The organism is Streptomyces sp. 3MP-14 (assembly GCF_006334905.2).
GTDB classification, from domain to species: domain Bacteria; phylum Actinomycetota; class Actinomycetes; order Streptomycetales; family Streptomycetaceae; genus Streptomyces; species Streptomyces triticirhizae.
The window spans coordinates 57,672-173,014 of the sequence record NZ_VDLZ02000005.1; the positions used below are offsets into that span (position 1 = coordinate 57,672).

General features: G+C 73.2%; 55 protein-coding genes and 1 pseudogene (2 of these 56 cut by a window edge). 43 read left to right on the plus strand and 13 right to left on the minus strand.

What is annotated here, in order from left to right; translation table 11 throughout:
- The 3 genes from FH609_RS09145 to FH609_RS09155 form a co-directional block, all read right to left on the minus strand.
- Positions 1 to 234: the 5' portion of an AAA family ATPase gene (locus FH609_RS09145; protein ID WP_139666967.1), read on the minus strand. 2,283 nt of this gene lie to the left of the window's left edge; only the first 234 of its 2,517 coding nucleotides appear in the window; it begins with the start codon at positions 232 to 234; its stop codon lies off the left edge, out of view.
- 774 nt (positions 235 to 1,008) lie between these two features.
- Positions 1,009 to 1,218, minus strand: a complete 210-nt coding sequence (locus FH609_RS09150) for a DUF5988 family protein (protein ID WP_139666966.1) — start codon at positions 1,216 to 1,218, stop codon at positions 1,009 to 1,011.
- 56 nt (positions 1,219 to 1,274) lie between these two features.
- On the minus strand, positions 1,275 to 2,042 hold the full coding sequence (locus FH609_RS09155) for a thioesterase II family protein (RefSeq protein ID WP_139666965.1): 768 nt from the start codon (positions 2,040 to 2,042) through the stop codon (positions 1,275 to 1,277).
- A gap of 300 nt (positions 2,043 to 2,342) precedes the next feature.
- Here FH609_RS09155 and FH609_RS09160 point away from each other — a divergent pair, with 300 nt between their 5' ends.
- From FH609_RS09160 to FH609_RS09195, 8 genes and pseudogenes are all read left to right on the plus strand, one after another.
- Positions 2,343 to 3,443, plus strand: coding sequence for an NAD(P)-dependent alcohol dehydrogenase (locus FH609_RS09160; protein ID WP_139666964.1), 1,101 nt, complete (start codon positions 2,343 to 2,345; stop codon positions 3,441 to 3,443).
- 106 nt (positions 3,444 to 3,549) lie between these two features.
- The gene (locus tag FH609_RS09165) at positions 3,550 to 16,581 is read left to right on the plus strand and encodes a type I polyketide synthase (protein WP_139666963.1); all 13,032 of its coding nucleotides are present in this window, start codon (positions 3,550 to 3,552) and stop codon (positions 16,579 to 16,581) included.
- Between the two features lie 65 nt (positions 16,582 to 16,646).
- Positions 16,647 to 26,561, plus strand: a pseudogene (locus tag FH609_RS09170) (SDR family NAD(P)-dependent oxidoreductase); the annotation flags it as partial.
- A 41-nt stretch (positions 26,562 to 26,602) separates the two neighbouring features.
- The gene (locus FH609_RS09175; protein ID WP_139666961.1) at positions 26,603 to 37,510 is read left to right on the plus strand and encodes a type I polyketide synthase; all 10,908 of its coding nucleotides are present in this window, start codon (positions 26,603 to 26,605) and stop codon (positions 37,508 to 37,510) included.
- A 100-nt stretch (positions 37,511 to 37,610) separates the two neighbouring features.
- Positions 37,611 to 48,653 (plus strand): type I polyketide synthase, encoded by an 11,043-nt coding sequence (locus FH609_RS09180; protein WP_139666960.1) that lies wholly within the window; start codon positions 37,611 to 37,613, stop codon positions 48,651 to 48,653.
- A gap of 17 nt (positions 48,654 to 48,670) precedes the next feature.
- Entirely contained in the window at positions 48,671 to 52,546 is a 3,876-nt protein-coding gene (locus tag FH609_RS09185) for a type I polyketide synthase (protein WP_226961553.1), read from the plus strand.
- A 5-nt stretch (positions 52,547 to 52,551) separates the two neighbouring features.
- Complete coding sequence (locus tag FH609_RS09190) at positions 52,552 to 53,760, plus strand: cytochrome P450 family protein (RefSeq protein ID WP_139667043.1); 1,209 nt, start codon at positions 52,552 to 52,554, stop codon at positions 53,758 to 53,760.
- Positions 53,761 to 53,846: 86 nt separating this feature from the next.
- Positions 53,847 to 54,209, plus strand: a complete 363-nt coding sequence (locus FH609_RS09195; protein WP_139666958.1) for a nuclear transport factor 2 family protein — start codon at positions 53,847 to 53,849, stop codon at positions 54,207 to 54,209.
- An 80-nt stretch (positions 54,210 to 54,289) separates the two neighbouring features.
- Here FH609_RS09195 and FH609_RS09200 read toward each other — a convergent pair whose 3' ends face one another.
- Complete coding sequence (locus FH609_RS09200; RefSeq protein ID WP_139666957.1) at positions 54,290 to 55,480, minus strand: cytochrome P450; 1,191 nt, start codon at positions 55,478 to 55,480, stop codon at positions 54,290 to 54,292.
- A 502-nt stretch (positions 55,481 to 55,982) separates the two neighbouring features.
- Between FH609_RS09200 and FH609_RS09205 the strand changes: the two genes are divergently transcribed.
- The 5 genes from FH609_RS09205 (at position 55,983) to panD (ending at position 62,633) form a co-directional block, all read left to right on the plus strand.
- Complete coding sequence (locus FH609_RS09205) at positions 55,983 to 56,501, plus strand: pyridoxamine 5'-phosphate oxidase family protein (protein WP_139666956.1); 519 nt, start codon at positions 55,983 to 55,985, stop codon at positions 56,499 to 56,501.
- Between the two features lie 226 nt (positions 56,502 to 56,727).
- Complete coding sequence (locus tag FH609_RS09210; RefSeq protein ID WP_139666955.1) at positions 56,728 to 57,354, plus strand: TetR/AcrR family transcriptional regulator; 627 nt, start codon at positions 56,728 to 56,730, stop codon at positions 57,352 to 57,354.
- A gap of 286 nt (positions 57,355 to 57,640) precedes the next feature.
- Positions 57,641 to 59,398 carry a LuxR family transcriptional regulator gene (locus FH609_RS09215; protein WP_193317838.1) on the plus strand — a complete coding sequence of 586 codons (1,758 nt, stop codon included), beginning with the start codon at positions 57,641 to 57,643 and terminating at the stop codon, positions 59,396 to 59,398.
- A gap of 195 nt (positions 59,399 to 59,593) precedes the next feature.
- On the plus strand, positions 59,594 to 62,002 hold the full coding sequence (locus FH609_RS09220) for an ATP-binding protein (protein WP_139666953.1): 2,409 nt from the start codon (positions 59,594 to 59,596) through the stop codon (positions 62,000 to 62,002).
- Between the two features lie 208 nt (positions 62,003 to 62,210).
- Complete coding sequence (gene panD / locus FH609_RS09225) at positions 62,211 to 62,633, plus strand: aspartate 1-decarboxylase (protein ID WP_122183892.1); 423 nt, start codon at positions 62,211 to 62,213, stop codon at positions 62,631 to 62,633.
- A 120-nt stretch (positions 62,634 to 62,753) separates the two neighbouring features.
- Here the strand turns inward: panD and FH609_RS09230 are convergent, their stop codons facing one another.
- Complete coding sequence (locus FH609_RS09230; protein WP_139666952.1) at positions 62,754 to 63,971, minus strand: trypsin-like serine peptidase; 1,218 nt, start codon at positions 63,969 to 63,971, stop codon at positions 62,754 to 62,756.
- Between the two features lie 305 nt (positions 63,972 to 64,276).
- On the opposite strand from FH609_RS09230, the gene FH609_RS09235 reads away from it, so the two are divergent.
- The 4 genes from FH609_RS09235 (at position 64,277) to FH609_RS09250 (ending at position 70,881) form a co-directional block, all read left to right on the plus strand.
- Positions 64,277 to 66,241, plus strand: coding sequence for an IucA/IucC family protein (locus tag FH609_RS09235; RefSeq protein ID WP_139666951.1), 1,965 nt, complete (start codon positions 64,277 to 64,279; stop codon positions 66,239 to 66,241).
- A gap of 1 nt (position 66,242) precedes the next feature.
- The gene (locus FH609_RS09240; protein ID WP_139666950.1) at positions 66,243 to 66,866 is read left to right on the plus strand and encodes a GNAT family N-acetyltransferase; all 624 of its coding nucleotides are present in this window, start codon (positions 66,243 to 66,245) and stop codon (positions 66,864 to 66,866) included.
- A gap of 144 nt (positions 66,867 to 67,010) precedes the next feature.
- Positions 67,011 to 68,783 carry an IucA/IucC family protein gene (locus FH609_RS09245; RefSeq protein ID WP_139667042.1) on the plus strand — a complete coding sequence of 591 codons (1,773 nt, stop codon included), beginning with the start codon at positions 67,011 to 67,013 and terminating at the stop codon, positions 68,781 to 68,783.
- 55 nt (positions 68,784 to 68,838) lie between these two features.
- On the plus strand, positions 68,839 to 70,881 hold the full coding sequence (locus tag FH609_RS09250; RefSeq protein WP_139666949.1) for an ATP-dependent DNA helicase: 2,043 nt from the start codon (positions 68,839 to 68,841) through the stop codon (positions 70,879 to 70,881).
- Between the two features lie 45 nt (positions 70,882 to 70,926).
- Here FH609_RS09250 and lexA read toward each other — a convergent pair whose 3' ends face one another.
- The gene (gene lexA, locus FH609_RS09255) at positions 70,927 to 71,670 is read right to left on the minus strand and encodes a transcriptional repressor LexA (protein WP_139666948.1); all 744 of its coding nucleotides are present in this window, start codon (positions 71,668 to 71,670) and stop codon (positions 70,927 to 70,929) included.
- Between the two features lie 488 nt (positions 71,671 to 72,158).
- On the opposite strand from lexA, the gene nrdR reads away from it, so the two are divergent.
- Both nrdR and FH609_RS09265 read left to right on the plus strand, forming a co-directional pair.
- Positions 72,159 to 72,671 carry a transcriptional regulator NrdR gene (gene nrdR, locus FH609_RS09260; RefSeq protein ID WP_226961520.1) on the plus strand — a complete coding sequence of 171 codons (513 nt, stop codon included), beginning with the start codon at positions 72,159 to 72,161 and terminating at the stop codon, positions 72,669 to 72,671.
- A gap of 102 nt (positions 72,672 to 72,773) precedes the next feature.
- Positions 72,774 to 75,692, plus strand: coding sequence for a vitamin B12-dependent ribonucleotide reductase (locus FH609_RS09265; RefSeq protein WP_139666947.1), 2,919 nt, complete (start codon positions 72,774 to 72,776; stop codon positions 75,690 to 75,692).
- 183 nt (positions 75,693 to 75,875) lie between these two features.
- Here FH609_RS09265 and FH609_RS09270 read toward each other — a convergent pair whose 3' ends face one another.
- On the minus strand, positions 75,876 to 76,400 hold the full coding sequence (locus FH609_RS09270; RefSeq protein ID WP_139666946.1) for a TerD family protein: 525 nt from the start codon (positions 76,398 to 76,400) through the stop codon (positions 75,876 to 75,878).
- A gap of 341 nt (positions 76,401 to 76,741) precedes the next feature.
- Between FH609_RS09270 and FH609_RS09275 the strand changes: the two genes are divergently transcribed.
- From FH609_RS09275 to FH609_RS09285, 3 genes are all read left to right on the plus strand, one after another.
- On the plus strand, positions 76,742 to 77,350 hold the full coding sequence (locus FH609_RS09275; RefSeq protein WP_139666945.1) for a YdbC family protein: 609 nt from the start codon (positions 76,742 to 76,744) through the stop codon (positions 77,348 to 77,350).
- A gap of 63 nt (positions 77,351 to 77,413) precedes the next feature.
- Positions 77,414 to 78,079 (plus strand): histidine phosphatase family protein, encoded by a 666-nt coding sequence (locus FH609_RS09280; RefSeq protein WP_139666944.1) that lies wholly within the window; start codon positions 77,414 to 77,416, stop codon positions 78,077 to 78,079.
- 13 nt (positions 78,080 to 78,092) lie between these two features.
- A complete protein-coding gene (locus tag FH609_RS09285) occupies positions 78,093 to 78,797 on the plus strand; it encodes a ribonuclease HII (protein ID WP_139666943.1) in 705 nt (234 codons plus the stop codon).
- Between the two features lie 28 nt (positions 78,798 to 78,825).
- Here the strand turns inward: FH609_RS09285 and FH609_RS09290 are convergent, their stop codons facing one another.
- Complete coding sequence (locus FH609_RS09290; protein ID WP_139666942.1) at positions 78,826 to 81,021, minus strand: RecQ family ATP-dependent DNA helicase; 2,196 nt, start codon at positions 81,019 to 81,021, stop codon at positions 78,826 to 78,828.
- A gap of 141 nt (positions 81,022 to 81,162) precedes the next feature.
- On the opposite strand from FH609_RS09290, the gene FH609_RS09295 reads away from it, so the two are divergent.
- From FH609_RS09295 to FH609_RS09315, 5 genes are all read left to right on the plus strand, one after another.
- Positions 81,163 to 82,317: a DUF4192 domain-containing protein gene (locus tag FH609_RS09295; RefSeq protein ID WP_139666941.1), complete on the plus strand. Its 1,155-nt coding sequence runs from the start codon at positions 81,163 to 81,165 to the stop codon at positions 82,315 to 82,317.
- 27 nt (positions 82,318 to 82,344) lie between these two features.
- Entirely contained in the window at positions 82,345 to 83,085 is a 741-nt protein-coding gene (locus FH609_RS09300) for an NUDIX hydrolase (protein ID WP_139666940.1), read from the plus strand.
- Between the two features lie 152 nt (positions 83,086 to 83,237).
- Entirely contained in the window at positions 83,238 to 85,532 is a 2,295-nt protein-coding gene (locus FH609_RS09305) for an ATP-binding cassette domain-containing protein (protein ID WP_139666939.1), read from the plus strand.
- A 240-nt stretch (positions 85,533 to 85,772) separates the two neighbouring features.
- On the plus strand, positions 85,773 to 86,747 hold the full coding sequence (locus FH609_RS09310) for a FadR/GntR family transcriptional regulator (RefSeq protein ID WP_139666938.1): 975 nt from the start codon (positions 85,773 to 85,775) through the stop codon (positions 86,745 to 86,747).
- 310 nt (positions 86,748 to 87,057) lie between these two features.
- Complete coding sequence (locus tag FH609_RS09315) at positions 87,058 to 88,683, plus strand: RNA polymerase sigma factor (RefSeq protein ID WP_139666937.1); 1,626 nt, start codon at positions 87,058 to 87,060, stop codon at positions 88,681 to 88,683.
- Between the two features lie 218 nt (positions 88,684 to 88,901).
- On the opposite strand, the gene FH609_RS09320 is transcribed toward FH609_RS09315, so the two are convergent.
- Complete coding sequence (locus tag FH609_RS09320) at positions 88,902 to 89,132, minus strand: hypothetical protein (RefSeq protein WP_139666936.1); 231 nt, start codon at positions 89,130 to 89,132, stop codon at positions 88,902 to 88,904.
- Positions 89,133 to 89,567: 435 nt separating this feature from the next.
- Here FH609_RS09320 and FH609_RS09325 point away from each other — a divergent pair, with 435 nt between their 5' ends.
- From FH609_RS09325 to FH609_RS09360, 8 genes are all read left to right on the plus strand, one after another.
- Complete coding sequence (locus tag FH609_RS09325; RefSeq protein ID WP_139666935.1) at positions 89,568 to 91,685, plus strand: DNA gyrase/topoisomerase IV subunit B; 2,118 nt, start codon at positions 89,568 to 89,570, stop codon at positions 91,683 to 91,685.
- A gap of 105 nt (positions 91,686 to 91,790) precedes the next feature.
- The gene (locus FH609_RS09330) at positions 91,791 to 92,813 is read left to right on the plus strand and encodes a LacI family DNA-binding transcriptional regulator (protein WP_139666934.1); all 1,023 of its coding nucleotides are present in this window, start codon (positions 91,791 to 91,793) and stop codon (positions 92,811 to 92,813) included.
- A 97-nt stretch (positions 92,814 to 92,910) separates the two neighbouring features.
- Positions 92,911 to 94,278: an ABC transporter substrate-binding protein gene (locus tag FH609_RS09335; RefSeq protein WP_139666933.1), complete on the plus strand. Its 1,368-nt coding sequence runs from the start codon at positions 92,911 to 92,913 to the stop codon at positions 94,276 to 94,278.
- A 1-nt stretch (position 94,279) separates the two neighbouring features.
- Entirely contained in the window at positions 94,280 to 95,167 is an 888-nt protein-coding gene (locus FH609_RS09340; protein ID WP_139666932.1) for a carbohydrate ABC transporter permease, read from the plus strand.
- Between the two features lie 13 nt (positions 95,168 to 95,180).
- Positions 95,181 to 96,050: a carbohydrate ABC transporter permease gene (locus FH609_RS09345; protein WP_139666931.1), complete on the plus strand. Its 870-nt coding sequence runs from the start codon at positions 95,181 to 95,183 to the stop codon at positions 96,048 to 96,050.
- A gap of 20 nt (positions 96,051 to 96,070) precedes the next feature.
- Entirely contained in the window at positions 96,071 to 97,675 is a 1,605-nt protein-coding gene (locus FH609_RS09350; protein WP_193317836.1) for an alpha-amylase family glycosyl hydrolase, read from the plus strand.
- Positions 97,676 to 97,723: 48 nt separating this feature from the next.
- Positions 97,724 to 99,499, plus strand: coding sequence for a glycosyl hydrolase family 28-related protein (locus FH609_RS09355; protein ID WP_139666930.1), 1,776 nt, complete (start codon positions 97,724 to 97,726; stop codon positions 99,497 to 99,499).
- 148 nt (positions 99,500 to 99,647) lie between these two features.
- The gene (locus FH609_RS09360; protein ID WP_226961521.1) at positions 99,648 to 100,772 is read left to right on the plus strand and encodes a CobW family GTP-binding protein; all 1,125 of its coding nucleotides are present in this window, start codon (positions 99,648 to 99,650) and stop codon (positions 100,770 to 100,772) included.
- Here FH609_RS09360 and FH609_RS09365 read toward each other — a convergent pair.
- On the minus strand, positions 100,769 to 101,377 hold the full coding sequence (locus tag FH609_RS09365) for a TetR/AcrR family transcriptional regulator (protein ID WP_139666929.1): 609 nt from the start codon (positions 101,375 to 101,377) through the stop codon (positions 100,769 to 100,771). The genes FH609_RS09360 and FH609_RS09365 overlap by 4 nt on opposite strands.
- Positions 101,378 to 101,508: 131 nt before the next feature.
- Here FH609_RS09365 and FH609_RS09370 point away from each other — a divergent pair, with 131 nt between their 5' ends.
- Complete coding sequence (locus FH609_RS09370; protein WP_193317835.1) at positions 101,509 to 102,591, plus strand: hypothetical protein; 1,083 nt, start codon at positions 101,509 to 101,511, stop codon at positions 102,589 to 102,591.
- 329 nt (positions 102,592 to 102,920) lie between these two features.
- Here FH609_RS09370 and FH609_RS09375 read toward each other — a convergent pair whose 3' ends face one another.
- Positions 102,921 to 105,371 (minus strand): DNA topoisomerase (ATP-hydrolyzing) subunit A, encoded by a 2,451-nt coding sequence (locus tag FH609_RS09375; RefSeq protein WP_139666928.1) that lies wholly within the window; start codon positions 105,369 to 105,371, stop codon positions 102,921 to 102,923.
- A 145-nt stretch (positions 105,372 to 105,516) separates the two neighbouring features.
- Between FH609_RS09375 and FH609_RS09380 the strand changes: the two genes are divergently transcribed.
- From FH609_RS09380 to FH609_RS09390, 3 genes are all read left to right on the plus strand, one after another.
- A complete protein-coding gene (locus tag FH609_RS09380; RefSeq protein WP_193317845.1) occupies positions 105,517 to 106,863 on the plus strand; it encodes a M16 family metallopeptidase in 1,347 nt (448 codons plus the stop codon).
- 38 nt (positions 106,864 to 106,901) lie between these two features.
- Entirely contained in the window at positions 106,902 to 108,269 is a 1,368-nt protein-coding gene (locus tag FH609_RS09385) for a M16 family metallopeptidase (RefSeq protein ID WP_139667039.1), read from the plus strand.
- Positions 108,270 to 108,507: 238 nt separating this feature from the next.
- Positions 108,508 to 109,203, plus strand: coding sequence for a GntR family transcriptional regulator (locus tag FH609_RS09390; protein WP_139666926.1), 696 nt, complete (start codon positions 108,508 to 108,510; stop codon positions 109,201 to 109,203).
- Positions 109,204 to 109,354: 151 nt separating this feature from the next.
- On the opposite strand, the gene FH609_RS09395 is transcribed toward FH609_RS09390, so the two are convergent.
- Positions 109,355 to 109,654 carry an HPr family phosphocarrier protein gene (locus FH609_RS09395; protein WP_139666925.1) on the minus strand — a complete coding sequence of 100 codons (300 nt, stop codon included), beginning with the start codon at positions 109,652 to 109,654 and terminating at the stop codon, positions 109,355 to 109,357.
- 92 nt (positions 109,655 to 109,746) lie between these two features.
- On the opposite strand from FH609_RS09395, the gene FH609_RS09400 reads away from it, so the two are divergent.
- The 4 genes from FH609_RS09400 to FH609_RS09410 all read left to right on the plus strand — a co-directional run bounded on the left by FH609_RS09400 (position 109,747) and on the right by FH609_RS09410 (position 115,076).
- The gene (locus FH609_RS09400) at positions 109,747 to 112,437 is read left to right on the plus strand and encodes a GNAT family N-acetyltransferase (protein WP_139666924.1); all 2,691 of its coding nucleotides are present in this window, start codon (positions 109,747 to 109,749) and stop codon (positions 112,435 to 112,437) included.
- Positions 112,438 to 112,566: 129 nt separating this feature from the next.
- Positions 112,567 to 113,154: a DUF5998 family protein gene (locus FH609_RS31560; protein ID WP_226961522.1), complete on the plus strand. Its 588-nt coding sequence runs from the start codon at positions 112,567 to 112,569 to the stop codon at positions 113,152 to 113,154.
- Positions 113,154 to 114,383 (plus strand): alkaline phosphatase family protein, encoded by a 1,230-nt coding sequence (locus FH609_RS09405; protein WP_226961555.1) that lies wholly within the window; start codon positions 113,154 to 113,156, stop codon positions 114,381 to 114,383. The genes FH609_RS31560 and FH609_RS09405 overlap by 1 nt, the downstream gene beginning before the upstream one ends.
- Before the next feature lie 15 nt (positions 114,384 to 114,398).
- Positions 114,399 to 115,076 carry a thymidine kinase gene (locus FH609_RS09410; RefSeq protein ID WP_139666923.1) on the plus strand — a complete coding sequence of 226 codons (678 nt, stop codon included), beginning with the start codon at positions 114,399 to 114,401 and terminating at the stop codon, positions 115,074 to 115,076.
- 33 nt (positions 115,077 to 115,109) lie between these two features.
- Here the strand turns inward: FH609_RS09410 and FH609_RS09415 are convergent, their stop codons facing one another.
- Positions 115,110 to 115,343, minus strand: partial view of a VOC family protein gene (locus tag FH609_RS09415; protein ID WP_405378890.1) — the 3' portion only. Its footprint extends 501 nt past the window's final position; 234 of the gene's 735 nt are visible here — the last part of the coding sequence; the start codon falls outside the window, past its right edge; the stop codon is at positions 115,110 to 115,112.

Here is a 115,343-nt window from a genome sequence, read left to right on the forward strand (position 1 = left end):
CGGGTCGAGGCCGAGTCCCGGCTCCTGGTGCAGGCCCTGCCGGAACGGCGAGAGCGCCGTGAACACCACCGGCACGCCCCGCGTGCGGGCCTCCTCGGTGAACGCCGACATCAGGGTGGTCTTGCCGGCGCCCGCTGGGCCGGTGACGACGGCTACCTGGCCCGTTCCACCGGCGATTTTGTCCAGTAGAAAATTCAACTGTGTAATATTGGAGTCTCGTTCCAACAGTTTCACGACGCCTCCCGGTTTCGAGACGGGCCGAGACCGTCATCGATACAGCTCAGTGGACGGCGGAGCCGCGCACGGTCGGTGGCCGCAGCGGTCCGCCCGTGAGGCGAGTCGGTCAGGTCTGGCCGCGACTCCCCGTTGCATCGAATGCCAGTCTGTCTTCCGCTTGTTCGACCGATCATTGTGCAGAGCGTCCATCGGTCACCATCCCACGTTTGAGATGTCTCGCGCCGTAACGCGGTTCGTGTTACGGCCGTTCACCATCGACCAGACCATCGATGGAAACGGTCAGATGTGGTCATGGGAGCGGCTTCTGCGAACGGGTTCGGGCATGGGCGCGGCGGTGAACGGGCCCGGGGGAGGGGCGTGCTGGCGGGGTGCCCGCCGGTCGCGCGGGGCGCGGGGGAGCGGTGAGGCGCGCGCGGCGCCCGGGGGAGAGGGGAGCGAAGGAGAGCAGCGCGGTCGCGCAGCGGACATGCGCCCCGGCGTCCGGCGGCGAGTGACCAGCGTCACTCGGGGTGTGCCGCGCCGGAGAACGGGTAGAGATGGCGCCCGAGTTGGGGCGGCCTCCCGGCGCGACGCGGGTGTCGCCCGCGCCCGGCGAGGCAAACGCGAACCCCGGGGCGCGGTTGCCCCGGGGTCGGTGCGCGAGGGGGAACGGTCGTCCCGCCGTCGCCGGTCGCGCTCCCGCGCGGTCGGTCCGCTCCGCGCGCGCCGCGCGGCGGCGGGGCGGGCGCGCCGGCCGGCCGGGCCGTCACGGTGCGCCGGCCGGCCGGGCGGTCACTCGGCGATGGCGGTGCGGTCCGTCCAGTGGAACACGGCCAGCTTCTCGCCGTTGAGGGTGGTGAAGTCGCCCTCGTGCCGGAAGTGTTCATAGCCGGAGCCGAAACGGTGCTTGATCTTCTCCGTGAGCGAGGTGGTGAACTGGACTCGCTCGTCGTCGGGAAAGGAGGACGGGCCCCCCACCAGGAAGACCTTGAACTGCCACATCGTGAGCACCTCCGAACGGATGGGTCGAACTTCGGGATGACAAGCGGGTGTTGTGGTCAGTCGGCCGACCGCAGTCGGGCGCCGATGACGTCCAACACGGCGCCGACCCGCTCGTTGAGATAGAAGTGGCCGCCGGGGAAGACCCTCAGGTCGAACGGGCCGCTGGTGTGGTCGGCCCACGCCCGGGCCTCCTCGACCGTGGTGCGCGGGTCGCTGTCGCCGACGAGCGCGACGACGGGGCAGTCGACGGCCGCGCCGGAGCGCGGGCCATAGGTCTCCACCGCGTGGTAGTCGGCGCGCAGCGCGGGCAGGATCATCTCCCGCAGCTCGTCGTCGTCCATCAACGCCGTCTCCGTGCCGCCCAGTTCGCGCAGCTCGGCCATGATGCCGGCGTCGTCGCGCAGCCGCACGTTCTCCTCCCGCACCCGGGACGGCGCCCGGCGGCCGGAGAGGAACAGCAGCCGGGGGGCGAGGCCGGCGCGGGTCAGCGAAACGGCCGCCTCGAACGCCACCATCGAACCCATGCTGTGCCCGAAGAAGGCCAGCGGCCCCGCCTCGGCCCACGGCCCGAGCGCGGCCACCGCGCCGCGCGCCAACTCCTCGATGCCGCGCAGCGGCGGCTCCGCCCGTCGGTCCTGGCGGCCCGGGTACTGCACCGCGAGCACCTCGACCTCGGGCGCCAGCGCGGCCGAGACGCCGTGGAAGTAGCTGGCGGAACCGCCGGCGTGCGGGAAGCACACGAGGCGGACCGCCGGACGCGCCGACGGGTGGTACCGCCGCACCCAGTCGGTATCCGTCGTGCTCGCCGTCCTGACATCGCTCATGGGGGGACGCCTGTGCCCTTCCGTTCGGCGCGTCGCTGACTTTCCGAATCTTCCAGCGACCGCCCGGAGGGACAACCCCTAACTGACCCGGAAACGAGGGAAACAACCCCTCATCGACCCGGAAAAGCGACCGCACACGGCGGCGGCCTAGGCTCACCCTTAGGGATAGTGGATTCCTAGGGGGAGGGCTCTCTCTCTGTTTATGGTGACGGCCCTACAGGTTTCCTAGGGGTTGTCGTTCCGGGTAAGCGCGAAGGAGTCTCGAAGAACGCATTACCAGGCAGGGAGAAGTGGATGGTCATGACTCGGGCCGCGGTTCTTCGCGACACGGCGGGCGATTTTCTGATCGAGGAAGTAACCGTTTCCGACGAACTGCGTGCCGACGAGGTGCGGGTGCGGATCGTCGCGAGCGGCGTCTGCCACACCGATCTCCTCGTGCGCGACCAGGTGTTGCCACCCCCGCTGCCGGCGATCCTGGGCCACGAGGGCAGCGGCGTCGTCGAGGCCGTCGGCGCCGGCGTCGACGGCTGCGCGGTCGGCGACCGGGTGGTGCTGGCCCCGCTCAGCTGTGGCCGCTGCCGCAACTGCCGGTCGGCGCACCCCATGCACTGCCTCCACTGGGGCCCGCTCAACCTGCGCGGCCGCCGCGCCGACGGCACCACCGCCTACCGCGACCGCGAAGGCCGGGAACTCAACGGCCATTTCTTCGGCCAGTCCTCCTTCGCCGGGCACGTCGTCACCCCCCAGCGCTCCGTGGTCAAGGTCAGGGACGACCTCGACCTGACGCTCGCCGGGCCGCTGGGCTGTGGCCTCCAGGCCGGCGCCGGCGCCGTGTTCAACGTGCTGGCGCCGCAACCGGGCGCCTCCATCGCCGTGTTCGGCGCCGGCGCGGTCGGCCTCGCCGGGATCATGGCCGCCAGGATCGCGGGCTGCGACCCGATCTACGCCGTCGACCTGCACCCCGGCCGGCTCGAACTCGCCACCGAACTCGGCGCCACCCACGTGCTGGAGGCCGGCGACGTCGCCGGGGACGTCGCCGGGGAACTCGTCCGCCGCACCGGCGGCGGGGTGGACCTCGCGCTGGACGCCGTCGGCCTGCCGGCCACCGCCCGCAGCGCCGTCGACGCGCTCGCCATGGGCGGCGTCGCGGCCATCGCCGGCTCGGCCGGCAGCGGCCAGGACGCGCCCATCGGACTCACCCAGCTGATGGGCCGCACCGTGCACGGCGTCATCGAGGGCGACAGCGTGCCCGCGCTGCTCATACCGCAGCTCATGGACCTGCACGCCGCCGGGCGATTTCCCTTCGAAAAGCTCGTCAGAACCTATGCGTTCGAGGACATCGCCGCCGCCGTCAAGGACTCGGAAAGCGGAGAGACGGTCAAGCCGATTCTCCTGCACTGAAACCGGTACCGCACCGCGATCCGGCCCGGCCCGGCCCGGCCCGGAAATTCTCCGCCCGACTCCCGCCCATTCCTGGACTCCGCCCTTTTCCGAACGGGGAGCGACGATGCGCGAAGCAGGTCACGCCACAGCCGAAGGACGCCGCACGGCCGACGTGCCCGAGGACGCCGTCGCGGTCATCGGCATCTCCTGCCGGCTGCCGCAGGCCGACGGCCCCGAGCAGCTCTGGCAGCTGCTCAGCGACGGCCGGCACGCCGTCACCCGGGTCCCGGCCGACCGCTGGCGCGTCGAGGACCTGGCCGACGCCGAAGGCCCCGACGGCGCGGCGGGACTCGAACACGGCGCCTTCCTCGACGACGTCGCCGGCTTCGACGCCGACTTCTTCGGCATCTCGCCCCGCGAGGCCGCGCTCATCGACCCCCAGCAGCGCCTCGTGCTGGAACTCGGCTGGCACGCGCTGGAGGACGCCCGCCTCCGCCCCTCCACCCTGCGCGGCGTCGACGTCGGCGTCTTCATCGGCGTCAACGCCGACGACTACGCCAAGCTGCTCCACCGGGACGCCGCCCCCGACACCGGCAGCCACCACGCGATGCCCGGCACCCAACGCGCCCTGCTCGCCAACCGGCTGTCCTACTTCCTCCAGCTGCGCGGCCCCAGCCTCACCCTCGACTCCGCCCAGTCCTCCTCGCTGGTCGCCGTCCACCTGGCCTGCGAGAGCCTGCGACGCGGCGAGTCCGGCATCGCCCTCGCCGGCGGCGTCAACCTCCACCTGCTCCCCGAGTCCACCCTTCTCGCCGCCCGCTGGGGAGGACTCTCCCCCGACGGCCGCTGCCACACCTTCGACGCCCGAGCCAACGGCTATGTCCCCGGCGAGGGCGGCGCCGTCGTCGTCCTCAAGAACCTCCGGCAGGCCCTCGCCGACGGCGACCGCGTGCACTGCGTCATCCGGGGCAGCGCCACCAACAACGACGGCGGCGGACGCACCCTCACCACCCCCGACCCGCGCGCCCAGAGCGCCGTCCTGCGCGAGGCGTACCGGCGCGCGGGCGTGCCGCTCGAAGCCGTCCAGTACGTCGAGCTGCACGGCACCGGCACCCGCGCCGGCGACCCCGTCGAGGCGGCCGCCCTCGGCGAGGTGCTGGGCGCCGCCCGCCCCGCCGGCGACGCGCTGCCCGTCGGCTCGGTGAAGACCAACATCGGCCACCTCAGCGCCGCCGCCGGCATCGCCGGCCTCGTCAAGACCGTCCTCAGCCTCAGGCACCGCCGGCTGCCCGCCAGCCTCAACTTCGAGACGCCCCACCCCGACATCCCCCTCGACCGGCTCAACCTCCGCGTCCAGCGCGAACTCACGGACTGGCCCCACCCGGAGCACCCACTCGTCGCCGGGGTCAGCTCCTTCGGCATGGGAGGCACCAACGCCCATGTCGTGCTGGAGGAGGCCCCCCACACCGCCGACGACGCCCGGGAAGCGGCCGACGCCGGCGACGCCCACCCGGCCGTCACCCACTGGCCGCTCTCCGCCGCCTCGGCGCCCGCCCTCCGCGCCCAGGCCCGGCGGCTCCTCGACCTCGTCGCCCGCGACGACGCCCCGCCCCCGGCCGACATCGCACGCTCGCTGCTGGCCACCCGCGAGACCTTCCCCCACCGGGCGGTCGCCGTCGGCGCCGACCTGCCGGCGCTGACCCGCGGGCTGACCGCCCTCGCCGAGGGCTCCACCGCCCCCGGCGCGGTGCGCGGCGAGGCCACCGGCGGCGGACTCGGCCTGCTCTTCACGGGACAGGGCGCGCAGCGCATCGGCATGGGCGCCCAACTCGCCGCCACCGAACCCGAGTTCCGCCGCGCCCTGGACGAGGTCTGCGAGGCGTTCGACCCGTTCCTCGACGGCAGGCTGCGCGAGGTGATGGCGGACGGCCCGCGCGAGCTGCTCGACACCACCGCATGGGCCCAGCCCGCGCTCTTCGCGATCGAGACCGCCCTCCACCGGCTGCTGCACGCGCGCGGCGTCCGCCCCGACATCCTCGCCGGGCACTCCATCGGAGAACTCACGGCCGCCCACGTCGCCGGGCTGTGGTCGCTGGAGGACGCCGCCTGGATCGTCGCCGCACGCGGCCGGCTGATGCAGGCCCTCCCCGCCGGCGGCGCGATGGTCGCCGTGCAGGCCACCGAGGACGAGATCGACGCGGCGCTCGCTGAGGCCGACCCCGAGCGGATCGCCGTCGCCGCGATCAACGGGCCCGACTCCGTGGTGATCTCCGGCGACGAGGAGCCCGTCACCGCCGTCGCCGAGAGCTTCGCCCGACAGGGCCGCAAGACGAAGCGGCTGACCGTCAGCCACGCCTTCCACTCGCCGCACATGCGGCAAGCCATGCTCGACGACTTCCACACCGTGCTGGAGGCCGTCACCTTCCGGGAGCCCACGATCCCCGTCGTCTCCAACCTCACGGGCCGGGTCGCCACCGCCGAGGAACTGCGCGACCCCGCCTACTGGGTGCGGCACGTCCGGCAGCCGGTCCGCTTCTTCGACACCCTGCGCACCCTCGCCCGCCGCGAGGTGACCACCCTGCTGGAGATCGGCCCCGACGCCGTCCTGTCCGCCCTCGCCCCCGGGGCCGTGCCCGTGCTGCGCCGCGACCGCGACGAGCACCTCACCCTCGGCACCGCCCTCGCCCATCTGCACACCCGGGGCGTGCCCGTCGACCTCGGCGGCCCGAGCGGCCGGCTCGTGGACGTGCCCACCTACCCGTTCCAGCGACAGCCGCACTGGCTAAACCTCGCGGAACCGACCGGCGACCGCCGCCCCGCGCGCCGGGCCGACCCGCCCACGCCCACCCCGGCGACCCCGCCCGCCGCCACCGGGCATCCCCTCGCCCAACTGCCGCTCGACGAACGGGCCGTGGCCGTCCGGCGCCTCGTGCGCGACCGCATCGCCGGCACCCTCGGCAGCGCCGAGGCCCTGGCGATCGACCTGGCCCGTACCTTCAAGGAACTCGGCTTCGACTCGATGATGTCCGTCGAGCTGTCCGAGGCCCTGCACGGCGCCACCGGACTGCGCTTCTCCGGCGGCGTTGTCTTCGACCACCCGACGCCCGAGCGGCTGATCGCGCACGTTCTCGACGAACTGGCCGGCGGCCCGGCCGCGTTGGCCGGCGCCGCCACTGCGGGGATCGCCCCGGACGAGCCGATCGCGATCGTCGGTATGGCCTGCCGCTATCCCGGCGGCGTCGACTCGCCCGAGGATCTGTGGCGGCTGGTCGCCGACGGTGCGGACGCCATCTCGGAGTTCCCGAAGGACCGGGGTTGGGACCTGGACGGGCTGTATGACCCGGACCCGGAGAAGCCGGGCAGGAGCTATGCCCGGGAGGGCGGGTTCCTGCATGACGCGGCCGAGTTCGACGCGGGGTTCTTCGGGATCTCGCCGCGCGAGGCGCTGGCGATGGACCCGCAGCAGCGGCTGTTGCTGGAGACCTCCTGGCAGGCCGTCGAGGCCGCCGGCATCGAGGCGGCCACCCTGCGCGGCACCCGCACCGGCGTCTATGTCGGCGCCACCACCCACGAGTACGGCCCACGCGCCCAGTCCGCCCCCGACGGCTTCGCCGGCTATCTCCTCACCGGAACCACGCCGAGCGTGATGTCGGGCCGGATCGCCTACACCTTCGGGCTTGAGGGCCCTGCGGTGACGGTGGACACGGCGTGCTCCTCGTCGCTGGTGGCGCTGCACCTGGCGGTGCAGGCGCTGCGGGCCGGCGAGTGCTCCCTCGCTCTGGCCGGCGGCGCCACCGTCATGGCGACGCCCGCCATGTTCCTGGAGTTCAGTCGGCAGCGTGGGCTTTCGCCCGATGGTCGGTGCCGGGCGTTCTCGGCGGACGCGGACGGCACGGGGTGGGCCGAGGGTGTCGGGGTGTTGGTGGTGGAGCGGTTGTCGGATGCCCGTCGGTTGGGGCATCGGGTGTTGGCGGTGGTGCGGGGCAGTGCGGTCAACCAGGACGGTGCGAGCAACGGCCTGACGGCGCCGAACGGTCCGTCGCAGCAGCGGGTGATTCGGGCGGCGTTGGAGAGTGCGGGGTTGTCGGCCGCCGATGTGGATGCGGTGGAGGCGCACGGGACCGGGACCCGGTTGGGTGACCCGATCGAGGCGCAGGCGCTGTTGGCCACGTACGGGCAGGGGCGGGGGGTGGAGCGGCCGTTGTGGTTGGGGTCGTTGAAGTCGAACATCGGTCATGCGCAGGCGGCTGCGGGTGTGGCGGGTGTGATCAAGATGGTGATGGCGTTGCGGGCGGGGGTTTTGCCTCGGACGTTGCATGTGGATGAGCCGACTTCGCAGGTGGATTGGGCGTCTGGTGGGGTGGAGTTGTTGCGGGAGGCGCGGGAGTGGGCGCCTGTGGAGGGTGGGGTTCGTCGGGCGGGTGTGTCGTCGTTTGGGATCAGTGGGACGAATGCGCATGTGATTGTGGAGGAGGCGCCGGCGGAGGAGCAGTTGCCGGTGCCGTCGGCGCTGCCGGTGGTGCCGTGGGTGGTGTCGGGGCGTTCGCTGGAGGCGTTGGAGGGGCAACTGGCGGGCCTGGAGCGGTGTGCTGCCGAGAACGCGGTGGATGTGGGGTGGTCGTTGGCCGCGACGCGTTCGGCGTTCGAGCACCGGGCGGTGCTGGTGGCGGGGCGCGAGGTCGCCCGGGGCACCGCCGCAACGGGCGGTACCGGCCTGGTCTTTTCCGGTCAGGGTTCGCAACGGGTCGGGATGGGGCGGGAGTTGTCCGCCGCCTATCCGGTGTTCGCCGCTGCCCTGGATGAGGTGTGTGGGGCGTTCGATGGTGCGTTGCGTGAGGTGATGTTCGAAGGACCTGCGGAGCGGTTGGACGACACCGCCTGGGCGCAGCCGGCGATCTTCGCGTGTGAGGTGGCGCTGTTCCGGCTGTTGGAGTCCTGGGGCGTGACCCCGGATGCGCTGGTCGGCCACTCGATCGGTGAGTTGGCCGCCGCGCATGTGGCGGGGGTGTGGTCGTTGGCGGACGCTGCCAGGATCGTGGCGGCGCGGGGTCGGTTGATGGGGCAGTTGCCGTCGGGCGGCGCGATGGTCGCGTTGGGGGTGTCCGAGGCCGAGGTGGCCGAGGCCCTGGTGGAGGGTGTGTCGCTGGCTGCGGTCAACGGCCCGGAGGCCGTGGTCATTTCGGGCGAAGAGGCGGCCGTGCTGGAGATCGCCGCCCGCTTCGAAGCCGAAGGAAAGAAGGTCAAGCGGCTGAAGGTCAGCCACGCCTTCCACTCATCCCTCATGGACCCGATGCTCGACGACTTCCGCCGGGTCCTCGCGAACGTCACCTTCAACGAGCCGATCATTCCCATGGTCTCGGATGTCACCAATCCCGAGTACTGGGTGCGGCATGTCCGCGAAGCGGTGCGGTTCCACGACGGCGTTCAGGCCGCCACCGAGCTGGGCGTATCGCGCTTCGTCGAGGTCGGCCCCGACGCCGCGTTGTCCTCCCTGGTCCCCGGTTGTGTCCCGATGCTGCGCCGCGACCGCGACGAACCCGCGACCGCCGTCACCGCTCTCGCCCGCCTGTGGGCCGCCGGCGGGACCGTCAACTGGCAAGCCCTCTACGAGGGTTCGGGAGCCCGCGCCGTCGACCTGCCGACCTACGCCTTCCAGCGCGACCACTACTGGCTTGACCAGCCCGGCACCGCCGGCGATGTGCATCCACTCCTCGGTGCGGTGGTTGATCTGGCCGAGGGTGACGGGCTGGTGTTGACCGGCCGGCTGTCGCGGCGTTCCCACCCGTGGCTGGTCGATCACACCGTTCTGGATTCGGTGTTGCTGCCGGGGACGGCGTTCCTGGAGCTGGCCGTCTGGGCCGGCGATCAGGTCGGGGCCTCCACCGTCGAGGAGTTGACGCTTCAGGCGCCGTTGATCCTCCCGGAGGAGGGTGCCGTTCAGCTACAGGTCGTGGTGGGCGGGCCCGACGGGTCCGGGCGGCGGGAGATCGGGGTGCACTCGCGGGTCGACGAGGAGCCCTGGGTCCGGCACGCCTCCGGCACGCTCGGAATCTCGGGCGCGGAGGTCGCCGAGACCCTGGCGCAGTGGCCGCCGGCCGGGGCCGAGGCCGTCGCGCTGGATCTGGCGGACGCCTATGCGCGTCTCGCGGGCGACGGGTTCGACTACGGGCCGGCGTTCCGGGGCCTGCGGGCCGTGTGGCGGGCCGGCGACGAGGTGTTCGCCGAGGTCGAGCTCCCGGCCGAAGGGGCAGGTCAGGCAGGGGAGTTCGCCGTTCACCCGGCGCTGCTGGACGCCGCGCTGCACGCCGTCGGGATCACCGGGCTGCTGGGCGCGGACATGACGGGGCGGCTGCCGTTCTCCTGGAGCGGCGTGCGGGTGCACGCCTGGGGCGCGGCCGCGCTCCGGGTCCGGCTCGTTCGGGTCGGCGCCGACGCCACCGCCCTCACGGTCTTCGACGCGAAGGGTCAGCCCGTCGCGAGCGTGCCCGCCCTGACCTGGCGCCAGGTCGAGGCCGGGCAACTCAGTTCCGCCCGGCGGCAGTTCGAGGAGAGCCTGTACAGGGTGGACTGGGTCGAGCACCCGTTGTCCCCCGTGGACGGGCCGGCCGCGGCGCGCCTCGGGCCGTGGCCGGGCGGTGGCGAAGGCGACCGGTACGACGACCTCGACGCTCTGCGCCGGGCCGTCGACGCGGGGGAGGCCGTCGTTCCCGAACTGGTCCTCGCCGACTTCGCGAGCCCGGTCGACGGTCTCGCTGAGCTGCCGGCCTCGGCCCACGGGCGGGCGGGGCGGGCGTTGGAACTCGCGCGGGAGTGGCTCGCGGACGAGCGGTTCGCCGCCGCGCGGCTGGTCTTCGTCACCCGGCGCGCGGTCGCCGCCGGCGACGGGGCGGGCGACGAGGCCGGGCTGGTCTCGGCCCCCGTCTGGGGCCTGCTGCGCACCGCCCAGACGGAGAACCCGGGCCGTTTCGGGCTCGTGGACACGGACGGCAGCCCGTCCAGCGACGCGGCGGTCCTCGCGGCGGTCGCGACCGGTGAACCCCAACTCGCGCTCAGGGACGGCGCGGTGCGCGTCCCGAGGCTGGCCCGCGTTCCCGTTCCGGCCCCCGAGGCGGCGGCCGACAGCGCCGAGGCCGTGCGGCGGTTCGACCCGTCCGGCACGGTCCTGCTCACCGGGGCCTTCGGGCGGATCGGCAGCCTGCTCGCCCGGCATCTCGTCACGCGCCACGGGGTGCGTTCCCTGCTGCTCACCAGCCGGCGCGGCGCCGCCGCCGAGGGCGCGGCCGAACTCGCGGACGAGCTGACCGCGTTGGGCGCCGAGGTGCGGATCGAGGCGTGCGACGTGGCGGACCGGGCGCAGGCCGCCGCGCTGCTCGCGGCCGTGCCGGAGGAACGGCCGCTGACCGCCGTCGTGCACACCGCCGGCCTCCTCGACGACGGCGTGCTGGGGGCCCTGACCCCGGAGCGGCTCGACCGCGTGCTCAGCCCCAAGCTGGACGCGGCCTGGCACCTGCACGAGCTGACGCGCGACCTCGACCTGTCGGCCTTCGTGCTGTTCTCCTCCATCTCCGGCCTGGTGGGCGCCGCCGGGCAGGGCAACTACGCGGCGGCCAACACGTTCCTCGACGCCCTCGCCGCCCGGCGGCGCGCCGAGGGACTGCCGGCGCAGGCCCTCGCCTGGGGGCTGTGGGACCAGAGCGGCGGCATGGCGGAGCGCCTGGACGGCGCCGACCTGGCGCGCATGGCGCGGGCCGGCGTGGCCAGCCTCACCGAGGACGAGGGCCTGGCGCTCTTCGACTCCGCGCTGGCGCACGGCGACGCGCTGCTCGTGCCGCTGCGGCTCGACGCCGCGGCGGTCCGCGCGCACGCCGCCTCGGACGGCGTGCCGGCGCTGCTGCGCGGCCTGGTGCGGGCGCCGGCCCGGCGCGTCGCCGCTTCGGCGGCGGAGCGGGGCGGGGCGCTGCACGACCGGATCGCCGGCCTCGGGGCCGAGGAACGCGAGCGGGTGGTGCGGCAACTCATCGGCGAGCAGGCCGCGTTGGTGCTGGGGCACGCCTCCGCGCAGGCGATCGACCCGAGCCGGCCGTTCAAGGCCATCGGCTTCGACTCGCTGGCGGCCGTGGAGCTGCGCAACGGGCTGAACGCGGCGACCGGGCTGCGGCTGCCGGCGACGCTCCTCTTCGACTACCCGACGCCCGCCGCGCTCGCCGCGTTCCTGGAGGCCGAGGCGCTGGGCGCGCCCGACGCCGCGACGACGCGGGCGGCGGCGGGACCCGTGGACGGCGAGGAGCCGATCGCGATCGTCGGCATGGCCTGCCGCTACCCCGGCGGCGTCAGCACGCCCGAGGAGCTGTGGCGGCTGGTGCGGTCCGGCACCGACGGCATCTCCTTCTTCCCCGCCGACCGGGGCTGGGACATCGAGCGGCTCTACGACCCGGACCCCGACCGGCAGGGCACCAGCTACGCCAGGGAGGGCGGGTTCCTGCACGAGGCGGCCGAGTTCGACGCCGCGTTCTTCGGGATCTCGCCGCGTGAGGCGCTGGCGATGGACCCGCAGCAGCGGCTGTTGCTGGAGACGTCCTGGGAGGCCGTCGAGGCCGCCGGCATCGACCCGGGGACGCTGCGCGGCGCGAACGTCGGGGTCTTCGCCGGGAACATGTACCACGACTACGCGCCGCCGCTGGAGCGGATGCCCGAGCAGCTTGAGGGCGTGCTGTTGACGGGCAACACCGGCAGCGTCTTCTCCGGGCGGATCGCCTACACGCTCGGCCTTGAGGGCCCGGCGGTGACGGTGGACACGGCGTGCTCGTCGTCGCTGGTGGCGCTGCACCTGGCGGCGCAGGCGCTGCGCGGCGGCGAGTGCGACCTGGCGCTCGCCGGCGGCGCCACCGTGATGTCGACGCCCGGCACCTTCGTGGAGTTCAGCCGGCAGCGCGGTCTTTCGCCCGACGGGCGGTGCAAGGCGTTCTCCGCCGACGCGGACGGCACCGGCTGGGGCGAGGGCGTGGGCGTCCTGCTGGTGGAGCGGCTGTCCGACGCGCGGCGCAACGGGCACCCCGTGCTCGCCGTGGTGCGGGGCAGCGCGGTCAACCAGGACGGCGCGAGCAACGGGCTGACCGCCCCGAACGGCCCGTCCCAGCAGCGCGTCATCCGCCGCGCCCTGTCCGCCGCCGGGCTCGGCCCCGCCGACGTGGACCTGGTGGAGGCACACGGCACGGGAACGCGGCTGGGCGACCCGATCGAGGCGCAGGCGCTGTTGGCGACCTACGGGCGGGAGCGGGACGGTGAACGGCCGCTGTGGCTGGGGTCGTTGAAGTCGAACATCGGCCACACCCAGGCCGCCGCCGGCGTCGGCGGGGTCATCAAGACGGTGATGGCGCTGCGCGACGGCGTGCTGCCCAGGACGCTGCACGCCGACGAGCCGACCCCGCAGGTCGACTGGTCTTCGGGGACGGTCCGGCTGCTCACCGAGGAACGACCCTGGCCCGAGCCGGAGAACGGCGGCCCGCGCCGGGCGGCGGTCTCCTCGTTCGGAATCAGCGGCACCAACGCGCACGTCATCATCGAGGCGCCCGCCGAGGTCCCCGCCGCTCCGGAAGCCGACACCGATACCGGCGCCGGCGCCGAGGCGGCCGGGAGCCCCGACGGCCTGGTGCCCTGGCTGATCTCCGCGCGGACCGAGGCCGGCCTGCGCGCCCAGGCGCAACGGCTGGGCGCCTCGGTGGGCGAGGCGCCGGTCCGGGCGGTCGCCCGGGCGTTGCTGGAGTCCCGCACCGCCTTCGAGTACCGCGCCGTGGTCCTCGGCGCCGACCGCGCCGGACTGCTCGGCGGCACGGCCGCCATCGCGCACGGCGAGCCCCACCCGGACGTGGTCCTCGGCGCCACGGACGCGGCGGAGTCCCGCCGACCCGTCTTCGTCTTCCCCGGCCAGGGTGGTCAGTGGGTGGGGATGGCGGTGGAGCTGTTGGATTCCTCGCCGGTGTTCGCCGAGCGGTTCGCCGACTGTGCGGCGGCGCTGGACCCGCTGACGGGGTGGTCGCTTCTCGACGTGGTGCGGGGGGTGGACGGTTGCCCGGAGCTGGATCGGGTGGATGTGGTGCAGCCGGTGTTGTTCGCGGTGATGGTGTCGTTGGCGGCGGTGTGGGAGTCGCTGGGCGTGGTGCCGGCCGCCGTGGTGGGTCATTCGCAGGGTGAGATCGCTGCCGCCTGTGTCGCTGGTGCGTTGTCGTTGGCGGATGCGGCGCGGGTGGTGGCGTTGCGGAGTCAGGCGATCCTCGCGCTGGCCGGGCGGGGCGGAATGGCGTCCGTGGCGCTGCCGGCCGACGTGGTGGCCGGGCGGTTCGCCGAGTGGGGCCAGGGCCTGTCGGTGGCGGCGGTCAACGGGCCGACCTCGACGGTCGTCTCGGGCGACGAGGACGACCTGGAGGCCATGCTGTTCAACCTCTCGGGCGAGGGCGTGCGGGTGCGCCGGGTCCCGGTGGACTATGCCTCGCACTCGGCCCATGTGGAGGCGATCGAGGAAGAGTTGGCGCGGCTGCTCGCGCCGATCGAGCCGAGGACGTCGAAGGTCCCGTTCTACTCCACGGTCACCGGCGGCCCGATCGACACGACGGAGCTGAACGCCGGGTACTGGTATACCAATCTGCGCGGCACCGTCCGATTCGAGGAGACCGTGCGCGCGCTGTTGGCCGACGGCTTCCGAGTGTTCGTCGAGTCCAGCCCGCACCCCGTGCTCGCGGTCGGGCTCCAGGAGACCGCCGAGGACGCCGGCGTCGAGGTGGCCGGCATCGGAACGCTCCGCAGGAACGACGGCGGGCTGCGGCGGGTGCTCAACTCGGCGGCGGAGCTGTATGTCAGGGGCGTCGCCGTCGACTGGGCCGCCGTCCTCGGCGAAGGACCCGAACCCCGCGTCGCCCTCCCCACCTACGCCTTCCAACGCGAACGCTACTGGCTGACCACCCGGCCCGAGCCGCAGGGGCAACCGGTCGCCGCCGGCGATCCGGTCGACGACGACTTCTGGCGCGCCGTGGAGCACGGCGACCCCGAGGCCCTGGCCGCGTCCGTCGCGGACGAGGCGCTGGCGGAGCCGCTGGGCGCGGTGCTGCCCGCCCTCGCCGCCTGGCGCCGCCGCCGACAGGACCAGGGCCGGCTCGACGGCTGGCGCTACCGCACCGGCTGGCAGCCCGTCACCTCCGCCAACCCGGCTCGCCCCACGGGCCGTTGGCTGGTGTGCGTCGCCGCCGACCAGGACGATCCCTGGGCAACGGCCGTCCTGGACGGCCTCGCGGGATGCGGGGCCGACGTTCACCACCTCGTGCTGACCGCACCGCCCGGCGACCGGGCGGCCCTGGCCGAGGCCGTGCGCGACGCGACCGCCACCCCCGTCGCCGGCATCGTCTCCCTGCTCTCCCTCGACACCGCCCCCGACCCCCGACACCCCGGCGCGACCACGGGGCTCACCGCGACCCTGAGCCTCGTCCAGGCCCTCGCCGACCTCGACGTCGAGGCGCCCCTGTGGGGCGCCACCCGGCTCGCCGTCGCGGCCGGCGACGGCGGGGCCGCCGACCCGGACGGCGCGCTGGTCTGGGGCCTCGGCTATGTCGCGGCGCTGGAGCAACCCCAGCGCTGGGGCGGCCTGGTGGACCTGCCGGCGGAGCCGACCCCGGCGGCCGTCGACCGGCTGCTGCTCGCCCTGTCCGGCGCGACGGGCGAGGACCAGCTCGCCGTCCGCCCGTCCGGGCTCCTCGCCCGCCGCCTCGCCCGCGCCGAACGGTACGACACCGCCACACCGACCTGGCGGCCCAGCGGGACCGTGCTCGTCACCGGCGGCACCGGCTCGCTCGGCGCCCGGATGGCCCGATGGGCGGCGGGCGCCGGCGCCGACCACCTGGTGCTGGCCAGCCGCAGCGGCCCCGAAGCGCCCGGCGCCCCCGAACTCGCCGCCGAACTGGAGGCGTTGGGCGCCGGCGTGACGATCACCGCCTGCGACGTGACCGACCGGGACCAGGTGGCCGCGCTGATCCGCGAGGCCGAGACCCACGGGCCGGTGCGTGGCGTGGTCCACACGGCGGGCGCCGTCGACTACGTCCCGCTCACCGCCACCACCCCCGACGACTTCGCCGCCGCCCTCGCCACCAAGGTGATCGGCGCCCGGCACCTCGACGAACTGGTCGACGACGCCCAGCTGGAGGCGTTCGTGCTGTTCTCCTCCGTCGCCGGCGTCTGGGGCAGCGGCGAGCAGGGATCGTACGCGGCCGGCAACGCCTACCTCGACGCGCTGGCCCACCGGCGGCGCGACCAGGGCCGGCCCGCCACCTCCGTCGCCTGGGGCTCCTGGGGCAGCGGAGGGATGCTCGCCGACGACAGGCGTCGCCAACTCGACCGCAGCGGCGTCCTCACCATGGACCCCGACCTCGCGGTCGCGGCCGTGGCGCAGGCCGTCGCCGAGCGCCGCGCCACCCTGACCGTCGCGGCCATGGACTGGAAACTCTTCCTGCCCGCCTTCACCCTGCGCCGCGCCAGCGCCTTCCTGGGCGACCTGCCCGAGGCCCGCGCGCTGCGCGACGACACCACCGCGCCGGACACGCCGGAGCAGCGTCCCCAGCTGGCCGCGACGCTCGCCGGACTCCCGCCGGCGCAGCAGCGGAAACGGGTCCTGGACCTGGTCACCTCGGAGGTGGCGGCGGTCCTCGGGCACGCCTCGGGCGCCGGCATCCGGGCCGAACGCGCGCTGCGGGAGATCGGGTTCGACTCGCTGACCGCCGTCGAGCTGCGCAACCGGCTCAGGACGGCCACCGGGCTCGCCCTGCCCGCCACGCTGGTCTTCGACTTCCCGACCCCCGCCAAGCTCGCGGACCACCTGCGCGGCCAACTCCTGCCCGGGGCGGCGACGGCCGGCAACGGCCACCCGCACCCGGCGGACCCGGGCGAGGACGAGACCTCCGTCAGGGAACTGATCAGCGTCATCCCGCTGGGCCGGCTCCGCGAGGTGGGTCTGCTCGACCAACTCCGTGCGCTGGCCGCCGCCCAGACGCGAGAGGAGTCGGCCGCCCCGGGCGACACCCACGCGGCCGACCCGCACGACGGCGAGGACCTTGAGGCAGAGGTCGACGCCATGGACATCGAAGAACTCGTCAGGATCGCGTCCCGCCAGGACTAGAACCTCCACGGCACTGCGAAGGGGCCGGACAAGTGGCTGCATCGACCGAAGACATCGTCGCCGCACTGCGCAACTCGGTGAAGGAGAACGAACAACTCCGGCGCCGCGTCAAGGCGTTGGAGGACACCGAGCCGATCGCGATCGTCGGCATGGCCTGCCGCTACCCCGGCGGCGTCCGCTCGCCCGAGGATCTGTGGCGGCTGGTCGCCGACGGTGCGGACGCCATCTCGGAGTTCCCGAAGGACCGGGGCTGGGACCTGGACGGGCTCTATGACCCGGACCCGGAGAAGCCGGGCAGGAGCTATGCCCGGGAGGGCGGGTTCCTGTACGAGGCGGCCGAGTTCGACGCGGGGTTCTTCGGGATCTCGCCGCGTGAGGCGCTGGCGATGGACCCGCAGCAGCGGCTGCTGCTGGAGACCTGCTGGGAGGCGGTGGAACGGGCCGGCATCGACCCGCACGCCCTGCGCGAGACCCGCACCGGCGTCTTCGCCGGCTTCACCAACCAGGACTACCTCGCGCTCCACGAGGCGCCCCAGGGCTACGAGGGCTACCTCCTCACCGGCAACATCGCGAGCTTCCTCTCCGGCCGGATCTCCTACACCTTCGGCCTTGAGGGCCCTGCGGTGACCCTGGACACCGCCTGCTCGTCCTCGCTGGTCGCGCTCCACCTGGCGGCGCAGGCGCTGCGCGCCGGCGAGTGCGACAAGGCGCTGGTCGGGGCGGTCTCCGTGATGTCGGCGCCCGGCGAGTTCCTGGAGTTCAGTCGGCAGCGTGGTCTTTCGCCCGATGGTCGGTGCCGGGCGTTCTCGGCGGACGCGGACGGCACGGGGTGGGCCGAGGGTGTCGGGGTGTTGGTGGTGGAGCGGCTTTCGGATGCCCGTCGGTTGGGGCATCGGGTGTTGGCGGTGGTGCGGGGCAGTGCGGTCAACCAGGACGGTGCGAGCAACGGGCTGACGGCGCCGAACGGTCCGTCGCAGCAGCGGGTGATTCGGGCGGCGTTGGAGAGTGCGGGGTTGTCGGCCGCCGATGTGGATGCGGTGGAGGCGCACGGGACCGGGACCCGGTTGGGTGACCCGATCGAGGCGCAGGCGCTGTTGGCCACGTACGGGCAGGGGCGGGACGGCGAACGGCCGCTGTGGCTGGGGTCGTTGAAGTCGAACATCGGCCACACCCAGGCCGCCGCCGGCGTCGGCGGGGTCATCAAGATGGTGATGGCGCTGCGGGCCGGGGTGCTTCCTCGAACGCTGCATGTGGCGGAGCCGACGCCGCAGGTGGACTGGGGTTCGGGTGCGGTGGAGCTGTTGCGGGAGTCGCGGGAGTGGGCCCCGCAGGAGGGCCGGGTCCGGCGGGCCGGGGTGTCGGCGTTCGGGGCGAGCGGCACCAACGCGCATGTGATCGTCGAGGAGGCGCCGGCGGAGGAGGCGTTGCCTGCGCCGTCGGCGCTGCCGGTGGTGCCGTGGGTGGTGTCGGGGCGGTCGCCGGAGGCGTTGGACGGGCAGTTGGAGCGGTTGGCGGAGGCCACCGACGGGCTGGACCCGGTGGACGTGGGCTGGTCGTTGGCCGCGACGCGTTCGGCGTTCGAGCACCGGGCGGTGCTCGTCGGCGGGCGCGAGGTCGCGCGGGGCGTGGCGGTTGCTGGCGGCACGGGCTTTGTGTTCTCGGGTCAGGGTTCGCAACGGGTGGGGATGGGGCGGGAGTTGTCCGCCGCCTATCCGGTGTTCGCCGCTGCCCTGGATGAGGTGTGTGGGGCTTTCGAGGGGCCGTTGCGGGAGGTGATGTTCGAGGGCCCGGCGGAGCGGTTGGACGACACCGCCTGGGCGCAGCCGGCGATTTTCGCGTGTGAGGTGGCGCTGTTCCGGCTGTTGGAGTCCTGGGGCGTGACCCCGGATGCGCTGGTCGGCCACTCGATCGGCGAGTTGGCCGCCGCGCATGTGGCGGGGGTGTGGTCGCTGGAGGACGCCGCCAGGATCGTGGCGGCGCGGGGCCGGTTGATGGGCCAGCTGCCTGCCGGCGGCGCGATGGTCGCGCTGGGCGTGCCGGAGGCCGAGGTGGTGGATCTGCTGTCCGATGAGGTCTCGCTCGCCGCCGTCAACGGCCCCGAGGCCGTGGTCATTTCGGGCGCCGAGGCGGCCGTGCTGGAGGTGGCCGCCCGCTTTGAGGCCGAGGGGAAGAAGGTCAAGCGGCTGAAGGTCAGCCACGCCTTCCACTCCTCCCTGATGGACCCGATGCTGGACGACTTCCGCCGGGTCCTCGCGAGCGTCACCTTCAACGAGCCGGCCGTCCCGATGGTCTCGGACGTGACCAACCCGGAGTACTGGGTGCGGCATGTCCGCGATGCGGTCCGCTTCCACGACGGCGTTCAGGCCGCCACCGAGCTGGGCGTGACCCGCTTTGTCGAGGTCGGCCCCGACGCCGCCCTGTCCTCCCTGGTCCCGGGCTGTGTCCCGATGCTGCGCCGCGACCGCGAGGAACCCGCGACCGCCGTCACCGCCCTCGCGCGCCTGTGGATCACGGGTGGCGACATCAACTGGCCGGCGCTCTACGACGGTTCCGGCGCCCGTGCCGTTGACCTGCCGACCTATGCCTTCCAGCGGGACCGCTACTGGCTTGTCTCGGATGTCGCCCACGCCTGGCGCGGCGGTGGCGGGGTGACCGTCGAGCGTTCCTCTCCGGTGGAGTCGGGCTACCGCGTCGAGTGGCACGAGGTCGGCGGTCTCGCCCCCGTTGACCTGCCGGGGACCTGGCTGCTCGCCGTTCGACCCGAGCGCGACGCCGCCGGGTGGGCGGAGGTCGCTGATGCGGTGGAGGCCGCCCTGACCGCGCGGGGTGCGGAGGTCCGCCGCCTCGTCGCGGCCGGGCCGCAGCGTGCGCAACTGGCCGCCGCCATAGCGGAGTTGGCCGGCGACGAGCCGCCATCCGGCGTGCTGTCCCTGCTGGACGGGCCGTCCGACGACGTGTCGGACGCCCTGGCCCTGTGGCAGGCGCTCTCCGACGCGGCGGTCGACGCGCCGGTCTGGTGCGTGACGCGCGGCGCCGTGCGGACGGGCCTCGACGAGGAGGGGCCGGCCGGAGCCGCCCGGCTCTGGGGCCTCGGCCGGGTCGCCGCCGTAGAGGAGCCGCAGCGCTGGGGCGGGATGATCGATCTGCCGGGCGGCGAGGCCGCCGCCTCGGCCGAGGCCGCCGAGCTGCTCGTTGACATCCTCGGCGACGCCGCGCGGGGCGCGGGCGGCGAGGACGAGACGGCCGTGCGCGGATCGACGGTGCTGGCGCGGCGCCTGGTGCGGGCCCCCCTGCCGGGCTCCTCGGGAGCGAGCTGGGCGCCGAGCGGCACGGTGCTGATCACCGGCGGCACCGGCGCGCTCGGTAGCCGCGCGGCCCGCTGGGCGGCGGCCAACGGCGCCGAGCGGCTGGTGCTGCTGTCCCGCCGTGGCCCGGAGGCGCCGGGCGCCGCCGAGTTGGCGGAGTCGCTGACGGCCGACGGGGTGCCCACCACCGTTCTGTCCTGCGATGTCACCGACCGGGCGGCGCTCGCCCGGGTGCTCGCCGACCTCGGGGGCGCGGGGCTGAACGCCGTGCTGCACCTGGCCGGTTCGGAGGCCGCAGCGGGCCCGCAGCTCGTTGACGCGGACGGGGACCAGCTGCGGTCCGAGGCCGCGCCGGGCGTCGTGGGCGCCGCCCACCTGGACGCGTTGATCGACGACCCCGCCACCAGGTTCGTGGTGTTCGGCTCCCTCGTCGGGGTCGTGGGATCGCCCGGCTGGGGCGCGCAGGCCGTCCTGGACACCGCGCTCCACGCGCTGGTCGAACGGCGGCGGGCGCGCGGCCTGTCCGGCACGGTGATCGCCTGGGGCCCCTGGAACACCGGGGTCGAGGGACCGCGCCACGGCCGGGGCATCGCGGCGCTCGATCCGGCGGCGGCGTTCCACGCCCTGGCCGGGGCCGTGGCGGAGGGCGCCGAACCCGGGCTGGTCGTGGCCGACATCGACTGGGACGGGTTCCTGCCCGAGTTCACCGCCACCCGGCACCGGCCGGTGCTCGGCGCGCTGGCCGAGGCGCGGGCCAGCGGCCCGGAACGGGGCGAGGTCTCGCACTGGCAGCGCGCCGTCGCCGAGCGGCCGGACGCCGAGCGGTTCGCCTTCGTGCTCGACGTCGTGCGCCGCGAGGTCGCCACCGTTCTGGGGTACGGCTCGACGGACGCCGTGGCGGACGAACGCGCCTTCAAGGACGTCGGCTTCGACTCGCTGGCCGCCGTGGAGCTGCGGGACCGCCTGCGCACGGTGACCGGCGTGGAGCTGCCGACCACGCTCGTCTTCGACTATCCGACCCCGCTCGTCCTCGCCGCCCACCTGCTGGATCTGGGGCAGGAGGGCGCCCCAGGGGATGCCCCGGGCGCCGTCGCCGCCGCGACCGCGCCGGCCGCCGACGAGCCGATCGCCATCGTCGGCATGGCCTGCCGCTACCCGGGCGGGGTCGACTCGCCCGAGGCGCTGTGGCGGCTGGTGGCCGAGGGCACCGACGCCGTCTCCACCTTCCCCGCCGACCGGGGGTGGGACCTCGAAGGACTCTACGACCCCGACCCGGACACGCCCGGCAAGAGCTACACCAGGGAGGGCGGCTTCCTGCCCGAACTCCCCCTGTTCGACGAGGAGTTCTTCGGCATCTCGCGCCGCGAGGCCCGTTCCCTCGACCCGCAGCAGCGCCTGCTGCTGGAGACGACCTGGGAGGCGTTCGAGCGGGCCGGCCTCGACCCGGCCGCGCTGCGCGGCTCGCGCACCGGGGTCTTTGTCGGCTCCAACGGGCAGGACTACCCGGACCTGTTGACGGGGCGCCCGGAGGACTACGACGGCTATCTGATGACCGGCAACGCGGCCAGCGTGATGTCGGGCCGGCTGTCCTACACCTTCGGGCTTGAGGGCCCGGCGGTGACCGTGGACACGGCGTGCTCGTCGTCGCTGGTGGCGCTGCACCTGGCGGCGCAGGCGCTGCGGTCCGGCGAGTGTGAACTCGCCCTCGCGGGCGGCGTCGTCGCCATGACCACGCCGAACACCTTCGTCGAGTTCAGCCGGCTGCGGGCGCTGTCGCCCGACGGGCGGTGCAAGGCGTTCTCCGCCGACGCGGACGGCACCGGCTGGGCGGAGGGCGTCGGCATGGTCGTCGTGGAGCGGCTGTCCGACGCGCGGCGCAACGGGCACCCGGTGCTCGCCGTGGTGCGGGGCAGCGCGATCAACCAGGACGGCGCGAGCAACGGGCTGACCGCGCCGAACGGCCCGTCCCAGCAGCGCGTCATCCGGCAGGCCCTCGCCAACGCCGGCCTGACGCCCGCCGAGGTGGACGCCGTCGAGGCGCACGGCACCGGCACACCCCTGGGCGACCCGATCGAGGCCCAGGCGTTGCTCGCCACCTACGGGCGGGAGCGGGACGGTGAACGGCCGCTGTGGCTGGGGTCGTTGAAGTCGAACATCGGCCACACCCAGGCCGCTGCCGGCGTCGGCGGGGTCATCAAGATGGTGATGGCGCTGCGCAACGAGGCCCTGCCCAGGACCCTGCACGTCGAGGAGCCCACGCCCAAGGTCGACTGGTCTTCGGGGACGGTTCGCCTCCTCGACGACGCCCGGCCCTGGCCGCGTGGCGAGGAGCCGCGCCGGGCGGCGGTGTCCTCGTTCGGGGCCAGCGGCACCAACGCCCATCTCATCGTCGAGGAGGCGCCTGAGCCGCCGGAGCCGGCGGAGCCGGCGGCCGAACCAGCCGATGACACGACGCCCCGCCCCTGGCTGCTGTCGGCCCACTCCGAGGCGGCCCTCGCCGAGCAGGCCCGCAGGCTCCTCGCCCACCTCGACCGCGCGCCCGACCACACCGCCGCCGACATCGGCTGGTCCCTCGCCACGACGCGCACGGCCTTCGACCACCGGGCGGTCGTCGTCGGCCCGACAACGGACGTCCTGCGCGCCGGACTTGAGGCTCTGGCGGACGGCCAGCCCGCGTCCCACCTGGTGACCGGCGGCGCGCTGGCGCCCCGCGCCTCCGCCTCCCGCCCGGTGTTTGTCTTTCCCGGTCAGGGTGGTCAGTGGGTGGGGATGGCGGTGGGGTTGTTGGATTCCTCGCCGGTGTTCGCGGAGCGGTTCGCCGAGTGTGCGGCGGCTTTGGACCCGTTGACGGGGTGGTCGTTGGTGGATGTGGTGCGGGGGGTGGAGGGTTGCCCGGAGCTGGATCGGGTGGATGTGGTGCAGCCGGTGTTGTTCGCGGTGATGGTGTCGTTGGCGGCGGTGTGGGAGTCGTGGGGCGTCACCCCGGCTGCGGTGGTGGGTCATTCGCAGGGTGAGATCGCTGCCGCTTGTGTCGCTGGTGCGTTGTCGTTGGCGGATGCGGCGCGGGTGGTGGCGTTGCGGAGTCAGGCGATTCTGGCGTTGGCGGGGCGCGGAGGGATGGCGTCCGTGGCGCTGCCGGCCGACGAGATCGCGGGGCGGTTTGGCGAGTGGGGCCAGGGCTTGTCGGTGGCGGCGGTCAACGGGCCGACCTCGACGGTCGTCTCCGGCGATGTCGCCCCGCTGGACGCGCTGGTCGCCACCCTCCAGGAGGAGGGCACCCGGGTGCGTCGGGTTCCGGTGGACTATGCCTCGCACTCGGCTCATGTGGAGGCGATCGAGGAGGAGTTGGCGCGGCTGCTCGCGCCGATCGAGCCGAGGACGTCCAGGGTCCCGTTCTACTCCACGGTGACCGGCGGCCCGATCGACACCAGCGAACTGAACGCCGGCTACTGGTACACCAATCTGCGGGGCACCGTCCGCTTCGAGGAGACTGTGCGCGCGCTCCTGTCCGACGGGCACGCCACCTTCGTGGAGATCAGCCCGCACCCCGTGCTCGCGGTCGGGCTCCAGGAGACGTTCGAGGACACCGGCGTCAGCACCGTGACGGTGGGTTCGCTGCGGCGGGACGAGGGCGGCCTCGACCGGCTGCTGCTCTCCGCCGCCGAACTCCACGTCCAGGGCGTGCCCGTGGACTGGCGGGCCGTCTTCGCCGACACCCCCGCACGCCCCGTCGACCTGCCCACCTACCCGTTCCAGCGCAACCGCTACTGGCTGGAGCCCGGGCAGGACGCGCCGCGCGACCTGTCGGCCGCCGGCCTCGCGACCGCCGGGCACCCGTTGCTCGGCGCGGCCGTCGAACTCGCCGACGACGCCGGCGTCGTGTTCACCGGCCGGCTGTCCCTGCGCACCCACCCCTGGCTCGCGGACCACGCGGTGAACGGGCAGGTGCTGCTGCCCGGCACGGCCTTCGTGGAACTCGCCGTCCGCGCCGGCGACGAGGTCGGCGCCGAACGGCTGGAGGAACTGACCCTCGCCACCCCACTCCTGCTGTCGCCGGACGACGCGGTGCAACTCCAGGTCACCGTCGGCCGGTTGGACGGCGAAGGGCGGCGCGAGCTGCACATCCACGCGCGGCCCGCCGGCGACGAGGAGCCGTCCGCCTGGACCCGGCACGCCGCCGGCTCGCTCATCGCCGACACCGGCGCCAACACCGACGCCGAGGCCAACACCGTGGTCGACGTGGGTAGTTGGCCGCCCGCCGACGCCGAGGAACTCGATGTGGCCGGCGTCTACGACCGCTTCCTCGACCTCGGCTACGAGTACGGCCCCGTCTTCCAGGGCCTCCGCCGCGCCTGGCGGCGTGGCGACGACGTCTTCGCCGAGGTCGCCCTCCCCGAGGAGGACCGCGCCGACGCCCCGCGCTATGTGCTGCACCCGGCGCTGCTCGACGCGTCCCTGCACGCCGCGATGGTCGTCGCCCTGGACGGCGCCGCCGAACCCGTGCTGCCCTTCGCCTGGAACGGCGTGACCGTCCACGCGGCGGGCGCCGACAGCCTGCGGGTCCGCCTGGCCAGGACCGGCCCCGACACCGTGGCCCTGCATGTCGCCGACGCCGCCGGGGCACCCGTCGCCGGCGCCGCCCAGATGATGTGGCGCACCCTGGCGCCCGACGTGCTCGGCGGCGCCCGCCGGGTCACCCACCACGAGTCGCTGTTCCGCGTCGAATGGGTGCCGCTGCCCCACCCGGCGCCCGCCGACGACGCCTCCCTCACCTGGGCCGTCATCACCGGCGACGACCCCGCCGCGCGGGAACGGCTCGAAGCGGCCCTCGCCCGACCCGTCGCCGCGCACCACCCCGACCTCGCCGACCTGCGGTCCGCCGTCGACGCCGGCGCGGCGGTCCCCGACATCGTCGTCCTCCCCCTGCCCCTGCCGCCCGCCGACGGCGGAGACGCGGTGGCGCGCACCCACGCCGCCGTCCTGCGCGCCCTCGCGGCGGTCCAGGACTGGCTCTCCGACGGCCGGTTCGAGGACTCCCGGCTCGTCGTCGCCTGCCCCGGCGAGGCGACGGAACACGCCGACGACCCGACGGCCGGCCTCGCCGGCGGCGCCGCCTGGGGGCTGCTCAAGTCCGCCCAGACCGAGAACCCGGGCCGGATCGTCCTCGTCGACCCCGGACCCGGCCCCAACCAGCAGTGGAACGGGCTGCCCGGCGTGCTCGCCTCGGGCGAGCCGGCGGCCGCGCTCACCGGCGACGGCACCGTCCTCGTCCCGAGGATCGCCCGCGTCCCGGCCGAACCGGCCCTGGACCCGGTGCGGTTCGACCCCGAGGGCACCGTCCTGCTCACCGGCGGCACGGGCGTCCTCGGCGGGCTGCTCGCCCGGCACCTCGTCCGCGCCCACGGCGTGCGCCACCTGCTGCTCGCCGGCCGGCGCGGCAACGAAGCCCCCGGCGTCGCGGAACTCGTCGCCGAACTCGCCGAGTCCGGTGCCGAGGTCACCGTCGCCGCCTGCGACATCGCGGACCGCGACGCCACCGCCCGGCTGCTGTCCACCGTCCCCGAACGGCACCCGCTGACCGCCGTCGTCCACGCCGCCGGCCTTGCCGACGACGGCGTCATCGGCTCGCTCACCCCCGACCGCACCTCCGCCGTGCTGCGCCCCAAGGTCGACGCGGCCTGGCACCTGCACGAACTCACCGCGCACCTCGACCTCTCCGCGTTCGTCATGTTCTCGTCCGCCGCCGCCACCCTGGGCGGCGCGGGGCAGGGCAACTACGCGGCGGCCAACGCGTTCCTCGACGCGCTCGCCCGCCACCGCCACGCCCGGGGCCTCCCCGCGCTCACCCTCTCCTGGGGGCTGTGGGCGCAGGCCAGCGGCATCACCGGCCACCTCACCGAGGCCGACCACCAGCGCATGGCCCGGGCCGGCATGGCCGCGCTCGCCACCGACGAGGCGTTGGCCCTGCTGGACACCTCCCTCGCCGTGCCCGAGCCCTGGCTGCTGCCCATGCGGCTCGACACCGGGGCGCTGCGCGCCCAGGGCGAGGCGCTCGCCCACCTCTTCCGAGGGCTCGTGCGGCTCGCACCGCGTCGCGGAGCCGCAGCGACCGGCGGCGCGGCCCCCCAGGGCGGCGGCGGGCTCGTCGAACGGCTCGCCACCCTGAGCCGCCAGGAACAGGAAGCCGAACTCCTCCGGCTCGTCACCAGCTATGTCGCCACCGTCCTCGGCCGTGGCGACACCGAGAGCGTGGACGGCGAGACCGCCTTCAAGGAACTCGGCTTCGACTCACTCACCGCCGTGGACCTGCGCAACCGCCTCAACGCCGAGGTCGGACGCCGCCTCCCCGCCACCCTCGTCTTCGACTACCCGACGCCGCGCGCCGTCGCCGACTACCTGCAACGGGAGATCGTCGACGGCGGGCTCTCCGCCGAGGAACGCGTCCTGAAGGAGATCGACCGACTCGGCGACGTCCTCACCGCGACCTCCCTCGACAAGCTCGCGCGCGAGACCGCCAGAACCCGGCTGCGCACCCTCCTCACCGTCTGGGACGAGGAGGGGAACGACGGCGCATCGACCACCGGTGTCGCCGACGTCGTCGAGGGAATCGGCGCCTCCTCCATGGAGGAGATGTTCGCGTTCGTCGACAAGCAATTCGGCTCCAACGCCCAGTGATCCGCCGTCGCCCGCCGACTGATTGATTGAGGTATTCAGCAATGGAGAACGACGAGAAGCTTCTCTCGTACTTCAAGAAGGTCACGGCCGATCTCTACCAGACGCGCCACCGCCTCGAAGAGCTGGAGAGCAGGAGCCGCGAGCCCGTCGCGATCGTCGGCATGGCCTGCCGCTACCCCGGCGGCGTCCGCTCGCCCGAGGACCTGTGGCGGCTGGTCGCCGAAGGCACCGACGCCGTGGGCGACTTCCCCACCGGCCGGGGCTGGGACCTCGACGGCCTCTTCGACCCCGACCCCGACAAGCCCGGCAAGAGCTATGTCCGCGAGGGCGGATTCCTGCACGACGCCGACGAGTTCGACCCCGCGTTCTTCGGCATGAGCCCCCGCGAGGCGCTCGCCGTCGACGTCCAGCAGCGGCTGCTGCTGGAGATCGCCTGGGAGACGTTCGAACGCGCCGGCATCGTCCCGCAGTCGGTCAAGAACACCCCGGTGGGGGTGTACGCGGGCCTGATGTACGGCGACTACGGCTCGCGCATCCGCGACATCCCGGACGGCTTCGAGGGCTACCTCCTGCACGGCAGCGCCGGCAGCGTCGCCACCGGCCGCGTCGCCTACAACCTCGGCCTCGTCGGCCCGGCGGTGACGGTCGACACGGCGTGCTCCTCGTCGCTGGTCGCGCTGCACCTGGCGGTGCAGGCGCTGCGCGCCGGCGAGTGCTCCCTCGCCCTGGCCGGCGGGGTGACCGTGATGGCGACGCCCGGCCCTTTCATCGAGTTCAGCCGGCAACGGGGCCTGTCGCCCGACGGCCGCTGCAAGTCCTTCTCGGCCGCCGCCGACGGCGCCGGCTGGGGCGAGGGCGCGGGCCTGCTCCTCCTCGAACGGCTCTCCGACGCCCGCCGCAACGGCCACCGCGTGCTCGCCGTCGTCAACGGCTCGGCCATCAACCAGGACGGCGCGTCCAACGGCTTCACCGCGCCGAACGGCCCCTCCCAACAGCGCGTCATCCGCGACGCGTTGGCCGCCGCCGGGCTCACCCCCGCCGACGTCGACGCGGTGGAGGCCCACGGCACCGGCACGCCCCTCGGCGACCCGATCGAGGCGGAGGCGTTGTTGGCGACGTATGGGCGGGGGCGGGGGGTGGAGCGGCCGTTGTGGTTGGGGTCGTTGAAGTCGAACATCGGTCATGCGCAGGCGGCTGCGGGTGTGGCGGGTGTGATCAAGATGGTGATGGCGTTGCGAGCGGGGGTTTTGCCTCGGACGTTGCATGTGGAGGAGCCGTCGCCGCAGGTGGATTGGGCTGCGGGTGGGGTGGAGTTGTTGCGGGAGGCGCGGGAGTGGGCGCCTGTGGAGGGTGGGGTTCGTCGGGCGGGTGTGTCGTCGTTTGGGATCAGTGGGACGAATGCGCATGTGATTGTGGAGGAGGCGCCGGCGGAGGTTGGGGAGTTGCCGGTGCCGTCGGCGTTGCCGGTGGTGCCGTGGGTGGTGTCGGGGCGTTCGCCGGAGGCGTTGGAGGGGCAGTTGGAGCGGTTGGCGGAGGCCACCGACGGGCTGGACCCGGTGGACGTGGGCTGGTCGTTGGCCGCGACGCGTTCGGCGTTCGAGCACCGGGCGGTGCTCGTCGGCGGGCGCGAGGTCGCGCGGGGTGCTGCGGTCGTGGGCGGCACGGGCTTTGTGTTCTCCGGTCAGGGTTCGCAGCGGGTGGGGATGGGGCGGGAGTTGTCCGCCGCCTACCCGGTGTTCGCCGCTGCCCTGGATGAGGTGTGTGGGGCGTTCGATGGTGCGTTGCGGGAGGTGATGTTCGAAGGACCTGCGGAGCGGTTGGACGACACCGCCTGGGCGCAGCCGGCGATCTTCGTGTGTGAGGTGGCGCTGTTCCGGCTGTTGGAGTCCTGGGGTGTGACCCCGGATGCGCTGGTCGGGCACTCCATTGGTGAGTTGGCTGCTGCGCATGTGGCGGGGGTGTGGTCGTTGGAGGACGCCGCGAAGGTGGTGGCGGCGCGGGGTCGGTTGATGGGGCAGTTGCCGTCGGGCGGCGCGATGGTCGCGTTGGGGGTGTCCGAGGCCGAGGTGGCCGAGGCCCTGGTGGAGGGTGTGTCGCTGGCTGCGGTCAACGGCCCGGAGGCCGTGGTCATTTCGGGCGTAGAGGCGGCCGTGTTGGAGGTCGCCGCCCGCTTCGAGGCCGAGGGCAAGAAGGTCAAGCGGCTGAAGGTCAGCCACGCCTTCCACTCCTCCCTCATGGACCCGATGCTCGACGACTTCCGCCGGGTCCTCGCGAACGTCACCTTCAACGAGCCGATCATCCCCATGGTCTCGGATGTCACCGACCCCGAGTACTGGGTGCGGCATGTCCGCGAAGCGGTCCGGTTCCACGACGGCGTTCAGGCCGCGACCGAGCTGGGCGTATCGCGCTTCGTCGAGGTCGGCCCCGACGCCGCCCTCTCCTCCCTCGTCCCTGGCTGCGTCCCGATGCTGCGCCGCGACCGCGACGAACCCGCTACGGCGGTGAAGGCCGTGGCCACCCTCTGGACGACGGGCGGGAGCGTCAACTGGCAGACGCTCTACGAGGGTTCCGGCGCCCGCACCGTCGACCTGCCGACCTATGCCTTCCAGCGGGACCGCTACTGGCTTGAGCAGTCCGCCGCCACGGGTGATGCCTCCGCCGCCGGGCTGGGCAGCGCCGCGCATCCGCTGCTCGGTGCGGTGGTTGATCTGGCCGAGGGTGACGGGCTGGTGTTGACCGGCCGGCTGTCGCGGCGTTCGCACCCGTGGCTGGTCGATCACGCGATCCTGGATGCGGTGTTGTTGCCGGGGACGGCGTTCCTGGAGCTGGCCGTGTGGGCGGGGGATCAGGTCGGGGCCTCCACCGTCGAGGAGTTGACGCTTGAGGCGCCGTTGATCCTGCCGGAGGAGGGTGCCGTTCAGCTACAGGTCGTGGTGGGCGGGCCCGACGGGTCCGGGCGGCGGGAGATCGGGGTTCACTCGCGGGTCGACGAGGAGCCCTGGGTCCGGCACGCCTCCGGCACGCTGCTCGCCGAGGACGGGGAGAAGGGCGAGGTCGCCGACTCCTGGCCGCCGGCCGGAGCGACGGCCGTTTCCATCGCCGGCTACTACACCCGCCTCGCCGACGAGGGTCACGACTACGGGCCGGCGTTCCAGGGGCTGCGGGCCGTGTGGCGGGACGGCGACGAGGTGTTCGCCGAGGTCGAGCTTCCGGCCGAGATCGCCCGCCAGACGGGCGAGTTCGCCGTTCACCCGGCGCTGCTGGACGCCGCGCTGCACGCCGTCGGACTGAGCGGGCTGCTCGGGGACAGCGAGGCGCGGGCGCGGCTGCCCTTCACCTGGGAGCGGGTGGCGCTGCACGCCTCGGGCGCCGCCGCGCTGCGGGTGCGGCTGACCCGCACCGGCCCCGACACCCTGCGGCTCACCGCCGCCGCGCCCTCCGGGCAGCCCGTCGCCACCGTGGGCTCGCTGCTGCTGCGGGCGGTCACGGGCGACCAGCTCGACGCGGCGCGCCCGCGCGGCGACCAGGGCCTGTTCCACGTGGAGTGGACCCAACTCCCGCTGGCGGAGGCCGAGTCCACCCCGAACCGGTGGGCCGTCCTCGCCGACGACCTGGCCCACCGGGGTGGGCACGACCTCGCCGCCGCGCTGGCCGAGCGGGGCGTCGCGACGACGACCCACGCCGACCTCGACGCGCTGCGCGCCGCCTTGGACGACAACGAGGAGCCCGCACCGGCCGTGGTCGCGTTCACCGTGACCGACGGCCAGGCCGCGACGGACGGCGGGGACGCGGTGCGCGACGCGCTGCACCGGACGCTGGGCCTGGTCCAGGACTGGCTCGGCGACGAGCGGTTCGCCGCGACCCGGCTGGTCGTGGTCACCCGGGGCGCCGTCGGGACGGCCCCGGGGGAGCACGTGGCCGACCTGCCCGGCGCGGCCGTGCACGGCCTACTGCGCACGGCGGGGACCGAGAACCCCGGCCGGATCGTGCTGGTCGACCTCGACGAGCCCGACGCCGCGCGCCCGGTTCCGGCCGGTGCGCTGGTCGCCCTGCTGGCCACCGACGAACCCGAGGCCGCTGTCCGCTCCGGCCGGGCCCTCGTGCCCCGGCTGGCGCGGCCCGCCGCGCCCGACGCGTCGTTCCCCGAACTCGACCCGGAGGGCACCGTTCTCATCACCGGCGGCACCGGCGCCCTCGGCGGGCTGCTCGCCCGCCATCTGGTGGCCCGGCACGGAGTTCGCCGCCTCCTCCTCACCAGCCGACGCGGCCCCGAGGCCGACGGCGCCGCCGAACTCGCGGCCGAACTCGCCGCGTTGGGCGCGGCCGCCGAGATCGTGGCCTGTGACGCCGCCGACCGGGCGGCGCTAACCGACGTGTTGGCCGCGATCCCGGCGTCGGCGCCGCTCACGGCCGTCGTCCACGCGGCCGGCGTCGTCGACGACGGCGTGTTCGCCGCCCAGACGCCAGACCGGATCGACGCCGTGCTGCGGCCCAAGGCGGACGCCGCGCGCAACCTCCACGAGCTGACCCGGGGAGCCGAGCTGGCGGCGTTCGTGCTGTTCTCGTCGGCGACCGCGACCTTCGGCGGCGCCGGCCAGGCCGGCTACGCGGCGGCCAACGCGTTCCTGGACGCCCTCGCCCAACAGCGGGCCGCCCAGGGGCTTCCGGCCCGCTCGCTCGCCTGGGGCCTGTGGCAGCAGGCCAGCGGCATCACCGAACACCTCGGCGACGCCGACCTGAGGCGCGCGGCGCGCGGCGGCATGACCGCGCTGCCCACCGAGGAGGCGCTGGCCCTCTTCGACGCCGCGCTGCGCCAGGACCGCCCCGTGGTCGTGCCGACCCGGCTGGACCTCGCCGCGCTCCGGCGCTCCGGCGAGGTGCCGGCCCTGCTGCGGGCGCTGGTTCGCGCGCCCCGGCGCGCCGTGGTCGTCGGGGGCGCCGACGCGGCACGCACCCTGCGCGACCGGCTGGCCGGGATGCCCACGGACGAGCGCGAGACCTTCGCCCTCGCCCTGGTCGGCCGGCAGGTCGCCGACGTGATGGGCCACGGCTCCGTGGAGGCGGTGGAGGCGAGCCGCGCCTTCCAGGAGATGGGCTTCGACTCCCTCATGGCCGTCGAGCTGCGCAACCGGCTCAACGCGGAGACCGGCCTGCGGCTGCCCGCCACCCTCGTCTTCGACTACCCGACGCCCCAGGTGATGGCCGCCCGGATCGTCTCCGAACTCCTCGGCACCCAGGGCGAGGTGGCCGTCGCCGCGCCGGTCCCCGCCGTCGCCCCGACCGACGACCCCGTGGTGATCGTCGGCATGGCCTGCCGCTTCCCCGGCGGCGTCAGCACCCCCGAGGATCTGTGGCGGCTGGTCGCCGACGGGACCGACGGCATCTCGACCTTCCCCACCGACCGGGGCTGGGACCTGGACGGCCTCTACGACCCCGACCCCGAGCGCACCGGCAAGACCTACACCCGGCACGGCGGGTTCCTGGACGGCATCGACCAGTTCGACGCCGAGTTCTTCGGGATCTCCCCGCGCGAGGCCATCGGCATGGACCCGCAGCAGCGGCTGCTGCTGGAGACGTCCTGGGAGGCGCTGGAGCGCGCCGGCATCGACCCGGTGGCGCTGCACGGCTCCCGCACCGGCGTCTTCGTCGGCGCCAACGGCCAGGACTATGCCGCGCTGCTCGCCGACGCCCCGCAGGACTACGAGGGGTACCTCCTCACCGGCGGCTCCGCCAGCGTCATCTCCGGCCGCCTCGCCTACGCCTTCGGGCTCGAAGGCTCCGCGGTGACCGTGGACACGGCGTGCTCCTCGTCGCTGGTCGCGCTGCACCTGGCCGCGCGCTCCGTGCGCGACGGCGAGTGCGACCTCGCGCTGGTCGGCGGCGCCGCCCTGATGGCGACGCCGACCCTGTTCGTCGAGTTCAGCCGGCAGCGCGGTCTTTCGCCCGACGGGCGGTGCAAGGCGTTCTCCGCCGAGGCGGACGGCACCGGCTGGGCGGAGGGCGTCGGCGTCATCGTCGTCGAACGGCTCTCCGCCGCCCGCCGCGCCGGGCACCACATCCTGGCCGTCGTCGAGGGCAGCGCGGTCAACCAGGACGGCGCGAGCAACGGGCTGACCGCGCCGAACGGCCCCTCCCAACAGCGCGTCATCCGGGAGGCGTTGCGCAGCGCGGGCGTGGCACCCACCGAGGTGGACGCCGTCGAGGCGCACGGCACGGGAACGAAGCTGGGCGACCCGATCGAGGCCCAGGCGCTGCTCGCCACCTACGGGCAGGGGCGGGACGACGAACGGCCGCTGTGGCTGGGGTCGTTGAAGTCGAACATCGGCCACACCCAGGCCGCCGCCGGCGTCGCCGGCGTGATCAAGATGGTGATGGCGCTGCGCAACGGCGTGCTGCCGAAGACCCTGCATGTGAACGAGCCCACGCCCCAGGTGGACTGGACGGAGGGCGCCATCGAGCTGCTCACCGAGAACCGCCCGTGGCCCGAGCCGGGCGCGGGCCGCCCGCGCCGCGCCGGGATCTCATCGTTCGGCGTGAGCGGCACCAACGCGCATGTCGTCATCGCCCAGGCGCCCGAGCCGGTCGAGTCGGCGGGGCAGGCCGAGGCGGCGGAGCCGGTCAACGAGCCCGAGCCGGCGGCCGTTCCGCTGGTCGTCTCGGCCCGCTCCGAGGCCGCGTTGCGCGTCCAGGCCCAGCGGCTTCGCGCCGTGCTGGCCGGCGGCACGCCGGCCGCCGACGTCGGCCTCACCCTCGTCCGGCACCGTTCCCTCTTCGACGAGCGGGCCGTGGTCGTGGGCCGCGACCGGGACGACCTCCTGGCCGGGCTCACCGCGCTCGCCGCCGGCGAGCCCACGCCCCACACCGCGACGGGCACCCGGACCATCCAGGGCCGCGCCGCCAGGCCGGTGTTCGTGTTCCCCGGTCAGGGTGGTCAGTGGGTGGGGATGGCGGTGGGGTTGTTGGATTCCTCGCCGGTGTTCGCGGAGCGGTTCGGTGAGTGTGCGGAGGTGTTGGACCCGTTGACGGGGTGGTCGTTGGTGGATGTGGTGCGGGGGGTGGGGGGTGCGCCGGAGCTGGATCGGGTGGATGTGGTGCAGCCGGTGTTGTTCGCGGTGATGGTGTCGTTGGCGGCGGTGTGGGAGTCGTGGGGCGTTACCCCGGCTGCGGTGGTGGGTCATTCGCAGGGTGAGATCGCTGCCGCTTGTGTCGCTGGTGCGTTGTCGTTGGCGGATGCGGCGCGGGTGGTGGCGTTGCGGAGTCAGGCGATTCTGGCGTTGGCGGGGCGGGGTGGCGGGATGGTGTCGGTGGCGTTGCCGGCCGACGTGGTGGCCGGCCGGTTCGTCGAGTGGGGTGAGGGCTTGTCGGTGGCGGCGGTCAACGGGCCGTCCTCGACGGTGGTTTCGGGTGACGGGGCCGCGTTGGATGCCCTGTTCGCGGCCCTGGAAAGCGAGGGCACCCGGGTGCGCCGGGTTCCGGTGGACTATGCCTCGCACTCGGCTCATGTGGAGGCGATCGAGGAGGAGTTGGCGCGGCTGCTCGCGCCGATCGAGCCGAGGACGTCCAGGGTCCCGTTCTACTCCACGGTGACCGGCGGCCCGATCGACACGACGGAGCTGAACGCCGGGTACTGGTACACCAATCTGCGGGGCACCGTCCGCTTCGAGGAGACCGTGCGGGCCCTGCTGGCCGACGGGTTCCGGGTGTTCGTGGAGTCCAGCCCGCATCCGGTGCTCAGCGTGGGCCTTGAGGAGACGTTCGAGGACGCCGGGGTCACCACCGTGACGGTGGGTTCGCTGCGGCGGGACGAGGGTGGCCTTGACCGGCTGCTGCTCTCCGCCGCCGAACTCCACGTCCAAGGCGTGCCCGTGGACTGGCAGGCCGTCTTCGCCGACGTCCCGGCACGCCCCGTCGACCTCCCCACCTACCCGTTCCAGCACCGCGGTTACTGGCTGCGGCCGGCCGCCCGCCCCGGGACCGGCGCGATCACCGGGGTGGGGATCGGCGGCGCGAACCACCCGCTGCTCGGCGCGGTCGTCGAACTCGCCGACGGCGCGGGCGCCGTGTTCACCGGGCGGCTCTCCACCGCGACCCAGCCCTGGCTCGCGGACCACGCCGTCCTCGACACCGTGCTGCTGCCCGGCACCGGATTCGTGGAACTCGCCCAGTACGCGGCCCGCCACGTCGGCGCCGACGGCATCGACGAACTCACCCTCCACGCCCCGCTGGTGCTGCCCGTGGACGGCGCCGTGCGCGTGCAGGTCGTGGTCAGCGGGCGCGACGACGACGGCCGGCACGAGATCGGCGTGTACTCGCGCACCGAACCCGCCGCCGGATCGGACTCCACGTGGGACGAACCGGCCCCCGACCGGCCCTGGACCCGGCACGCCATGGGCTTCCTCGCCGCCGTCGGCGCCGCCCCGCCCGCCGGCACCGACCCCGACCTCGCCGCCTGGCCGCCCGCCGACGCCGAGGAACTCGACGTGGCCGGCGTCTACGACTGGTTCGCCGACCTCGGCTACGGCTACGGCCCCGCGTTCCAGGGGCTCCGCCGCGCCTGGCGCCGAGGCGAGGAGGTGTTCACGGAGGTCGCGCTGCCCGAGGAGTACGCCGCCCAGGCCGAAGCCTTCGAGCTGCACCCCGCGCTCCTGGACGCCGCGCTCCACGGCACCGTGCTCGGCTACCACGGCGACACCGAGACCGCCGTCCTCCCGTTCTCCTGGAACGGCGTGCGCACCTACGCCACCGGCGCCGACGCGCTGCGCGTCCGGTTCCGCCGCAGCGGCGAGGACGTCGTCACCGTGACCGTCGCCGACGCGACCGGGGCGCCCGTCGCCAGCGTCGCGTCGCTCGCCGCGCGGCCCCTGGCCGCCGACCAACTCGAAGAGGCCAGGCAGGCCCTCGGCGAGACGGCCGCAGCCGAGGACTCCTGGCGCTACCGCATCGACTGGACCCGCCTCGCCGACACCCCCGACGCGGCACCCGCCGGCACCTGGCTGCTGGCCGTGCCAGCCGAACGGGCCGACCACCCCTGGATCGCCGCCAGCGCCGAGGCACTTCGGGTGCGCGGCGCCCGGGTCGCCACCGTCACCGTCGACGACGCGCTGGGCGCCGACCGGGCCGCCCTCGCCGACCGCCTCACCGAGGCGGCCGGGAACGAGGGCCACGGGGAGCCGGTCGCCGGAGTGCTGTCCTGGCTCGCCCTCGACGAACGGACGCACCCCGAACAGGGCGCCGTCCCGCTCGGCCTCGCCCACACCGTCACCACCGTGCAGGCCATGGACACCGCCGGCCTGGAGGCACCCCTGTGGATCGCTACCCAGGACGCGGTGTACGCCACCGAGACCGACCCCGTCGACCACCCGCTCCAGTCCACCGTCTGGGGCCTCGGCCGCGTCGTCGCCCTGGAACAGCCCAAGCAGTGGGGCGGACTCGTCGACGTGCCCGCCGCGCCGGGCGAACGCGCCGTCGCCCGCCTCGTCGAGGTGCTGGCGGCCGACCGCGACGAGGACCAACTGGCCGTGCGCGACACGGGAGTTCTCGTCCGACGCCTCCAACGGTCCTCCCGCCCCGAGCCGTCCACGGACCGCGCCTGGCGGCCGTCCGGCACCGTGCTCGTCACCGGCGGCACCGGCGCGCTCGGCGGCCATGTCGCCCGGTGGCTCGCCGAGGAGGGCGCCGACCACCTGATCCTGACCAGCCGCAGCGGACGCGACGCCGCCGGCGCCGACGAACTGGAGGCCGAACTGACCGCCCTCGGCGCCAAGGTCACCATCGCCGCCTGCGACGTGGCCGACCGCGCCCAACTCGCCGAACTTCTCGACTCCCTGCCCGGCGACACCCCGCTCGACGCCGTCATCCACACCGCCGGCGTCTCCCGCGACGGCATCGTCGAGAGCCTCACCGTCGACAACATGAACGTCGTCCTGCGGCCCAAGATCGACGCGGCGCTCAACCTGCACGAACTCACCGCGCACCTCAACCTGTCGGCGTTCGTCCTGTTCTCCTCCGTCTCCGGCGTCCTCGGGTCGGCGGGCCAGGCGTCCTACGCGGCGGGCAACACCTTCCTCGACACCCTCGTCCAACAGCGGCGCGCCCAGGGACGCGTCGGCGCCTCCTTCGGCTGGGGCATGTGGGGCGGCGACGGCATGGCGACCCTCGGCTCCAACGAGGCCCGCATCAAGCGGCGCGGCATCCGCCCCATGGACCCGCGCACCGCCGTCGACGTCATGGCGCGCTCCCTCCTCGCCGACGAGCCGTTCCTCACCGTGATCGACGTCGACTGGCGGCGCTTCGTCGCCGAGGTGCACGGCGGCCGGGCCCGCCCGATCATCCGCGACCTGCCCGAGGTGCGCGCCCTACGCACCGCCACCGCCAGGACGACCGCCGGCCCGACGGCCCCCGAGGCGAACGGGGAGGGACCCGAGGGACTCGGCGCCCGCCTTGCCGGACTCCCGCCCGCCGAGCAGGACCGGCTGCTGACCACCCTGGTCCGCACCCAGGTGGCCACCGCCCTCGGCCACGCCTCGGCCGCCGAGATCGCCCCCGAACGGGCCTTCAAGGAACTGGGCTTCGACTCCCTGATCGCCGTCGAACTCCGCAACCGGCTCAACGCCGCGACCGGACTCCGGCTCTCCGCCACGCTGGTCTTCGACTATCCGACGCCCGCCGCCCTCGCCGCCTTCCTGCGCGAACAGCTGGCCCCGCCCCAGGAGGCGACCGCCGACTCCGTGCTCGCGGGACTCGACGCGCTCGAAGCCGCCCTCGCGGCGCTGGAGCCCACGGACGGCGAACGCCCCCGGGTGGTCCAGCGGGCCCGCGAGGTCCTCGCCGCGATCGGCGCGGGCCCGGCCGGCACCGGCCCCGGCGCGGACTCCACCCAGAAGATCGAGTCCGCCTCGGACGACGAGATCTTCGACTTCATCAACAAGGAACTCGGCAAGTCGCAGTAGGCAGCCCGGCCCGACGCGGCCCGGCCCGAGGCGGCACCGCGCGGCCAGCGCACCCAGAGCAGCCCAGAGCACGCACACTGCTGGATGGAGCGGCACCCAGATGGACAACGAAGAGAAGCTCCGCGAATACCTCAAGTGGGTCACGGCTGACCTGGTTCAGTCGAAGGAGCGCGTCAGGGAACTCGAGGAGCGTGCCGGGGAACCCCTCGCCATCACCGCGATGGCCTGCCGGTTCCCGCACGGCGTGAACACCCCGGAGGACCTCTGGGAGCTGGTCTCCACCGGCACGGACGCTGTCGCCCCGATCCCCACCGACCGGGGCTGGGACGTCGACGACCTCTACGACCCCGAGTTGAGCCGGCCCGGGTCCATCGGCACCCGCGAGGGCGCCTTCCTCGACGACCTCGGCGCCTTCGACGCCGCGTTCTTCGGGATCTCCCCGCGCGAGGCCCAGGCGATGGACCCGCAGCAGCGGCTGCTCCTGGAGACCTCGTGGGAGGCGCTGGAACGCGCGGGCCTCGACCCGCAACGGCTGCGCGGCAGCCGCACCGGCGTCTTCGTCGGCTCCAACACCTGGGACTACGCCCCGCCCCTGACCCAGGCGCCCGAGGAGGTGGCCGGCTACCTCATGACCGGCAACACCCCCAGCGTGATGTCCGGCCGGATCGCCTACATCCTCGGGCTCGAAGGCCCCGCGGTGACCCTGGACACCGCCTGCTCGTCCTCGCTGGTCGCGCTGCACCTGGCGGCGCGCGCGCTGCGCGCCGGCGACTGCGACCGCGCGCTCGTCGGCGGCGTCGCCGTCATGGCGGCGCCCGGCGTCCTGATGGAGTTCAGCCGCCAGCGCGGCCTCGCGCCCGACGGCCGCTCCAAGGCGTTCGCGGCGGCGGCCGACGGCGTCGGCTGGGGCGAGGGCGTCGGCGTCCTCGTCGTCGAACGGCTCTCCGACGCCCAACGAGGCGGCCGCCGCGTGCTGGCGGTGGTGCGGGGCAGCGCGGTCAACCAGGACGGCGCGAGCAACGGGCTGACCGCCCCGAACGGCCCGTCGCAGCAGCGGGTGATTCGGGCGGCGTTGGAGAGCGCGGGGTTGTCGGCCGCCGATGTGGATGCGGTGGAGGCGCACGGGACGGGGACCCGGTTGGGTGACCCGATCGAGGCGCAGGCGCTGTTGGCCACGTACGGGCAGGGGCGGGACGGCGAACGGCCGCTGTGGCTGGGGTCGTTGAAGTCGAACATCGGCCACACCCAGGCCGCCGCCGGCGTCGCCGGTCTGATCAAGATGGTGATGGCGCTGCGGGCTGGGGTGCTTCCTCGAACGCTGCATGTGGACGAACCGACGCCGCAGGTGAACTGGGCTGCGGGTGCGGTGGAGCTGCTGCGGGAGTCCCGGGAGTGGACGCCCGTTGAGGGGCGGCTTCGTCGGGCGGGTGTGTCCTCGTTTGGCATCAGTGGGACGAATGCGCATGTGATCGTCGAGGAGGCGCCGGCGGAGGAGGCGTTGCCTGCGCCGGGGGCGCTGCCGGTGGTGCCGTGGGTGGTGTCGGGGCGTTCGCCGGAGGCGTTGGAGGGGCAACTGGCGGGCCTGGAACGGTGCGCGGAGTTGGACCCGGTGGATGTCGGCTGGTCGTTGGCCGCGACGCGTTCGGCCTTCGAGCACCGGGCGGTGCTCGTCGGCGGGCACGAGGTCGCCCGGGGCACCGCTGCAACGGGCGGCACCGGCCTGGTCTTTTCCGGTCAGGGTTCGCAGCGGGTGGGGATGGGGCGGGAGTTGGCTGTCGCCTATCCGGCGTTCGCCGCTGCCCTGGATGAGGTGTGTGGGGCGTTCGATGGTGCGTTGCGTGAGGTGATGTTCGCGGGGCCGGCGGAGCGGTTGGACGACACGGCGTGGGCGCAGCCGGCGATCTTCGCGTGTGAGGTGGCGCTCTTCCGGCTGTTGGAGTCCTGGGGCCTGACCCCGGATGCGCTGATCGGCCACTCGATTGGTGAGTTGGCCGCCGCGCATGTGGCGGGGGTGTGGTCGTTGGCGGACGCCGCGAAGATCGTGGCGGCGCGGGGCCGGCTGATGGGGCAGCTGCCTGCTGGCGGCGCGATGGTGGCCCTCAATGTGCCCGAGGCCGAGGTGGTGGACCTGCTGTCCGATGAGGTCTCCCTCGCCGCCGTCAACGGCCCCGAGGCCGTGGTCATTTCGGGCGTCGAGGCCGCCGTGTTGGAGGTCGCCGCCCGATTCGAGGCCGAGGGCAAGAAGGTGAAGCGGCTGAAGGTCAGCCACGCCTTCCACTCCTCGCTGATGGACCCGATGCTGGACGACTTCCGCCAGGTGCTCCACCAGGTGACGTTCAACGAGCCGGTCATCCCCATGGTCTCGGACGTGACCAATCCCGAGTACTGGGTGCGGCACGTCCGCGAAGCGGTCCGCTTCCACGACGGCGTTCAGGCCGCCACCGAGCTGGGCGTGACCCGTTTCGTCGAGGTCGGCCCCGACGCCGCCCTGTCCTCCCTGGTCCCGGGCTGTGTCCCGATGCTGCGCCGCGACCGCGACGAACCCGCGACCGCCGTCACCGCCCTCGCGCGCCTCTGGGCCGCCGGCGGGACCGTCAACTGGCAGGCGCTCTACGACGGTTCCGGCGCCCGCACCGTCGACCTGCCGACCTATGCCTTCCAGCGCGACCGCTACTGGCTCGACCAGCCCAGCACCGCCGGCGATGCTTCCGCCGCCGGGCTGGGCAGCGCCGCCCACCCGCTGCTCGGCGCGGTGGTCCATCTCGCCGAGGGCGACGGGCTGGTGTTGACCGGCCGGCTGTCGCGGCGTTCCCACCCGTGGCTGGTCGATCACACCGTTCTGGACGCGGTGTTGCTGCCGGGGACGGCGTTCCTGGAACTGGCCGTCTGGGCCGGCGATCAGGTCGGGGCCTCCACCGTCGAGGAACTCACCCTGCACCACCCGCTCGTCCTGCCCGAGCAGGGTGCCCTTCAGCTTCAGGTCGTCGTGGGGCACCAGGACGAGGCCGGGCGGCGCACCGTCTCGATTCACTCCCGCCCCGAGCCGTCCGAAGCGGAGGCCGAGCCCGACTGGCAGCAGCACTCGACGGGCGTCCTCACCGCCGCCGGGACCGCGACCGGCTCCGGCGAGGTCACGGGCGCCTGGCCACCCGCCGGCGCCGTGCCCGTCGACGCGGCCGACACCTACGACCGCTTCGCCGAGGCGGGCTTCGCCTACGGCCCGACGTTCCGGGGCCTGCGGGACGTGTGGCGGCGCGGCGACGAGGTGTTCGCCGAGGTCGAGTTGCCCGCCGAGGCGAGCGGTGACGCGGCGGCCTTCGCGCTGCACCCCGCGCTCCTCGACGCGGCCCTGCACGCCGTCGGGGCGGGCGGCCTGCTCGACGGGGGAGCGGCGGACGCCCCGGGCCGGCTGCCCTTCGCGTGGAGCGGCGTCGCGATACGCGCCTGGGGCGCCTCCTCGCTCCGCGTGCACCTCGTCCGCACCGGGGACGACAGCCTCTCCCTGACCGTCGCCGACACGTCGGGGCAGCTCGTCGCCGGCGCCGAGGCGCTGGTGCTCAGGACCGTGACCGCCGAACGGCTGCGCGCTGACGGTCGGCGCGCCCCGGACGCGCTGTTCCGCGTCGAATGGGTGGAACGCTCGCTGCCGCCCGTCGAACACCCGCCGACCTGGGCCCTGTTGGCGGCGAACGACGCCCCGGAGGCCGCCGGTGCCGTCGCCCGCTACGCCGACCTCGACGCCCTCGCCGCCGCGTTGGACGCCGGCGCCCCCCTGCCCGACCTCCTCGTCGTCCCGAGCCTGGGCCCCGCCGCCACCGGCGACCGGCTGCCCGAACTGGCCCACGACGCCACCCACCGCGCCCTGCGCCTCGCGCAGACCTGGATCGCGGACGAGCGGTTCGCCGCCGCCCGGCTCGTGGTGGTGACCCGGCGGGCTGTCGCCGCCCGCCCCGGCGAGCAGGTCACCGACCCGGCGCACGCGGCCGTCCGGGGCCTGGTGCGCTCGGCTGAGGCCGAGAACCCGGGCCGGTTCGTCCTGGTCGACATCGACGAACCGGCCGACGCCTGGGCCCGGTTGCCGCTCCTCGCGGGCGGCGAAGAGACCGAGTGGGCGGTGCGCGGCGCCGACGTTCTCGTGCCCAGGCTCGCGCGCGCCTCCGCCGGACTCGACCTTCCGGAGGGGCAGCCCTGGCGCCTGGAGACCCTGGGCCGGGGCACCCTCGAAGGGAACCTGGCCCTGACGCCCTTCCCCGAGGCCGACCGGCCGCTGGGCGAGGGCGAGGTCAGGGTCGGAATGCGGGCGGGCGGCCTGAACTTCAGGGACGTCCTCATCGCCCTCGGCATGTACCCGGGCGAGGCGCGCGTCGGCGCCGAGGGCGCCGGGGTGGTCCTGGAGGTGGGCCCCGGCGTCACCGGGCTCGTCCCGGGCGACCGCGTGATGGGCCTGTTCTACGGCGTTCTCGGGCCCGTCGCCGTCACCGACCGCAGGCTGCTCGCCCGCGTCCCCGACGGCTGGTCGTTCACCGAGGCGGCGGCCGTGCCCGTCGTCTTCCTGACGGCGTACTACGGCCTGGTGGACCTCGCCGACCTGCGCGCCGGCGAGTCGGTGCTGGTCCACGCGGCGGCCGGCGGCGTCGGCATGGCCGCCGTGCAGCTGGCCCGGCACCTGGGCGCCGAGGTCTACGCCACGGCCAGCCCCGGCAAGTGGGACACCGTGCGCTCCCTCGGCGTCGCCGACGAGCGGCTGGCCAACTCCCGCACCCTCGACTTCGGCCAGCGCTTCGCCGACGTCACCGGAGGGCGCGGCGTGGACGTCGTGCTGAACTCCCTCGCCGGCGAGTTCGTCGACGCCTCCGCCGCGCTGCTGACCGGCGGCGGGCGGTTCCTGGAGATGGGCAAGACCGACATCCGGCGGCCCGAGGAGATGGCGGCGGCCCACCCGGGCGTCGACTACCGGGCGTTCGACATGCTGGAGGCGGGCCCGGACCGCATCGGCGAGATGCTGGCGGCACTGGTCGACCTCTTCGAGAGCGGCGCGCTGCGCCGGCTGCCGGTGACGGCGTGGGACGCCAGGTCGGCCGGCGAGGCGTTCCGCTTCCTCAGCCAGGCCCGGCACGTCGGCAAGGTCGTCCTCACCGTGCCGGAGACCGTCGGCGCGGAGTCGGCCGGCGGCGGCGCCGTCCTCGTCACCGGCGCCGGCGGCGCCCTCGGCGGCCTGGTCGCCCGGCACCTCGTCACCCGGCACGGGGTGCGCCACCTGATCCTCGCCGGACGCCGGGGCGGCGCCACGCCCGGCATCGCGCAACTCCAGGCGGAACTCACCGCGTTGGGGGCGCAGGCCGACGTGGTCGCCTGCGACGTGTCGGACCGCGCCGCCCTCGCCTCGCTGCTCGACACCCTCCCGCTGACCTCCGCGCTCCAGGGCGTCGTCCACGCGGCCGGGGTGCTCGACGACGGGATCGTCACCTCCCTCACTCCCGAGCGGGTCGACACCGTGCTGCGCCCCAAGGTCGACGCGGCCTGGCACCTGCACGAGTTGACCCTCGGTCTCGACCTGTCGTTCTTCGTCGTGTTCGCCTCCGCCGCCGCCACCTTCGGCGCGGCCGGCCAGGCCGGCTACTGCGCCGCCAACACCTTCCTCGACGCCCTCGCCGAACACCGCAGGGCGCTCGGCCTGCCCGCCGTGTCCATGGCGTGGGGGCTGTGGGAGCAGCCCGGCGGCATGACCGCATCCCTCGGGGACGTCGACCGACGGCGCATGGCCGGCGGCGGCCTGCTGCCGCTGACCGAGGCCGAAGGGCTCGCCCTGTTCGACGCGGCGCTGTCGCACGGCGCCCCCGCCCTCGTGCCCGCCCGCCTCGACCTGGCCGGGCTGCGCCGGCGCGGCGCGGCCGTGCCGCCCGTCCTGCGCGGCCTGGTGCGGACGGCCGCGCCGCGCGCCCGCGAGGGGGCGGACATCCAGGCCGACGGGCTCCGCCGCCGCCTGCACGGCCTCGGCGAGGACGAACAGCGGCGGATCGTCCTCGACCTGGTGCGCGCCCAGGCGTCCGCCGTCCTCGGGCACGGCTCCCCGGACGCCGTCGAGGAGGGCCGCGCCTTCCAGGAGATGGGCTTCGACTCGCTGACCGCCGTCGAGCTGCGCAACCGGCTCAACGCCGAGGCCGGCACCCGGCTGCCCGCCACCCTCGTCTTCGACCACCCGACGCCCACCGCGCTCGCCGCCCGCATCCTCGCCGACCTCGCCGGGGAACTCCCCGGCGCGGCCGCCCCCGCGCCCGCCGTGACCGGCGACAGCCAGGAGCCCCTCGCCGTCGTCGGCATCGCCTGCCACTTCCCCGGCGGCGTCAACTCGCCCGAGGACCTGTGGCAGTTGGTCCGCTCCGGCACCGACGGCATGTCCGGCTTCCCCGCCGACCGGGGCTGGGACCCCGCCGGCCTCTACGACCCCGACCCGGACCGGCAGGGCACCACCTACGCCCGCCACGGCGGATTCCTGCACGACGTCGCCGGGTTCGACGCCGCGTTCTTCGGGATCTCGCCGCGCGAGGCCGTCGCCATGGACCCGCAGCAGCGGCTGCTGCTGGAGACGTCCTGGGAGGCGCTGGAGCGCGCCGGCCTCGACCCGGCCGCGCTGCGCGGCTCCCGCACCGGCGTGTTCGTCGGCGCCAGCGGCCAGACGTACTCCTCACTCCTCGCCCGCGCCCACGACAACTACGAGGGCTATCTCCTCACCGGCAGCACCGGCAGCGTGCTGTCCGGCCGACTCGCCTACACCTTCGGCCTGGAGGGCCCTGCGGTGACCGTGGACACGGCGTGCTCCTCGTCGCTGGTCGCGCTGCACCTCGCCGGGCAGGCGCTGCGCGGCGGCGAGTGCGAACTCGCCCTGGTCGGCGGCGTCGCGGTGCTCTCCACGCCGGACCTGTTCGTCGAGTTCAGCCGGCAGCGCGGTCTTTCGCCCGACGGCCGGTGCAAGGCGTTCGCCGACACCGCCGACGGAACGGCCTGGGCGGAGGGCGTCGGCATGGTCGTCGTCGAGCGGCTGTCCGACGCGCGGCGCAACGGGCACCGCGTGCTGGCCGTGGTGCGGGGCAGCGCGGTCAACCAGGACGGCGCGAGCAACGGGCTGTCCGCGCCCAACGGCCCGTCCCAGCAGCGCGTCATCCGGCAGGCCCTCGCCAACGCCGGTGTCCGCCCCGCCGAGGTCGACGTCGTCGAGGCGCACGGCACCGGCACCCGGCTCGGCGACCCGATCGAGGCCCAGGCGCTGCTCGCCACCTACGGCCGCGACCGGGACGACGAACACCCGCTGTGGATCGGCTCGTTGAAGTCGAACATCGGCCACACCCAGGCCGCCGCCGGCATCGCCGGGCTCATCAAGACGGTGATGGCGCTCCGGCACGGCATCGTGCCCAGAACCCTCCATGTCGACCGGCTGACGCAGGAGGTCGACTGGGACAGCGGGCTCGTCAACGTGGCGACCGAGGAACGGCCCTGGCCGGAGAGCGGCCGTCCCCGGCGGGCTGCGGTCTCCGCGTTCGGGGTCAGCGGCACCAACGCGCATGTCGTCGTCGAGCAGTACCCGGAGCCCGAGCCGCAGCTCCCCGACGCGGAGCCGGCCCCGCCGGTCGTGCCCTGGCTGCTCTCCGCCCGCTCGGCGACCGCGCTGCGCGCCCAGGCCCGGCGGCTCCTCGCCTCGCCCACCGTCCGGGAACGGCCCCACCACGACATCGGCCTGGCGCTCGCCGGCACCCGCGCCACCCACGAGCACCGCGCCGTGGTCCTCGGCACCGACCGCGAGGAACTGCTGGCCGGCCTCGCGGCCCTCGCCCGGGGCGAGACCGCCGCCCGCACCGCCGTCGGAACGGCCGGCACCGCCTCCCGTCCGGTCTTTGTCTTTCCCGGTCAGGGTGGTCAGTGGGTGGGGATGGCGGTGGGGTTGTTGGATTCCTCGCCGGTGTTCGCGGAGCGGTTGGGCGAGTGTGCTGGGGTGTTGGACCCGTTGACGGGGTGGTCGTTGGTGGATGTGGTGCGGGGGGTGGACGGTTGCCCGGAGCTGGATCGGGTGGATGTGGTGCAGCCGGTGTTGTTCGCGGTGATGGTGTCGTTGGCGGCGGTGTGGGAGTCGTGGGGCGTCACCCCGGCTGCGGTGGTGGGTCATTCGCAGGGTGAGATCGCTGCCGCCTGTGTCGCTGGTGCGTTGTCGTTGGCGGATGCGGCGCGGGTGGTGGCGTTGCGCAGCCAGGCGATTCTGGCGTTGGCGGGGCGGGGTGGCGGGATGGTGTCGGTGGCGTTGCCGGCTGACGTGGTGGCGGGGCGGTTTGGCGAGTGGGGCGATGGCCTGTCGGTGGCGGCGGTCAACGGGCCGTCCTCGACGGTGGTTTCCGGTGACGGGGCCGCGTTGGATGCCCTGTTCGCGGCCCTGGAAAGCGAGGGCACCCGGGTGCGTCGGGTTCCGGTGGACTATGCCTCGCACTCGGCTCATGTGGAGGCGATCGAGGAGGAGTTGGCGCGGCTGCTCGCGCCGATCGAGCCGAGGACGTCCAGGGTCCCGTTCTACTCCACGGTGACCGGCGGCCCGATCGACACCAACGAACTGAACGCCGGGTACTGGTATACCAATCTGCGCGGCACGGTCCGCTTCGAGGAGACCGTCCGCGCCCTGTTGGCCGACGGCTTCCGGGTGTTCGTGGAGTCCAGTCCGCATCCGGTGCTCAGCGTGGGGCTTGAGGAGACGGCCGAGGCGGTGGGTCAGGAGCTGGTGGTGACCGGCTCGCTGCGGCGGGACGAGGGCGGCCTCGACCGGCTGCTGCTCTCCGCCGCCGAACTCCACGTCCAGGGCGTGCCCGTCGACTGGCAGGCCGTCCTCGGCGAAACCGCCGCACGCCCCGTCGACCTCCCCACCTACGCCTTCGAGCACGAGCGGTACTGGCCCGTCGCCGCCGCCCCCGCGCCGGCCGACGCCTCGGCCGCCGACGGGACGGCCGACTTCTGGCGCGCCGTCGACGACGGCGACCTCGCCACCGTGGCCGGCACCCTCGACCTGGGCGGCGACGGCGGCGAGGAACTGGGCACCGTCGTTCCCGCGCTCGCCGCCTGGCGCAGGCGGCACCGGGAACACACGGCGCTGAACAACCGCCGCTACCGCGTCACCTGGCGCCCCATCCCGGACCGCACGGCGGCCCGGCCGACCGGCCGCTGGCTCCTCGCCGCGCCCGAACACCCGGCGGCGGCCGCCTGGGCCACCGCCGTCACGGCCGAACTGGCCGCCGGCGGCGCCGACGTGCGCGTCGTCGCCACGGCCCGGGCCAACGGCGACCGCGCCGCCCTGACCCGGCTCATCGGCGAGGCCCTCGGCGAGGAGGCGCCGCACGGCGTGCTGGCCCTCACCCCGCTCGACGACCGCGAACACCCCGACCATCCCGTGCTCACGGTCGGCGCCGTGGACACCGTCCTGCTGGCCCAGGCGCTGGGCGACCTCGGCCACGACGCGCCGCTGTGGTGCCTGACCTCCGGCGCCGTCTCCGTCGACGCCGGCGACCCGCTCACCACCACCGCACAGTCCCTGGTGTGGGGCATGGGCCGGACGGCGGTCCTCGAACTCCCCGGGCGCTGGGGCGGCTTGGTGGACCTGCCCGCCGTCCCGTCGGCCCGGGCCGTGGACCGGCTGCTCGGCGTCGTCGGAGACGCGGCTGAGCACGGCGAGGACGAACTCGCGATCCGCGAGTCCGGCATTCTCGTGCGGCGGCTCGGCCGCAGCCCGCGCCCCGAAGGGCCCGCCACGCCCTGGAAGCCGCAGGGGACGGTGCTGATCACCGGCGGCACCGGCGCGATCGGCGCGCATGTCGCCCGGTGGACGGCGCGGCGCGGCGCCGAACACGTCGTCCTCGTCGGGCGCGCCGGCCCCGCCGCACCCGGCGCCGGCGCCCTCGCCGACGAACTCGACGCCCTGGGCGCCCGGGTGAGCCTGATCGCGTGCGACATCACCGACCGGTCGGCGGTCGAGGAACTCCTCAAGGGCCTGACGGCGGCCGGCGACCCCGTGCGGTCCGTCTTCCACGCCGCGGGGGCCGCCGAGCAGACGCCGTTCCCCGACCTCACCGCCGAGGGCATCGCCGAGGCGCTGGCCGCGAAGGTCGCCGGCGCCCGCCATCTCGACGCGCTCCTCGAACCCGACGCGGTGGACGCGTTCGTGCTGTTCTCGTCGATCTCGGCGGTCTGGGGCAGCGGCGGACAGGCCGCCTACTCGGCGGGCAATGCCTACCTCGACGCCCTCGCCCAGGCCCGTCGCGCGGCGGGCGGCCGCGCCACCTCCGTGGCCTGGGGCGCCTGGGGCGGGGGAGGCGGGATGCTCGACGAGGAGCGCGCCGCCCAACTGGCGCGCGGCGGCGTCATCGTGATGGACCCCGAACCGGCCATCGCCGCACTGGAACACGCGGTCACCGACGACGAGACCCACCTCGTCATAGCCGACGTGGCCTGGGACCGCTTCCTGCCCGCCTTCACCCTGCACCGCCCCAGCCCGCTCCTCTCCGACCTGCCCGATGTCGCCGCGCTCGCCGCCCGGGAGGCGACCAACGCGCCGGCGGCGGACGGCGGTTCCTGGGCGGCCCGCCTCGCCGGGCGCCCCCCGGCCGAGCAACGCGCCCTGCTGCTCGACCTGGTGCGCACCGAGGCCGCCGCCGCCCTCGGCCACGCCTCCGGCAACTCCATCGACGCCGAACGGGCCTTCCGCGATCTCGGCTTCGACTCGCTGACCGCCGTCGAGCTCCGCAACCGGCTCAGGGCCGCGACCGGACTCGCCCTCGCCGCCACCGTCGTCTTCGACCACCCGACCGCCGCCGCCCTCGCCGACCATCTGCGCGGCGCACTCGGCGGCGCGGCCGACGCGGTCTCCGACGACCCGCTGGCCGAGCTGGACCGGCTGGAGAACTCCCTCCTCGCCACGGCGGCGGACTACTGGGACCGGCCACAGGCCACCGACCGGCTGCGTGAGTTCCTCGACCGGATCGCCGCCCTCGCCGCCGCACGCGGCGCGGTGCCGGCCGCACCGGACGAGGACGACGACGCCACCGAACGGCTCGAAGCGGCCACCGACGACGAGATCTTCGACTTCATCCACCAGGAACTGGGGAGGGACCAGTGACGGCCGAATCCGCGCCCCTGGACACCGAGGCCAAGCTCCGCGACTACCTGAAGTGGGTCGCCGCCGATCTGGTCCAGGCGCGCAAGCGCATCCGTGACCTGGAGTCCCGCACCGCCGAGCCCGTCGCGATCGTCGGCATGGCCTGCCGCTACCCGGGCGCCGCCGACAGCCCGGAGGCGCTGTGGCGGCTGCTGGTCGACGGCACCGACGCCATCTCGACCTTCCCCACCGACCGGGGCTGGGACCTGGACGGGCTCTACGACCCGGACCCCGACCGGTGGGGCACCGTCTACGCCAGGGAAGGCGGATTCCTGCGCGGCGCCGGCGAGTTCGACCCCCGCTTCTTCGGGATCTCGCCGCGCGAGGCGCTGGCGATGGACCCGCAGCAGCGGCTGCTGCTGGAGACGTGCTGGGAGGCGCTGGAACGCGCGGGCCTCGACCCGCAACGGCTGCGTGGCAGCCGCACCGGCGTGTTCCTCGGCAACAGTATGCAGGACTACGGCGAGCTGCTGAAAAGCAGCCCGGAGGGCATGGAGGGCTACTTTCTGACCGCGAACGTCGGCAGCGTCGTCAGCGGCCGGATCTCCTACACGTTCGGGCTTGAGGGCCCGGCGGTGACGGTGGACACGGCGTGCTCCTCGTCGCTGGTCGCGCTGCACCTGGCGGCGCAGGCCCTGCGGGCCGGCGAGTGCTCCCTCGCCCTGGCCGGCGGTGCCACCGTCATGGCGACCCCCGGCATGTTGCAGGTCTTCAGCCGACAACGTGGCCTCTCGCCCGACGGCCGGTGCCGCGCCTTCTCGGCCGACGCGGACGGCACCGGGTTCTCCGACGGCGTGGGCGTGTTGGTGGTCGAGCGGCTGTCGGATGCCCGGCGGCTGGGACATCGGGTGTTGGCTGTGGTGCGGGGCAGCGCGGTCAACCAGGACGGCGCGTCCAACGGCCTGACCGCCCCGAACGGCCCGTCGCAGCAGCGCGTCATCCGCCAGGCCCTCGCCAGCGCCGGGCTGACCGCCTCGGACGTCGACGCGGTGGAGGCGCACGGCACGGGCACCCGGCTGGGCGACCCGATCGAGGCACAGGCGCTGCTCGCCACCTATGGGCGGGGGCGGGACGCCGAACGGCCGCTGTGGCTGGGGTCGTTGAAGTCCAACATCGGCCATGCGCAGGCGGCTGCGGGCGTGGCGGGCGTGATCAAGATGGTGATGGCGCTGCGCAACGGCGTCCTGCCGCGCACCCTGCATGTGGACGAGCCGACGCCGCAGGTGGACTGGGGCTCGGGTGCGGTGGAGCTGTTGCGGGAGTCGCGGGAGTGGGCCCCGCAGGAGGGCCGGGTCCGGCGGGCCGGGGTGTCGGCGTTCGGGGCGAGTGGAACGAACGCGCATGTGATCGTCGAGGAGGCGCCGGCGGCCGAAGCCCTGCCTGCGCCGGGGGCGTTGCCGGTGGTGCCGTGGGTGGTCTCCGGGCGTTCACCGGAAGCGCTGAGCGGTCAACTGGCCGGCCTGGAGCGGTGCGCCGTCGAGAACGCGGTGGATGTCGGCTGGTCCCTTGCCGCCACCCGTTCGGCGTTCGAGCACCGGGCGGTGCTCGTCGGCGGGCGCGAGATCGCCCGGGGCACCGCCGCAACGGGCGGCACCGGCCTGGTCTTCTCGGGCCAGGGTTCGCAACGGGTCGGGATGGGGCGGGAGTTGTCCGCCGCCTACCCGGTCTTCGCTTCCGCCCTCGACGAGATCTGCGCCGCGTTTGACGGCCCGCTGCGGAAGGTGATGTTCGAGGGCCCGGCGGAAACCCTGAACGACACCGCCCGGGCGCAGCCGGCGATCTTCGCGTGTGAGGTGGCGCTGTACCGGCTGTTGGAGTCCTGGGGTGTCACGCCGGATGCGCTGGTCGGCCACTCCATCGGCGAGTTGGCCGCCGCCCACGTGGCGGGGGTGTGGTCGCTGGAGGACGCCGCCAAGATCGTGGCGGCGCGCGGCCGGTTGATGGGACAGCTCCCGCCGGGCGGCGCGATGGTGGCCCTCAATGTGCCCGAGTCGGCGGTCGCCGAGCTGCTGTCCGATGAGGTCTCTCTCGCGGCGGTCAACGGCCCGGAGGCCGTGGTCATTTCGGGCGAAGAGGCGGCCGTGCTGGAGATCGCCGCCCGCTTCGAAGCCGAAGGAAAGAAGGTCAAGCGGCTGAAGGTCAGCCACGCCTTCCACTCCTCCCTGATGGACCCGATGCTCGACGACTTCCGCCAGGTCCTCGCGAACGTCACCTTCAACGAGCCGATCATTCCCATGGTCTCGGACGTCACCGACCCCGAGTACTGGGTGCGGCATGTCCGCGAAGCGGTCCGCTTCCACGACGGCGTTCAGGCCGCCACCGAGCTGGGCGTGAGCCGCTTCGTCGAGGTCGGCCCCGACGCCGCCCTCTCCTCCCTCGTCCCCGGTTGTGTCCCGATGCTGCGCCGCGACCGCGACGAACCCGCGACCGCCGTCACCGCTCTCGCCCGCCTGTGGGCCACCGGCGGGACCGTCAACTGGCAAGCCCTCTACGACGGTTCGGGCGCCCGCGCCGTCGACCTGCCGACCTACCCCTTCCAACGCAGGCGCTACTGGATCGACGGCGTTCAGCCCTCCCTCGCCCCCGGCGCGGGCCGCGCCGCCGCGTCCGACGACGGCGACCCCTCGCCGGAGCGCGCCTTCCCGCTGCGGCAGCGCCTCGTGAGCGTCCCGCGCGAGGAGCGGGAGGCCACGCTGCTGGCGGGGGTGTGCGCCGAGGTCGCGGCCGTCCTGGACTACGCGCCGGACGAGGAGGCGCACCCGGACGGGCTCTTCGCCGAGCTGGGATTCGACTCCCTGACCGTGGTGGAGCTGTGCCAACGCCTCAGGGCGGCCACCGGCCTGCCGCTGGCGCCCGACGAACTCTTCGGGCACCCGGCGCCGAGGCTCCTCGCCAAGCACCTCCTCCACCTCCTCGACCTCGACGAGCCAGGCGCGCCGCCGCCCCGGGAGAGCGGCGCGCACGACCCCGACGCCGCCGAACCCGGGCTGCGGCAGCTCTTCCGCGCCGCCTGCGCCGAGGGGCGGATGGCGGCCGGACTCGACCTCCTGGAGTCGGCGGCCCGACTCAGGGACACCCGCGCGGAAGGCGCCCCGGGCCGCCCGGTCCCCGCCCCCGTTCCGTTCAGCCGCACCGACGACCCGGCGGCCCCCGCCCTCGTCTGCTTCCCCTCGGTGGTCGCGCCCTCGAACGCCTTCCAGTTCGCCCGCTTCGCCGCCCCGTTCCGCGACGCCTACCCCCTCTCGGTGCTGCCGCACCCCGGGTTCGAGGACGGCGAGCCGCTGCCCGCCTCGCTCGAAGCACTCATCGCCGAACGGGCCGAGGCCGCCCGCCGCTGCGCCGACGGCCGGGACGCGGTCCTGGTCGGCTACTCCTCCGGCGGCTGGGTCGCCCAGGCCGTCGCCGAGCGGCTGGCCCGCGCCGGCGAGACGGTGCGCGGGGTGGTGCTGCTGGACTCCCATCTGCCGGGCAGCGAGGGCCTCGCCGACGTGCAGGGGACCCTGCTGGGCGGCGACCACACGATCGACCCGGAGCGCTTCGGGCGCATCACCGACGCCCAACTCACCGCGATGGCCCGCTATCTGCGGCTCTTCGCCGGCTGGCGCCCGGTCGCCGCGCAGGCGCCGACATTGCAACTCACGGCGGAACGCCACGTGCCCGCCGGCCCCCGCGCGGGGCAGCCCGTGGCCGCGCACCTGCGGCCGGCCTGGCCCGTCCCGCACACCGCCGTCGAGGTGCCGGCCGCCGACCATCTGTCCATGATCCAGGAGTCCGCCGCGTCGACCGCCCGTCCGGTCCTGCGCTGGCTGGCCGACCAAGGGAGCCACAGGATGAAAGAGGAGGGAACCGCGTGAGCGGAATGTCGAGCGTGGTGGACTTGCTGAGCCCGGAGTTCACCCAGGAGCCGTATGCGGTCTACCAGGACATGCGCACCGAGGCGCCGGCCCACCGGGTGGTGGTGAAGACGCTCACCACCGAGCTGCACGCCTGGGTGGTGACCCGTTACGAGGCGGCCCGTTCGCTGCTGGCCGACCCCCGGCTGTCCAAGGACGCCGGAGAGCTGCCGCGCATCGTCGAGCGCAACAAGGTCAGCGCCGAACCCGTACAGCTCGCCAACTTCAAAAGTATGCTCTTCAGCGACCCGCCGGACCACACCCGGCTGCGGCGCATCATGGGCAAGGCGTTCACCATGCGCCGCGTCCAGCAGCTGCGGCCCAGGATCGAACGGGCCACGGACCGACTGCTCGACGCCATCCCGCCGGGTGAGGACGTCGACCTGGTGGACGCGCTGTCGCTGCCCCTGCCGATCACCGTCATCGGCGAACTCCTCGGCATCCCCGGCGAACAGCGCGACGACTTCCGTTCCTGGAACGCCACCCTGACCAGTGTCACCGCCACCATGCAGGACAAGATGGCGGCCCATGTCGCGGCCAGCTCCTACCTGCGGGACTTCATCGCGTACAAGCGGGAGACGCCCGGCGACGACCTGGTCAGCGCGCTGCTCCAGGCCGACGACGGTCAACAGCGGCTCGACGACGGCGAGTTGCTGTCCACCATCTTCCTGGTGATGAACGCGGGCTACGAGACCACGGCGAGTATGCTCAGCAACTCGGTCTACGCGCTGCTGGCGGACCCGGAGCAGCAGGCGCGGCTGCGGTCCCAGCCCCGCGCCATCCCGGCGGCCGTCGAGGAGTTCCTCCGCTACGAGAGCCCGCTCAACCTCGCCACCGTCCGCTACACCCTGGAGCCGGTCGAGGTCGAAGGACTGACCATCCCCCGGGACGACATCGTCTTCATCTCCCTGGCGGCCGCCAACCGCGACGGCGCCCGGTTCAGCGAGCCCGACGCGCTCGACACCACCCGCACCGCCAACAGCCACCTCGCGTTCGGGCACGGCATCCACCACTGCCTGGGCGCGCCGCTGGCCCGGATGGAGGGGGAGATCGCGCTCAGCCGGCTGCTGGCCCGGTTCCCCACCTGGCGGTTGGCGGTCGACCAGGAGTCGCTGCGCTGGCGCGACAGCCTCCAGTTCCGCACGCTGGAGCGCCTCCCGGTCCGCCTGAGCTGACCCCCCGCACCCACCCCGCACCAACCCGACAACACCAACCCGTAACACCAACCCGCAGCACCAACCTGACAAGGGAGCGACGGCAGATGTCCGACAACGTGGTGAGCCGCTTCTTCGAACTCGGCGCCAAGGAAGACCTCGACGGGGCCTGGGAGTGCTTCGCCGACGACGGCGTGTGGATTCTGCCGGAGGGCGACGGCCCCGGCACCACCCTCAACAAGCAGGAGATACGCGAGCACATCGAGAAGATGAACGAGCTGTCCCACCAGATCACCGCCCAGGGCCTGGAGGGCGTCTTCGAGAAGCCCGTCTTCCTGACCGGAGGCGAACAGGCCGTCGTCGAGTGGTCGTTGCGCAAGATCGGCGGCGACGTCATCGAGCGCGGCATCGACCTCTTCACCCTGCGCGACGGGAAGATCCTGGTCAAGGACGTGTTCCGGAAGGCGTGACCGCGAAGAGAAGAGGAGAGCGCCCCGGCCGCCGCAGCGGCCGGGGCGCTCTCCTGGGGGGACGCTCTGTCAGTGGCTTCTCACCAGGTCACCAGCAGCTCGTCGAACATGCGGTTGAGCTGCCCGCCCTTCCACTGGAGGTCCTCCAGCGGCATCGCCGGCTGGAGGGTGGGGAAGCGGCGGAACAGCGACTCGAACGCGATCTGCATCTGCGCGCGGGACAGCCCCGCCCCGGGGCAGTAGTGCGGCCCCGCCCCGAACGTCACATGGGGGTTGGGGTGCCGGGCGATGTTCAGCCGCTCGGGCTCCTCGAAGACCTCGGGGTCGTAGTTGGCCGCGACCCGGCACGGCAGGATCGCCTCGCCGGCGCGCACGACCTGGCCGCCGACCTCGACGTCCTCCTTCGCGTACCGGGAGAAGATGGCCGCCTCGTCGTTGACGGCATAGCGCAGCAGCTCGTCCACCGCCGTCCTGGCGAGGCTCGGGTCGGCGGCCAGCCTGGCCATCTCCTCGGGGAACGTCATCAGCACATACGTCCCGTACGAGATCTGGTTGGCGGTGCTGCCGTGCCCGGTCGCGAGCAGGAACATGCCGAGGCCGACCAGCTCCTCCTTGGTGATGCTGTCGTCCGCCTGGTAGGCGGCGGTGAGGTCGCTGATCAGATCCTCGCGCGGCTGCTTGATCCGGTCCTCGACCATCTGGCTCACATAGTCGTGCTGCTTCTGGAGGTAGTCCTGGATCTGCTCCGGCGGCATAGACGTCGTGGCGATCATGGCCTTGGACCACTCCGTGAACAGCGGCCTGTCCTCGACGGGAACGCCCAGGATCAGCGCGATCACGATGGCCGGCAGCGGGGTGCCGAACGCGGTCACCAGGTTGGCCGGCGGGCCGGCGTCCTCCATCGCGTCCAGCAGCTCGTCCACGATCTGCTGGATCTGCGGGCGCAGTTGCATGGTCCGGCGCTCGGTGAAGCCGCGCGCCACGACCTTCCGCAGCCGGCCGTGCTCCGGCGGGTCCATCCGCATGATGTTGATGTCCGGCATGATCGGGAACACCCGGGGCTCGTCGCTCTCGTGCGCGAGGGCGCGGCTGAGCCGGGGGTCCGTCATGGCGGCCTTGAAATCGCTGTACTTCGTGGTGAACCACGCCTCTTCGCCATACGGCATCTGCGCCCGGGAGACGGGACATTTCTCGCGCAGCTCGGCGTATTCGGGGTTGAGCCGGGGTGGGCCGTCCTCTTCGAGCGGGTACTTGATGGGTTCAGCGACCATGAAAGATTCCTCCAGGCGCGCATCGCGCTGTGCGGAATACGTCCTCGACGGCGGGAAAGTGGAACGGGTATAAGCCCTGTTGACGTTCTGTCAGTCAGGTTATGCCGACCCCGGAGATCGGCAACCCCTAGGAAACCGCACAACGACCCTGTGGCAAGGGGGAGTCCGCCTGCCGGGTCGCCGCGAGGTACCGCCCCGCCCGACGGTCCCGCCGCACCAGAAGGCCGGCCCTGCGCGGGGGAACGCCGGGCCGGCCGGGGGTTCTGGGTGCGGGGACATCCGGCGGGCACAGGGGGGTGCCGCGCCACCATGGTCCCGGGAATTCGAGCCGCTCCCTGACCCCGGGAAAGTCCTATCGGGATTTCCCGGATATGTAAAGGCCCGCCAGCCGCCCCCGTCCTGCTGTGGATTCTTAGGGGTTGTCGGCGGGAGGCGCCGCCTGGCTAGGGTTGAGCCCGGACCGAGCGGCATCCCGTCCGCAGAGCGTGGAGGAGCGTAATACATGGCGACGCCAGAGCTTGTGCACAAGGACATCGTTCCCGAGGCGAAACCGGGATGGATTTTCAGCCACTATGCCTCGGGCCCGCTCCTCGAATGGGAATGGGCACACAAGAGGCTGCGGGAGGCCACGACGTTCTGGATCGCGACCAACGCGCTGGAGGGCCGCCCGCACGTCCGGCCCGTCTGGGGCTTCTGGCAGGACGGCGGCTTCTGGTTCTCGACCACCAACCGTTCGGTGCCCTACATCGAGGCCGACCAGGAGGTCGTGCTCCACACGGAGAGCGGTGAGGAGGTCGTGATCGTCGAGGGGCGCTGCGACCGCCTCTACGGCAAGGAGAACCTCCAGCGCATCTCCGACGGCTACCTGGAGCGCTACAACCACAGCACCAACGCCACGGACGAGGGCGTCTTCACGCTGGAGGGCTATGGCGGCCCCGGCTTCAAGATCACCCCGACCAAGGTCCTCGGCTGGATAGCCCCCCAGTTCGACACGGCGACGCGCTGGGACTTCCCGGCCTAGCACGCACCGGGGCAGGGAACGAGACAGGAACAGAGTGAAGTGCCTCCGGCGGGCGCGGCCTTGGGTCGCGCCGGTCCGGAGGCACTGCGCGTGCCACGCCCCCGAGTGCGGCTCCCACCCCGACCGACCACGCCGGGTACCCCCGGTGAAGAAATCGGGGGCATCTCCCCGCTTAGGAGAGTATGATACGGGGACGGATCTCCGATTTTCAGAACAGGAGGCGCCGATGCCGGCCACCGGACCTGCCCGGCCCGTCGCTCCGCCGTTCACCCCGACCCGCCCCTCCCGGGCGGACGCGCGACGCAACTACGACCGCCTGGTCGCCGCGGCCGACGAACTCTTCGACGAGCAGGGCACGGACGTCCCGCTCGACGACGTGGTCCGCCGCGCCGGGCTCGGCTCGGGAACGCTCTACCGCCACTTCCCCAACCGCGACGCCCTCATGGCCGCGGTCTTCTGGGAGCGCATCGAGGTGCTGTGCCAGGAGGCGGAGAGCCTGCTGGCCGAGCCGGAGTCGACGCAGGCGTTCACCGCCTGGCTGCGCAAGCTGATCAGGCTGACCATGCGCAGGGGCCTCGCCGCCGCGCTCGCCGCCGGCCAGCGTTCCACCGTCTCCGAGGTCTTCCTGAACCAGTGCCATCTGGCCCTGGAGGGCGCGTCCACGCCGCTGCTCGCGCGGGCCCAGGCCGACGGCGGCATCCGTCCCGACCTCAGGGCCGACGACCTCCTCACCTTCGCGCACACCATCGCGTCCGCCGCCCAGCGGGCCCCGGACGGGGAGCAGCACGCCGACCAGCTGCTCGAACTCCTGCTCGAAGGTTTGCGCACCCGTAACGAGCCGTCGCCCTCCTGAGCCGCGGAGTCCCCGACACGACTCCCGGCACGGTAACGGACAGCTCCACTGGCGGAGTTGCTGACAGAATCGCCCCACGACCGCACAACAGGGGCCGAACCTCACAAGACGGTGCGCGCCAAGACCGTCTGGTGAATGACCAAGCACGTGAAACAAGTTGGCGAATACGGGGGTTGGTATGGGTTGGGCTGGCGATGGTGCGATACGGGGCGACATAGCACCCGGACGACGGGGCAGTGGCTGGCTTCAGGAACCGGACCGTTCCGACAGCGGCAACAGAAGAGCCGTGTCGCTCCTCGTGGCCGCCCTCTTCGGCCGTGGGCCGGAATTCTGGCCCAGCTACGAGGAAGTGCGCCACGGCGCCCGGCTGTGCGAACTTCTCGGGAACCACCTCCCGGCCATAGAACTCGTCGCGACCCAGATCATGCCGTCGCGCCTGAGGGAAACGCACGAGGAACTCCTCGCCCTGGCCGGCCCGGTGGGACGGCAGAGCCGGGGCAACAGGGCCGGTAAGTCCCGTATCGACCCGATGAACCTCGCCCTCGACTGGTGTTACAGCAAGCTCAGTCACCGCGAAAGAACCGTGATGAGTCGAATAGCCGTGCTGGGCACGGAGTTCGACCCCGAAGCGGTCGTCGCGGTCTGCGTCGACCGGAATCTGAGCGACGAATCCGTGCTGGCCGCGCTGAACACGCTGGAGAGCAGAACACTCATCCGCCGCCGGCACAGCGACTCCGAGAAGATCTACTTCCGGCAGTCCGAAGCGGCCGTCGCCCACGGCATCGAGCGCCTCAGGGAGAACCAGGACTACTTCCCGGCCCACCGGGCACTCGTCGAATGGCTGTGGTCCCGCGCCGAACGGCTCACCCACGTCTGCATGTTGTCCAGAGCGGAGAACGAGTGGTTCGCGGTGCGGGTCAACTACCTCGCCATCGCAGTGGAGTTCACCTGGAACCACACCCGCGACGACCACCGGCACGACATACTGGCCGCCCTGCTGGCCAGCCTGTGGCTGCACACCGAGCGCCAGCACGACGGCAAGCGGCTCATCCAGCGGGCCCTCACCCGCGACGCCAGGTCGCCCTACCGCAGCGACCTCCTCGTCCACGGCCTGTGGTTCTCCGAGGTCGACGACGACTCCCAGCGCATCCTCCAGACCATGTACGAGGCCGTCCAGTCCGCCCGCGAGGCCAGGCAGGACTCCTCCATGGTGCGGGCACTGAACTCGCTCGCCAACGCCTACGCCGCCGTCCACGACTACGACGCCGCCCAGCGCTACTTCGTGGAGTCGATGGACCTGGCGCGGCAGCTGGACGACGAGTTCAGCCTCGCCGTGTGCTCCCACATGTACGCGATGTTCCTCGTCGGCCTGGGCAAGTTCCAGGAGGCCGCCGACGCGGTGTCGGTCACCACCGAACGGTTCGAGGCCGAGGCCAACCCCTTCCAACGGGCCAGCTACCGCTTCGTCCTGGGGGCCATCGAACTCGCCAGCGGCCGGATCGACGCGGCGGAGTCCTTCATGGTGTCCTCGCTCGGCATCTTCGTCGCCACCGACCCGAGCATCTGCTACCCCATCGAGGGGCTCGCCCTGGTCGCCGCCGACCGGGGCCAGGCCCGCCGCTGCGTAGCACTCCTCGCCGCCACCGCCCAACTGCGCGACACCGGACGGGCCTCGACCCGCGTCCCCGACTGGTGGTCGCGCAACCTGGACGAGGCGAAGGCCGCATCCCTCGCCCAACTCGACGAGGCCGACGCCTGGGACACCGAGGAACGCGCCCGGGGCCTCACCCCACAGCAGCTCATCGACTACGCGGTCGAACGCGGCGACCGCTCCCTCGTGCCCGAGCCGACGGCCCTCACCTACCGCGAACACGAGGTGGCGGTCCAGGTCGCCAAGGGACTGTCCAACCGCCAGATCTCCGCCTATCTGCACATCGCGGAGAGCACGGTGTCCTCCCACATCAAACGGATCTACGCGAAGCTCGGCATCAGATCCCGCACCCAGCTCGCGGCCTGGATCGCCGCCCACACCAAGGCGTCCTGACGCTTCGCGTCCACCCCGACCGCCCCACCACAGGGTCGCGGCACCAGGGGTCCCCACCGAGGAAACCACCCCCACCCGGGCCTTCGCCGCCCGACGAGCCGACTTCCGTGACGACTTCCTGTCCATTCCCGGGGAGAGCAGGGAACGATGCTGCAAACCGCCGTGTACTGCACCATTTGCGAGTCGCGAATCGCGGTGTCCGCCACGCCACAGGCCCAGCGCCGGCAGCGATACTGCTCCAACGCCTGCCGCCAGCGGGCCTACCGGCAGCGGCTCGCCACCCGCCGCACCCCGGCGGGCCAGCCGAGGGGAACCCACCGCAGATGGGCCCCCAAGCCCCTCACCGTGCCGCTGCACCTCGACCGCTTCATCGGCCGCGCCAAGGAGTTGGAGCAGCTGCGGGCCCTGCGCGACCACCCCCTGGTCACCCTCACGGGCGCGCCGGGCGCCGGCAAGAGCAGACTCGCGGCCCGGCACATCGAGTGCGAACACACCGGCAACCCCGACCGCGTCCTGTGGATCGACGTGGACCGCCTGGAGCCGGGCACCGGGCTCGAATCCCTGGTCGGCGAGGTCCTCGACCCGATACCCACCGGCCCACGCCCGCCCGGGACGCTCCCCGGCGACCAGAAGATCCTCCTGGTCCTCGACAACTGCGAACAGCGCGTGGACGAGGCGGCGTTCCTCGTGGAGAACCTCCTGATGAACCGCCCCGACCTGTGCGTCCGGATCACCAGCCGCGAGGCACTGCGCATCCCGGGCGAGGTCGTCGTCGGCGTCGGCCCGTTAGCCGTTCCCGAGCCCGCCGACCGGAACGCCGGCCACCGCGGGCTGCTGCGCTACGACGCGGCCCAGCTCTTCGTCGAACGAGCCTCGTCCAGCAACCCGAACTTCGTCCTCAGCCAGGCCAACGCCACCGCCATCGCCGAACTCTGCGCGGAACTCGACGGCCTGCCCCTGTCCATCGAGTTCGCCGCCCGCTGGGTCGGGATGCTCAGCGTCGTCGAACTCCTCACCCGCGTCCGCGAGTCGACCGCCTTCCTCACCGTGGCCAGTCGCACCGCGAGCGACCGCCACAGCAGCCAACGGGCCGTCTTCGACGCCAGCTACGCCGCGCTCGAACCGGCCGAACAGGCCCTCTTCCGCCGGCTCTCGGTGCTCGACGGCCCCTTCGGCCTCGCCCCCGCCGGCGCGGTGGCCGGCCTGCCGGCCGACTCCGCCAGCGGCCTCACCGACCTGCTGTCCGGCCTCCAGGCCAAGTCGCTGCTCACCACCGAGCTGGACTCGCCCCACGGGGTGGAGTTCCACCCGTTCCGGTCCCTGCGCCGCTACGCGGCCGAACGCCTCGCCGACGCCGGCGAGACGGACGAGACCTGGGGACGGCTGGCCGACTGGCTGCTGGCCAGGTTCCACCCGACGACCCGGCGCATCGGGCCGCTCGCGCGCGCCCAGGCCGAAGACCCCGAACTCGACCAGCTGCACGGCTACCTCTGGGCGACGATCGAGTGGGCCGACCGCCGGAACGACCCCCGCAACGCCCTGCTGGTCGCGGCGGCGGCCCGCACCCTGTGCACCAAGGGGGACGAGGCCACCTTCCGCCACCTCGCGACCCGCGCCCTGCGCCAGTCCGCCCCCGCCTCCGACCAGGCCGTGCTGCTCATCGAGATGGCGACATCCGCACGTCTCCAGGGCCGGGTCATGGTGGCCCAGGGCCTGGCCGCCCGGGCCGTGTCCCGGGCCAGCGGCCTGGACGACGGCACCGTCCACGGCCGGGCCCTGATCGAACTGGCCACCTGTGAACGCCACAACCGCGACTTCGTCGCCGCGACGACCCACGCCCGCACCGCGCTCTCCCTGGTCGGCACGGAGGACACCCTCAACGCCGCCGCCTGCCTGGAACACCTGGCCACCACCAGCATGGCCGCCGGCGACCTGGACGGCGCCGGGCTGCTGATCTCCGCGGCCCTGCACAGCCTGGCCGCGTCCGACACCCCGCACGCCCTGGCCACCGCGCACGCCCTCAACACGGCGGCGGACGTCGCGCTGACCTGCGACCGCGTCGTGGACGCCGAGGCGTGTACCCTCGCGGCGCTCTCCCTGGTGCCGCCCGAAGCCGCCCTGCTGCACCGCCCGTTGAGCCGCCTCGCCGCGATCAGCGCCCTTCAGGGCGCGCACTCCCAGGCGCTCCGCCTGCGGGAGGCGGCCCGGAGCCTGCGGCGGCGCTCCCCCGTGGCGGAGCGGGAGTGGCTGGACGACTGGGTGGAACAGGTCTGCGACGACGCGATCTCGGGAGCGGAACTGGTGGACCTGGCCGTCGTCCGCACCACGGCGGAGGAGCTGACCCCGCACCGTGCGCACGCGTTCGCCCTGGGTGAGCCCTGGCCCGAGCAGCCCGCCAGGGACCCCGCCGAATCCCAACTCCCGCCCCGGCAGCGGACCATCGCCCTGCTCGTCGCCGAAGGGCTCACCAACCGCCAGATAGCCAGCCGGCTGGGCGTCTCCTCCCGGACGGTGGTCGCCGACCTCTGCCGCCTGCGGGACACCCTGGAACTCCAGTCCAGGGCCCAGGTCGCGGCCTGGGCTCGGACGGTGGTGACCACCTGACCCGCCGGACCCACCTGACCCATTGGGGCTCGGTGGCTGTGGCACCCGTCACGCGGACCGCCGGCGGGTGTTGCGTACCCTGATCCCGGCCGTGGGACGGGACGCCCCGGAGGCGGAAGTTCTCGGACACGCGACGGGTTGTAGGGTAGGGGAAGAGCCCTTGACCTGCACGAACGCAGGCAGGGAGCCGACTGTCAGGAGTGCACCGATGTTGCGAACCATGTTCAAGTCGAAGATTCACCGAGCCACGGTGACAGAGGCCGACCTGCACTACGTCGGCTCGGTGACCGTCGACGCGGACCTCATGGAGGCCGCCGACCTGCTCCCCGGCGAGCTGGTGCACATCGTCGACATCGACAACGGCAGCCGCCTGGAGACCTATGTGATCGAGGGCCGGCGCGGCTCCGGCGTGATAGGGATCAACGGGGCCGCCGCCCACCTGGTCAAGCCCGGCGACCTGGTCATCCTGATCAGCTACGCCCAGGTCGACGACGCCGAGGCCCGCTCGCTCCGGCCCACCGTCGTCCACGTCGACGAGCGCAACCGCGTCGTCGCCCTCGGCTCCGACCCCTCCGAGCCGGTGCCCGGCAGCGACACCCGGCGCGGCCCCCTCAGCACCGCCCGCGCCTGAGCACCGCCCGCGCCCCGGCAGCCGCCCGGCGCGTTCCGGACCCGGGAACGACCGAGGGGCCGGCGACGCCACCGTGGCGTCGCCGGCCCCTCGTCAGGGACTGACCCGAGATCCAGGTGCCTAGCCGCCCTGGGAACTCACATGCTCGTACACATCCCGCGCCTCGGTGTCGAGTCGGGGGCCGGCCAGCCACGTACTCTCCAGCGGGCCGATCGAGTTGACCGAGACCAGCTCGGCCTCGCCGCCCTCGCCCTGCCGCAGCCACGGGCCGCCGGACGAGCCGCCGGTCATGGTGCAGCCGGCCCAGTACAGGACGGGCATCGTCGGGTCGATCGACAGCCGGCCCGGGGTGTCGGTGCAGCGGTACATCAGCACGCCGTCGTACGGGTCGGCGGCCGGGAAGCCGTAGAGCGTCACGTTCCCCAGGCCGGAGACCGCCGGGGCCTCGAAGTTGATATCCACGGCCGAGCCGACCGTCTCCTCCAGGGAGCGCCCGCTGCCGTCCTCCGGCTCCACCTGCATGACCGCGAAGTCGCCGTGCGCGCCCTCACCGCCGGTGGTGGTGCCGTTGTCGATCCAGTACTGGGTCGTCGACACGTAGTTCGCCCAGTAGATGCCGTACGGGTAGACCGAGTCGGCGTTGGCGTCGTTCTCCGCCTCCTCCGCCGGCAGGCCCTCGTTGTTGTAGGCGGGAACGAAGCTCAGGTTCCGGTACCAGCCGCCGCCCACGCCCGCGTGGACGCAGTGGCCGGCCGTGGCCACCAGGTTGGACTGGCCGGGCCGCCTCGGGTCCTTCACGACGGTGCCGGAGCAGACCATCGGGCCCTCCGGGCTGTCGAAGAACACCTTGCCGATGGGGGCACCGTTCTCCGTGTACGGCGTCGGGACCTGCTCGGCCTCGACCGGCATCGGCTCCATGTCCGTGATGCCACGGTCGTCCATCGGGTCGTCGGCGTCGGGCGCGTTGGCGTCCTCGTCGATCTGACCGTCGTCGATCGACTGGTCCGGGTCCTCGGCGTCGCCCATCCGGTCGGCGTCCCACAGGCCCTCGATGATGGGGTTGACGAAGTCGCCGACCTCGCGCAGCCAGGTGTCCTGGTCCCAGTCCTCCCAGCCGCCCTCCAACCAGGCGTCCAGGTCGAACTCGAACGGCAGGTTGTCGATCAGGTCCTGGAGTTCGCGGTTCTCGTCGGGCGTCGCCTCCTCGCTGGGCAGCGCGCTGTCGCCCGAGTCGTCGTCGCCGTTGCAGGCGGTGGCGGTCAGGGCGAGGCACGCGGCCATCCCCGTCGCCGCCAGCGCGATGCGACGACGCGAACTCCGTCGGCGTATCGGTGACATGGGTCAATCCCCCTGAAGCAGTGGTTCTTCGCTTGGCTAGGCAGTTCACCTGACGGGCAGGCGCCCCCCAACTATGCCGGTGACCATCTGGACGGCGTCAGCCGGGTCCCCGGTTCCCGCCGGCGTTCCGAGGGCTTTCGGCCAAGAAAACCGTTGCCCGCCCGTGATCCCCGGGGCACTCGGTCGTTACTACGGATGGCGGTACGCCGCCGCGCCAGTCAACTGCCCGACGGGGCCCGAGAGTCCGCACGAAGGAGGGAGGCGCGCCCACCCGGTTGACGCCGGGAACGCCGCGCCGCACCCGGATGAACGCACGCCCCCGTCCCGAGCGAGGCCCGCAGCAGGACTCCACGCGGTCGGCCTCGGCCGGGCTCGCGGAGCCGGCGGTGCCGCGTCAGGCGCGCCACGCCCCGGACGACGCCCCGCGCCGAGCACCGGCCGGCCCGGCCGAAACGGCCGGCCCGGCCGACGCCGGCGGCGAACGGCCGCGCGAGGCCGACCCGTTGGAGCACCCCGACCCCGAGGTCGCCGCCGACGCCGCCGCCTGCGAGGGGCTGCTGCGCTGCTGGGTGCGCGAGACCGGCGTGCCCAGGCCAGGCGGTCGGGTGCTCGTGCTGCCGCTGCCCGCGTCGGGCAGCGGGCTGCGGGTCCCGGTGCGCCACTGGTCGGCCACCGGCTGGCACCGCTTCGGGCGGCCCGAGTTGATGACGGCCCCCGCCGGCGCCCCGCCCCTGGACGCGGTGACGCTCGCGGCGCTGCTCGGCCGCGAGGCGGCGCACGCGGCCGGCGCCGCCGGCGGCCCGCCGGACGGCGAGACGGCCGCGCTGGTCGGCCGGGTGGCCGACTCCCAGCGGCGCACCGCACTCTTCCTCGCGCACCGCAGGGCCGAACCGGGGCCCGCGCGCCACGGCCACGCGTTCCTCGACGCCGAGCAGTCCGTCCTCTTCGGACATCCGCTGCATCCCAACCCCAAGAGCCTGGAGGGCATCGCGGGGCGCGAGGCGGCGCGCTGCTCGCCCGAGCTGCGCGGCGCGTTCCGGCTGCACTGGCTGGCCGTCGACCGCGCCGTGCTGGCCGCCGACTCCGCCTGGCGGGAGGGCGGCGCCGAGGTGCCGGCCGAGGCGCTCGCCGCCCGGGCGGCCGGGGCACCGCTGCCGGTGCCGGCCGGCGCCGTTCCGCTGCCGCTCCACCCCTGGCAGGCCAGGGAGGTGGCGCAACGGCCGGCCGTCGCCGAGCTGTTCGACGCAGGGCTCCTGCACAACCTGGGCGAGCACGGGCCGCCCTGGCACCCGACCTCCTCGGTCCGCACGGTCCACCGGCCGGGCGCCGAGGTGATGGTGAAGCTCTCCCTCGGCCTGTGGATCACCAACTCCCGCCGGGAGAACCTCCGCAAGGAGCTGCACCGGGGCGTCGAGGTGCACCGCCTGCTGGAGGCGGGGCTGGCCGCCGAGCTGCGCGCCGCCTGCGGCCCCGGCTTCGACATCGTGCGTGACCCGGCCTGGCTGGCGGTGAACGACACGGCCGGCCGGCCGGTGCCCGGCCTCGACACCCTGCTGCGGCACAGCCCGTTCGCCCCCGACGACGACGTGCTCTGCCTCGCCGCGCTCACCGCGCTGCGCCCCCGGCCCGGGCGGCCAGGCGCCGCGCTCTCCTCCCGGCTCGCGGAGATCGTCGACGGCCTCGCCGCCCGCACCGGCGCCCCGCGACCGGCCGTGGCCGAGGAGTGGCTGGGCCGCTATCTGCGGGCCGTGGTGCGTCCGGTGCTGTGGCTGGACGCACACGCCGGCGTCGCGCTGGAGGCGCACCAGCAGAACACGCTGGTCGTCCTCGACGAGGACGGCTGGCCGGCCGGCGGCCGCTACCGGGACAACCAGGGCTACTACTTCCGCGCCTCCCGCCGGGCCGCGCTGTGGCGCCGGCTGCCGGGGCTCGGCGAGCGCTCGGACACCTTCGTCCAGGACGCGGTGGCCGACGAGCGGTTCGCCTACTACCTGGGCATCAACAACGTCCTCGGCCTGATCGGCGCGTTCGGCGCCCAGGGGCTGGCCGAGGAGGAGGCGCTGCTCACGGTCCTCCGGGCCTTCCTGGTCGAGGAGTCACGGCGCTCCGACGGCCCCGTCTCGCCGCTGGTGGCCCACCTGTTGACGGCCGGGACCCTGCGCTGCAAGGCCAATCTGCTGACCCGGCTGCGCGGCCTCGACGAGCTGACCGGCCCCGTGGACGGCCAGTCCGTCTACGTCGGCGTCGCCAACCCGCTGACCGGCGCCTGAGATGCGCGGGGAGGAACGCACGGTGACCACCGAGGCGACATCGCCCCCGGACAGTCCGCCGGCCGGCCCGGTCGCGCCGCTGGCCGCGCTCGTCGAGGGGGCCCCGATGGCCACGGTCGCAGGGAGCTTCCGGCTGGAGCCGGTGCGGCCCGAGCGCGACCTGCCGCTGCTCAGCGGCTGGATGAACGACCCGGCCGTGGACGCCTTCTGGCAGCTGGCCGGCCCGCCCGACCGAACGGCCGAGCACCTGGGCCGACAGCTGGTGCCGGGCGGCCACAGCCTGCCGTGCCTGGGGCTGCTGGACGGCCGGCCGATGAGCTACTGGGAGGTCTACCGCGCCGACCTGGACCCGCTCGCGGCGCACTACCCCGCCCGCGCCCTCGACCTGGGCGTCCATCTCGCGATCGGCCCGCCCCAGGACCGGGGGCGCGGCCTCGGCTCGGCGCTGCTGCGCGCGGTGGCCCAGGCGCTGCTGGCCCGGGCGCCCGGGTGTGGGCGGGTGCTCGCCGAGCCCGATGTGCGCAACCTCGCGTCGATCGCGGCGTTCCGGGCCGCCGGCTTCCGGAAGACGGCGGAGCTGGAACTGCCGGACAAGCGCGCCGCGCTGCTGGTCAGGCGGCGCTGACCCGTTCGCCGACCGACCCCTGCCTCCCCCGCGCCGAAGAGCGGCGCGGTTCACGGAACCCCGACGAAGGAGCGAACGTTGTCCATACCGACCACCGAACCGACGGCCGACCCCGAACCCGAGCCGGCCCCCCACGCCGCCGGCGTGCCCGCCCCCCGGCCCGCCGACGACCGGCCCGCCGACGACCGGCGCTGGGAGCGCGTCTCCCGCGCCCTCTTCGCCAAGCTCCTCGCCGAGTTCGCCTACGAGGGGATCATCACCCCCTACGCCGAGCACGGCCACCCCGGCGGCTACGAGCTGCCGGTCAACGAGGAGTTGACCTACCGCTTCCGTGCCCGGCGCGGCGCCTACGGGCACTGGCGAATCGATCCTGCCTCGATCACCCCGGCCGCCGATCCGCTGGAGTTCATCGCCTCGGCCCACGACACGCTGCTCAGCCTCTCCGGCGACACCACGGGCCACCTGATCCGCGAGCTGACCGCGACGCTCAGCGCCGACGCGGCCCTCGCCGCCGACGAACTGCCCGTGGAACGGCTCGTGGAGCTGGACCACGCGGCGCTCGAAGGACACCAGACCGGGCACCCCTGGCTGGTCGCCAACAAGGGCCGCCTCGGCTTCTCCGCCAGCGACAGCGCCCGCTGGGCCCCCGAGGCCCGCACCCCGAGACCGTTGCCCTGGCTGGCCGTGCACCGTTCGCTGGCCAGCTACCGCGGCGTCGGGGAGCTGGCCGCCGAGGACTCGCTGTACGCCGACGAGCTGACCGAGGCCACCCGGGGGGCGTTCGCCGGAGTGCTCGCCGAGCAGGGCCGGCGGCCTGGCGACTACCTCTGGCTGCCGGTCCACCCCTGGCAGTGGGACGAGTCCATAGCGACGCTCTACGCCCCGCAGATCGCGGCCGGCCTCCTCGTGCCGCTGCCCAGCGACGGCGACCTGCGGCTGCCGCAGCAGTCGATCCGCACCTTCCTCAACGTCAGCCGCCCCCGCGCCCGTTCGGTCAAGCTGCCGCTGTCGATCCTCAACACCCTCGTCTGGCGGGGCCTGCCCACCGAACGCACCCTGGCGGCGCCCGCGGTGACCGGCTGGGTGCTCGGGCTGCGCGACGCCGACGCGTTCCTCGCCGAGGAGACCCGGGTGATCCTGCTGGGGGAGGTGGCCTCGGTGACCGTGGAGCATCCGCTCTACGACCGGCTGGCCACCGTTCCCTACCAGTACCGGGAGCTTCTTGGCTGTATCTGGCGGGAGCCGATCGAGAAGTACCTGGAACCGGGGGAGCGCGCCCGCACGTTGGCCTCGCTGCTCAGCACCGACCGGACCGGCCGCTCGTTCACCGCCGAGCTGGTGCGGCGCTCGGGACTGGCGCCCGAGGAGTGGCTGCGCCGGCTCTTCGCCGCGCTGCTCCCGCCGCTGCTGCACTTCCTCTACCGCTACGGCACCGTCTTCTCGCCGCACGGGGAGAACGCCCTCGTCGTCTTCGACGAGCGGGACGTCCCGACGCGGCTGGCGGTCAAGGACTTCGTCGACGACGTCAACCTGAGCGTCGAGCCGCTGCCCGAGTTCGAGGGAATGCCCGTCGAGGTCAGGGACGTGCTGCTGACCGAGCCGCCCGCGTTCCTCACCCAGTTCATCCACTCCGGGCTCTTCGTCGGCGTCTTCCGCTTCCTCGCGCCGCTCTGCGAGGAACAACTCGGCGTCCCAGAGGTCGATTTCTGGTCACTTGTCCGCGCCGAGATCCTCGCCTACCAGCAGCGCTTCCCCGAGCTGAAGCAGCGCTTCGAGACCTTCGACCTGCTGACGCCGAGAATCAAACGGCTCTGCCTCAACCGCAACCGCCTCCAGCTCGACGGCTATCGCGACCGGTCCAACCGCCCACACGCCGCCGTGCTCGGCACGGTCGCCAACCCGCTCAACCCTGGCTGATGCGCCCCCCGTGGCGGGTGCGTTGTCAGTGGCCCGGCGTAGGGTGTGGGGCCCTATGACTGGCACCTCAGGGAAGCCCTCCCTCACCGAGCTGTTGCACGCCGCCGTCGTCGCCGTGGGCGGCACCGAACGGCCTGGTCAGGTCGCCATGGCCGAGGCCGTCGCCGAGGCGGTCGAGGACGGTTCGCACCTGCTGATCCAGGCCGGCACCGGCACCGGGAAGTCGCTCGGATACCTGGTGCCGGCCATCGCCGGGGGCGACCGCGTGGTGGTCGCCACGGCCACCCTGGCGCTCCAACGGCAGCTCGTCGAACGGGACCTGCCGCGCACCGTCGAGGCCCTGCGGCCGCTGCTGCGCCGCCGGCCGGAGTTCGCCACGCTCAAGGGCCGGTCGAACTACCTCTGCCTGCACCGGCTGCACGAGGGGGTGCCCAGCGACGACGAGCAGGGCCTCTTCGACCCGCTGGAGGCGGCCCAGGCCATGGGCGGGCCGACCAGCCGGCTGGGCAAGGACCTGCTGCGGCTGCGCGAGTGGGCGGACGACACGGAGTCGGGGGACCGGGACGACCTCTCGCCCGGCGTCTCCGACCGGGCCTGGTCCCAGGTCTCGGTCTCCTCGCGCGAGTGCCTGGGCGCCAGCCGGTGCGTCTACGGCGTCGAGTGCTTCGCCGAGGCCGCCAGGGAGCGGGCGAAGCTCGCCGAGGTCATCGTCACCAACCACGCGCTGCTCGCGATCGACGCCATCGAGGGCGCCCCGGTGCTGCCGGGGCACGAGGTGCTGATCGTCGACGAGGCCCACGAGCTGGTCTCCCGGGTCACCGGGGTCGCCACCGGCGAGCTGACCCCGGGCGGGGTGAACCGCGCGGTCCGCCGCGCGGCCAAGCTGGTGGACGAGAAGGCCGCCGACCAACTCCAGACGGCGGCCGAGAGCTTCGAGCGGCTGATGGAGCTGGCCCTGCCGGGGCGGCTGGAGACGCTGCCCGAGGACCTGGGGTACGCCGTGGCCGCGCTGCGGGACGCCTCCCGGACGGTGATCACGGCGCTGGGCTCCACCAGGGACGCCTCGGTCGCCGACGAGGACGCGGTGCGCAAGCAGGCGCTGGCCTCCGTCGAGAGCGTCCAGGCGGTCGCCGAACGGCTGAGCCACGGCTCGGAGTTCGACGTGATCTGGTGCGAGCGGCACGACCGCTTCGGCGCCTCGCTGCGGGTGGCCCCGCTGTCGGTGTCCGGGCTGCTGCGGGAGAAGCTCTTCGCCGACCGCTCGGTGGTGCTCACCTCCGCCACGCTCAAGCTCGGCGGTGACTTCAACGGGGTCGGCGCCTCGCTGGGGCTGGCGCCCGAGGGGGAGCGGGGCGAGGAGCTGCCGGTGTGGCGGGGGCTGGACGTGGGCTCCCCGTTCGACTACCGCAGGCAGGGCATCCTCTATGTCGCCAAGCACCTCTCGCAGCCCGGGCGGGAAGGCAGCAGGGCCGACATGCTCGACGAGCTGGCCGAGCTGGTGGAGGCGGCCGGCGGGCGGACGCTCGGTCTTTTCTCCTCGATGCGCGGCGCGCAGGCGGCGGCGCAGGAGCTGCGCGGCCGGCTGGACCTGCCGATCCTCCTCCAGGGCGAGGAGACGCTGGGCGAGCTGATCAGGACGTTCGCCGACGACCCGCGCACCTGCCTCTTCGGCACGCTGTCCCTCTGGCAGGGGGTCGATGTGCCGGGTCCCAGCTGCCAGTTGGTGGTGATGGACCGGGTGCCGTTCCCCCGCCCGGACGATCCGCTGGTCAGCGCCCGGCAGAAGGCCGTGGAGGAGGCCGGGGGGAACGGCTTCATGGCGGTGGCCGCGACCCATGCCGCGCTGCTGATGGCCCAGGGGGCCGGGCGGCTGGTGCGTTCCACCGAGGACCGTGGGGTCGTGGCGGTGCTCGACCCCAGGCTGGAGCGGGCCCGCTACGGGAGCTTCCTGCGGGCGTCGATGCCGGACTTCTGGTACACCACGGACCGCAACCAGGTGCGGCGCTCCCTGGCGGCCATCGACCAGGCGGCCATCGAGGCCGCACACGCGGCGGACGCGGCAGCGAGGGGCGCCGCCGCGTCGGCGAGTGACGCGTAGGTGGCTCCCCGAACGGGGGGAGCGGGTGGCGCGCGGCCGGGGCGCTCAGACCCGGCGCATCACCGCGACCACCTTGCCGAGGATGGTGGCCTCGTCACCGGGGATCGGCTGGTAGGCCGCGTTGTGCGGCAGCAGCCAGACCTGGCCGTCCTCGCGCTTGAAGCGCTTGACCGTGGCCTCGCCGTCCAGCATCGCCGCCACGATGTCGCCGTTCTCCGCGACGGGCTGGCGGCGGACCGTGACCCAGTCCCCGTCGCAGATGGCGGCCTCGATCATGGAGTCCCCGACCACCTTGAGCACGAACAGCTCGCCGTCGCCGACCAGTTGGCGGGGAAGGGGGAAGACGTCCTCCACCGACTCCTCGGCGAGGATGGGGCCGCCGGCCGCGATCCGGCCGACGAGCGGCACATAGGAGGCGGCGGGCTTGCCCGCGGTGTCCGTGGCGGGGGGAGGGGGAGTCTCGGCGCCCCTGACCTCGTAGGCGCGGGGGCGGTGCGGGTCCCGGCGGAGGAAGCCCTTGCGCTCCAGGGCCATCAGCTGGTGGGCCACCGACGAGGTGCTGGAGAGGCCGACGGCCTGGCCGATCTCCCGCATCGAAGGGGGGTAGCCGCGTCGTTGCACGGAGTCACGGATGACCTCGATGACGCGTCGCTGCCGGTCGGTCAGCCCGGAGCTGTCGGCCCTGATCCCCGGGGGGCGACCGGGCATGGCCCGCCCGGCACCCGGGGTGCCCATCCGGTCCTGGCGGCGCTCAGCGGCGGTGATGGCGTCGTCTGCTGCGGTGGTCATGCAGGCCCCTTCTCAGGTGGTACTCCCTAGTCAGACAACGGTAGTTGCTATCGAAAGGTTGCGCCAAACACACGTTCGAGTGAAAAATCCGTAATCGGGTGCCGGGGGTCGGACCGGGGGTGTATCGGTCCCAAACGGTAGCCCGTCCCCGGGTGCGAACGGTAACCGGGCGGTGCGATAACCTCCCTTCCGGCAAGCGGCCGGTCCCGGCCGTCGGGTGCCCCCGTCCGGCCTTCGCGCCCGGTTCCCGCCCGCGACACGCGCGCGGATGATGTTGACAGCCCAACACCAGATCTAGTGGTGGGATGGGCTCGGCGATCCCACAAATTGTGGTCTCGGGTCTTCGCGGGCCGGGGTTATCGCCTATGCTTGGCAGTGCCTCGACGGGCCCGCCTCGGCGGCCGTGCCGAGTGCTGCCGTCGATGCCGTCATTTCGCGATGCCGCGCGCCACTACGCCGCGTCACCAGGAGGGAGAGGGGAGAAGGCCATGCACTGTCCCTTCTGTCGCCACTCCGACAGCCGCGTCGTTGACAGCCGCACCGCCGACGACGGCACGCTGATCCGCCGCCGCCGCCAGTGTCCGAGCTGCTCCCGCCGCTTCACCACGGTGGAGACCGCCTCACTGATGGTGATCAAGCGCAGCGGCGTCACCGAGCCCTTCAGCCGGGACAAGGTGATCTCCGGCGTGCGCAAGGCGTGCCAGGGGCGTCCCGTGACCGAGGACGCGCTGGCCCTGCTCGGCCAGCGGGTCGAGGAGGCCGTGCGCGCCACCGGCAGCGCCGAGCTGTCCACCCACGACGTGGGCCTGGCGATACTCGGCCCGCTCCGCGAGCTGGATCTGGTGGCCTATCTCCGATTCGCGTCCGTCTACCGGGCGTTCGAGTCGCTGGAGGACTTCGAGTCCGCCATCGCCGAGTTGCGCGAGGGCGCCGCCGACGGGCCGCCGCGCCAGCGGCCCCCCGAGGACGCCGAACAGAGCGGCGTCGCCGACAAGACCTGACCGACGCGCACAGCCGCGCGCCGGCCAACAGTTCAGAACAGCACGGGTGACTCGGCCCTGGGCCGAGCACATCAGGGTGTCATGCCCGAACAGGGAGGCGGAATGACTGAGACGACGAGCGGTCCGGCACGTGGCTCACGCGCCAAGGGCGGCAAGGGCGCCAAGGGGCTGCGGATCGAACGCGTCCACACCACCCCGGGGGTGCACCCCTATGACGAGGTGGTCTGGGAGCGTCGAGACGTCGTCATGACCAACTGGCGCGACGGCTCGATCAACTTCGAGCAACGAGGCGTCGAGTTCCCCGACTTCTGGTCGGTGAACGCGGTCAACATCGTCACCAGCAAGTACTTCCGGGGCGCCGTCGGCACCCCGCAACGGGAGACCGGACTCAAGCAGCTGATCGACCGCGTGGTGCGCACCTACCGTGCCGCCGGCGAGAAGTTCGGCTACTTCGCCTCCCCGGCCGACGCCGAGATCTTCGAACACGAGCTGACCTACGCCCTGTTGCACCAGATCTTCAGCTTCAACTCGCCGGTCTGGTTCAACGTGGGAACGGCCCAGCCGCAGCAGGTCAGCGCCTGTTTCATCCTCTCCGTCGAGGACTCCATGGAGTCGATCCTCGACTGGTACAAGGAGGAGGGGATGATCTTCAAGGGCGGCTCGGGCGCCGGGCTCAACCTCTCCCGCATCAGGTCCTCCAAGGAGCTGCTCTCCTCGGGCGGCAACGCCTCGGGGCCGGTCTCGTTCATGCGCGGCGCCGACGCCTCCGCCGGCACCATCAAGTCGGGCGGGGCCACCCGCCGCGCCGCCAAGATGGTGGTGCTCGACGTGGACCACCCGGACGTCGAGGCGTTCATCGAGACCAAGGTCAAGGAGGAGGAGAAGATCCGCGCCCTGCGGGACGCGGGCTTCGACATGGACCTCGGGGGCGACGACATCACCTCCGTGCAGTACCAGAACGCCAACAACTCGGTGCGCGTCAACGACGCGTTCATGCGGGCGGTCGAGGCCGGCGAGTCCTTCGGGCTGCGCGCCAGGACCACCGGCGAGATCATCGAGCGGGTGGACGCGAGGAAGCTCTTCCGGAAGATGGCCGAGGCGGCCCACGCCTGCGCCGACCCGGGCATCCAGTACGACGACACCATCAACCACTGGCACACCTCGCCGGAGTCGGGTCGGATCAGCGCCTCCAACCCGTGCAGCGAGTACATGCACCTGGACAACTCCTCGTGCAACCTCGCCTCGTTGAACCTGATGAAGTTCCTCTCCGACGACGACGAGGGCAACCAGTCGTTCGACGCCGTGCGCTTCGCCAAGGTGGTGGAGCTGGTCATCACGGCGATGGACATCTCCATCAGCTTCGCCGACTTCCCCACCGAGAAGATCGGCGAGACCACCCGCGCCTTCCGCCAGCTGGGCATCGGCTACGCCAACCTGGGCGCGCTGCTGATGGCCACCGGGCACGCCTACGACTCCGACGGCGGCCGGGCCCTGGCGGGCGCGATCACCTCGCTGATGACCGGGACCTCCTACCGGCGCTCGGCCGAACTGGCCGGCGTCGTGGGCCCGTACGAGGGCTTCGCCCGCAACTCCGACGCCCACCGGCGCGTGATGCGCCAGCACGCGGAGGCCAACGACACCGCGCAGCGGATCGACGACCTGGACACCCCGGTGTGGGCCGCCGCCACCGAGGCGTGGCAGGACGTGCTGCGGCTCGGCGACAAGCACGGTTTCCGCAACGCGCAGGCTTCCGTGCTGGCGCCGACCGGCACCATCGGCCTGATGATGGACTGCGACACCACCGGTGTGGAGCCCGACCTGGCGCTGGTCAAGTACAAGAAGCTGGTCGGCGGCGGCTCCATGCAGATCGTCAACAACACCGTGCCCAAGGCGCTCAAGCGCCTGGGGTACCAGCCGGAGCAGGTGGAGGCGATCGTCGCCCACATCGCCGAGCACGGCAACGTCGTGGACGCGCCGGGGCTGAAGCACGAGCACTACGAGGTCTTCGACTGCGCCATGGGCGAGCGGTCGATCGCGCCGATGGGGCACGTGCGGATGATGGCGGCGGCGCAGCCGTTCCTGAGCGGCGCCATCTCCAAGACGGTCAACATGCCGAGCACCAGCACGGTGGACGACGTCGCGGAGATCTATCACCAGGGCTGGAAGCTGGGCGTCAAGGCCCTGGCCGTGTACGTCGAGAACAGCAAGGTCGGGCAGCCGCTCTCCGCGAAGACCAAGGACGCGGAGAAGAGCGGTCAGTCGGCCGATGCCGCGGCCGAGCCGGAGCGCGTGATCGAGTACCGGCCGGTGCGGCGGCGGCTGCCGAAGGGCCGGCCGGGGATCACCACCTCGTTCACGGTGGGCGGCGCCGAGGGGTACATGACGGCCAACTCCTACCCGGATGACGGCCTCGGCGAGGTCTTCCTGAAGATGTCGAAGCAGGGCTCGACCCTCGCCGGCATGATGGACGCCTTCTCGATCGCGGTCTCGGTCGGGCTCCAGTACGGGGTGCCGCTGGAGACCTATGTCTCGAAGTTCACCAACATGCGCTTCGAGCCGGCCGGCATGACGGACGACCAGGACGTGCGGATGGCGCAGTCCATCGTGGACTACATCTTCCGCCGGCTGGCGCTGGACTTCCTGCCGTTCGAGACGCGTTCGGCGCTGGGCATCCACACGGCGACGGAGCGGCAGCGGCACCTGGAGACCGGCTCCTACGAGCCGGGCGACGACGAACTGGACGTCGAGGGGCTCTCCCAGTCCGCGCCCCGGCAGACCCAGCCGGGTCCGGCGCGAGAGGGAGCCGCGCGGGAGGAGGCCGCGCCGGCGGCCGGCGCCTCGCGTCCGGCGGAGTCGGAACGGCCGGCGCCCAGGGAGGCGCACAGCTCGACGGAGCTGGCGGAGATGCAGCTCGGCCTCAACGCCGACGCTCCGCTGTGCCTCTCCTGCGGCACCAAGATGCGCCGGGCCGGCAGCTGCTACCTCTGCGAGGGGTGCGGCTCCACCAGCGGATGCAGCTGAGTTGAGCGTCGCGGCCCGGCCGTGACGTGCCCGCCCGGGGGCGGTGGCACCGTTCGCGCGGTGTCACCGCCCCCGGCGCGTCGGGGACTTGGAGCGGGCGGGCGGGTGCGGCTCGGGGCGCCGGCCGCGCCGCCGCGGGCGTGACGGGCGGGTGGGTGGGTGGGTGCGGGGCTGCGGCCCGGGTCAGGCGTCGCCCATGGTCGCGGTGAACTCCTCGGGGTCGATGTCGAAGCCCCGGAGCGCCTTGTGGAAACGCCAGTTCCCTGCCTCGTCCCTGGTGAACTCGGCCACCGTGGCCGCCGTCGCTCCGGACACCGAGGACAGGTCGTCCTCCGCCAGCGTGGTGTAGCCCTCGGTGATCTTGATGGACGTCCGGGAGATCTCGCCGAACGTGCGGCGGCCGTGCCGCTGCTGGATGGCGACGCCCACCACCACCCTGGTGAAGGAGTCGGCCAGCCGGTCGAGTTCGAGCTTGAGCGCCTCGTCGGTGCCGAAGCCCTGCCCCGTCTCGCTCTCCCGGGTGAGGGTGATGGTGCCGTCGGGAGACCTGCTGTCGAAGTGCACGAGATAGACCGGGCGGCCGTGCGGCGCCTCGCCCTCGTAGGTGGCGGCGATCAGGTCGAGGTCGTGGGGTGGGGCGTCGGCGGGGCTCGGGTCCCAACGGAGGGTGACCTCGGCCGTCTCGATCCCTTTGCTGAACGGGCTCACCAGACATCCCTTCCATGCGGGTGAAGAAGCCACGCCGAACTGCGGCGCGGACTCCCGGCACGACCATTCTCACCCCTCGCCGCGACCGCTAACCCCCGGCCCGGTGAGGTGGGTTGATGTTGAGCCAGGCGGCGACGCGGGGGCGAGCGGGCCTGGTCAGAGGGCCCGTCTCGGGCACGGTCGGCCGGTCGGCGGGGCAACCCCCGGCGGGCCGGCGGGCGTTGGCCGGCCGCCCGCACCCGTCGCCGGCCGCGCGGCGCCGCCGGGCCGACCGGGCGCGCCCGGGTGCGTGATCGCGGAACCCCTGCGTCCCGTCCGGCCGTTGGCCTTACGATGGCGCGGTGCTGGTCAAGTGGATTCGTTGTGCCGTGGTTGACCGGGTCGGCTTTGATCGCGGGCAGCGGAAGTGGGCCGGCCTTCTCGGCGAGCCCGGGTTTCGAGCCCAGGGCGGAGGCTGGAGCCGTTCCCAACCCGGGGTGATCCACCTCTTCAGCTTCTGGGAGAGCCGGGCGTTCTACGACTCCTTCATGGCGCGCTCCCATGACCGGCTCGCCGCCGCCCAGCAGGGCAGCTTCCAGGACCCCCGGGTCCGGCTCTTCGAGTACCGGTTCGACGTGAAGATGGGCTTCGAGCCCCGGTTCCACGACGCCGACCTGCTGCGGGTCGCGCACACCAAGGTGCACGAGGACCGGGCCGAGCACTTCGCGCTGATGCAGGAGAAGGTCTGGAACCCGGCCATGGCCGGCTCTCCCGGGATGCTGCGGGGCGTCTTCGCCCAGGCCGAGTCGGGCTGCGAGTTCCTCGTCCTCTCCATGTGGAAGTCGGCCGCCGAGCGCGCCAAGTACCGCACGGAACGGGTGGAACGGCTGGCCCTGCGCGCCCAGACCGGCGCCGACATCGCCGCGATCACCGGAGACGTGATCGACATGGAACCGTCCTGGACGGTGTGATCCGCGCCCCCTCGGCGGCGTACGACTCGGTGCGCGGGGGGCGCGCGAACTAGGGTGGGCGCCATGCCACAGCCCCGGCGCATCATCCTCATGCGGCACGGAGAGTCGCAGGGGAACCACGACGACTCCGTGTACCAGCACACGCCCGACCATGCGCTGGAGCTGACGGAACGGGGCCAGCGCCAGGCCAAGGAGGCGGGAGAGCGCCTGCGCGAGACGATCGGCGAGGAGCGCATCTCCGTCTACGTGTCTCCTTATCGACGTACGCATCAGACCTTCCAGGCGTTGGGCCTCGATCCGGCTCGGACGAGGGTCAGGGAGGAGCCGAGGCTCCGGGAGCAGGACTGGGGGAACTGGCAGGACTGGGCGGATGTCGAGCGCCAGAAGCGGGCGAGGAACGCCTACGGGCACTTCTTCTACCGCTTCGCGCAGGGCGAGTCGGGGGCCGATGTCTACGACCGGGTGGGAGCGTTCCTGGAGAGCCTGTGGCGCAGCTTCGACGAGCCGGACCACCCGCCGAACGTGCTGCTGTTGACGCACGGGCTGACCATGCGGCTGTTCTGTATGCGGTGGTTGCACTGGACGGTCGCCGAGTTCGAGTCGCTGTCCAACCCGGGCAACGGGGAGACCCGGCAGTTGGTGCTCGGCGCGGACGGCCGCTACCACCTGGACCGGCCGTTCGAGCGTTGGCACACACCCGAGCGGCCCTTCCAGGGTTGGTGCGCGTAGGGTGGACGCCGCCATGCCGATCCAACCGCCCACCCACCGCGTCGAGCGCTCGATCCGCGCCACCACCGGGGCCCGACTCGTCGCGGGCGTCGACGAGGTCGGCCGTGGGGCCTGGGCCGGGCCGGTGACCGTCTGCGCCGCCGTGACGGGTCTGCGCCGGCCGCCGGAGGGGCTCACCGACTCCAAGCTGCTGACTCCGCTGAGGCGCACGGCACTTGCCGAGGTTCTGACCGGGTGGGTCACCCATCACGCGTTGGGGCACGCCTCGCCCCGGGAGATCGACCAGCTGGGGATGACCGCCGCGCTCCGCCTGGCGGCGGCCCGAGCCCTGGAGGGCCTGCCGGAGCGCCCGGACGCGGTGATCCTCGACGGCAAGCACGACTACCTGGGCGCGCCGTGGAACGTCCGCACGGTGATCAAGGGCGACCAGTCTTGTGTGGCGGTCGCGGCGGCGTCCGTGATCGCCAAGGTGCACCGTGACGCCCTGGTGGCCGAACTCGCCGCCGATCACCCGGCGTACGGGTTCGACACCAACGCGGGCTACCCCTCGCCGACGCATCGCGCGGCCCTGGAGGAACTGGGCCCGACCGAGCACCACCGGCTCACCTGGGCGTACCTGGACGCGCTGCCGCGCTGGCGCCATCTGAAGCTCCCCTCCCACCGGGACGCCCTGGCCGAGGAGTCCCTGGAGGACAGCGGCCAGCTCGGCATCTTCTGATCCGCCGGCCGCGACCGGCCCGCCGGCGTCATCCCCGCACCGCCAGCACCAGGGGGAGGACACGCTCGGCCCCGGTGGCCCGCAGAAGCCTGGCCGACAGCGCCAGGGTCCATCCGGAGTCGGTGAAGTCGTCCACCAGCAGCAGCGGGCCCGGGTGCGTCTTGACCGCCTCGGCCAGCTCCGGAGCCAACTCCAGCGCGCCGTGCAGCGCGTGCACCCTGCGCGCGCTGTTGCTCGGCCCTGGACGGCGGTCGTGCCGCGCGGTGCTCACCGAGCCCAACAGGGGCATCCGGCCGACCCGGGAGATGCCCTCGGCCAGCGAGGTCACCAGCCGGGGCCGGCTCGTGGAGGCGACGAACACGACGCCCACCGGGCGGGGCGGGGCGTCGGGGGCGCCCGAGGCCCAGCCGCCTGGCCCTCGCGCCCAGTCGGCCAGCACCGCCACCACGGCGTCGAGGACATCCTCCGGCACCTCGCCGTCCACGGACTCCGGGCTGAGCAGGGGGCGCAGCCGGTCACCCCAGCCGATGTCCGAGAGCCGGCCGAGGGCCCGCCCGGTCTCCGCCTGCTCGCCCGCCGGAATGCGCCCCTTCAGCTCAACTCCCGTGGCCGGCAGGCCGCTGGGCCACATGCGGCGCGGCTCCACGGGGACGCCGGGGCGGGTCAGCTCGCCCCGGGCGGCCTCCAGGGCCGCCGGCGTGACCTGGGCGTCGAAGCCCATGTCGGTGCAGTTGTCACACCGGCCGCACGGCCTGGCCTCCTCGTCGTCCAGCGCGCGGCGCAGCAGCTCCATCCGGCAGTCGCCGGTGGCGGCGTAGTCGCGCATGGCCTCCTGCTCGGCCTCGCGCTGGCGGGCCACCCAGGCGTACCGCTCGGCGTCATAGCGCCAGGGCGCGCCCGTCGCGACCCAGCCGCCGCGCACCCGCCGGACCGCGCCGTCCACGTCGAGCACCTTGAGCATCATCTCCAGGCGTGAACGCCGCAGCTCGACCCTGGCCTCCAGGGCGGGCAGGGAGAGCGGGCCCTCGTTGGCGGCCAACACCGCGAGGGTGTGCCGCACCTGGTCCTCGGGCGGGAAGGCCAGGGACCCGAAGTACCGCCAGATCGCCTCGTCCTCGGGGCCCGGCAGCAGCAGCACCTCCGCGTGCTCCAGCCCTCGGCCGGCCCGGCCGACCTGCTGGTAGTAGGCGATGGGGGAGGACGGGGAGCCCACATGGATCACGAAGCCGAGGTCGGGCTTGTCGAAGCCCATGCCGAGCGCCGACGTGGCCACCAGGGCCTTGACCCGGTTGGCCAGCAGGTCGTCCTCGGCCGCCGCACGCTCGGCGGGCTCGGTGCGCCCGGTGTAGGCGGCGACCCGGTGGCCCCGGGCGGAGAGGTGCGAGGCCACCTCCTCGGCGGCCGCGACCGTCAGCGTGTAGATGATCCCGGAGCCGGGGAAGTCCGCCAGATGGTCGTCGAGCCAGGCCAGTCGGTGCGCGGCGTCCGGCAGGCGCAGGACGGACAGCCGCAGGCTGGTGCGGTCCAGCGGGCCCCGGAGCACCAGCGTCCCGGCGTCCGCGTCACCCGTGCCCAGCTGCTCGGCGACGTCCGAGGTGACTCGGGCGTTGGCCGTCGCGGTGGTGGCCAACACCGGGACGCCGGCCGGGAGTTCGCCGAGCATGGTGCGCAGCCGACGGTAGTCGGGGCGGAAGTCGTGGCCCCAGTCGGAGATGCAGTGCGCCTCGTCCACCACCAACAGGCCGGCGGTGGCGGCGAGCTGGGGGAGCACTCCGTCCCTGAAGTCCGGGTTGTTGAGGCGCTCGGGCGAGACCAGCAGGACGTCGACGGACCCGGCCGCGATCTCCTGGCGGACGATGTCCCACTGCTCGGGGTTGGCCGAGTTGATCGTGCGGGCCTCGATGCCGGCGCGCTCGGCGGCCGCGATCTGGTTGCGCATCAGGGCGAGCAGCGGCGAGACGATCACCGTGGGCCCGGCCCCGCGCTCTCGTAGCAGGGCGGTCGCCACGAAGTAGACGGCGGACTTGCCCCAGCCGGTGCGCTGCACCACCAGAGCCCGGCGCCGGTCGGCCACCAGGGCCTCGATGGCGCGCCACTGGTCGGGGCGGAGCCGGGCGGCCTCGTCACCGATCAGCCGGGCGAGCACCGCGTCGGCGGCGGTGCGCAGCTCGTCGCTGGTGGCGGACTCTGCGGGCGGGGTGTTCCCCCTGGTCTGGTCGGACATGGCGTCCATGCAAGCGGATGGGCGAGGACTTGGCGAATGGGCCCTGTGGATAACCCGCGATTCATATGACCTGTATGACGGACGCGCGGACCTGTGGACAGAAGCCGGCACGATGTCGTCGGGACCAGGCACTCTGCCTTCATGACTCAACACAGCGAATCCATCACGCCACTGACCGTCACCGACAACCGCGTCACCCTCAGCGGCCCCGCCGACCTGGCGGACGCGCTGCCGTACCTGCTCGGCTACCACCCGGACGACTCCATCGTCCTGCTCGGCCTGCACGGCCCGCAGGGCAGGCTGGGCGGCCGCATCAGGACCGGAATCCCCGAGAGCGAGGCGAACTGGCCCGAGGCGGCGCGCCAGTTGGCCGGCTGCCTGGTCGACAGCAGTTCGTCGCGAGGAGCCCGGCCGGACGCGGCGGTCCTCTATCTCTGCCAGGACCCGCCCGAGGGCGGCGAGCCCCGGGAGGCCGCCGAACGTCTCCGCCCGCTCGCCCAGCTCGTGCGCACGGCCTGCGGCGAGCTGGACGTGCCGGTCTACGAGGCGCTCTACCTCTCCCGGGAGCGCTTCCTGTCCTATTCCGCGCCCCAGGGCCGCATCGAGGGCGAGGAGATGAGCGTCCTGCCCCGGGTCGGCAGTTCGCCGATGGCGGCGGCCGCCACCTACGCGGGACTCCATGTGCGGGGCTCGCTCAGGGACATGAGGCAGCGCCTGATCCCCCTGGACGGAGAGGTGGCCGTCCAGCAGGAGCGAGGTCTGGACGAGGCGGTCGCCGGGCTCGCGCCGCGCATGGTGGGCCCGCGCCTCGAACAGGACCGCGTCAGGGACGAGATGGTGCACCTGATCGACCGGCTGCTCGACCGCTTCCGGCGGGTGCCGGCCCCGAGGGACCCGGAGCCCTCGGCCGCCGACGCGCGGGACGACGCGTTGCTCACCTCCGCCGAGGCGGCGCGCGTGGTCGTCGGGCTCCAGGACCGGATGACCAGGGACATCGCCGCCGGCTGGATGGAGGGGCCGGACGCCCAGATCGCCCTGCGGCTGTGGCGGGCCCTCGCCCGGCGCTGCGTGGGGACGTTCGAGGCGCACGCCGCCGCCCCGCTCACGCTCGCCGGCTGGGTGTGCTGGTCGACGGGCGACGACGTGGGCGCCCGCGTCTCGCTGGCCAGGGCCCTGGATCTCGACCCCGAGTACGTCTTCGCGCGCCTGCTGTACCAGGCGTGCAACGACGAGATCGACCCCGAGCCGCTGCGCGCCAGTCTGCGGCGGCAGTGGGCCGCACATCGGGCCCGGTGAGCCTGATGGGGCACCTATGATCACGACATGCCCTACGACCCGTCGGAGTTTCCGCCGTTCGCCGTCACCGTCGATCTGGTCGTGCTCACCGTCCGGCGGCACGCGCTCTGCGCGCTCCTGGTGCGACGCGGTGAGGACCCTTATCGCGGGCAGTGGGCACTTCCTGGCGGTTTTGTTCGGGCTGACGAGGACCTGGCGTCCGCCGCCGCCCGGGAGCTGGCGGAGGAGACGGGGCTGCGCACGCAGGACGCCGGCAGCTGGCACGCGGGCGCGCACCTGGAGCAGTTGGCGACCTACGGGGAGCCGGCGCGCGATCCGCGGATGCGGGTGGTCAGCGTGGCCCACCTGGTGTTGGCGCCGGATCTGCCGACGCCCACCGCCGGTGGGGACGCGGGGAGCGCCCAGTGGTGGCCGACCAGCGAGCTGTTGGGGGGTGCCGAGGGCGAGCCCGATGAGGTTCTGGCCTTCGACCACGCCCGCATCCTGGCCGACGGGGTCGAGCGCGCACGTTCGAAGATCGAGTACTCGTCCCTAGCGGCGGCGTTCTGCCCGCCGGAGTTCACGGTCGGGGAGTTGCGCAGGGTCTACGAGGCGGTCTGGGGAGTGCCCCTGGACCCGCGCAACTTCCACCGCAAGGTGACGGGGACGCCTGGCTTCCTGGTTCCGGTCGGCGGCACCACGACCCGGCAGGGTGGCCGGCCGGCCCAGCTCTTCCGCGCCGGCGGGGCCAGCGCGTTGAATCCGCCGATGCTGCGCCCCGAGGCCTGACCACCGTTTCGCTCCCGACGTCGAGAGGTTGGTGATCGCGCGACGACATCCGGAACCGGTTCCCGGCGAGGAGCCGACAGCCCCGGGTGAGTTGCCTCGTTATTCCGATATGTCCCGTTATGGTGCAGAGTGCGCGATCAACGGGAGAATCGATGATCCAGGCCATCGGACTCACCAGTGCGTCGCGGCGCGGCAGGCCGCCCGCCGTTGACGATCTCACCTTCGAAGCCAGTCCAGGAGCCGTCACCGTCCTGCTGGGCCCCTCGGGGGCCGGCAAGTCGACCGCCCTGCGGCTGATGCTCCAGCTGACCCCGGGGCGTGGAGTGGCGCTCTTCCGAGGCCGTCCACTGTCCCGAATGCCCCATCCCCAGCGGGAGATCGGCACGCTGCTCGGCGACGTGCCCGGCCACCCGAGGCGTTCGGCCCTGGGGCACCTGCGGATGCTGGCGGCGGCCGCCGGCGTCCCGGCCGAGCGGGCGGACGAGGTGATGGAGGTCGTGGGCCTCACCGGGCTCGCCAACCAGCGGCTCGGTCGGTTCTCCCGGGGGATGGACCGCAGGCTCGGCCTCGCGGTCGCCCTGCTCGGGGACCCGCACACGCTGGTTCTGGACGAGCCGGACGCCGGTCTCTCCCCGCGCGAACGGGCGTGGCTGCACGGCCTGTTGCGGGGGTACGCCGAGCAGGGCGGGACGGTCCTGCTGACCGCGACCGACGCCATGGAGACGGCGAGGGTCGCCGACCGCGTGGTGAGCGTCGACGCGGGCCGGCTGCTGGCGGACCAGCGGGTCGCCGACTTCCGCCGGACCCGGCTGCGCCCCCGGGTGGCGGTGCGCACGCCGCACGCCGAGCGGTTGGCCACGGTGCTTCAGCACCGGCTGCGGGCGACGGCCCCGGTCGAGGTGGTGCACGAGGCGGGCAACCGGCTCTCCGTCTACGGGAGCGACCTCGCCACCGTGGGCGAGATCGCGCATCAGCACCGGATCGTGGTCCATCAACTCGCCGACGAGATCGGGGACGTGGGCGACCGCTCGCCTACCGGCCCGCTGCACCGGGCCGACGGCCGTCAGGCCACGGTCGGGAACGCCCGAAGGTCCGAGGAGTCGGCCGCCACCGTGGTGCTCGCCGGGGCGGCGGCCGCGCCGGCCGCCCTCGCCGCCACGGGCGGGCCGGCGGCAGAAGCGCGCCCCGCCCCGCTCGAAGGGGACGGCCGACGGCGAACCGCCGGGGTCGGCAGCGAAGGCGGCAACGAGCACCGAGAGGAGACCGGCCGGAGAACCACCCACGAGAACACGGCCAGGAGCGCGGCGGAGAACACGGAGAGGACGCGGGAGACCGACACGGACCGGAGCGGGAAGTCGGGCACGGCGGAGGGCGCCGAACGGGGAACAGCCGAGGGCAGGGCGCGAGTTGGGGCCGCGACCACCGCCACCACCGCTCCTACCGCTACCGCCACCACCGCGATCGGGGCGGCGGCCGGCATGGCTCGGTCCACCCTCGCGCCCCCGCCGGCCCCCGCCGGCACGGCCGTTGACACCCTCCCGCCCCCCGCGCCCGAGGAGGCGCCCGCCGCCGACCGCGCGGCCCGCCCCGACGCGGCGCCCGCCGTGATCGGCGCGCCGGCGCGCGGCGCGCGGCAGGCCGCCCGCCCCGGGCTGCCGCCGCCGCTCCCGGCCCTGCCGCCGCCCGGCCCGAGTTGGCCGCTCCGCTACGAGCTGCGCCGCTGGTCGGGCGTCGGCACCAACTGGTGGGCCATGGCCCTGGCGCTGCTCGCCGGCCTGGGTTCGGCCGTCGCCCTCGCCTGGGCCGGCGCCCACCCCGCCGAGCGCGTGCTCACCGGCTGGGCGGAGCCCCTGCCGCTGCCGCCCGCCGCCATCGCGGCCGGGCTGCTGGGGGCGCTCGCCTTCGGGCAGGAGTTCCGCTACCCGGCGCTGGCCCATGCCAGCCGCCAGGTGCCGCGCCGACTCTCCCTGCTCACCGGCAAGTTGCTCGTCTCCGGCGCCGCCACACTCCTGCTCTGCGGCGGGGCGGTCGCCGTCAACGCCATCGCCCTCACCCTGCTGCTCGGCAGCAGGGGCCCCACCCCCGACGCCTGGGCCGGGGCCTTCCACGGCATCGCCGCGCTCTCCGTCGGCTGCGCCTGGGCCGGACTGTTGGCGGCCGGCGTCTTCCGTTCCGCGCTGGTCGGACTGGCCGCCGTGGTCGCGGTCCCGCTCGCCCTGACCCCCGGGCTGCGCGCCCTGCTGAACAGCCCGCTCGGCCAGGAGCTCCACGGACTGCCCGAGCGCCTCACCGCCCTGACCACGCTGCCCGTGCTCTCGGCTCTGGACCGTTGGTTGGCCGCCTCGGTCCGGCTCGCCGCCCAACCGGTCGGCTGGGCCCTGGCCCTCTCCCTCGCCGCCCTGCTCTGCGGCTACACGCTGGTGAGCCTGCGCGGTGGTCGGCGCTAGCGCCGCGGAGGCGGTCGGGCGACCGATCGGGCGCCGCCTCGCACCTCGTGAACTCCTCAGTGTGCGCAGGGGAGTTGGCGAACGGCGGTTCGAGGAGGGCGAGATCGGGAACGCGGCCGGAGCGGGCGGTCGAGCGGCTGTGCCGCCCTGAGACCGATGCGCTGATGCGCTGTGTACAAGGGAGTCCATTTCCTTCCGGTTAGACGTCAATTATGCGGGAGTCGCCGATCACCCTTTCGTGTGCTTTTCACCAAAGACCTCAAGGTGCCCAGCGGGGCCGCCGACAAAGGAGGCGTGACTACCCTTGCGCACTCCATGATGACCGCCACCCGTTCCGCCGACTCCGGCCCTGCCGGCCGGCCGAGCGAGTTCGACCGCTACTCCTACGCCGAGTCCACCGGCTCGGCCCGCACCACCAACGCCCCCGCCTGGGACAGCGGGGACTCCGACATGGGCCGCCTCGGCCGCCGCGCCGCCGGCAACCGGGGCCGTGGCCTGCACGGCCAACTCGTCCAGCAGCTCGGTCAGATGATCGTCTCCGGCGACCTCGGCGCCGACCGCCCGCTGGTCCCCGAGGAGATCGGTCAGCGCTTCGAGGTCTCCCGCACCGTCGTGCGCGAGTCGCTGCGCGTCCTGGAGGCCAAGGGCCTGGTGAGCGCCCGCCCCAACGTCGGCACCCGCGTCCGGCCCGTCGGCGACTGGAATCTCCTCGACCCCGACATCATCGAATGGCGCGCGTTCGGCCCCCAGCGCGAGGACCAGCGCCGCGAGCTGTGTGAGCTGCGGCTGACCATCGAGCCGCTCGCCGCGCGGCTGGCCGCCGCCGACACCGGGGACGAAGTCCAGCAGCGGCTGGGCGACATGGTGGACATCATGACCCACACCCTGGCCCAGGGCGACGCGTTGACCTTCTCCCGCGCGGACGCCGAGTTCCACGCGCTGGTCCTGCGGTCCGCCGGCAACCGGATGTTGGAGCACCTCTCCGGCATCGTCGCCTCCGCGCTCCAGGTCTCCGGCGGCGCCGCCTCCGGCTGCGAACACCCCACCGACGCCTCGGTCGCGCTCCACCAGAGGATCGTCGACGCCATCGGTTCGGGCGAGCCGCCGGCCGCCGAGACGGCGATGCGTCAACTCCTCACCTTCTCCTCGGACGCCCCGACCGCTCCGCCCGCCCCCGGCGCTGACCACGTCGTTCCCGCCCCCCGCGAGCACTGAGCCACGCCTCGGTCCGGCTCGTCGAGCGCCGGGAAGGACACGCGAGGCGTGCGTCGCCGGGCCCGCTGAAGGCAGGGCTCCGGCGACGCATTTGCCTTCGCCCGCTACAGTCGAGCGTGCGGTGTGACTCGGGACACGTGAAAGCTGCGTAACGCTTCGGGGAGCAGCGCGATGAACCAAGAGGTGGCAGCAGTGGTCGGAGCGTCCGGCCATCGGCTCCACCGCCACTGGCCGTCGGCACACCCCGGTCGTCGGTCGTGGCCCCGCTTCCAACGAGCGGGCCTAAGCCGTTCCCAGAGTTTCCGAGAGGTTGTTCGTGTCGGCCAGCACTTCCCGTACTCTCCCCGCAGAGATCGCCGAGTCCAATTCTGTGATGGCGCTCATCGAACGGGGAAAGGCTGAGGGGCAGATCGCCGGCGACGATGTGCGCCGGGCCTTCGAGGCTGACCAGATCCCATCAACCCAGTGGAAGAACGTTCTGCGCAGCCTCAACCAGATCCTCGACGAGGAGGGCGTGACGCTGATGGTGAGTGCCGCCGAGGCGCCGAAGCGCACCAGGAAGAGTGTCGCCGCGAAGACGACGGCCAAGCGCACCGCGACCAAGACGGTCGCGGCGAAGACAGCGCCGGTCAAGAAGGCCACCGCGTTGGCCCCTCCCGATGACCCCGTCGCCACGGAGCCAGCGGCTCCCGTCGACGGCTCGGCCGCCCCCGAGGCGGCCAGGAAGGCGCCGGCCAAGAAGGCGGCGGCGAAGAAGGCCGCCGCGAAGAAGGCCCCGGCCAAGAAGGCCGCCGCCAAGAAGGCGCCGGCCAAGAAGACGGCTGCCGCCAAGAAGACCGAGTCCAAGAAGGAGCTGGTCGACGAGTTCCTCGAGGGCGAGGAGGACGGCGCCGACGAGCCGGCCGAGCGCGCCGCCCGCGCCGGTGCTCCGGCGGAGGGTCCCGAGGGCAAGCAGGAGAACGAGGGATTCGTCCTCTCCGACGACGACGAGGACGACGCCCCGGCCCAGCAGGTGGCCGCCGCCGGCGCCACCGCCGACCCGGTCAAGGACTACCTCAAGCAGATCGGCAAGGTCCCCCTGCTCAACGCCGAGCAGGAGGTCGAGCTGGCCAAGCGGATCGAGGCCGGTCTCTTCGCCGAGGACAAGCTGGCCAGCGCCGACAAGATCGCGCCAAAGCTCAAGCACGAGCTGGAGATCATCTCCGAGGACGGCCGGCGGGCGAAGAACCACCTGCTGGAGGCCAACCTCCGCCTGGTGGTCTCGCTGGCCAAGCGGTACACGGGGCGCGGAATGCTGTTCCTGGACCTGATCCAGGAGGGCAACCTCGGCCTGATCCGCGCGGTGGAGAAGTTCGACTACACCAAGGGCTACAAGTTCTCGACCTACGCGACCTGGTGGATCAGGCAGGCGATCACCCGCGCCATGGCCGACCAGGCCCGCACCATCCGCATCCCGGTGCACATGGTGGAGGTCATCAACAAGCTGGCCCGCGTGCAGCGTCAGATGCTCCAGGACCTGGGCCGCGAGCCCACCCCGGAGGAGCTGGCCAAGGAGCTGGACATGACCCCCGAGAAGGTGGTCGAGGTCCAGAAGTACGGCCGGGAGCCGATCTCCCTGCACACCCCCCTCGGCGAGGACGGGGACAGCGAGTTCGGCGACCTGATCGAGGACTCCGAGGCCGTGGTGCCGGCCGACGCGGTCAGCTTCACGCTGCTCCAGGAGCAGCTGCACTCCGTGCTGGACACGCTCAGCGAGCGGGAGGCCGGCGTGGTGTCGATGCGCTTCGGCCTGACCGACGGGCAGCCGAAGACGCTGGACGAGATCGGCAAGGTCTACGGCGTCACCCGGGAGCGCATTCGGCAGATCGAGTCCAAGACGATGTCCAAGCTGCGGCACCCCTCGCGTTCCCAGGTGCTCCGCGACTATCTGGACTGACGGACCGGCGGACCGACGCTCCGCGCACGGCTCCGAAGACGCGCCAGGGCCGGCCCCGCACGAAGGGGGGCCGGCCCTGGCGCGTTCCCGGGGGGGGCGTCCCCGGGACCGTCCAGGGCAAAGGAAACGGGCGGTCACCCCAGGTGGCTGGGGGTGACCGCCCGCCGTCCGGCCGTGCCGGACCGAGCCCGTCGGTGTGGAGACGTCAAGACGTCAGGTCAGCGCTCTTCTTCCTGGGCGCTCGCGGGAGTCGCGTTGAGCTTCTCCGTCTCGTCCTGTATCTCAGCGGCGATCTTCTTGAGTTCTGGCTGGAACTTGCGGCCGTGGTGAGCGCAGAACAGCAGCTCTCCGCCGCTGGTGAGGACCACGCGCAGGTACGCCTGGGCGCCGCAACGGTCGCAGCGGTCCCCGGCGGTGAGCGGGGTCGCGGGGGTCAGAACAGTAGTCACGTCGCCTCTTCTCTAGCTCGACGAGCTGTCGTACCAGGGACAACATCCAACCAGGCCGAGAACGTTCCCGCTCGCGGCTTCTCGAACGGAGGGCTCCGCGCGAGATGACCGGACGCTGCCCGGTGGCGGCGAATGTGCCGGATTGCTGTGGTGCTGGTGGTCGCTTACATATACGCGTTGTCGCGCCTTTTTGTTCCCGGCTACCTCGGTGTATCCGGAGGTCTGTATTCGTTCAGGAGGACGTGCCCGGAGCCTAGAGGGTTCATGCCCCGAAAGGAACGTGATGTACACGTCACCCCCCTGACTCGATCGAACACGTGAACGATTGTGGGCTACCCTGATGTTCCCGGGGAGCCGCACAACGCCTCTCCTAGGCCTCGGTACCCTCTGAGCGGTACTCCGCCACATCTCAGAATTCAGCGAGGAGCGAACCGCGTGACCGCCGACACGTCCGTGCCGTCCACCGCACTGCTGACCGGGGCCGATCCGGGGGGCAACTACACCGCGCGTCACCTGCTGGTTCTGGAGGGGCTCGAGGCGGTGCGCAAGCGCCCCGGCATGTACATCGGCTCCACGGACAGCCGGGGGCTCATGCACTGCCTCTGGGAGATCATCGACAACGCCGTGGACGAGGCGCTGGGCGGCCACTGCGACCGGATCGAGGTGCTGCTCCACGCGGACGGCTCGGTCGAGGTCAGGGACAACGGGCGTGGCATCCCGGTCGACACGGAGCCCAAGACGGGCCTCTCCGGCGTCGAGGTGGTCATGACCAAGCTGCACGCCGGCGGCAAGTTCGGGGGCGGCTCCTACGCCGCCTCAGGCGGTCTGCACGGCGTCGGCGCCTCCGTGGTCAACGCCCTGTCGGCGCGGCTGGACGTGGAGGTGGACCTGGCCGCCAGGACGCACTCCATCAGCTTCCGCCGGGGCACCCCGGGGATCTTCACGGAGTCGGGCCCCGACGCGCCCTTCGAGCCGGCCAGCGGGCTGCGGGTCGGCAAGAAGATCCCCAGGACCCGCACCGGTACCCGGGTGCGCTACTGGGCCGACCGGCAGATCTTCCTGCGGGACGCCCGGCTCTCCCTGGAGACGCTGCACGCCCGCGCCCGGCAGACCGCCTTCCTGGTGCCGGGGCTGACGATCTCGGTGAGCGACCAGCGGGAGATTGGCGGCGCCGAGCACACCACGGAGGTGTTCCACTACGAGGGCGGGATCGGCGAGTTCTGCGAGTATCTGGCCAGTGACCGACCGATCTGTGACGTGTTGCGACTGCGCGGCTCCGGAACGTTCAAGGAGACCGTCCCGGTGCTCGGCGACCAGGGCCACATGATCCCCACCGAAGTGCGGCGCGAGCTGGAGGTGGACGTGGCGCTGCGCTGGGGCACGGGGTACGAGAGCACGGTGCGTTCGTTCGTCAACATCATCGCCACCCCCAAGGGGGGAACCCATGTCGCCGGCTTCGAGCGGGCGCTGCGCGGCACGGTCAACGAGGTGCTGCGGTCGACGAAGCTGCTGCGGGTGGCCGAGGACGACGTGGCCAAGGACGACGTGCTGGAGGGCCTCACGGCGGTCGTGACGGTCCGGCTGGCCGAGCCGCAGTTCGAGGGGCAGACCAAGGAGGTCCTCGGTACCTCGGCGGCGGCGCGGATCGTGGCGCAGGTGGTGGCCAAGGAGCTGAAGGCGTTCCTGACCTCCGCCAAGCGGGACGCCAAGCAACAGGCCAGGGCGGTGCTGGAGAAGGTCGTGGCGGCCGCCAGGACCCGGATCGCGGCGCGGCAGCACAAGGAGGCGCAGCGGCGCAAGACGGCCCTGGAGTCCTCCGCGCTGCCGGCCAAGCTCGCGGACTGCCGCAGCGACGACGTGGAGCGCAGCGAGCTGTTCATCGTCGAGGGCGACAGCGCGCTGGGCACGGCGAAGCTCGCCAGGAACAGCGAGTTCCAGGCGCTGCTGCCGATCCGGGGCAAGATTCTCAACGTCCAGAAGTCGTCGGTCTCCGACATGCTCAAGAACGCCGAGTGCGGAGCCATCATCCAGGTGATAGGAGCCGGGTCCGGGCGGACCTTCGACATCGACCAGGCCCGCTACGGGCGGGTGATCTTCCTGGCCGACGCGGACGTTGACGGCGCGCACATCCGCTGTCTGCTGCTCACGCTCTTCCAGCGGTACATGCGGCCGATGGTCGAGCAGGGGCGGGTCTTCTCCGCGGTGCCGCCGCTGCACCGGATCGAGCTGTCCAACCCGAAGCGCGGACAGGAGAAGTACCACTACACCTACTCGGACAACGAACTCCGGCAGACGCTGCTGGACTTCGAGCGCCGGGGCGTCCGCTACAAGGAGTCCATCCAGCGCTACAAGGGCCTGGGCGAGATGGACGCGGACCAGCTGGCCGAGACCACGATGGACCCGCGCAAGCGCACCCTGCGGCGGATCAACATCGGCGATCTGGAGGCGGCGGAGGAGGCGTTCAGCCTGTTGATGGGGAACGAGGTGGCGCCGCGACGGGAGTTCATCGCGTCGTCCGCCGCTACTCTGGACAGGTCGCGGATCGACACCTGAGCAGGCCGGGGGGCCGGTGCGCTCCGGCAGACGCGCCGGGTGTCCGGCGGATTGCTGGAGTGCACACGCAATTTAATTGCGCAATTTTGCGTTAGTCTTGCGGATATGACGCGACGACTTGCCCAGGTGGCGCAGAAGGTGGGAGTCAGCGAGGCCACGGTCAGCCGTGTCCTCAACGGGAAGCCGGGGGTCTCCGAGGCCACCCGGCAGGCCGTTCTCACCGCGCTCGACGTGCTCGGCTACGAGCGCCCCACCCAACTGCGCGGCGAACGCGGCCGGTTGGTCGGCCTCATCCTGCCGGAGCTACAGAACCCGATCTTCCCGGCGTTCGCCGAGGTGCTGGGCGGGGTGCTGGCCCAGCGCGGGCTCGTTCCCGTGCTGTGCACCCAGACCCCGGGCGGTATCCAGGAGACCGACTACGTCGACCTGCTGCTCCAACAGCAGGTCTCCGGCGTCGTCTTCGCCGGTGGGCACTACGCGCAGGCGGACGCGTCGCACGACCACTACCGGCTGCTGGCCGAGCGCCGGCTGCCCGTGGTGCTGATGAACGCCTCGGTGCCGGGGCTCGGCTTCCCCCGGGTCTCCTGCGACGACGCGGTCGCCGTCGAGCAGGCCTGGCGCCATCTGGCCTCGCTCGGGCACGAGCGGATCGGCCTGGTGCTGGGGCCGGCCGACCACATCCCCTCGCAGCGCAAGCTGGCCGCCGCGCGAGCCGCCGCCGAGGCGGGCGGGGGCGAGCTGCCCAACGAGCGGGTGGCGCGGGCGATGTACACGTTGGAGGGCGGGCAGGCGGCGACGGCGACCCTGCTGGAGCGCGGCGTGACCGGGGTGATCTGCGCCAGCGACGTGATCGCGCTGGGTGCGATCAGGGCCGCGCGGCGGCGCGGTCTCTCGGTGCCCGAGGACCTGTCGGTGGTGGGTTTCGACGACTCGGCCCTGATGACCAGCACCAGCCCGCCGTTGAGCACGGTGCGCCAGCCGATCGAGGCGATGGGCCGCGCGGCGGTGGAGGTGCTGGTGGCGCAGTTCGGCGGGCGTGACGTGGGCCGGGACGAGCTGCTCTTCGAACCCGAGCTGGTGGTGCGGGAGTCGACCGGCCAGGCACCCCGGCGGGGGAGCAGCGACTAGTCGCGTTTTTGCAAAGTAAGCGCAGAATATTGCGCGACGGTGCCATCGGTGGTTGAGTGTGCGGCACTTCACGACCGTGCCCACGAAGGGGTCACCGATGACACGTCGCGCATACCGGCGCACCCGCCGCTGCCTGGCCACGACCGCTGTTCTCGCTCTCACGCTGGCCGCCTGCTCCTCGGACGGCGACGGAGGTGGCGAGGACGGCAAGGTCACCCTGCACATCAACGGTCAGCCGCCGAACACCGACGAGCGCGAACTCCGGGTGTTCCTCGCCGAGATCGAGGCCTTCGAGGCGGAGTACCCGGACATCGACATCGTTCCCCACGAGGGCTTCATGGAGCCCGAGACGTTCAACACCCGGGTCGCCGGCGGCGATCTGGAGGACGTCTTCTATGTCTACTTCACCGACCCGGCCGGGATCATCGAGCAGGGTTACGCGGCGGACATCACCGACTATCTTGCGGACGTTCCCCATCTTGACCAGATACGACCGGAGTTGCACGAGGTCTTCCAGGACGAGGAGGGGCGGCAGTACGGCATCCCGACCGCCAACTACTCCATGGGCCTGCTGTACAACCGTGACCTCTTCGAGCAGGCCGGCCTCGACCCCGACGTGCCCCCGACCACCTGGGAGGAGGTCAGGGCGGCCTCGGCCGCCATCGCCGAACTCGGCGGTGGCGTCACCGGTTACGGCGAGTGCGCCACCGAGAACACCGGCGGCTGGCACCTGACCACCGAGATCTACTCCGTCGGCGGCGCGGTCGCCGAGCCCGAAGGCGACGGCTGGCGCGCGGCGTTCAACACCCCGGAGACCGTGCGCCTGTTGGAGAACCTCCAGGCCATGCGCTGGGAGGACAACTCCATGGGCAGCGACCAGATGCGGTCCTGCGAGGACGTCATGGTGCAGATGGGCGCCGGCCAGCTGGGCATGTACGTGGCCGCCCCCGACAACCTGCCGACCCTGGTGCGCCAGTACGACGGCACCTACGAGAACCTCGGCCTGGCCCCCATCCCCGACCAGGGCGGCACGCTGCTCGGCGGCGAGGGCTACATGATCAACGCCGGCGCCTCCGAGGAGCAGATCGAGGCGGCCCTCACCTGGCTCCAGTGGCGCTTCGTCAACCCCGACGAGATCGAGCGCCGGATCGAGGAGGCCGCCGCCGACGAGCTGCCGGTCGGCCTGCCGATGCCGCCCACCCCCGACATCTGGGTCGAGGGCGAGATCCGCGACAACGTCGAGGCGTTGAAGGAGCAGTACGCCAACGTGCCCACCGAGCACGTGGGGACCTTCATGGAGGCGGCGCCCACCATCGAGGGCCGCATCGAGCCGCCGCAGGCCCAGGAGGTCTACGCGATCCTCGACAACGTGATGCAGGGCGTGTTGACGGACGAGGGCGCCGACATCCAGGGCCTGCTGGACCGCGCCGAGGACGACGTCAACCGGGTCTACGGCGCCTCCTGAGATGACGACCCCCACCGGCCGGCGGCGACGACTGGGCGAACACGTCACCGCCTACGGCTTCCTGTGCGCCGCGCTCGTGGTCTTCGCCGTCTTCGCCTGGTACCCGGCGATCCGCAACGTCGTCCTGAGCTTTCAGGAAGTGAACTTCGTCCGCGGATCGAGCTGGGTCGGGCTGGAGAACTTCAGCTACATCTTCGACGACCCGCTCTTCGCCAAGGCGTGGCGGAACAGCGCGCTCTTCACGCTCTACGCGCTGCTGCTCGGGTTCGGCGTGCCGTTCGTCACGGCGCTGCTGATCAACGAGTTCCGCCACGCCAGGGCCTACTTCCGGGTGCTGGTCTACCTCCCGGTGATGCTGCCGCCCGTGGTCGTCGCCCTGATGTGGCGGTGGTTCTACCAGCCCGAGGGCGGCCTGATCAACGAGGTCGTCGGCGGCGTGGGGCTGCCCACCTCCGAGTGGACCAACTCCTCGTCCACGGCTCTGATCTCGCTGGTCATCGCCTCGACCTGGGCCAACATGGGCACCGCCACGCTGATCTATCTGGCGGCCCTCCAGACCATCCCCGGCGAGCTGTACGAGGCGGCGGAGCTCGAGGGCGCCGGGATCTGGCGGCGGATCTGGCACGTGACCATTCCGCAGACGCGGTTCGTCATTCTGATGCTGCTGTTGCTCCAGGTCATCGCCACCATGCAGGTCTTCACCGAGCCGTTCGTGATGACCGGCGGCGGGCCGGAGGACTCGACCGTCACGGTCATGCTCCTGATCTACCGCTACGCGTTCGTCTACAACAACTTCGGCGCGGCCAGCGCCATGAGCCTGCTTCTGCTGCTGGTCCTCGCCGTGTTCTCCGCCGCCTATCTGCGGGTCACCCGCAGCCAGCAGACCTGAGGGAGGCCTTCCGTTGCGCACGCTGGTACGTCCCGCCGTTCTGAAAACGCCTCGCGGCCGACTGGTCTACTGGTCCCTTTTCACCGTCGCGATCATCCTGTTCACCGTCGCCTTCATCATTCCGCTGTACTGGATGGTGACCGGCGGCCTCAAGAGTTCCGCCGAGGTGGCCAGGAACCCGCCGACCTACATTCCCGAGGAATTCCATCCGAGCAACTACTCGGACACCTGGGACCGCCTGGAGCTGGCCCAGTACTTCGGGAACACCGTGGTGCTGATCGGCGGCGCCTGGCTGCTCGGCCTGGCGATCCAACTGCCCGCCGCCTACGCGCTGTCCAAGCTCAGGCCGCGCTTCGGCAACATCGTGCTCGGCCTGATGCTGGTGACCCTGATGGTGCCGGCGACCGCCCTGCTGATCCCGACCTATCTCACGGTCACCGACGTGCCGTTCCTCGGGCTCAACCTCATCAACAACCCGGCGGCGGTCTGGCTGCCCGCCGCCGCCAACGCCTTCAACATCTATGTGCTGAAGAACTTCTTCGACCAGATACCGGACGAACTGCTCGACGCCGCGCGGATCGACGGTGCTGGTGCGTTCACCACGATGTGGCGCATCATTCTGCCGCTCTCGCGGCCGATCATCGCCGTTGTGTCGATTCTCTCGATCACCGCTCTGTGGCGCGACTTCCTCTGGCCGATGGTGGTGCTTCCCGATCCGGCGAAACAGCCGATCACCGTCTATCTCCAGCGCATCGCGGACACAACGTCGCTCAACATGCTGATCGCCGGAATGGTGCTGGCGAGCATTCCGCTCGTGGTGGTTTTCCTCATCTTCCAGCGCCATATTCTCGCCGGTCTCACGGCGGGCAGCCTCAAGGGCTGATCACGCGAAAGGACACCTCCGTGCCGCACAACCCTCACGCCTGGTGGCGTTCCGCCGCCATCTACCAGGTGTACGTCCGCAGCTTCGCCGACGGCAACGGCGACGGCACCGGCGACCTCGCCGGGGTCCGCGCCCGGCTGCCCTACCTCGCCGAACTCGGCGTCGAGGCGCTGTGGTTCACGCCCTGGTATGTCTCACCCCTCGCCGACGGCGGCTACGACGTCGCGGACTACCGCGCCATCGACCCCGCCTTCGGCACCCTGGCGGAGGCGGAGAAGCTGATCGCTGAGGCCCGCGAGCTGGGCCTGCGCACGATCGTGGACGTGGTCCCCAACCACATCTCCGCCGAACACGCCTGGTTCCGGGCGGCGTTGGCCGCGCCGCCCGGCAGCCCGGAGCGGGAGCTGTTCCACTTCCGCCCCGGGCGCGGCCCCGAGGGCGCCGAGCCGCCCAACGCCTGGCGCTCCGAGTTCGGCGGCCCCGCCTGGTCCCGCTCCACCAACCCGGACGGCAGCCCTGGGGAGTGGTACCTGCACCTGTTCGCGCCCGGGCAGCCCGACCTCAACTGGGCGCACCCGCAGGTCAGGCAGGAGCACGAGGAGATCCTGCGGTTCTGGTTCGAGCGGGGCGCCGCCGGAGTGCGGATCGACTCGGCGGCGCTGCTCGCCAAGGACCCCGAACTCCCCGACTTCGACGTGGAGCGCGGCGACGCCCACCCCTATGTGGACCGCGACGAGCTGCACGCCATCTACCGCTCCTGGCGGGCCGTCGCCGACGCGTACGACGGCGTGCTGATCGCCGAGCTGTGGCTGCCCGACGTGGAGCGCTTCGCCCGCTATCTGCGCCCCGACGAGCTGCACACGGCGTTCAACTTCGACTTCCTGTCCTGCCCCTGGGAGCCGGCGCGGCTGCGCGCCTCCATCGACGGGACGCTGGCCTCGCACGCGGGCGTCGGCGCGCCGGCCACCTGGGTGCTGGCCAACCACGACATCACCCGCACCGTCACCCGCTACGGACGTGCGGACACCAGCTTCTCGTTCGCGGCCAAGCGCTTCGGCACGCCCACCGACCTGGCGCTCGGCACCCGCAGGGCGCGGGCGGCCGCGCTGCTGACGCTGGCGCTGCCCGGCTCGGTCTACCTCTACCAGGGCGAGGAACTCGGCCTGCCCGAGGCCGAGATCCCGCGCGAGCGGATCGTGGACCCGATGCACGACAGGTCCGGCGGGATCGACCCGGGCCGGGACGGCTGCCGGGTGCCGCTGCCCTGGTCGGGCGAGGCGCCGCCCTACGGCTTCGGTGGGGCCGACACCTGGCTGCCGCAGCCGGGCGACTGGGCCGGGTACACGGCCGAGGCCCAGGCCGACGACCCGGGCTCGATGCTCTCCCTCTACCGCACCGCGCTGCGGCTGCGCAGCGCCTGGCCGACCGCGACGGGCGACCTGACCTGGCTCGACTCCCCGCCAGGCGCCCTGGTCTTCGCCCGCGCGCACCGGCTGGTCTGCGCGGTCAACCTGGCGGCGGAGCCATTGCCGCTGCCGCCCCACGAGACGCTCCTGCTGAGCAGTGGCCCGCTGGACGACGCGGGCCGGCTGCCGCAGGACACGGCCGTCTGGCTGCGGGTCTGAGCGACCCGTGGCCGGGCGCCACCCCCACCCCCACAGGAAGGGAATGTCATGAGCGCACCAAACCCATCGCGTCTGCGGTGGCGCGTGGCGGGCGCGGCCTCGGCCGGCGCCCTGCTGCTCGGCGCCGTCGGGTTCACCGCGATGGCCAACGCCGACGAGGCCGACCAGCCCGTCTCGCCGGCACCCGCCGACGTCGCCCCGGCGGCCGGAGCCGAACTCCCCTTCGTCACCCAGGAGGCGGAGGCCGCCGAGCACGACGGCACGGTGATCGGCCCCGACATCACCCAGGGCACCGTCGCCTCCGAGGCGTCGGGCCGCACCGCCGTCGAGCTGTCCGCCGGGCAGTCCGTCACGTTCACCCTGACCGAGGCGGCCAACGCCGCCACCGTCGTCTACAACGTGCCGGAGGGCGGCGAGGGTTCGCTGGCCGTCGCGGTCAACGGCCAGGGGATCGAGGAGTCCGTCCCGCTCACCTCGCGCTACCAGTACTTCGTGGCGCCCTGGATCGCCGGCTCCACCACCCACCACTTCTTCACCCACGCCCGCGTCCAGCTCGGCCAGGACCTGGCGGCGGGGGACACCGTCACGTTCACGGCCAGCGGCCAGGTCACCCTCGACACCGCCGACTTCGAGCAGGTCGCGGCACCCGCCGAGGCACCGGCGGGAGCCCTCGACGTCACCGAGCTGGGCGCCGACCCGACCGGCCAGGCCGACTCCAGCCAGGCGTTCGTCGAGGCGGTCGCCCAGGGCCGGGGCGGCGTGGTCTGGATTCCGCCGGGGACGTACCAGGTCAACCAGCCGCTCTACGTGGAGAACGTGACCATCCAGGGCGCGGGCAACTGGCACTCCGTCGTCAACAGCTCCCGCTTCATCAACCAGGGCGAGGGCCCGGGCAACGTGCACCTCAGCGACTTCGCCGTCGTCGGCGACGTCACCGAGCGGGTGGACAGCAACCCGGACAACTTCGTCAACGGCAGCCTGGGCCCGAACTCCTCGGTCTCCGGCATGTGGCTCCAGCACCTCAAGGTCGGCCTGTGGATGACCGGCACCAACACCGACCTGGTGGTGGAGGACAACCGCATCGTCGACATGGCCGCCGACGGCCTCAACCTCAACGGCAACGCCGACGGCGTCCAGGTGCGCAACAACTACCTGCGCAACACCGGCGACGACTCCCTCGCGATGTGGTCGCTGCCGCAGGCCAACCGGAACTCGACCTTCGACGGCAACACCGTCATCCAGCCCAACCTCGCCAACGGCATCGCCATCTACGGCGGCGAGAACATCACCGTCTCCAACAACCTGGTCCAGGACACCAACGCCCTGGGCAGCGGCATCGCCATCTCCAACCAGGCGTTCATGGAGCCGTTCTTCCCGCTCGCCGGCACCATCAGCGTGGACGGCAACACTCTGGTGCGGGCCGGGGCGCTCAACCCGAACTGGGACCACCCGATGTCCGCGCTCCGCGTCGACGCCTACAACCACCCCATCCAGGCCGACGTCAACATCACCGACACCACGGTCACGGACAGCCCCTGGAGCGCGTTCCAGTTCGTCTCGGGCTCCGGCAACGGGCTGGCCACCAACCAGGTCACCATCGACGGCGCCCAGGTGGACGGCGTGGGCACCGTGGTGATCCAGGCCGAGACCACCGGCGAGATCACCGTCGCGAACGTGACCGCCGAGAACGTGGGCGCCGCCGGCGTCTACAACTGCCCGTTCCCGACCAGCAACCCGCCGCTGACCATCAACGACGGCGGCGGCAACACCGGGCTCGACACCGAGTGGGACGACTGCGAGAGCTGGCCCCAGCCGGCCGAGTGATCCTCGGATCGCACCCCTGTTGACGGTCGGACGCCCCGGCCGGTCCCCTCGCGGGCCGGCCGGGGCGTCCCGCGTCCCGCGTCCGTCGCCGTTGCCCGGGGTTCTAGGGTGAACGGTGACCTGGCGTCGAGGGACAGGAGTTGGGGCAGTGACGACCGGTGGTCGGATTCCCGTGCTGGTGCTCGCCGGATTCCTGGGGGCCGGCAAGACCACCCTGCTCAACCATCTGCTGACCAACGCCTCCGGGCTGCGGATCGGCGCCGTGGTCAACGACTTCGGCAGCGTCCCGGTGGACGCCCTGACGGTCGCCGGCCAGGTCGACTCGTTGGTCTCCTTCGGCAACGGCTGCCTGTGCTGCGCCACCGACACGGAGGAACTCGACGAGGCGCTGGCCCGGCTGGCCGACCCCGCCGCCGCCATCGACCTGATCGTGATCGAGGCCAGCGGCCTCGCCGAACCGCCCACGCTGGTGCGGATGGTGCTGGCCAGCGAGCAGCCGGGCGTCGTCTACGGCGGGCTGGTGCAGGTGGTGGACGCCGTCGAGCACGACGCGCTGCGGGCCAGGCAGCCGGCCACCGACCGGTACACCGCGCTGGCCGACCTGGTGGTGCTCAACAAGACGGACCTGGTGCCGGAAGAGCAACGGGCGCCGCTGCTGGCCGCGTTGCGGGACCGCGCGGGCGGCGCGCCGGTGGTGGCCGCCAGCCACGGGCGGATCGACCCGGCGCTGCTCGTCGACGGGGCCTCGGCCGAACGGGACCGGGGCACCCGGCAGCTCTCCTTCGCCGACCTGCTGGCGGATGAGGACCACCACGACCATCCGCACGCCGGCTTCGAGAGCGTGTCGTTCGGCAGCGAACGGCCGCTGGACGGCGGGCGGTTGATGGACTTCCTGGACGCCCGCAAGGCGGGGCTCTACCGGATCAAGGGCTTCGTCCGGATCGCCGGCGGCGAGCGGTACACCGTGCACGCGGTGGGCCGCTTCCTGCGGTTCTTCCCCGACCCGCCGCCGGCCGCCGGCGCGGACGCCGATACCAGCCTGGTGCTGATCGGCACGGGCCTCGAAGCGGAGGCGCTGGTCGCGGAGTTGACGGCCTGCGTCGTGGCGGACGGCGGCGACGGTGTGGACGGCGGCAACGGTGCGGCTCCGGACGCGCTGTGGCGGGTGCTGCGCTTCGTGGCGCGGAACGCGGAGGAGTCCTCGGGAGGGACCGTGCCGGGCGACGAGTTCGCCGAGCCGGCGGCGAGTGGTCGTGGGGGAGCGGGAGCCTAGGAGCCGCGCGGCCTCGCCTCAAGGAAGCGGGTCAGGATGAGGCGGAGGGTGGGAAGCTCCTCGGCCGGATCGAAGCCCGGGCTGGTGGCGGCGCTGGTGAAGACCGACGCGATCAGGGCCATGATCCATGTCGCGGTGCTGTCCGGGTCCAGCCCGGGGTCGATCCGGCCGCTGGCGGCGGCTCGTGTCAGCAGCGCGGCGATCGCCGCGTGCTCGTCGGCGTTGCCACGGCTCAGCAGCGCTTCCAGCTCGGGGTCGCGGTAGGCCTGGACCATCGCCTCCATGACCAGTGCGGGCACCACCGGCTCGACGGCGGGGGCGGCGAGGTAGTCCACGAGATCCATCAGAGCCGGCAGGGGATCGTCGGCTTCCCGGGCCCGCGCCAGACGTTCGGCCCTGTCGGGGTCCTCCTCGCCGAGCACCGCGACGAAGATCGCCCGCTTGTTGGGGAAGTAGTGGAACAGGTTGCCGGCGCTGATCCCGGCGGCCCGGCAGATCTCGGCGGTCGTGGTGCGCTCGTAGCCCTTGGCCGCGAACAGGCCGGTCGCCGCGTTCAGGATGTGCCGCCGGCGTGCCTGGTGCTTGGCCGGGTCGACCGTTCTCATCGCGCCCTTCCTGCCTACTACCTCCGAGTCCTCGGGGGCGGTTCCACCTTAGCGGTCCCGTGCGCCAATAATAGACCGAGTGCTCGGTCTATTATTGGCGAGCCAACCACCGCCCCACGCCGAGGAACGCCATGGACTCAGTCCGCACCGCCCGCACCCCGATACCTCCGCTGCGGCGCAGGCTCGGGCCGATCCTCGGGCTGCTGCTGCTCTCCCCGATCTGCGCCGAGTACCTCATCGGCTACATGGAGGTCATGGGCGATCCGGTGGAACTGCTCGGCGGGCTGCTGATCCTGGCCCCGCTCTACGGCACGGCCGCCGTGATGATCCGTGAGGTGACGCGCAGGACCGGGCGCGGCTGGCCGTCGATCCTCCTGCTGAGCGCCGCGTTCGGCGTGATCCAGGCCGGGCTCGTCGACCAGAGCCTGTTCAACCCCGACTTCGTCGACGAACCCTCCTGGGACCAGGAGCGCCTGCCCACCGCGATCCCGGCTCTGGGCATCAGCGTCAACCACGTGCTGGACTTCGTCGTGGGCCATGTGATCTGGAGCTTCGCCGCACCGATCGCGGTGATCGAGTCCTGCGCGCCACGGGTGGGCGACCGGCCGTGGCTGGGCAGGGCCGGAGCGGGAGCGATGGTCGTCCTCTACGGGCTGGCGGTGTTGGTGATCTTCCACGAGCACACCCGGGACTTCATGGCCTCGCCCGCACAGCTCGGCGCCGCTGCGGCAACGGCTGCCGCCCTGGCGGCGGCGGCACTGCTGGTGCCGCGTCGGCGCGCCCCGGCCCCGAGGCGTGCCGGGTGGGTGCCGGCACCGTGGCTGGCCGGGGCCTTCGCCCTGGGGCTGATGATGGCGCACCACCTGCTGCCCGCGAGCTGGCCGGGGACCGTTCTGGACCTGCTGGCCCTGGTCCTGCTCGGCGGTCTCGTGGTGCGGTGGTCCGGGCGGACGGGGTGGGGACGCGGGCACGCCTGGGCGGTCGGTGGCGCCGCACTGGTGGCCAACGCGGGGCTGTCCTTCATGGTCGAGCCGCTCGGGGAGGTCTCCTACCCCGTCAAGTACGCCGCCAACGCGGCTCTCATGCTAGGGGTGTTGGCGCTGCTGTTCTGGGCGCGGCGGCGCCTGTTCGAGGCCGGTCCCGAGCGGGACGGTCTTGAGTGGCGGGAGGACACCGGGGCACGCGGAAGCCTGGGCCAGCGGGTGGCCGGCTGAACCCGTCCTCTCCGGCCCGAGCGGCGGCACAACGACGGCGCGGCTCGGCGCCCGGCCCGTCGCCGGACGGTCCCGATGGCGTCAACGGCCTCGGCCGCAGGGCGCCTCCGGCCTGGCCGCAGGTAACCCCGCTGCCGTTGCAGGGGGCCTCCGGCCCGGGCACCGGCACCTTCCGCCCTTGGCGGAGGCACCCCTCGCCGCGCCGCGGGCAATCCCCGCCCCGCCGCAGGCGGCCCCCGGCCCCCGGCCCCGGGCCCCCGGGCCGGGAGGCCCGGAGGCCCGGGGCCCCGTTCGGTCCGTGCCCGGTCTCCCCGCCAGGGGAGACCGGCTCAGCCCACCGGCCCCGCCACCGCCGTCACCGGCTTGGCCAGCGGCGTGCCCGAGCCGTCGCGGCGCGGGTCGATCTCCGGCAGCTCCACCGGCGCGCCGTTCGCGCCGGCCGCCCGCGCCGGCGCCGCGCCGGCCCACGCGAAGACCAGCCGTTCCTCGCCCTTGAGGAACCGCTGACAGCGCACCCCGCCCGTGGCCCGCCCCTTCCGGGGGAACTGGTCGAACGGCGTCACCTTCGCCGTTCCCAACGAGTCGTCCAACGTGCCCGAGCCGCCCGCCACCGTGAAGACCACCGCGTCCCGCGCCGGGTCCACCACCGTGAACGAGACGACCCGAGCGCCCTCGCCCAGCTTGACCCCGGTCATCCCACCGGCCTGCCGGCCCTGCGGTCTGACCTGCGAAGCCGGATACCGCAGCAGTTGCGCCTCGTCCGTGACGAAGACCAGGTCCTCCTCACCGGTCTGCAACTCGGCCGCGCCCGCGATCCGGTCGCCCTCGCGCAGCGCGATGACCTCCAACTCCTCCTTGTTCGACGGGTAGTCGGGAACCACCCGCTTGACCACCCCGTGCTCGGTGCCGATGGCGAGCCCCGGCGAGGACTCGTCCAGCGTGGTCAGGCAGACCACCCGTTCGTCGGCGCCCAACGACACGAACTCCGACAGCTGCGCCCCGCCCGCCAGGCTCGGCGCCGAGGCCGCCGGCGGCAGCGCGGGCAGGTCCACCACCGAGATCCGCAGCAGCCGCCCCGTCGAGGTGACCGCGCCCACCTCGCCCCTGATCGTGGACGCCACCGCCGAGACGATCACGTCGTGCTTGCCACGCTTGGCACCCTCGCCCAACGAGCCCTCCCCGTCGGCGGTCCTGGCCAGCAGCCCCGTGGAGGAGAGCAGCACCCGACACGGGTCGTCCGAGACCTCCAGCGGCACCACGTCCACCTGCGTGCCCTCGGCCTCCACCAGCTCGGTGCGCCGGGGCGTGGCGAACTTCTTGGCCACGTCGGCCAGTTCGGACGAGACCAGCTTCCGCAGCTCAGCGTCCGACTCCAGGATGACGGTGAGCTGCTCGATCTCCTCCCGCAGCCGGTCCCGTTCGGACTCCAGCTCCAGCCGGTCGAAGCGGGTCAGCCGCCGCAGCGGCGTGTCCAGGATGTACTGCGTCTGGATCTCCGACAGCGCGAACCGGCCCATCAGGGCCTCCTTCGCGGCCGCCGCGTTCTCGCTGGACCTGATCAGCCGGATCACCTCGTCGATGTCCAGCAGCGCCACCAACAGGCCCTCGACCAGGTGCAGTCGGTCCCTGCGCTTGGTCCGCCGGAACTCGCTGCGCCGGCGCACCACCTCGAAGCGGTGGTCCACATAGACCTGGAGCAGCTCCCGCAGCCCCATGGTGAGCGGCTGACCGTCCACCAGGGCCACGTTGTTGATGCCGAAGGTCTCCTCCATCGGCGTCAGCTTGTAGAGCTGCGCGAGGACCGCCTCCGGATTGAAGCCGTTCTTGATCTCGATGACCAGGCGCAGCCCGTTCTCCCGGTCGGTGAGGTCCTTGACGTCGGCGATGCCCGTCAGGCGCTTGGCGTTGACCAGGTCCTTGATCTTGCCGATGACCTTCTCCGGGCCCACGGCGAAGGGGAGTTCGGTGACGACCAGGCCCCTGCGGCGGGCGGAGACCTTCTCCACCGTGACGGTGGCCCGCATCCGGAACGTGCCCCGGCCGGTGCGGTAGGCGTCCCGGACGCCCTCCAGGCCGACGATCCGGCCGCCCGTCGGCAGGTCGGGCCCGGGGACGAAGCGCAGCAGCGTCTCCAGGTCCGCGTTCGGGTGCCGGATCAGGTGGCGGGCGGCGGCGATGACCTCGCCCAGGTTGTGCGGCGGCATGTTGGTGGCCATGCCGACGGCGATGCCGCTGGAGCCGTTGACCAGCAGGTTCGGGTAGGCGGCCGGCAGCGCGGCCGGCTCCTGCTCGCTGCCGTCGTAGTTCGGCGCGAAGTCGACCGTGTCCTCGTCGATGGACGCGACCATCAGCCCGGCGGCCGAGGCCGAGCGGCACTCGGTGTACCGCATGGCGGCGGGCGGGTCGTCGTTCCCCAGGGAACCGAAGTTCCCATGGCCGTCGACCAGCGGCAGCCGCATCGAGAACGGCTGGGCCATCCGCACCAGCGCGTCGTAGATCGCCGAGTCCCCGTGCGGGTGGAGCTTGCCCATCACCTCGCCCACGACGCGGGCGCACTTGACGTAGGAGCGGTCGGGCCGCAGCCCCATGTCGTGCATCTGGTACAGGATGCGGCGCTGCACCGGCTTCAGGCCGTCCCGCGCGTCGGGCAGGGCGCGCGAGTAGATGACGGAGTACGCGTACTCCAGGAAGGAGCCCCGCATCTCATCGACGACATCGATGTCGAGGATGCGTTCCTCGAACTCCTCAGGAGGCGGGGACTGCTTGCTGCGGCGGGCCATCGCGGCAGGGCTCCTTCGTACGGGGGGCGGTTGCTGGCGACCATTGTGGACCGCCCCGCTGACAACCGGGAACTTCGCACACCCCGGCTCACCTTGCATAAGGTGACAGGCATCTGCACCGACCGAGCGAAGGGACCTCATGTCCATGGGCCACACGGCCAGCACGGAGGATACCGTCGGTGGGCTCACCGCGACGGAGCACAGACTCGCCAACGGCCTGCGGGTGGTGCTCTCGGAGGACCATCTGACCCCGGTGGCCGCCGTCTGCATCTGGTACGACGTCGGCTCCCGGCACGAGGTCAAGGGCCGAACGGGCCTGGCCCACCTCTTCGAACACCTGATGTTCCAGGGCTCGCGACAAGTCACGGGCAACGGGCACTTCGAGCTGGTCCAGTCGGCCGGGGGCTCCCTCAACGGCACGACGAGCTTCGAGCGCACCAACTACTTCGAGACCATGCCGGCCCACCAGTTGGAGCTGGCGCTGTGGCTGGAAGCCGACCGGATGGGCACCCTGCTGAGCGCGCTGGACGAGGAGTCCATGGAGAACCAGCGTGACGTCGTCAAGAACGAGCGCCGGCAGCGGTACGACAACGTGCCCTACGGCACCGCGTTCGAGAAGCTGACCTCGATGGTCTTCCCCGAGGGCCACCCGTACCACCACACGCCCATCGGCTCCATGGCCGACCTGGACGCGGCCTCGCTGGAGGACGCCAGGGAGTTCTTCCGCACCTACTACGCGCCCAACAACGCGGTGTTGGCCGTGGTCGGCGACATCGACCCGGAGCGGACGCTGGCCTGGGTGGAGAAGTACTTCGGCACCATCCCCGGCCACGACGGGAAGCGCCCGCCGCGCGACGGCACGCTGCCCGACGTGATCGGCGAGCAACTGCGCGAGGTGGTGCGGGAGGACGTGCCGGCGCGCGCGCTGATGGCCGCCTACCGGCTGCCGCAGGACGGCACCAGGGAGGCCGACGCGGCCGACCTGGCGCTGACCGCGCTGGGCGGCGGCGAGTCCTCCCGGCTCTACAACCGGCTGGTGCGCCACGACCGCACGGCCGTCTCGGCCGGGTTCGGGATGCTGCGGCTGGCCGGCGCGCCCTCGATGGGCTGGCTGGACGTCAAGACCTCGGGCGAGGCCGAGGTCGCCGAGATCGAGGCGGCCGTCGACGAGGAGCTGGCCAGGTTCGCCGCCGAGGGTCCCACGCCCGAGGAGATGGAGCGCGCCCAGGCCCAGTTGGAGCGCGAGTGGCTGGACCGGCTGGCCACGGTCGGCGACCGCGCGGACGAACTGTGCAAGTACGCCGTGCTGTTCGGCGACGCGACGCTGGCGCTCAGCGCCGTCCAGCGCATCCTGACCATCACGCCCGAGGAGGTCCAGGCGGTGGCCGCCGCCCGGCTCCGCCCCGACAACCGTGGGGTGTTGGTGTACGAGCCCACGCCGAGCGCCTCCGAGCAGGAGCCGGCGGACGAGAACGAGGGGGGCCAGCAGTGAGCGAGGCGAGTGGAAACGCGGCGGGCGCCGGGGCGGAGATGACGCTCCACCCGCGCCCCACGGGCGGTGCGCCCAAGCCGTGGGCGTTCCCCGCGCCGGAGCGCGGCGCGCTGCCCAACGGCCTGACGGTGCTCCGCGCCCACCGCCCCGGCCAGCGGGTGATCGCGGTGGAGATCAACCTGACCGCGCCGCTGGACGCGGAGCCCAGGGGCCTGGAGGGCGTGGCGACGATCATGGCGCGCGGCCTCTCGGAGGGCACCGACCGGCACACGGCCGAGGAGTTCGCGGCCGAGCTGGAGCGCTGCGGCGCGACGCTGAACACGTTCGCCGACCACGTCGGGGTCCGCGTCTCGCTGGAGGTGCCGGCCTCCCGTCTCGAGGGCGCGCTGCGGCTGGTCGCCGACGCGCTGCGCGCCCCCGCGTTCCCCGAGCACGAGATCGAGCGGCTGGTCGCCAACCGGCTGGACGAGATCCCGCACGAGCTGGCCAACCCGGGGCGGCGCGCGGCGATGACGCTCTACGCCACGCTCTTCCCCGAGGACTCCCGGCTCTCCCGGCCGCGCCAGGGCACCGCGGAGAGCGTGCGCGGCATCGACGCCGGGGCGGTGCGCGACTTCTACGCCGCGCATCTGCGGCCGGCCTCGGCCACCGCCGTGATCGTCGGCGACCTGACCGGGATCGACCTGGACGCGGTGCTCAAGGAGACCCTGGGCGCCTGGACCGGCCCGGCCGCCGAGCCGGTCCTGGTCTCGCCCGTCGAGGTGCGGGACACCCCGCGCGTGGTGATCGTGCACCGCCCGGACGCGGTGCAGACGCAGCTGCTGATCGCCCGCCTCGGGCCCGACCGCCACGACCCGGTGTGGCCGGCGCACCGGCTTGGCGTGTACTGCCTGGGCGGCACGCTCACCTCGCGCCTTGACAAGGTGCTGCGGGAGGAGAAGGGCTACACCTACGGCATCCGCGCCACCAGCCAGGTGCTGCGCTCCAGCGCCGCCGGCGACGGCTTCTCGCTGCTGGGCATCAGGGGCTCGGTGGCCACCGACGTCACGGGCCCCGCGCTGGCCGACCTGTGGCAGGTGCTGCGCACGCTGGCCGCCGAGGGGCTGACCGACGAGGAACGGGACGCCGCCGTCCAGTTCCTCGTCGGCGTCGCGCCGTTGAGCTTCGAGACCGCCTCGGCGGTGGCGGGCGCGCTGGCCGACCAGGTGGAGGAGGAGCTGCCGGACGACTACCAGGCCAGGCTCTACGCCCGGCTGGCGGAGGTCGGCACGGTCGAGGCCACGGCGGCCGTGGTCCGCGCGTTCCCGCCGGACGGGCTGGTGACGGTGCTGGTGGGCGACGCCAAGCAGATCGCCGACCCGGTGCGGGAGCTGGGCATCGGCGAGGTCGAGGTGGTCGGCGCGTAGCGGCGTCCGTGCGACCGGGGAGAGCGCGCCCGCGCCGGGCGCGCTCTCCGTCGTTTTACGCCCCCACGCCTGGCCGACGACGCGCGCACCCCGCGGATTGTCCCGGACGGCTGACCGAAAGGCGGCCGGTTCGCCCGGGGGTGCTATCGGAATTCCCGTGGTTTTGCCATACAGTTCGGGTGAGTGACCCGGTAGTAATGCGACAGGGCAATGCCGGCTATGTCTGTGGGGGTTGTTTATGCGTATCTCCGCGCACACGGTATGCACCGCGATCCGGGACGACATCGTGGCCGGGGTGCTGCTGCCGGGCGCCCGGCTGGCGGAGGAGCAGCTGGCGCAGCGCTACGGGGTCTCCCGGGTCCCGGTGCGCGAGGCGCTGCGCACCCTGGAGTCGGAGGGCTTCGTCGTGTCGCGGCGTCATGCCGGCGCGTGCGTGGCCCAGTTGGGGGACCGGGAGGCCGCCGACCTGCTGGACGTGCGGGCCCTCGTCGAGCCGCTGGGCGCGGCCAGGGCGGCCCAACGGCGCACCGAGGCGCACCTGAAGGTGCTTCGTGGCCTGGTCAGGCTGGGGCGGCAGCGCGCGGGGCAGGGGCAGGAGTCCGACCTGCGGTCGCTGGGGGACTGGTTCCACGAGACGGTCGCGCAGGCCACCTGTAGCCCCGGACTCAGCGATCTGCTGGTGCAGTTGAGGCGGAAGATCACCTGGCTGTACACCGCCGAGCCGCTGGCCGGCGCGGTCGCGCTGTGGCAGGAGCGGGGCGCGTTGGTGGACGCCATCGCGCGCGGCGACGCCGAACGCGCCAGGGCGCTGTCCGCCGCGCAGCTGGCGCGGGCCACCCCGGCCAGGCGGCAGTTCCACGCCGCGGCGCCGGCGGCGGTGGGCGCGGTGAGTACCAGGAAACCTGCCGTCAACACGGTGCGCGGCCAGATTTAACAGCAACCGTATACACCTGACGCAGAACACCGGACCACGCCGGAACGGGCTGCCGCAGGTGCCGGTGTTTTTCCTGCTGCCCGGATTTCCGAAAGGCCCCGAACAAAGCAGTGCACACATCCGCGAAAAAGCGGTTGCCGAACGAAATTCCTCAGACCGTTTCGGGAAGTTCGTCGAGGCCCTCGGAGACCAGCCTCGCCAGCCGTTCCAGCGCGGCCTCGGCCGCCCCGGTCGCCTCGGGCCCCTCGGCCGGCGAGGCCAGCACGATCTCCTCGCCGCCCTGCGCGCCGAGGCTGAGCACCGCCAGCATCGACGCCGCGTTCACCGGGGTGCCGCCGGCCCGGGCGACCGTCACCGGCACCCCGGTGGCCGTGGCGGCCCGCACGAAGATCGAGGCGGGACGGGCGTGCAGCCCCTCGGACCAGCCGATGGTGACGCGGCGCTCGACCATGTGAGTGTCCTTCCCTGGGGACGGGGTGGGCGGACGGACGCGGGCGGGTCCCGGGCCGCCCGTTGCGACCATGCCAACCGTACGCTGAGGACATGGAGGCATCCGCCCAACCCGCCTACCCCGCGCACTGGGAGGCCGACGTCGTGCTGCGGGACGGCGGCACGGCGCACATCAGACCCATCACCCCGGACGACGCCGAACGCCTGGTCAGCTTCTACGAACGGGTCTCCGACGAGTCGAAGTTCTACCGCTTCTTCGCCCCCTACCCCAGGCTCTCCGACCGGGACGTGCACCGCTTCACCCACCACGACTACGTGGACCGGGTGGGCCTGGCGGCCACCGTGGGCGACGCCTTCCTGGCCACCGTCCGCTACGACCGGATCGACCGGCAGGGCCGGGCGGCCTCGCTGCCGGCCGACCGGGCCGAGGTCGCGTTCCTCGTCGAGGACGCCCACCAGGGCCGGGGCCTGGCCTCCACGCTGCTGGAACACATCGCCGCCGTCGCCAGGGAGCGGGGCGTGCGGCGCTTCGAGGCTGAGGTGCTGCCGGCCAACCGCAAGATGATCAAGGTCTTCACCGACGCCGGCTACTCCCAGTCGCGCTCCTACGCCGACGGCGCCGTCCATCTGACGCTCGACCTGGCGCCGACCGCCGAGTCGTTGGCCGTGATGCGGGCCCGCGAGCAGCGGGCCGAGGCCCGCTCCGTGCACCGGCTGCTGACCCCGGGCAGCGTCGCCGTGGTCGGCGCGGGACGCCACCCCGGCGGCGCCGGGCGCACCGTGCTGGCCGGGCTGCTGGCCGGCGGCTTCACCGGCCGCCTGGCCGCCGTCAACCGCGAACTGCCGCCCGAGACCAAGGTGTTGGGCGGCGTGCCGGCGTTCCGCTCGGTGCGGGAGATCCTCGCGCCTGTCGACCTCGCGGTGCTGGCCGTGCCCGCCGCCGAGGTGGCCGGGCTGCTCGACGACTGCGCCGAGCGCGGCGTCCAGGGCCTGGTCGTGATGGCGGCCGGACACTCGCCGGGCCAGCAGCGCGAGCTGGTCCGCCGGGCCAGGGCGCGCGGGATGCGGATCGTCGGCCCCAACGCCTTCGGCGTCATCAACACCGCCCCCGACACCCGGCTCAACGCCAGCCCCGCGCCCCGGCTGCCGGCGGCCGGCCGCATCGGCCTCTTCACCCAGTCCGCGCCCATGGGCATCGCCGTCCTCGACGAGCTGGAGTCACGCGGCGGCGGCCTGTCCACGTTCGTCTCCGCCGGCAACCGGGCCGACGTCTCCGGCAACGACGTGCTCCAGTACTGGCACGACGACGAACGCACCCGCGTCGCCCTCCTCTACCTGGAGTCGGTCGGCAACCCCCGCAAGTTCACCCGGCTCGCCCGCCGCACCGCCCAGGCCGGCAAGCCGGTGGTCGTGGTGCGCGGCGGCCGGCACAGCGGCGGCGCCCCGCCGCTCGGCCACATCGTGCCCGCCAGCCAGGCGCCCGAGGAGACGGTCGCCGCGCTGCTCGGCCAGGCCGGCGTGATCCAGGCCGACACCGCCGTCGAACTGGTCGACATCGGGCTGCTGTTGGCCCAGCAGCCGCTCCCCGGCGGCCCCCGGGTCGCGGTCCTCGGCAACGCCCAGGCCGTCGCCCTCAGCGCGCACGACGCCTGCCGCGCCCAGCGGCTGCGCCCGCTGCCGCTCGGCGACGTCAGGGACGCCGCCGACGCCGCCGAGTTCGGCTCGGCCGTCGCCGCCGCCCTCGCCGACCCCGGCGCCGACGCCGTGCTGGTCGCCCTCGCCCCCACCGTCGCCGGCGCCGTCGGGCCCGACGAGCTGGCCGCCGCGCTGCGCGCCGCCAGCGCCGGGGCGCGCGGCGACAAGCCGGTGGTGGTCGCCCAACTCGCGCTCGACGAGCTGGCCCGCGAGATCGGCGCCCGCTCCATCCCCACCTACCCGTCCGCCGAGCGCGCCGCCCGCGCCCTGGCCCAGGCCGTGCGGCACGCCGAGTGGCTGGCCGGCGCCGAGAGCCGGGGCCGCGCCTTCGAGTTCCCCGACCTCGACAAGCCGGCCGCCGCCCGGCTGCTCGCCGAGGTCGCCGGGCAGACCACGGCCAGGGACACCCCGCTGTCGCCCGAGGCCACCGCCCAACTCCTCGCCAGCTACGGCATCGAGCTGCTGCCCAGCCGCCCGGCGCCCACCGCGGCCGAGGCCGTCGCCGCCGCCGAGGCGCTCGGCTACCCGGTGGCTCTCAAGGCCACCGCGCCGAGGGCCCGGCACCGCGCGACGCCGGGCTCCGTCCGGCTCGACCTGGCCACCGAGGCCGAACTTCGCCGCGCCTACCGCGAGTTGACCGAACGGCTCGGCGACCCCTCCCGCTCACGCCCGACCGTCCAGCGGATGGCGCCCCGGGGCGTGGACACCGTGGTCCGCGCCACGGTCGACCCGGCGATCGGCGCCGTGCTCTCCTTCGGCCTCGCCGGGCCGGCCTCCGAACTGCTCGGCGACGTCGCCCACCGGCTGATTCCGGTCACCGACCGGGACGTCGCCGGACTGGTCCGCGCCATCCGCGCGGCGCCCATCCTCTTCGGCTGGCGCGGCTCGCCGCCGGTGGACACCGAGGCGCTGGAGGCGCTGCTGGGCCGCCTCGGCCGGCTGGTCGACGACCACCCGCAGATCGGCGCCGTCGAACTCGACCCGGTGGTCGTCGCCGAGCGCGGCTCGGCCGTGCTCTCCGCGACGGTCCGCGTCGCCCCGCCGCCACCCCGACCCGACCTGGGCCCGCGCCGGCTGCCCGCCTACTGAGGAGCGCGCGCCCACCGAGGGGCCGCTCCGCGCGGCGCCGCCGGCGCGGCCGGGAAGAACCCACCCAGCGTGCGGATTTCCCCGCCGAGCGCCCCCTGCGCTGTCGGACTCGCCCCTTAGGATGGGCCCATGGCGAAGACCGGTACCACGTCCCAGGGGCTGCGGGAGGCGATCGAGCGCAGCGGTTACTACCCAGCGCTCGTCGCGGAGGCGGTGGAGGCCGCCGTGGGGCGGGAGCCCGTCGCCTCCTTCCTGGTCCATCAGGAGACGACCTTCGACAGCAACGAGGTCCGCCGGCACGCCACGGTGCTGGTGCTCACGGGCACCCGCTTCATCGTCAGCCACACCGACGAGCAGCCCGCCGAGGGCAACGCCCCGACGCCCTACGCCACCACCTCCACCGAGTCGGTCAAGCTCAGCCGGATCTCCTCGGTGGTGCTCAGCCGGGTGGTCGCCGACCCGCAGTCCTACGTCCCCGGCACCCTGCCGCGCGAGGTGGTGCTCACCATCGGCTGGGGCGCCGTCTCCCGGATCGACATGGAGCCGGCCAACTGCGGCGACCCCAACTGCGAGGCCGACCACGGCTACACGGGCTCCACCACGGCCGACGACCTGTCGCTGCGGGTGAGCGAGGCCGGCGACGGCCCGGAGACGGTGCGGCAGGCGCTGGAGTTCGCGCAGGCGCTCTCCGAGGCGACCGCGGTGTCCGGCAGGTGATCCCCAGGCCCGACGGCGGCCAGGCGTCAAGCTCCCCTCCCGGCGACTGGCCCGAGCCGCCGAGCCCCCTCGACCCACGGCAGGCCCCGGCCCCCCGCTACGGCACCGGATCGCTCGCCGACGTGCTGCCCGCCGTGCTCGCCGGCCTCGATGTCCCGGGCGGCCGGCCCGACTTCGCCCTGCCGCCGGCCGACCGGGTCTGCGTCTTCCTGGTCGACGGCCTCGGCTGGGAGCAGTTGCACGCCCACGCCGAGCTGGCCCCGTTCCTCAGCTCGCTGCTGCCGACCTCCAGGGCCGGCGCCGGCGCGCCCATCACCGTGGGCTTCCCCTCCACCACCGCCACCTCGCTCGCCTCGCTCGGCACCGGGCTGCCGCCCGGCGCGCACGGCCTGGCCGGCTACCGGGTGCTGGACCCGGGCAGCGGCGCCCTGATGAACCAGCTGCGCTGGGAGCCCTGGACGGACCCGGGCCGCTGGCAGCCGCACCCCACGCTCTTCCGCCGCGCCGACGCGGCCGGCGTCGCCACCTGCCAGGTCTCGGCGCCGCACTTCGAGCGCACCCCGCTCACCCGGGTCGCCCTCTCCGGCGGTGCCTTCCTGGGCCGCTCCCACGTCGAGGAGCGGATCGACGTGGCCGCCCGCCGGCTGGGCGAGGCCGGCCGCACCCTGGTCTACACGTACTACGCCGAGCTGGACGCGGCCGGACACCGGTTCGGCGTGGACTCCGACGCCTGGCGCGAGCAACTGGCCCTCGTCGACGGCCTGGCTCGGCGGCTGGCCGAGCAACTCCCGTCGCGCGCCGCCCTCTACGTCACCGGCGACCACGGGATGATCGACGTCCCGGTCACCGAGGAGGCCAGGTTCGACTTCGACCACGACTGGGAGTTGCGCGCCGGCGTCGCCCAGCTCGGCGGGGAAGGCCGGGCCCGCCACCTCTACGCGGTGCCGGGCGCCGCCTCCGACGTGCACGCCGTCTGGCGCGAGGTCCTCGCCGAGGACGCCTGGGTCGTCACCCGGGACGAGGCCGTGGAGCTGGGCTGGTTCGGCCCGCCAGGCGAGGAGGTCGCCGCCCGCGTCCGCCCCCGGATCGGGGACGTGGTGGTGGCGATGACGGGCGTCGCGGCGGTGATCGCCAGCGAGTCCGAGCCCAGGGAGTCGGCCCTGATCGGGATGCACGGCTCCCTGACCCCCGCAGAGCAGCTGGTACCGCTGCTGGAAGTCCGCACCTGACCTGGAGCCGTTCCCTTGGCTGAACTCGCCTTCTTCTCCGGCACGATGGACTGTGGGAAGAGCACCCTCGCCCTACAGATCCAGCACAACCGCTCCGCGCGCGGCCTGCTGGGCATGATCTTCACCCGCGACGACCGCGCCGGCGCCGGTCGGATCTCCTCGCGCCTCGGCCTGGTCGCCGAGGCCACGGAGACGGACGAGGACTTCGACTTCCACGCCCATCTGGTGCGCCATCTGACCGCAGGCGGCCGGGTCGACTACGTGATCGCCGACGAGGCGCAGTTCCTCTCGCCCACCCAGGTCGACCAACTCGCCCGCGTCGTCGACGACCTGGGCATCGACGTCTACGCCTTCGGCATCACCACCGACTTCCGCACCCGGCTCTTCCCCGGCTCCCAGCGGCTGATCGAGTTGGCCGACCGGGTCGAGGTCCTCCAGGTCGAGGCGCTCTGCTGGTGCGGGGCGCGCGCCACCCACAACGCCCGCACGGTCGGCGGCCGGATGGTCGTGGAGGGCGCCCAGGTGGTGGTCGGCGACGTCGCGACCGGCCCCGACGGCGCCAGGGGCGAGGTCGGATACGAGGTGCTGTGCCGCCGCCACCACCGCAGACGCCTCACGGCCGCCACGGCCGGCGCGGGTCAACTCTCGCCCGAGGTGCTTCCCACGGAAGGAGTACCCCGGCAGCATCGCTGAGCCCGCGCCGGCCGACGGTCAACGGCCCGACGGTCAGCGACCCGGCGGGCGGACGACCGCGAAGATCCCGCCCTCGGGGTCGGCCGCCTTGGCCCACCGGCCGAACGGCGAGACCTCGGGCGCGCTCAACGCCCGCCCGCCCAGCCGCTCGACGTCGCGCAGCGCCTGGTCCACGTCCGGCACGGAGAAGTACGTCTGCCAGTGCGGACCACGGTCGGGCGGCAGCGCCCGCGCGCCGACGCCCCTGATGCTGGCCACCGGACGCCC

Bases quoted from the DNA above. Each gene is read 5' to 3' on its own strand.
- FH609_RS09150 (WP_139666966.1), bottom strand. From the start codon at position 1,218: ATGTGGCAGTTCAAGGTCTTCCTGGTGGGGGGCCCGTCCTCCTTTCCC.
- FH609_RS09155 (WP_139666965.1), bottom strand. From the start codon at position 2,042: ATGAGCGATGTCAGGACGGCGAGCACGACGGATACCGACTGGGTGCGG.
- FH609_RS09160 (WP_139666964.1), top strand. From the start codon at position 2,343: ATGACTCGGGCCGCGGTTCTTCGCGACACGGCGGGCGATTTTCTGATC.
- FH609_RS09165 (WP_139666963.1), top strand. From the start codon at position 3,550: ATGCGCGAAGCAGGTCACGCCACAGCCGAAGGACGCCGCACGGCCGAC.
- FH609_RS09175 (WP_139666961.1), top strand. From the start codon at position 26,603: ATGGAGAACGACGAGAAGCTTCTCTCGTACTTCAAGAAGGTCACGGCC.
- FH609_RS09180 (WP_139666960.1), top strand. From the start codon at position 37,611: ATGGACAACGAAGAGAAGCTCCGCGAATACCTCAAGTGGGTCACGGCT.
- FH609_RS09190 (WP_139667043.1), top strand. From the start codon at position 52,552: ATGTCGAGCGTGGTGGACTTGCTGAGCCCGGAGTTCACCCAGGAGCCG.
- FH609_RS09195 (WP_139666958.1), top strand. From the start codon at position 53,847: ATGTCCGACAACGTGGTGAGCCGCTTCTTCGAACTCGGCGCCAAGGAA.
- FH609_RS09200 (WP_139666957.1), bottom strand. From the start codon at position 55,480: ATGGTCGCTGAACCCATCAAGTACCCGCTCGAAGAGGACGGCCCACCC.
- FH609_RS09205 (WP_139666956.1), top strand. From the start codon at position 55,983: ATGGCGACGCCAGAGCTTGTGCACAAGGACATCGTTCCCGAGGCGAAA.
- FH609_RS09210 (WP_139666955.1), top strand. From the start codon at position 56,728: ATGCCGGCCACCGGACCTGCCCGGCCCGTCGCTCCGCCGTTCACCCCG.
- panD (WP_122183892.1), top strand. From the start codon at position 62,211: ATGTTGCGAACCATGTTCAAGTCGAAGATTCACCGAGCCACGGTGACA.
- FH609_RS09230 (WP_139666952.1), bottom strand. From the start codon at position 63,971: ATGTCACCGATACGCCGACGGAGTTCGCGTCGTCGCATCGCGCTGGCG.
- FH609_RS09235 (WP_139666951.1), top strand. From the start codon at position 64,277: ATGAACGCACGCCCCCGTCCCGAGCGAGGCCCGCAGCAGGACTCCACG.
- FH609_RS09240 (WP_139666950.1), top strand. From the start codon at position 66,243: ATGCGCGGGGAGGAACGCACGGTGACCACCGAGGCGACATCGCCCCCG.
- FH609_RS09250 (WP_139666949.1), top strand. From the start codon at position 68,839: ATGACTGGCACCTCAGGGAAGCCCTCCCTCACCGAGCTGTTGCACGCC.
- lexA (WP_139666948.1), bottom strand. From the start codon at position 71,670: ATGACCACCGCAGCAGACGACGCCATCACCGCCGCTGAGCGCCGCCAG.
- nrdR (WP_226961520.1), top strand. From the start codon at position 72,159: ATGCACTGTCCCTTCTGTCGCCACTCCGACAGCCGCGTCGTTGACAGC.
- FH609_RS09265 (WP_139666947.1), top strand. From the start codon at position 72,774: ATGACTGAGACGACGAGCGGTCCGGCACGTGGCTCACGCGCCAAGGGC.
- FH609_RS09280 (WP_139666944.1), top strand. From the start codon at position 77,414: ATGCCACAGCCCCGGCGCATCATCCTCATGCGGCACGGAGAGTCGCAG.
- FH609_RS09285 (WP_139666943.1), top strand. From the start codon at position 78,093: ATGCCGATCCAACCGCCCACCCACCGCGTCGAGCGCTCGATCCGCGCC.
- FH609_RS09290 (WP_139666942.1), bottom strand. From the start codon at position 81,021: ATGTCCGACCAGACCAGGGGGAACACCCCGCCCGCAGAGTCCGCCACC.
- FH609_RS09295 (WP_139666941.1), top strand. From the start codon at position 81,163: ATGACTCAACACAGCGAATCCATCACGCCACTGACCGTCACCGACAAC.
- FH609_RS09300 (WP_139666940.1), top strand. From the start codon at position 82,345: ATGCCCTACGACCCGTCGGAGTTTCCGCCGTTCGCCGTCACCGTCGAT.
- FH609_RS09305 (WP_139666939.1), top strand. From the start codon at position 83,238: ATGATCCAGGCCATCGGACTCACCAGTGCGTCGCGGCGCGGCAGGCCG.
- FH609_RS09330 (WP_139666934.1), top strand. From the start codon at position 91,791: ATGACGCGACGACTTGCCCAGGTGGCGCAGAAGGTGGGAGTCAGCGAG.
- FH609_RS09335 (WP_139666933.1), top strand. From the start codon at position 92,911: ATGACACGTCGCGCATACCGGCGCACCCGCCGCTGCCTGGCCACGACC.
- FH609_RS09340 (WP_139666932.1), top strand. From the start codon at position 94,280: ATGACGACCCCCACCGGCCGGCGGCGACGACTGGGCGAACACGTCACC.
- FH609_RS09355 (WP_139666930.1), top strand. From the start codon at position 97,724: ATGAGCGCACCAAACCCATCGCGTCTGCGGTGGCGCGTGGCGGGCGCG.
- FH609_RS09365 (WP_139666929.1), bottom strand. From the start codon at position 101,377: ATGAGAACGGTCGACCCGGCCAAGCACCAGGCACGCCGGCGGCACATC.
- FH609_RS09370 (WP_193317835.1), top strand. From the start codon at position 101,509: ATGGACTCAGTCCGCACCGCCCGCACCCCGATACCTCCGCTGCGGCGC.
- FH609_RS09375 (WP_139666928.1), bottom strand. From the start codon at position 105,371: ATGGCCCGCCGCAGCAAGCAGTCCCCGCCTCCTGAGGAGTTCGAGGAA.
- FH609_RS09380 (WP_193317845.1), top strand. From the start codon at position 105,517: ATGGGCCACACGGCCAGCACGGAGGATACCGTCGGTGGGCTCACCGCG.
- FH609_RS09385 (WP_139667039.1), top strand. From the start codon at position 106,902: ATGACGCTCCACCCGCGCCCCACGGGCGGTGCGCCCAAGCCGTGGGCG.
- FH609_RS09390 (WP_139666926.1), top strand. From the start codon at position 108,508: ATGCGTATCTCCGCGCACACGGTATGCACCGCGATCCGGGACGACATC.
- FH609_RS09395 (WP_139666925.1), bottom strand. From the start codon at position 109,654: ATGGTCGAGCGCCGCGTCACCATCGGCTGGTCCGAGGGGCTGCACGCC.
- FH609_RS09400 (WP_139666924.1), top strand. From the start codon at position 109,747: ATGGAGGCATCCGCCCAACCCGCCTACCCCGCGCACTGGGAGGCCGAC.
- FH609_RS31560 (WP_226961522.1), top strand. From the start codon at position 112,567: ATGGCGAAGACCGGTACCACGTCCCAGGGGCTGCGGGAGGCGATCGAG.